We start from the raw sequence: 115,343 nt of genomic DNA, 5'->3' as shown, positions 1-115,343 counted from the left end.
TTGCTGCAATTTATCCCATCACCCCAAGTTCAACGATGGCAGAAGTCGTAGATGAGTGGGCGGAAAAAGGGCAAAAGAATATCTTTGATGAAAAAGTTAAAGTCGTTGTCATGCAATCTGAAGCTGGGGCGGCTGGGGCAGTTCATGGATCCTTGAAAACTGGGGCCTTAACTACTACCTACACAGCTTCACAAGGGTTGTTGTTGATGATTCCGAATATGTATAAAATCGCTGGCGAATTGCTTCCAAGCGTCTTTCATGTGGCAGCCAGAGCCGTGGCTACCAATGCGTTGAGTATCTTTGGTGACCACAGCGATGTGATGGCAGCGCGTCAAACTGGTTTTTGTATGTTAGCTGAGACAGGGGTTCAAGAAGTGATGGACTTATCAGCCGTGGCGCATTTGGCGGCTATTGAAGGTAGTCTACCGTTTGTGAACTTTTTCGATGGTTTTCGCACCTCTCATGAATTACAAAAAATTGAAGTTTTAGATTATGCCGATTTAAAAGGGATGGTAGACCAAGAAGCCTTGGCGGAATTTCGGAATCGGAGTATGAATCCCAACAATCCTCATATTTCGGGAACGGCGCAAAATCCAGATATTTATTTCCAATCGCGAGAAACTGTCAACCAGTATTATGACCGGATGCCAGGCATTGTGAAAAAATACATGGATAAAATCAATGCTTTACGGGGAACAGACTATGATTTAACCACCTACTATGGCGCACCAGATGCGACTGAAGTGATTATTTCCATGGGTTCTGCAACACCAACGATTCGCCAAACAGTCGCTTACTTGAATCAACAAGGGCGCAAAGTTGGTCATTTGAATATCCATTTGTATCGTCCGTTTCCAACAGCGGATATCTTGGCAAAATTACCGGATACGGTAGAACGCATCGCGGTTTTAGATCGCACTAAAGAGCCTGGTGCTGATGGCGAACCTTTATTATTGGATGTCCAAAGTGCCTTGTATCGCCACCCAAATCGGCCAATAATCATTGGCGGTCGTTATGGGATTGCTTCAAAAGACGTAACACCGGATCAAATTGTCGGCGTCTTCGATCATCTAAAACTGCCAGAAGCTGACATGAAACCTCGCTTTACCATCGGCATTAACGATGATGTGACTTTCTTGAGTTTGCCAAAAACTGCGATCTTAGATTTGACGGCACCGGGAACATTCCAAGCCAAGTTCTGGGGCTTTGGTTCTGACGGGACAGTCGGGGCCAATAAACAAGCCATCAAGATTATTGGGGACAACACAGACATGTATGCCCAAGCTTACTTTGCTTATGACTCCAAAAAATCAGGGGGCTTAACCGTCTCTCACTTACGTTTTGGAGAGAAACCGATTGATTCGACTTACTTGGTGGAAAACGCCAATTTTATCGGCTGTCATAATTCGGCTTATCTCCACAAATATGATTTGTTAAAAGGGTTACGAGATGGGGGGACCTTCCTATTAAACACCGTCTGGGATGAAGAACAGGTCAAAAAGCATTTACCAACCAATCTCAAACGGTATTTGGCACAACACCATAATCAGTTTTATATCATCGACGGTATGCACATTGCCATGAATAATGGTTTAGGGCGCAGAATCAATACCGTCATGTCGGCTGCCTTTTTCGAAGTAACGGATATCATGGATCGGGAGACCTTCTTGCCGTTATTGAAAGCAGAAATCGAAAAGAGCTACCTGAAAAAATCAAAAGAAATCGTGGATCGCAACTGGGCCGCCATCGATCAAACCTTTGAACATTTGCATAAAGTCGAAGTACCTGCTGAGTGGGCCGATTTGGCACCCATTCCAGAAGCTGTTTCAGAGGATCGACCAGACTTTGTTCGCAATATCGTGGACCCTATTGCTCGTCAAGAAGGGGATGATTTGTCGGTTGGCGATTTGATTGATAATGGGATGCTGGGTGGTCGGATGCCACTAGGGACAGCTGCCTATGAAAAACGTGGCATCGCCCTTCAAGTACCGGAATGGCTTCCCGAGGCTTGTACGATGTGTAATGAATGTTCCTTTGTCTGCCCACATGCAGCTATTCGACCATTTTTGGCAGATGAAGCTGAAATGGAACAAGCACCAGAAGGCTTTATCGTGCGGGACTTTAAAGGCAAAGACGGTTTGAAATACCGTATCCAAGTGTCCTTAGAAGACTGTACCGGTTGTGGATTGTGTGTGGAAGCTTGTCCAGCCAGCGCCTTGGTGATGAAAGACTATGAAACACAACAAGCTGAGGCTGTAGATTGGGCTTTTGCCATGACCTTGCGTCAAAAAGAAAATCCTATGAAGAAGACTTCTGTTCGTGGCTCGCAATTTGAAAAACCATTGTTGGAATTCTCTGGGGCTTGTGCCGGCTGTGGCGAGACGCCTTATATCAAATTGTTGACCCAACTGTATGGCGACCGTATGATGATTGCCAATACTACGGGCTGTTCTTCCATTTGGGGAGCATCGGCGCCAATTTCCCCTTATACCACCAATGAACTGGGGCAAGGGCCAGCTTGGTCTAACTCCCTGTTTGAAGACAATGCGGAATATGGGTTTGGTATGTATATGGCTAATACGGTGCGTCGTCAACGGGTAGCCAATCGTGTGGAAGCAGCTTTAGCTAGTGCTAATCCCATCGATTCAGATACCCGAAGTCTTTTAGAAGACTGGTTACTTCATTTTGCTGAAGGGGAAGGTACGCAACAACGGGCCGCTAAGTTAACCGCTGCTTTGAGTAAAGAAACAGATCCAGAACTGTTAGCAATTTTGGCGGATCGTGATCTTTTTGCTAAACCAAGTCAATGGATTTTAGGTGGCGATGGTTGGGCTTATGATATTGGTTTTGGTGGGATTGACCATGTCTTGGCTAGTGGGGAAGATATCAATATCTTTGTCATGGATAATGAAGTCTACGCCAATACCGGTGGACAAATGAGTAAAGCAACACCGACCTCTGCGATTGCTAAGTTTGCCGCTGGGGGGAAAGCAACTTCCAAGAAAGATTTAGGCATGATGGCCGCTACTTATGGCAATGTTTACGTAGCCCAAATTTCCATGGAGGCTAATCCAGCTCAAGCTATGAAGGCGATTATTGAAGCCGAAGCCTATCCAGGGCCTTCATTGATTATCGGTTATACTCCATGTATTACCCATGGTCTTAAAGGTGGGATGGGGAACTCCATTCACGAGGCAGTAGAAGCAGTGGAATCTGGTTATTGGCAATTGTATCGCTACGACCCACGCTTGGCAGCCAAGGGGAAAGATCCTTTCCGTCTGGACTATAAAAAAGCTGAATTTGATAAGATTCCCGCTTTGTTGAACAAGCAAACTCGCTTCTCAGCTTTGAATACGGTGAAAAAAGACCCAACTAAGGTTTCTGAAATGTACGAAGCGACTGTCGAAGCGATGGAACACCGGTCAGAAACCTATACTGAATTAGCCGGTATGAAGAAAGATAAGTAATTTTTGATAGCAAGACGACTGATGAATAAGCAGTAGATCCCGTCGCAACCCATGGTCTTTGAACGCTCCTAGTCAGGGCTGCGACGATCTAATAGGAATTGATTGTTTGCACCATTTCACTGTCAAGAAAGTCAATTCCAGCAATTCTCCTTTTTTGGAACAGTCCACTCATCATTTTAGTAAAGATAAGTGGACCAACGCCAAGCCGAACTCGTGAATCTAGGAAACTCACGAGTTCGGCTTTTTGTGTAGAACACGTTATGCTGGTAGGAAAAAATCACCATGATTTTACCGTAAAGGCTCATCAACAACCTAGCTGACCAAATAAAATCCCGCAACCTTGACAGGTGGCGGGATTTTTGGGGCAAAGCTTATTTGTTGAACAAGTCTTTGATCTTATTAACGATGCCATCTGGTTCAGAAGCAGCGGCTTTTGCGTCATCAAAAACATCTTTGGCTTTATCGGCAAATTCATCAGGATTGAAATTGGTAATCATATTTTTGGCTTTATCTGCGTATTCTCCTAAATCATCTTTGTGTTCTTCCACAAATTTTTGGGCGGCTTCGATATTTCCTTCACCAATTAAATCTTTTACTTTTTGAATCAATTCTTCTTTGTTCATGGAAACTCCTCCTTTTGATTGTCGGTGTTAAACTAGGAACCTATCCTTAAAAAAAACGACTTTTTTTCATACCTCTTTAAGTTTAGCACGGCAGCCCATTTTCGAAAAACAAAACGCATGAAACTGGATGATAGCAGCAGGCGAAAGGTGGAATCGGGCAGAAGCGAAGGTGAGGACAGCAGGAGGGGCCTTTTTTGTGTTGGGACACTTAGCTTTTGAAGTCTGACAATTTTTCCTAGCTTAGACTCATAAAAAAAGCGGACTTGCTTTCCGAGAGTCTCTTGGATTGTGGTGGTGCTACATGCCTACGGAAGATCTGTGGTTACTTTGCTAGTTTAACTTAGTGTTTTCTGCTTAGATATATCTGGATGTGTCATACTTCTTTGGCCACAAAAAAACTGACCAGTAACTGATCAGTTTCCAAAAGCTTGATTAAACAAACCGTTTGATGGTAGAAAATCGTAATCGAGTTTTTCCAAACGACGATCAATATGCAGGCAGATTGGATCGTTCCGTAGTTGGCGATGGGAGAGTAATAGGATACAGCGCTCTTTGTCTGGGCGTTTTTCCAATCGATAAATATTTGCGAGGCGTTCCACATATTCGTAATGGCTATAATGGGTCGATTCACAAAGATACAAGAGCAGGTCTTCTGCCTTCTCAAAGTCATCCATTGCGTAATAATTCAAAGCTTCACGATAAAGCTTGATAAAAAAGTTGTCATTTTGTTGGATGGCTTTGCGGCGCATCCATTCTTTAACGGTTATTTTTTCGACGGTATTGCCTTGGGAGTCACGGATAAAAATGACAGGCAATTCCTGTTTATTTCTTGCGGCCACGGCCACACCGGCTTTCTGATTTGATTAGACTCAGTATAGAGGTTCGTCGGCAAAAATTCAATCAGAAATGCAATTTTTAATAAAAATGTCAAGCAATAACTTTTGTTTTGGTTGTTGTTATGGAATAGGTATCTTGAAGTACTTAAGAGACTCGCTGCTGCCGGTAGCGAATCATGGTTGATATCCCGACAATGACTGCGATGACACCAAAGATACGAAACATTAACAATACACTTTTAAAAGGATTTAAAAGTAAAACGGCTCCTGCGATAATCATCAAAATAGCGAAGATAAACCAACCAGTACCGGCCAGTCCTTGTCGATTTAGTTGGATTTCTTGAAGCAGTTGCCGCACGCCGCCGATTACCACAAATAAGCCGAGTAAAAAGGGGATAAAAGCGACAATCGGTTTGGCTAAGACGATGACTGCCAAGGCGACTAATAACAATAAAATTCCTGGGGCGTATGAACCAGCAAGATGGTCTTTTTCCCGCAGCGCAGTGTATAGATTTAAAAGTCCCATCAAGGCAAAATAGGCAGCAATAATGTAGACAATCCCATTAAAAACCATGCCCGGACGCCAAATGATAACAAGACCTAAAATCGTCGCCAAGACGCCCCGCAACAAATCATATTGGTTCATTTTCTTCATAAATTCTTCCATAAAGATTCCTCCTCAAAAATTTCAGTAAAATACCAAGATAAGGTTTTGTTGGCTCTCAGTAGATTCTTGCGATGCTTTTCTTTATTGTAGCTGATTTGGTAATAATTAGAAAAGGATAGCGTCAAAATTCTTCTTTGAAATGCACTTTTTGAAGGAGAGGGAAGAATATTTGTCAAAAATACCGGGATAAAGTATCTTTGAAGGAGACCCAATCGAAGGAGGAGGTGCATCATGGGCGGCTTTACCTTATTGCTAATCGGTTTGTTGCTAGTGCTGTACCTGTATTTGTTTTTAGTGCGCAAAGATTTAGTCTTTACTTCCAAGCGGCGTACTAGTTTAGTGACAGCGATTCCCTTTTTGGCAGTCGGTGGCTTGTTATTAACGATTCATGAAGCCAAATTACCAGAAGACTATTTGCGAGGAATTATTGCAGCCTTGTTCATTTTGAGTTTTCTTTTTGACTCCAAAGGTTTGGGGCAAGACCGGATTGTCAACAATTCAATGGATCTGCGAGGAGTCCCTTACAATGAGGTTGAGCGAGTCGTTTTATTGGCAACACCTCAGCAAACCAAAATGAATTTTTTTCGCCACGGAATGCGAGGGCCTTTATTGATTTTCGATGCACCAGTAGAAGAAATTGCCCTCTTTTTATCGGAACATCTGCCAAAAGGAACCGCCATCGAAATTTTGTTGATGGATTCTGATGAGGGAAAAAAATAGCAGCTTCAATAAGAAAACACGCCTGCGCAAAGCCATTTGGCAATTGTGCGGGCGTGTTTTGAATGACGCTTTAATGATATTATATTGAAGTCAAACGGTTATTAGCTACAACCAATTGATTTAGCGAATGACCCGGAAACGTTCGTCATCTGCTAAGAAATCTTTCTCACCAGCTTCGCCTTCTTTGGAACCGAAGACCAATTGGGAGCGTAATTGCCAGTTGGTAGGGATATCCCATTCTTGAGCAACTGCTTCGTCAATAACTGGATTGTAGTGTTGCAAGTTGGCTCCTAAGCCAGCTTCTTCTAAGGCAACCCAAGTATTGGCAGTAGCGATCCCATTTGATTGTTCTGACCAATCAGGGAAATTGTCAGCATACAAGGCAAACTGTTCTTGCAAGTTTTTCACGGTATCTGTATTTTTGAAGAATAAAACCGTTCCTAAGCCGGCTTTAAAACCAGCCAATTTAGCTTGCGTATTTGGAAATGCTTCTGCAGGGGTTAAAGGTTTCAAGGCAGCTTCAGTCATTTCCCAAAGTTTTTCATGGGCTGCACCAAAGAGAATCACGACACGAGGAGATTGAGCATTGAAAGCAGTAGGGCTATATTTGACGGCTTCAGTAATTAAGTCTTCAATTTGGCTTTCAGTCAGGTCTACGTTGCGGCCTAAGGTGTAAATGGAACGACGGTTTTTAAGGGCTTCTTTAAATGTTGTCATGGTAAAACTCCTTTTTGGTTGTTTTCTTAAGTACAAGAGAGAGTATAGCAACTAACGAAAAGTAAGTAAATTAATTTGCTTCGGCTGCTAACTTGATCATTCATAAAAGGGACCTTAAGACTTTCTAGTGATAAAGGGTCTTTGATTTTCTGACAGGCCTAGGCTATGGTAAACTTAAAACAGATTCAACGAAAAAAGGACGTGAGCTTTTGAAAAAAGAGTGGCTGAAAACAGTCTTATATCTGGCGGGACTCTTTGTCGTTTTGTGGCTGTTGCGGCAATTCGTGTTTACCCCAGTAATTGTAAAAGGTGATTCAATGGATCCCACATTAGCAGATGGGGAACGGGTGATAGCTCTTTTAAATCGAGATATTAAACGCTTTGACATCGTCACTTTTCCAGCACCGGATGAAACGGATAAAAACTATATCAAACGGGTCATCGGCTTGCCGGGTGAAGAGGTGGAATATCGAGAAGGGGCTCTTTACATCGATGGTAAATTGACTGCAGAGCCTTATTTAGAGGATTTCGAACAACAAATTTCCGATGGGTTACCATTGACGTTAGGTCCAAATCAGGAAACTTCTTTTTCATTTGGCAAGATTCCTGATGGTGAAGTGCTAGTGTTGGGGGATAACCGTCGTATCTCAAAAGACTCTCGTTCCATCGGTTTTATTAAAGAAGCTGATATTGTCGGGGATGTCAAATTTATCTTTTGGCCGTTGCAAGAGTTCGGGCTGATCAAAGAGTAAAAGCAAAAAGAGCTCGGAACAACCGTCTTCATTTAGTCCTCCAAAGTAAATATTAAGCTACGTGAAACACAAACAACATAAGCCTATCTTCCATTAAGAGAGATTGGAAGATAGGCTTATGTTGTTTGGAGACTGGGATTTTAGCCCTTACTAGTTTACAAATGAGTAATCTATCATGGATAGAGAGTAAAGAGGATATCAACTGGTCATCGTGATGTTTGGAAAAAGATAATTACCACTTTTTTTACTTTTTGTTCCCGTGGACGGGACGACAAAAAAACAGGTATACTAGAGCTATCCTTTGTCGTTTGGATATGGACAAGTAAAGGAAGAAAGGAGCGCTATGGATATGGGCTTACGTTTTATTTTAGGCCATGGCAACTGTGACCATCAAACACGAGTCATCGACGAGGCTGTTTCCTGGCGGGAAGAAACTGGCGGCAACGTCTTTTTTCTCGTACCTAATTACAATAAATTTTTGCAAGAACAAGAATTACTCCATGCTTTAAAACAACGGGAAAAAACACCAGACTACAGTACCATTCAAGTGCAGGTTTTTAGTTTTTATCGTTTGGCGTGGTACTTTTTACAACAAACAGGTCTATTGACGGAAGACACTATCAGTGATGCTGGTAGCGCCATGTTGATGCGACGGATTTTAGCAGAGATGCAAGATGATTTGGTGGTTTTTAAAGGTGAAGTCCAAAAAACGGGATTTATTCGCCAACTCTTGGATCTAAATAACGAGTTGCTCTCAGGCAATTTAAGTCCTCAAGAGTTATTGGTTACACCAAATGAAGAGCAATTTGCCAGCTTACAAGCGACTGAAGTGGTGAAATGGCAAGACCAACAGGAAAAAATGGGGGAGATTGCTCAGATTTTGAGTCGCTATCAAGAAGCGTTAGCGGCCCGGAATTTGCAAGTGGCGGATCCTCTAGCCGTCTTGACAGCCTACTTAAAAGGGGAGCTGCCGCAGGATTTCATCGAGACACCTGATCTGTCGAACACCTTGTTTATCGCATATGGCTTTGAAGAGCTCTATGCCCAAGAAATCCAGCTGTTACAGGTTCTTTTGGAAAAGGCTCAGTTGACAGTTGCGTTGATGCTTGACCAGCAATATACGACGGCCAAACCCTCCCCGCTGGATCTTTTTTATACCACGGGCTCTATTTTTTATCAATTGACGGGAACAGCTCGCGAAGTGGGAGCCAAAGTCCAAGTTTTACCTCCAGCAGGTGATTGCCATGAGTATGCCAATTTGGTGGAGTTAGAAGCATTTTGGCGGCTGACGACCAATCAAGGTCATTATCGGCGTCAACTGGATTTGTCCTCGCAAGTACATTTGTGGAAAGCCGTGACGCCAGAAGAGGAATTACGCCAAATTGCTAGTGAAATACGCCGTTTATTAGCTGCAGATCCTACCTTACGTCTGAAAGATATCCAGTTGGTGACCAATGACTTGCAAACCTATGGGCAGTTGTTGCCACGGATTTTTCAAGAGGCGGAATTGGCAGTTTATATCGACCAAAAAGCTATGATGGATCAGCATCCTTTGGTGGAGTTTTTGCGAGGTTTATTGGAACTGCCCCGTTATCATTATCGCTTAGAAGATATTTTGCGCTTACTTAAAAGCGAATTGTTTCTCCCTAAAGAATATTTGGTGGAAACGCAAGGAGATTGGGAAAGTGCGTTGGCCTTGTTCCGTCAAGATGTGGATCTTACTGAAAATTTGGCTCTGAAAAATAATTTTCAGGGACATTGGTGGCTTGGGAAAAATGACTGGCCGGTAGTGGAGTATGATTTTGAAAACCAAGCGCATTTGGAAAGCGGGCCTTTGACAAAGGCTTCCAACCGATTGCGTCGAAGTTTTCGAGATGGCGTAGGTAGTTTTCTCAAGAAATTACCAGAGGCAAAAGACGGTCGCCAAGCGGTAACTTGGCTTTATCAATTCTTGGTCACAGCTGGAGTCGAAAAAGCTGTTTTAGCTTGGCGGGATCGAGAAGTAGCGGTGGGAAAACTGGAACAAGCCCGCAGTCATGAACAAACATGGGGTTCGTTGATGACATTGATGGATGAGTATGTCCAAATTTATGGTGAAGATCCGTTTGATAACGAGCTTTTTACAGAAGTTTTCGCGACAGGTTTGGAAAACACCGCTTATGGTCGGGTTCCCTCCACCATTGATCAAATTCAAGTCAATCAGCTAACTTTGGCTCGTCCACGGCAATGCCGAGTGACTTTTGCAATCGGCTTAAATGAGACAAATTTCCCTCAAGCTAGTACCAACCAGAGCTTATTGACAGATGAAGAGCGACAACGGTTGAATCAGGTTTTACCAGAGGAGAAATTTATGAAAGAGGGTAGTCGGGAACAGTCGGCTCGCTCTCCACTGATTGCCTATAAACTATTTCTCTCCGCAACTGACCAACTATATTTGAGTTATGCGGCGAATCAAGATACCCAACAAAATATCCAACTTTCCCCGTATGTCGCTCGTTTTGTTAGCCAGTTACAACTTCCAGTAACAGAACGAAAACTGTTGACGCCGGAAGCACCTCCTGAGAACTTTGTCACTAGCTATCGTAGTTTAATCGGGCAGCTGAATAATCTTTATCGCCAATCTGTGGATGAAAAAGTCTCGCTTTCCTATGTTTGGCAACGATTGGAACAAGCCCTCAGAGACTCACCAGTAGCGGCAATTGCAGCACAGGCCTTTGCCGGTCGCAGTCATCAAAACGTTCCGGTACCCCTTGATCCGGCTTTAGCAGAAACAATTTATGGTACCGATATCCGTGCCTCTGTTTCCCGCCTGGAAAGTTTTTATGAGTGCGAATATCGTTTCTTTGCTGGTTTTGGCTTGCGTCTACAAGAACGAGAAGTTTACGGAATCGATCCCATGATGACGGGGAGTTTGTTCCATGATGCCTTGGATCGTTTCTTAAAAGCCGTGAATGCAATTGGCACCGATTTGGCTAACTTGTCCACCCAAGAACGGGAAGAATTGATTGAGGGCTTATTAAAAGAAATCTTTGGAGAACCCCAGTATGGTGTCTTAGCTAGCTCAGCACGTATGAACTATCTTCGGCATCGCTTGGGCAAGACTGTCTCTAAAATGACCTGGGCCCTGCAACAACAACAGCAAAAGACCCGCTTACGACCAGTGAAAACTGAAGTTGCTTTTGGTGAAATTGCTGGTAAACCCGGATTTCCTGGTATCAATCTGCCTTTGAGCAATGGCGGGACCTTGAAAGTTCGCGGGAAAATCGACCGTATTGATGTGGCTCAAGCAGATGGAAAAACGTGGTTGGCAGTGGTGGATTATAAGTCTGGCGATAAAAGTTTTAGTCTTTTAGAGGCTTATTACGGCTTGGCCATGCAGCTGATTACTTATTTGGATGTCGCTTTGCAAGATGCGGAAGCACTGATCGGTACCGATGAGGTTCGTCCGGCGGGTGCCTATTATATGCGCATCCAAGATCCCGTTTTAAAACCCGAAGAAGCCCTTCAAAATCAGCTTTTGAGTAAATACCGTATGAAAGGGTTCTACTTGAAGGATGGCAGTTTGTTTGCAGAAATGGATGATACGCCTGAACCTAAAGGCACATCGCAGCTTTTTCCTCTGACAAGAGACGTCAAGGGCGTTTTGAAAAATTCGGCACAAACCAAAACATTTTATACGGATGAAGAGATCCAAGTGTTGCGGCAGTTCAACCGTAAAAAGATGCAAAATGCTGCGGAACGCATCGTTACGGGGGAACTAGCTTTGAATCCGTTCTTAGCGCCCAATGGCAAACGGGCTTGTAGTTTTTGTCCTTTCCGCAGTGTTTGTAGCTTTGACGTGATGCTTAAGGAAAACGATTATCATCGTTTGGTCAATCAATCACCAGAAGCGTTATTTACTGATATGAAGGAGGGTGAGTCTGATGCCGAATAAACAAAGCAAGCAGCCAGAAAACTTCGAGGAAAACAGACAGGGAAGCTTGTGGGATTCTTTGCCAGAAAAGGAGCCAATGCAACAAAGCCCAGGCACAATTCCTTTAAAACCAGATAACGAACATTTTACTGACAAACAGTGGCAAGCAGTCTTTGACGGTGGGGACAACCTCTTAGTTTCGGCGTCTGCTGGATCGGGGAAGACCACGGTCTTGGTACGGCGAGTGATCGAAAAACTGAAAAGCGGGACTAACGTGGATGAGCTGCTAATCGTGACCTTTACGGAAGCGGCGGCTCGCGAAATGAAAGAACGGATTCAAAGGGCATTATCCGATGCTTTGAGCAAGGAAAGTGACCCGAAACTGCAAGCCCATTATGCCCATCAGCTGACATTGTTGCCACAAGCCAATATCTCGACTTTGCATGCTTTTTGTTTGACTGTTATTCGTCGCTTTTACTTTTTGATTGGGATTGACCCGGTCTTTCGCATGCTGACTGATGAGACGGAAACCTTACTTTTAAAAGAGGAAGTCTGGGAGGAGCTGCGGGAAAGCTACTATGCAGCTGAGGATGACCTTTTTTATCAATTGGTAGAAAACTTCTCCAATGACCGTTCTGATGAAGGACTGACGAATTTGGTGATGCGACTATACCTATTTGCAGTCGCTAATCCTGATCCAGAAGGGTGGCTCGCTGCTTTACCGGAAAGCTATGAAACAAAGCTTCCTTTTCAGGAGAATCCTCTGTACCAGAAGCAATTGAAACCCCAGCTAGTTGCGAATCTCGCTTTGGCTTTAGCGGAATATCAACAAGCTTTGCATCTAGCTGAAAGTCAGGTAGCCTTTAGTAATTACTTAACGAAACTACAAGAAGAACGGCCTCAGTTGCAACGACTAGCTGACGCGTTGCAGGAAGATCGCGTGGAGGATTTTTACTTGCAATTGTCCAGTCTCACTTTGGATAGTCGTTTAGTAGCGAAACGCAATGAAAATAAAGAATTGTCCCAAGAATTACTAGCCCATCGTAAAGCTGGTAAAGAGCAAATTGCTGTTTTAAAAGAGCTGATGCCTTATTCACCTGCAGACAGTCAAACCTTGATGGCTTTGGCGCAACCCCTTGTGGCCAAACTAGCTCAATTGACTAGCGACTTTTTACAAAACTATCGAAATCGTAAACTAGCGAAAGGCTTGTTGGATTTCAATGATTTAGAACACTATACGCTGCAGATTTTACAAGGTACGTCAGCAGACCAACCGGGAGCGAGTTCCTACTACCGGCAAAAGTTTGCTGAAGTGATGGTGGATGAGTACCAAGATGTCAACCGACTACAAGAAGCGATTTTGTATTATGTGCGCCAAGTGGATCTGACGAGTCACGAAGAGCGTTTGGGGAATATGTTTATGGTGGGGGATGTGAAGCAGTCCATCTACGCCTTTCGTTTAGCGGATCCAACCTTGTTTATCGACAAGTATTTAGCTTTTGGTGACCAAGACGGGGGACGACGGATTATTTTGGCAGAGAATTTCCGCAGTCGTCATGAAGTCTTGGATTTTACCAATTTGGTTTTCAAGCAGTTGATGGATCCGGCGGTTGGACAAATTGCTTATGATGAAGCGGCGGCTTTGATTCCGGCATTTCCTGATTTCCCAGAGGTTCCAGGCTTTGAGACGGAACTTCTCATCTATGAGAAAGGGGAACCCCGTTCTTCACAACAAATCGAAAATAAAACCCAAGGGGAGTTACTCCTGACGGCTGCCAAAATTCGTCAGTTGATGACGGAAGGGTTTCAAGTTTACGACAAGAAAAAGCAAAGCCTGCGACCTATTGAATATCGCGACATTGTTTTGCTGACACCGACGAAGACAAAAAATGAAGAGATCATCACCTGTTTTCAACAACTTAACATCCCTTTGGAAATCAGTGATGCGGAAAACTATTTCCAAACAACAGAAATTCAAACGATGATTAGTCTGCTGACGATTATCGATAATCCCGACAATGATATCCCGCTGGCGGCAGTATTGCGTTCTCCGATTGTCGGTTTGACTGAACCGGAGCTAGGGCAAATTCGTGTCGCTGAGAAGCAGGGCAGTTTCTACCAGGCACTTTTGGCGTATGGGCAAGTAGGGGAAGCGCAGTTACAAGAAAAAGTGACGGCTTTCTTGGCGCAGCTAACCACTTGGCGGGATTTATCAAAAGTGCGTTCGATTCCCGAGCTGCTTTGGCAGATTTATGACGATACGGGATATCTGGATCATGTGTTGGCCATGGCTGTGGGACGGCAACGCTATGCCAATTTGATCGCTTTGGTGGATCGGGCCCAAACCTATGAAGGTTCCAGCTTCCGTGGGTTGTATAAGTTCATCCGGATGGTGGAACGGATGCAAGAAAAGCAAGTGGATTTGGCTAAACCTCTGGCGACACCGGTGGAAAATGCAGTTCGCGTCATGACGATTCACGGAAGTAAAGGGCTGGAGTTTCCTGTGGTTTTTGTCATGGATATGTCTCGGGAAATGAGTCAACAAGATTTTCAAACCCGCTATCTTTTTGAAGAAAAGCTAGGGGCTGGGATTAAGTATTTAGAACCAGAGACGCGGGTCGAGTATGAAACGTTGCCTTATCAGGCCCTCTTACAAGTTCGGCGGCAAAAAGCCTACTCTGAAGAGATGCGGAAACTCTATGTTGCCTTGACTCGTGCGGAGCAAAAGCTATTTTTGGTAGGTTCTTATAAAGATCAGGCCGAAGCTGGCAAAAAATGGCAGCAAGCGAGCAATCAAACTGAAGTGGTTTTAAATCCGGCTTTGCGGATGCAAGCCGCCAATGTCTTAATGAACTGGGTAGGGCGAACTTTGTGGCGGCATCCTCAAATGACGACTTATTTCCCAGAAGCTGCCGACAGAGCCTTGACGGTGGAAGCACCGGTGGACTTTGTCATTTCCTTCTATGATGAAGCGCAAGTTATTTCATGGGTGACAACATTACAAGCCCAAAAAGTGACAGAAGAAACTGATGATGCAGCAATGCAATCGCCGCAAGACGCTTTACGAGTAACGGAGCAACAGCAATTGGAAGGGGAGTTTCAACGGCTGAAGCAGCGTTTGGATTATCAGTATCCCCATGAAAAAGCAACAAAAACCACCAGCTACCAGTCGGTTTCTGAGATTAAGCGGATGTTTGACGATCCCGATAACAGTGATGAGGCAAGGATCGATTGGTTAAGTGTCGAGGAGCAAGAAACCAATCGGCGTTATCGTTTTACTGAGACGGAGCTACCAAAACCGCCCTTTTTGGAAGAAACAAGTGTAGCTGGTAATCAAGTTGGCTCGGCCACCCATTTATTTTTGCAATTGTGGCCGTTAGATTTGGAACCTTCTGCGGGTCATTTGCAAGGATTTGCCGATAAGCTGGTGAAGCACCGGCTACTGACTCCTGAATTGGCAGAAAGGATCGATTTTGCCGCAGTTGCTTGGTTCTTGACGGGAACACTGGGGCAAAAAATGCGAGAAAACCCAGAAAATGTCCATCGGGAGCAACCCTTTGCGATGTTGAAAGAGGCTCGGGAGATTTTCCGAGAATATGATGCTACCCAAGATGAGCTGCTGATTCATGGGATAATCGATGGGTATATCGAAGAAGCCGACCAGATTTACTTGTATGACTTTAAGACGGACTTTGTGCTTAGTGGTAGCGAAGAAGTGATGAAGGAGCGCTATCAAGGCCAGTTGACTCTTTATAAGCAGGCTTTGGAACAAGCGTTAGGAAAACCTGTGACGACTACTGCGTTAGTTTGGTTAGCGGAAAGAAAAATCCTCAATCTTTAAAAAAAGATGATTATTTGGAAAAAAACGGCCTGTTAACTTACAAAAAATAAGAAATGTGCTATACTGACAAGGAATTTAGATGTGGAAACAGGCGAGTCATCGGTTAACTGAGTTGTCACATTGCCTTACATGTGAAGGAGATAAGATTGAGGTGAAGAAGATGGAAGCCTTACAAACGCAAGATTTTACCCTTTGTCCGAAATTTGAGAAAGCTTTTACCATTTTAGGGAAGAAATGGAATGGACTGATTTTAGATGTTTTAGTAGAAGATGGTCCCCAACGATTTGTGGATCTCGCCAATAAGATTCCCGACGTCAGTGATCGGGTATTAGTAGAACGTTTGAAAGAGTTGGCTGCAGAAGGAATTTTAGTGAAACATCAAAATCTCTACAGCTTGACAGATAAAGGGATTGACCTGGAAAATAGCTTGATTAGTGTCAAGCAATGGAGTGAAAAATGGATCACTGAAGCAGAATGTAGTTGATTTTTTGCAAACAATTCTGTACACTAGGGTCAATTGGATAGCATAAAGAGCAGCGATGGAAAAGAGTAGTTTGGCTGATACTGAAAAGGGAGACCTGTCATAGACTGAAAGCAGGTTGAGTATGCGAAAAATGAAGTTCACTTCCGGAGCTCGTCAGGTCTAGCTAGGTTTATGTTAGTCTGGCCGGTGGGTGATGCCATCGTTATTGGAATTAAGAGTGTGGTTTCACCACAAATTAGGATGGTAACGCGATTTTTCGCTCCTTTAGGGGCGAAAGGTCGCGTTTTTTTATCGACTAAGGCATGATATTTTCACAAGTTAAAATTCTATCGTGCCAAGTCTAACCATATTTATCTTCACAAATCGGCTAAACGCTTACCTGCCAATTTTTGCTTTTTTGCCAACCATTGATCCGATTGATCAACTAACCAACAAATGAAAGAATAGGAGTGACATCATGTCTTTACAAGAAAAACTAGAAGCCTTAAAGACTGAGACAGCAGCTAAGATTGCCGCTGCGAGTGACCTGAATGTCTTAAACCAAATTCGGGTGGAAACTCTTGGTAAAAAAGGACCAATTACTGAAGTATTGCGGGGGATGAAAGATCTTTCCACTGAAGAACGCCCAAAAGTCGGCGCTTTTGCGAATGAAATCCGTGATGAATTAACGGCGGCGATTGCGACGAAAAAAGCAGAGTTAGAAGCGGCTGCCTTGGATTTGGCCTTGGCCAAAGAAGCGATCGATGTCACATTGCCAGGAAAACAAATCCCTCAAGGTAACCGTCATGTGTTAACTCAGATTTTAGAAGAAATTGAAGATATCTTTGTGGGCATGGGGTACCAAGTCATCGAAGGCAATGAAGTAGAATCTGATCACTACAATTTTCAGCGGATGAATCTACCTAAAGACCACCCAGCTCGAGATATGCAAGATACGTTTTATATTTCCAACGAAGTACTGATTCGGACCCATACTTCGCCAGTCCAAGCTCGGGTGATGGAAAAACATGATTTTAGTCAAGGGCCTTTGCGGATGATTTCTCCAGGGAAAGTTTTCCGACGTGATACCGACGATGCCACCCATAGCCATCAATTCCACCAAATAGAAGGTTTGGTGATTGATAAAAACGTGACGATGGCTGATTTAAAAGGGACTTTGGAAGTCATGATGAAAAAAATGTTTGGTGCTGACCGTAAGATCCGCCTACGTCCAAGTTATTTTCCTTTCACTGAACCATCAGTCGAAGTGGATGTGAGCTGCTTCAAATGTGGTGGCGCTGGCTGTAATGTCTGCAAACATACCGGCTGGATTGAAATCCTGGGAGCAGGAATGGTGCATCCAGACGTCTTGACGATGAGTGGCATCGATCCAGAGGTTTATTCAGGTTTTGCTTTTGGCTTAGGGCCAGATCGAGTAGCGATGTTACGTTATGGGGTCAATGATATTCGTAATTTCTATCAAAATGATGTGCGCTTTTTGAGCCAGTTCAAGGGGGAATAATAACATGTTGGTTTCATATAAATGGTTACAAGAATACCTAGATTTGTCCAATATCTCCGCTAAAGAGTTAGGAGATAAGATGTCTGTAACAGGTATCGAAGTGGAAGGGGTTCATTACCCTTCAGAAGGATTGAAAAAAATTGTTGTGGGGAAAGTAGTTGAGTGCGTTCCTCATCCTGATTCGGATCACCTCTCCATTTGCCAAGTGGATATCGGCGAAGAAGAGTTATCCCAAATTGTCTGTGGTGCGCCAAATGTCAAAGCAGGAATCAAGGTAATCGTGGCCTTGCCCGGGAGCCGAATCGCCGGCAATGTGAAAATTAAAAAGGGGAAAATGCGGGGCCAAGTGTCCAACGGCATGATTTGTTCGTTACAAGAAATTGGTTTTTCCGATAGCGTGATCCCCAAAGAATTTTCAGAAGGCATTCAGTATTTGCCAGCTGATGCGGTCGTCGGGGAGGAAGTCTTCTCTTATTTAGGCATGGATGATGCCATTATCGATTTATCTATCACACCAAATCGGGCCGACGCGTTATCGATTCGCGGGGTCGCTCACGAAGTCGGTGCCATCTATGGTCAAAAGCCAGTCTTCAAAGATGAACCGTTAGTTGAAGTGGCGCGCCCAGCAGCCGATAAAATTAAGGTCAGTGTGGCAGCTGAAAACGATGCGCCAGCATATCAAATTCGTATCATCGAAAATGTGAAGATTGCCCCCAGTCCTCAATGGTTACAAAACCGTTTGATGGCGGAAGGAATCCGTCCCATCAATAATGTTGTGGATGTTACGAACTATATTTTACTTTTGTTTGGACAACCTTTGCACGCTTTCGACTATGATCAATTGGGATCACAAGAAATTTTAGTACGACGTGCCCAAGAAAAAGAAGCGTTAGTCACTTTGGATGGGGAAACGCGTCAATTAACCACAGAAGATATCGTTATTACCAATGGTCGTATTCCCGTCGCTCTTGCCGGGACGATGGGGGGCTTAGATTCTGAAATCACTGACAAAACGACAACTGTCGCTTTAGAGGCGGCTTTGTTCGATAGCACTGCCATTCGGAAAACTTCCCAACGGTTTAATTTGCGGAGTGAGTCATCTGCGCGTTTTGAAAAAGGCATCAATCGTGGAACTGTCGGTGAAGCCGGGGATGTAGCAGCGGCCATGATCGCCATGTTGGCAGGTGGTGAAGTCCTCTCAGGCGCGGTAGTCGGTACCGAAGAAGTGGTAGAAAACGCCGTGGTCACCACAACGTTGGCCCACATCAACTGGGTTTTGGGAACAGAATTAAGCGTGAAAGAGGTAACTGACGTCTTCGCTGCCTTGGACTTCCCTTGTTTGGAAGAAAACGGGACCTTTACCGTTAGTGTGCCACCACGTCGTTGGGATATTCACATTCAAGCGGATTTGGTGGAAGAAGTGGCACGTATTTATGGCTATGACAAATTGCCATCTACTTTGCCGAGTGGGGAAACTGTTGCCGGGAGTTTGACTGCTAATCAGCAAAAAACTCGGGATCTTCGCAGTCTTTTGGAAGGTGCTGGTTTGACAGAAGCCATCAGCTACGCCTTGACTACCGAAGCAAAATCTGAAAGTTTTTTGTTAAAAGCTAGTCAACTAACCCGTTTAGACTGGCCGATGACGGAAGAACGTTCCGTGTTGCGCTTAAACTTAATTAGTGGCTTACTAGATGATATTGCTTACAATGTTGCTCGTAAGAATCACAATTTAGCTTTTTATGAAATTGGTCGGGTCTTTTATCAAGAGCATGATCCGTTGAAAGATTTGCCACAAGAAGAAAAACATCTGGCCTTGGCAATTACTGGTGAAATGATCGCCAAAGATTGGCAAGACAAGAGTGTGAAAGTCGATTTCTTCACTATCAAAGGAATGCTGACGAATGTGTTTGTTAAATTCAAGGTCGCTGATCGGATAACTTACCAAAAAGCTGAAATGGCTGATCTTCATCCGGGACGTTCGGCTGAGATCTACTTGGATGAGGTAAAAATTGGTTTCGTTGGTCAAGTACATCCGACTGTTGCCAAAGGGTATGACATTCCTGAGACTTATGTTGCAGAACTGAACTTGGTCGCTTTGCTGGAAGCAGAAGTGGCCCCATTGGTTTATCAAACAGTTTCGAAATTCCCAACTGTTAGTCGGGATATTGCCATGTTGGTGGCAGAAGAAGTTATCAATCAGGCAATCGTTGAAGTTATCCGCCAAGCAGCAGGGAAGTTCTTGAAGAAGGTGACCTTGTTTGATGTCTATCAAGGAGATAACATTGAAACTGGTCATAAATCGATGGCTTATAGTCTAACCTTCGTAAACCCTGAAGCGACCCTTACTGACGAGGAGATCAATCGTAGTATGGAAAAAGTAACCAAAGCCTTGATTGAAAACGTGGCAGCGGTGATTCGCTAAACTAAAAGAAGACACTTTTTGTGGTTGGGTTTCACCCGAGCTTCAAAAGGTGTCTTTCTTTTTCGTTTGCAAAAGGACTATCTGAAAGAGGGCTTTGTTGGAGATTAAGCAGACGGAACCGGCACAGATCCTAGCTTGCTTAAAAGAAATTTTTGCTAGCCAACAGTTGTCTGCAATCCAGTTAGCGGAAGCTGCGACGCAATCTATTTCTCTAGGTGCCTATCTCGCGGGCGAACTGGTTGGAGGAATTGTGATTAAACGAAACTATCAAACGGCTCACGTAAGCCAATTAGCTGTTAAGCCTACCTATCAAAGGCTAGGAGTCGGTAGGCAGTTGTTACAAGCTGGTGAAAAGCAAGCGAAGGAAAGGGGAGCGAAAACGATAACCTTGACAACCTGTAGTTATCAAGCCCCGCTTTCTATCAAAAACAAGGATACACCTGTTTTGGCCAACTGATCTATGTCCCAATGGTGGGGGTCACCAAGTAATATTTTATTAAACGTTTCGATTGAAAAGCTGGAATTTTGCTAGCAAAAAGGATTCTTTCTCAGCATAGAGAAAGAATCCTTTTTATAGGCAAGGAACTTATAAACATTAAGCTCCAAAAAAAGCTGCCTTATCAGGAATTAAGTGGGGGTCATGCCGGCATGTTAAGGAGCTATCAAAAACATGATGCAGACAGTTCATCTAAGTAGAAATTGCTAAGTAGACTAGCAAAATGCCAACTATACTTTGGTTGGTGTTTACCGGTGCCACTACCACCTGAGGCATTCTCCGGAAGCAAAAACTGGCGGATTCCTTATTAGTAGGGTAGCTTATAAGGCAACTTGTGGCGGTTTTCCTTCGTTTTCGGAGAGCCAATGAGCTGCTCTACAGCTTGATCTTACTCAACGGTGACTGATTTTGCCAAATTACGGGGTTTATCGACATCGTAGCCCCGCTGTAATGTCGCAAAATATGCTAACAATTGGGTAGGGACGACAGCGAGTAGACTAGTCAGTAGCGGATGGACCACCGGCAAGAGGATTTGATCGCCGACTTTTGCTAAATCTTCTGATGCGATCACTAGGGTCTTGGCTCCACGACTAGTCACTTCTTGCAAGTTGCCTCGGGTATGTGAGCCAGTCGTAGCATCGGTGATAATCCCAATCACGGGTGTTCCTTCTTCAATCAGGGCGATGGTACCATGCTTTAACTCCCCAGCTGCAAACCCTTCTGCTTGAATATAGGAGATTTCTTTAAGTTTCAAAGCTGCTTCCATAGATACATAGTAATCATTGCCTCGACCGATATAAAAAGCATTACGAGTTGTTCCCAAATAATCCTCCGTCAGCTGGCTTAAAGCCGCTTTTTCGGAAATGAGACTTTCCATGGCCGTCGCTACAATCGAAAGCTCTTGAAAAATTGCGAAGTCAGCGGCAGCAAGTTGCTGTTTTGCCAAACCTACAGCTTCCGCTAAAATGGCCATTACGGCAATTTGACTAGTGTAGGCTTTGGTGGAAGCTACCGCGATTTCTGGTCCGGCGTGAAGGAGCAAGGTATAATCAGCCTCCCGTGAAAGGGTCGAACCGGCTACATTGGTGATGGTCAAGGCGGGATAACCCAGCTGTTTTGTACGCACCAATACTTGCCGGCTGTCAGCCGTCTCACCACTTTGACTCAAGTAGATGAAAAATGGGTGTTGAGACAATAAAGGCATGTTGTAGCCAAATTCACTGGAAAGATGAATTTCGACAGGAATCTTGGTGAGCTTTTCAAACAAGTGCTTCGCCGCCCAACCAGCATGATTGGAAGTTCCACAAGCGATGATATAGATGCGATCGCTTTGAGTGATTTTTTTAAGCAGTTTCTCGTCAATGGCGATGCTGCCGTCCGGGTTGCGATACTCTTGAATCAACCGACGCATGACAGTTGGCTGCTCGTCAATTTCTTTTAGCATATAGTAGGGGTACGTGCCTTTTTCGATATCAGTTAAATCTAACTGGGCTTCATAAGATTCTCGATAAACAAGATTCCCCTTTTGATCTTCAATATGAATTTGATCAGCTGTGACTGTAACCAGTTCGCCATCTTCAATTTCTACAAAATGATGGGTTTGATCGAGCATCGCCAAGGCATCACTACAGATGACGTTAAAGCCGTCACCTATGCCAATCAACAAAGGGCTTTTATTTTTAGCCACATAGATCGTCTCGGGATCTTTTTTATCTACTAAAGCAAAGGCATAAGAACCTTGAATCAGCTTCAGGGCTTTTTTAAAAGCGGTCAGGGTATCTAACTTTTGTCGATTCATCAAGGATTCGATGAGATGGACAGCAATTTCCGTATCTGTTTGGCCCTTCAAATGATCACCTTCTAAATACGTGTGTTGCAAGGTATCAAAATTTTCAATTACTCCGTTGTGAACCAAAACGAGCCGTCCACTTTCCGAGGTGTGAGGGTGGGCATTTGCTTCACTAGGACGGCCGTGTGTGGCCCAACGCGTGTGGCCGATGCCGATGGTTCCTGTTACTGCGGGAGTCACCTTGTCTTCTAAGTTTTTGATGCGTCCTTGAGCTTTGACTAGGTGATCCGAAGTACCATCTGCAACGAAAAGTCCAGCTGAGTCATAGCCGCGATATTCCAAACGTTCCAATCCTGTTAAAATCACTTTTTCTGCTTCTGGTTTGCCAACGATTCCTACGATTCCGCACATAAAAATTGTCCTACTTTCTATAATCAACATTTTTTCTGTGTTTTATACGCTGCTGGTTAAGTTTTTGTCTCAGCTTTTTGCAAAACTGTTTTGGCTTAACCTTAAGGGGGCAGTCCCTAGAGTCACCCGCCGAATCTTTCGATAAACTCTTTCCTCGTCACCTATCTGGTAGATAGGCCTGGCGCTATTCCAAATGGTCTAACTATCCTCCCGCTATTTATTTTCGTAAAAACACAATGAAATTGTAACCTTTCACTGATTTTGTGTCAATCTTTTTCCAATTTAAGTTAAATTGGTATATTAGATTTTTAAGAGCCTTGATTCTGGTGGACAATGGAATAGTCACACGCTTTTAGAAAAAAATTCCTTGTTAGTCATTGGGTAAACGTTTACTGAATTTCACTTGATAAAAATAAACAGGCTAATCAACAACTAGACCAATTTTGGTGTGCTGGTTGCTTTTCTCGAAAAATAAGGGACAATTCAGAAAGTTTTTTGCGAAATGATTTCCATGAGGGGGCTTTTGCGTTATCATCCTAGATAGACGAGTTATTTCTGTTAAGATAACTGTAAAGATGGAGGAAAACGATGGAAAATGAAGTAGTCTGTATGCGATTTAAGGAGTTAAAAGAGGTTGTCGCTTCTTTAGAAAACAATCCAGTGATCAATGATGAGACCAAAATCTTTTTGAATACTGGCTGGGACTCGATTCAAGAAATTTTGCCGGAAGCGATTAGCGTTGAAAATGCCCAACTTGTCTGGGTAGAAGATCCCTTGACGTTGGAACGGTTTCCTGGATATAGTTTGCAAGCCAAAGAGACCGCTTTTGAAACCACGGCTGAAACGGAACCCGTAATTGTAATTAAAAATCTTTATTGAGACCACGCTCACCAAAAAAATTTCAGGAGGTAGCAAATGAATCGGAGAAGATGGGTGGCTTTGGCCATAGCAGCAGGGTTGTTTTTTGTGGCAGGTTTGACACAAGGAGTGCAAAAACCACAAAAACAAGAAGAAACCACCGAAACCTTGAAAGGAATCAATCAATGGCTTTATGGTTCCAACGAACTGGGCAAGACTGTTTTGACCGATGGGAATGAATCTGAGCAGATCCTGCGCCTATCAGTAGAAGGGACAATCACTGATGGTGGTAGTGGTGGCTTGTTTAGCAGTGCAGGTTATGACCATCAATTGTTTTTAGAAGAGCTACAAGCTGCTCAGGAAGATGACCACATCAAAGGGATTTTGTTAGAAGTCAACTCTCCTGGTGGGGGTGTTTATGAGAGTGCTGAAATCGCGAAAGAGTTGGCAAAAATTAAGGAATTAGGGATTCCCCTTTATGTCAGTATGAAACAAATGGCTGCCAGTGGTGGTTATTATATTTCAGCGGCAGCGGATAAAATTTTTGCGACGGATGAGACGGTCACCGGCTCTATCGGTGTGATCATGTCCGGCACCAATTATGCAGGGCTTTTTGAAAAATTGGGTATTGAAGACACTACTATCAAAAGTGGTGCCCTCAAAGATATCGGTTCGAGTACACGGCAACCGACAGCCGAAGACAAGAAAGTTTTACAAGCTTACGTGGACAATGCTTTCGGACGCTTTGTCAAGGTTGTCGCCCAAGGACGGGGGATGTCTGAAGAAAAAGTCCGAAAAATTGCCGACGGTCGTATTTATGACGGGAGTCAGGCTCTGGAAAACGGTCTGGTGGATGCAATTGGCTTCCCAGATGACGCGCTAGCTGCTTTGCAAAAAGAACAAGATTTAGAAGATGCCCAAGTCGTGGAATATACGACTGATACGACGGGCTTTGCTTCTTCTTGGTTTGGAATGAAGTTAGCAGAAGCACAAGGCTTAAGACAGTCTGATAGTAATCGGATGTTGCAGTTAGTCGAATCCCTTGGTACACCAGCTTCACCAAAACCTTTGTATTATTATGGAGGTGAATGAGATGCCAGAAGATAAGCAACTAACCAATGAGACCAATGCAGAACATACACCGGAGACGGCAAAGGCAAGTAATAATCCCGCGGGTACCGACGATCAACTAGAAAAACAAGAAGCTGAAGTGCTGTCTGCTATTGAATCACGGGCTGAAAGTATTGCTGAAAAAAGTAATTCACAAAATGAGGATGCCAGCTTCGAGAGGAATGAGACTGGTTCTCCAGCTGACCCCCTTAAAGGACCAAAAGTTTTTTATAATGCTTCCCAAGCGAAGGCGGCTCATCAGCTGACATCGGCTGAGCAGCAGACCTTAAAACAGCAATGGCAAAAATTGGAGGTCCCGGAAGATGAGGCTCAGGCTTTTTTGCCGGATTATTTCTTTGCTGGTTTTTGGATACGCTCATTTGCTTTTATACTGGATTTACTATGTATTGCTGCTATCCGGACCAGTACACTGGGATTGATTTATCGCTTCCTCGGAATTGAGTGGCAAGGCGGTTTTCTTGGGGCTTATAATTTAGCGGCGATTGGGATTTACTTGATTTATTTCACTTTGTTAACTAAGCTCAACCACGGACAGACTATTGGTAAAATGGTTTTTGGTTTGCGAGTAATTGCTCTCAATGGCACCGAACTGACTTGGGGAGCAGTGTTAACGAGAGAGGCGGTATGTCGTTTCATCTTGATGCGGCCACCATTTTTGTTGGGCTATTTACCGACTGCATTCACTCGTAGAAAACAACATGTTGGCGATTACTTTGCAGAAACCAGCGTTGTGACTGTTAACCTGGTGAAAGCTTTTAATAAAGAATTAGTATAAGAGAACCGAGGGAGACTATGGGGGAAACAATTTTATTTCCAGATGATCAGCATCGGCTACTAAAGCTGGGAGAAAAAGCCCTGGCAAAGGATGATTTTCAACAGGCTCTACAATATTTCGAAGATTGCTACCAGATAGCTCCAGAATACACGGTACAAAAGCGAATCTTGTTTTGCTTGGAAAAATTAGGTGCGTATCGGCAGGGGCTGACTATGGCGCAAGACCATCAAGAGGCATATGATCGGGATCCAGAAGGCGTCGACCAACTCTTGCGTCTTTATCTATTGGACCAACAGTATTTGACTGCACGTAGTTATTTAGTGGCTTTGGAAAAGGTTCAGCCGCTTGTCGCTGTGGACTTTAGCCAGTGGCGGCATCAATTGGAACATTTGGAAACAAGCCAACTGTTTTATGATCCCGATTTGGCAACTATCAAACGAGAAGTTTTACGCAAACTTGATGAGCAGGGCTTGCCGGTTGCAGCCCCTGCTTGGGAAAATTTTACCAATGGATTGACGTTCAATTGTTTTGTTTCGCTGTGTAGCGATTTGTTGCCGAAAATTAATAATCCCTTTTTGCGACCGCGCTTAGTCGAAGAATTGTTAAAACTAGGCTATCAAGAAACTATCCTCATTAAAAATCTAGAAGGAGTTCTGGTGGAGGTCTCGTTAGCTGAAGAAGTGCTGCCGGCAGATAGTCCCGTGTTAGCTGAGATGCTTAGCTATTTAGAAGAAGTTCACGGGCAAGAGGATCCCGTAATGGCAGCAGCGGTGGCGAGTGAGGTTCGTGCCCATTTTGCTATGACTTTTCCATTTTCTCCCCAAGCTGAAAATCCTGAAGCTTGGAGTGAAAGCTATTGGCTAGAGTATCAGGTGGCAATGGGGCAAGCGGATATGGCCGCGTTGCTTCCTTTTAACGCAATTCAAGCCTATAAACAACGCCTTCGTGAGAAAATGCAAGGCTTATATTGATATCTTTCGCTGTTTGAGGCAAGTTGCTTTGAATTGCACGGGCTGACTGGCGCTAGACTGTCGTTTTTTCAGTTTTAAATTATCAGCTATTGTCAAGGAGCCGGAGTATCAAACGAGGAGGAGCGCAAAGGGGACTACCACAAAAAATTCACAATCCTTTTCTAAGCAAATTGTTTACATTTAACAAGGGTTAGTGTACTATCATTAGGTATGTATTAAGCACAATCATATGAAAATTTCTGATTATTCGGAGGGAAAACAATGACTGCAAAATGGGAAAAAACAGGCACCAATGATGGTGTGTTGACTTTTTCAATTCCGCAAGAAGAAGTACAAAAAGGTTTGACACAAGCCTTCAATAAAGTAAAAGGCAATTTGAACGTACCGGGCTTCCGTAAAGGGAAAGTATCCCGTCAAGTATTCAACCGGATGTATGGCGAAGAAGCATTGTACGAAGATGGTTTGAACTTCGTGTTACCTGCTGCTTACGAAAAGGCTGTGAAAGAAGCTGGCATCGAACCAGTTGCTCAACCAAATATCGACGTTGAAAGCATGGATAAAGACGCTGACTGGGTGATCAAAGCCGAAGTCACTGTTAAACCAGAAGTCAAATTGGGTCAATACAAAGATTTAGAAGTATCTAAACAAGATCGTGAAGTCACAGATGAAGATGTCGCAACTCGTTTGCAACGGGAACAAGAAGCTCAAGCTGAATTAGTTGTTAAAGAAGACGAAGCAGCTGAAATCGGTGACACTGTTGTTATTGATTTCGAAGGTTTTGTGGACGGCGAAGCTTTTGAAGGTGGCAAAGGGGAAAATTATTCCTTGGAATTGGGTTCAGGTTCATTTATCCCAGGCTTTGAAGACCAATTGGTTGGTAAAAAAGCCGAAGATAACACTGATGTAACAGTAACGTTCCCAGAAGATTACCAAGCAGAAGACTTGGCAGGCAAAGAAGCAGTCTTCAAAGTTACTGTGCATGAAGTAAAAGCGAAAGAACTTCCAGAATTAGACGACGAATTTGCTAAAGACGTCGACGATACTGTTGAAACTTTAGACGAATTGAAAGAAAAATATCGTAAAGAATTGACAGAAGCCAAAGAAAAAGGCGCTGAAGATGCTCGTGACGAAGAAGCTCTTAAAAAAGCTGTCGATAACGCTGAAGTGCTTGATTTGCCTCACGTAATGGTTCACGATGAAGTACACCGTTCAATGGATGAATTCTTGAACAATATGCAACGTCAAGGGATCTCTCCTGAAATGTACTATCAATTGACTGGTTCAACTGAAGAAGACTTACACAAACAATTCGAAGGTGAAGCTGGCGTTCGCGTGAAAACGAATTTAGTAATCGAAGCTATCGCAGCGGCGGAAGGCATCGAAGCGACTGAAGAAGATATCGCAAACGAAATCAAAGAATTGTCTGAAGCCTACAATATGCCTGTTGAACAAATCAAACGCGTCTTGACTGAAGACATGTTGAAACATGACATTGCTATGAAAAAAGCAGTGGAATTGGTTACCGGCACAGCTGTTGAAAAATAAGCATTACAAAAACCGTCGAGGAATAATCCTTGGCGGTTTTTTATAGGTAAAGAACTTAAAGACAAAACGCCCCAAAGGCCGATGAATCACGCTGTCAGTTTGCTGCCATAAAAAGGTGGAATTTAGCGATGTAGAATTGGAATGCCAGTCTCAAAACAACACGAGGGATTCTATCGGAAGTAAGTCCCCTCTGTTTTCTTGTGTTGTCGAGGTAAAAATCCCTAGTTTTGCATATCATTTGTTAGATAACTAGTACTGTCGGTATACTGGTACTGAAAGTAGGTGGTTGGATGAAAAAGACAAAAGTAGTTGGTGGTCTGTTAGCAAGCGCTGGAGTAGCGACGGTTGCTGGGGCTTTGTGGTGGCGACAGCAATTAAAGCGTCCAACGGAAACGGCCTTGCTGACGAATCGAGATAGTTTACGGCAAAAAGAAGGTTGGTATTTCCCGAGTTTGCAAGAAGAGTTGCCGATGGTTATCGTGATTCCTGAAGCGCTGGTGGCAGGAGAAGCTTACAGCCCCTGGGTGAGTAATCTCGCTAAGGTAGGGTATCCTGTCTTTGTGTTGGATAGCTTGCTACCAAGTCAAGCAATCAAAAAAGCGGAAGCAATTTTACGTCGTTTTCCTCATCGTAGCTATATCTTGGTTGGGCATGGGATAGGTGGTGAGTTAGCTGCTACTTTAGCCAATGAAAGACTGTTGACAAATGATGCCAGACTCAAGGGAACGATTTATCTGGGGGCTTTGCCATTGTATGGAGAAAACCTGCAAAGCATGGCGTTGCCAGCTTTGGTGGTGACAGGATCACAAGATAAAAAAACTAGTGGAAGGATTAGTTTCCAAGAAAAGCAGTTGTATCCAACAAACACCACGTTTGTATCCATAAACGGCGGCGACCATCTCGGTTTTGTAAGTGTTTGTGGTCACCGACCAAAAGCCTTGCCCGCCCAACTGCAGCAAAAGCAGCTGACGGAAATTTTGTTGCAGTGGCTTGAACAAGTCTAGTAGGTATTAAGTTTGTAAAGAAAACCTAAATAGCTGACTGGAAAACCATGAAATAACAAGAAAAGCAGTGGGAACAGTTGAGCTTTCTGAAAAAATGTGCTATAGTTACAAACGGTAATGATACTTTGTGGAGTGAGGGATTTTTTCCCTCACTCTTTTTAATGAAAAAGCGTCGTTTACGAATAAGCAAAAGGAGGCGAAGACAATTGAGCAGCGTGATCGAAACCGTGACTGAGTTGGTCACACCGATCTTGGATGAGAATCATTTCGAACTAGTGGATCTTGAGTTTTTGAAAGAAGGGAAGAGCTGGTTTCTGCGCTTGTTCATTGACAAAGAAGGCGGGATTGATATCGAGGAGTGTGCCTATGTCAGTGAATTGGTAAGTGAAAAATTGGATGCCTGCGATCCGGATCCGATTCCCCAAGCTTACTTCTTGGAGGTGTCGTCTCCCGGAGCTGAACGACCTTTGAAAAAAGAAAGTGATTACGAGCGTGCCCAGGGGGAATACATCCATATTTCCCTTTATCAGCCAGTTGATGGAGCAAAAATTTATGAAGGATTCCTGGATTCTTTCACTCCTGAAACCGTGACATTGAAGGTGAAAATCAAGACACGGGTCAAAGTCATGACCTTTGATCGGAAAAATATCGCCAAGGCCCGTTTAGCCATTCAATTTTAAGATGGAGGAATCAAACAATGAGTAAAGAAATGTTGAACGCATTGGACGCGTTAGAAGCGGAAAAAGGCGTATCAAAAGAGATTGTCATTGAAGCGCTGGAAGCGGCATTGGTTTCTGCCTACAAACGCCACTACGGTCAAGCGCAAAATGTAGAAGTGGAATTCAACCAAAAGAAAGGTGATATCCACGTCTATTCTGTCAAAGAAGTGACCGAAGAAGTGATGGATTCACAGTTGGAAGTGTCATTGAAGGAAGCTTTGAAAATCAATCCCGCTTATGAAATTGGGGATAAAATTCGTTTTGAAGTGACTCCTAAAGACTTTGGTCGAATCGCTGCCCAAACGGCAAAACAAGTCATCTTGCAACGAGTACGGGAAGCCGAACGCAATATCATCTACAACGAATTTTCCCAGTATGAAAAAGATATTATGCAAGGGATTGTGGAACGCCAAGACAACCGTTACATCTATGTCAACTTAGGTAAGATTGAAGCTGTCCTCTCAAAACAAGACCAAATGCCCAACGAGTTTTACCAACCTCATGACCGTATCAAAGTTTACGTGTCACGAGTAGAAAATACCTCAAAAGGTCCACAAGTCTTTGTGAGCCGGAGTCATCCAGATTTGCTGCGTCGCTTGTTTGAACAAGAAGTACCAGAAGTTTACGATGGTATCGTGGAAATCGTCAGCATCGCTCGCGAAGCTGGTGATCGCTCGAAAGTAGCCGTGCGTTCCAATGATCCCAATGTCGATCCGGTAGGGACTTGTGTTGGTCCTAAAGGTTCGCGGGTACAAGCTATCGTAAATGAACTTAAAGGGGAAAACATGGATATCGTGGAATGGGATGAAGATCCCGCTATCTTTATTGCGAACTCCTTGAATCCAGCTGAAGCAGTGGATGTGATTTTTGACTTGGATAATCCCAAAGCTTGTACAGTCGTGGTACCAGACTACCAATTGTCATTAGCAATTGGGAAGCGGGGGCAAAATGCTCGCTTGGCTGCCAAACTGACTGGGTTTAAAATTGATATCAAATCTGAATCCGATATGGAAGAGTTTTATGCCAAATTGGAAGAAGGTTCTTACATCGATGCTGGAGAAGATTTTGATACATTGGAAGATGCCTTGCAAGAAACCGATGAAGCGCTTGTCAACTCTGATTTAACCGCAGATGAGTACGAAGAGATTGCTTCCGAAAAAGCTGCAAATGAAGCTGAGGATGAAGTTGTACCGATGGAAGAGACGACTGAGGCAGCAGAAGAAACTGACGCTGATCAGGAGAACTAAGAGGTGGCCGCGATGAAAAAACGCAAAGTCCCTTTGAGAAAATCAGTGGTATCCGGAGAGATGCTTCCTAAAAAGGAGCTAATCCGCATCACTCGTTCCAAAGAAGGTCACGTAGCCATTGATCCAACCGGGAAAATGCCTGGTCGGGGAGCCTACGTCGCCATTGAGCCAGAAGAGGTTCAAAAAGCTTGGGATAAACGAATATTAGACCGCGTGTTAGAAACGGAACTGACAGATGAGTTCTACCAAGAGTTACTGGATTATGTCAGTCATCAAAAAGCACGGCGGGAGTTGTTTGGCAATGAATCAAGATAGATTGTTGAATATGCTGGGTCTGGCAATGCGGGCTGGCAAATTGGTTACAGGCGAAGAAGCGGTAGTAAAAGAAATCCGTTCGCAAAATGCCAAGCTAGTCTTTGTTGCCCAAGACGCAGGGAAGAACACCCATAAAAAGATACAAGACAAAAGTACCTATTACGAGATTTCCTTTTTTGACGGGCTGACACAAGCAGCTATCAGTCAGGCAATCGGCCGTCCTCGGACAGCGATTGCCGTGATGGATGGTGGGTTTGCCAAGAAGATGAAGGAATTGATCCAAGGTTAGTCAGGCGACAACAGTTAGCTTTTTAGGCGGGCAGACACATAGTCTGTAAGTGCGAAAGCTGAAAATAGACCGTTGTGGCACATTTACGAGGAAGGTGATTGCATGGGGAAAAAACGAATTTACGAACTTGCAAAAGAAATCAATCAATCCAGTAAGGATCTTGTGGATAAAGCACAAGCCCTTGGTTTTGATGTGAAAAATCATATGGGAGCTATTTCTGACTCTGAAGAAAAGCAGCTGCGTCAGGCAGTGTCAGGAGGAAACAGCACCAAAGCCGCATCACAACCAGCACCTGGATCAGAACCCAAACCTGCAAATCAACAACCTGCTAACCAAACAAACGATGCGAAGGATGAAAAACCTGAGCATAAAAAATTCGTAACCCAACGGAATAACCCAAAATTCCAAAATCGGAACAAAGAAACCCGCAGCCAAGGCAATACTAGCGGTGGTAACCGTCAAGGCGGGCAAGGCCAAGGCAATCGCCAAGGTGGGTCAAATCGCCAAGGTGGTCAAGGTAACCAAAACCAAAATCGCGGTGGCAACCAACAAAATCGTGGCAGTCAAGGCCAAGGTCAAAATCGCAACAACAGCCAAGGTAATCAAAACCAAGGCAACCGCAGCAATAATCAAGGCCACCAAAATCGCCAAGGCGGCCAAGGCCAAGGTCAAAATCGCCAAGGGGGTCAAAATCGCAATCAACGCCGGGATCGCAACGACCGTAATGATCGTCGTGAACAGCCTCGCACACAAACAGCACAACAAGCCCAACGGCCACAAGGTGCTGCGAAGATGAGTGCATTGGAACGGGCGAAAAACCGGGCAGCAGAAATCGAAAACGAAGCACAACAACAGCGTCAACGGCAACAACGGCGTAGTGAACAGCCAAAAACAGCTGAACACAAACCAAAAGCGCAAGAACGTCGTAGCCAACCGCCAGTTAAGAAAGCACCGGCGATTCCAGCGGTTCCTCAAGAAGTATTGCAACAAGTGGAACAACCAAAACAGACTGATGCGAAACCGAAAAGAGAATTTAAAGATAAACCAAAAGATAAATTTGATGCTAGAGAGCGTAATTATGGTGGTGGTTATGGGAATCAAAACAACCGTCGTAACAAACGTAAAGGGAAGAAGGGCAAACAACAAGTTGCTCAAAAACCAGCTGTGCCACCACGTAAATTCCGTGAGTTACCTGAAGTTTTGGAATACACGGAAGGCATGAACGTTGCAGAAATTTCTAAAAAGATTTATCGCGAACCAGCGGAAATCATCAAGAAACTCTTCTTGATGGGGGTAATGGTCAATCAAAATCAACCGTTGGACAAAGATACTATTGAATTGTTGGCAGCTGATTACGGTATCGAAGCACAAGAAAAAGTCCAAGTGGATATTGCTGATATTGATAAATTCTTTGAGCCTGAAGAAGTCAACGAAGAAAACTTGGTCCCTCGTCCACCAGTCGTTACTATCATGGGTCACGTCGATCATGGGAAAACGACCTTGTTGGATACCTTGCGTCATAGCCGGGTAACCAGTGGTGAAGCCGGTGGGATTACCCAACATATCGGGGCTTACCAAATCGATATCGATGGCAAACCGATCACTTTCTTGGATACACCAGGGCACGCAGCCTTTACTAGCATGCGGGCACGGGGGGCCTCCATCACTGATATTACAATTTTGGTAGTCGCAGCAGATGACGGTGTGATGCCACAAACTGTGGAAGCAATCAACCATGCCAAAGCAGCGGGAGTTCCAATCATCGTTGCTGTAAACAAAATCGATAAACCAGGGGCAAATCCTGACCATGTCATGCAAGAGCTCAGTGAATATGAATTGATTCCTGAAGCATGGGGTGGCGATACTATTTTCGTGCAAATTTCAGCTAAATTCGGTCAAAACATCGAAGAACTCTTAGAAATGATTCTTTTAGTCGCTGAAGTGGAAGACTTGAAAGCTGATCCGACTGCACGAGCCATCGGGACAGTCATCGAAGCTCGCTTGGACAAAGGCAAAGGCCCAGTTGCAACCTTGCTGGTTCAAAACGGTACGTTGAAAGTCGGCGATCCTATCGTTGTCGGCAATACCTTTGGCCGGGTACGGGTAATGACCAATGATATCGGTCGTCGGGATAAAACTGCCGGACCTGCGACACCAGTGGAAATTACCGGTCTAAATGATGTTCCACAAGCCGGCGATCACTTCGTAGTCTTTGAAGATGAGAAAACAGCGCGGGCAGCTGGTGAAGAACGTGCAAAACGGGCGTTAGTCGAACACCGGGCATCTTCAAGTCGGGTAACGTTGGATAATCTCTTTGAATCTTTGAAAGAAGGCGAACTCAAAGACGTCAACGTGATTATCAAAGCTGACGTTCAAGGTTCTGCTGAAGCTTTGGCAGCGTCCTTGAAGAAAATCGATGTAGAAGGCGTCCGAGTCAACATCGTCCATTCGGCAGTTGGGGCAATCAACGAAAGTGATGTAACTTTAGCTGCAGCTTCCAATGCCATCATTATCGGTTTCAATGTGCGGCCGACGCCACAAGCTAAACAACAGGCAGAAGGCGAACAAGTTGATATCCGCTTACACCGGATTATCTACAAAGCTATCGATGAGATTGAAACAGCCATGAAAGGTATGTTGGATCCTGAGTTTGAAGAAAAAATCACTGGTCAAATGGTGGTTCGGGAAACTTACCATGTATCCAAAGTCGGCACCATCGCCGGCTGTTATGTCACAGATGGCTTCATCCGTCGCGATAGTGGCGTCCGGGTTATTCGGGATGGTATCGTGATTTATGAAGGACAATTGGCTAGCTTGAAACGCTTTAAAGATGATGCGAAAGAAGTCCGTCAAGGCTTTGAATGTGGGGCGATGATCGAGAAATACAACGACCTGAAAGTCGACGATGTGATTGAAGCCTACATCATGGAAGAAATCAAACAAGACTAAACTTAACTGGTTGCTGGTGGAGATGTAGCCATCAGCAACAGTTGATTAATGGAGGGCACAACTTATGGCGAATTACCGTGACCGTCGTGTTGCCCAAGAAATATTGCGAGAAGTCAATGATATTTTGCGTAAACGCGTGCGGGATCCCCGTGTTCAGGATGTTACGATTACAGATGTTCGTGTGACGGGTGATCTACAGCAAGCTACGATTTTTTATAGCATTTTATCTGACAAGGCCTCTGATCGAGAAAAAGCACAAAGAGGGTTGGAAAAAGCTTCAGGTTTAATCCGCCGGGAGTTAGGTCAAGGGTTGACCTTGTACAAAACGCCGGAACTCTTTTTCGAAATTGATCAGTCGGTGCAATATGGCAACAAAATCGACCAAATGCTTCGGGATTTAAATAAAGACTAGAAGCAACTAAAAAGGCAATGTTAGACCCTCGATGAACGCTTCGGGGGTCTTTTTAAGAAAAAATGGGTGCCAGCAGCGACAGTCTAAAATGGAACAGGAAGACTGGTAGCAAAAGTCAGCTGGTCACCGCCAAAGAAACTTTAAAGAAGGGTAATGAGAAACAAGCCTCAGGGTGGAAAGGCTTTTGTTTCTGCTTTTTCTGTGATATGATTTAGCAAGACTACTTTAAAACACAACATTCCACTCGTGACGAGCATGGAAGAAAAACGAGGAGCTTTTATGTCAAAAGCTCGAACCAAGGAGTGAAAACCATGTACGATAATCCAAACAGCAACGAAGCAGTACGTTGTTCATTCTGTGGCAAGACCCAAGAAGAAGTCCGTAAAATCGTGGCTGGTCCGGGTGTTTATATTTGTAACGAGTGTATCGATCTTTGCAAAGAAATCATCGACGAACAACTATACGAAGACAGCGTTCGCGAATTTATTGATGTGCCTAAACCGCAAGAAATTTTAGGCATTCTAAACGAATACGTCATCGGTCAGGAACGTGCGAAAAAGGCCTTAGCTGTAGCGGTGTATAACCATTACAAACGGGTCAATGCCGATGTTGCTTCCGATGAAGTGGAATTGCAAAAAAGTAATATTTGCCTGATTGGACCAACTGGCTCCGGGAAGACCTTCTTAGCCCAAACCTTAGCTCGCTCTTTAAATGTCCCATTTGCGATTGCCGATGCAACAAGCTTGACCGAAGCTGGTTATGTGGGAGAAGACGTTGAAAACATTCTTCTGAAATTGTTACAAGCGGCGGACTACAATGTCGAGCGAGCCGAAAAAGGCATTATTTACATCGATGAAATCGATAAAATCGCCCGCAAGAGTGAAAATGTCTCCATTACCCGTGATGTCTCTGGTGAAGGGGTCCAACAAGCTTTACTGAAAATCTTGGAAGGAACCGAAGCCAGCGTGCCTCCTCAAGGGGGACGCAAGCACCCGCACCAAGAAATGATTCAAATTGACACTACGAATATCCTTTTCATCGTCGGTGGCGCTTTTGATGGGATTGAAACCATTGTTAAAAACCGCATGGGTGAAAAGACAATCGGTTTTGGTACTGATAATAAGAAGTTTGCTGAAGGCGAAAGCATCATGCAACATATCATTCCCGAAGACTTGTTGAAGTTTGGTTTGATTCCTGAGTTTATCGGTCGCTTACCGGTGATGGCAGCCTTAGATAAGCTAACAAACGACGATTTGGTACGTATTTTGACCGAGCCGAAAAATGCTTTGGTCAAACAATATAAAAAATTGTTGTCCCTCGATGAGACGGAGTTGGAATTTGAACCAGCCGCTTTGAAAGCTATTGCCGATAAAGCGATTGAACGCAATACAGGTGCGCGGGGGTTACGCTCAATTATTGAAGATATCATGATGGATATCATGTTTGAGGTTCCTTCTGATGAAACAATCGCCAAGGTGACGATTACTAAAGAGGCGGTAACTGATGGAGAAGCGCCCAAAATCCAGTTGACTGAAAAAGAAAAAAAAGCCGGCTAAACTGCCGATGCCACTAGGGATACAAGTCGCAGGATTTGTATCCCTTTTTTCTGAAAGATTCCTGTGTCCACTGCCAGCTGACTGCAGGTTAGTGTTTATCTAGCGGACACACTAGCAAGAAAGGAAACGTATCTATGAAGGTTCATCACGCAGAAATTGTCATCAGCGCTGTCTCACCAGCCCAATATCCAGAAGGTGGTTTGCCAGAAATTGCTTTGTCTGGCCGTTCCAATGTCGGAAAGTCCTCCTTTATCAATACCTTGATTGATCGCAAAAACTTGGCTCGGACTTCTTCCAAACCTGGGAAAACACAAACCTTAAATTTCTATTTGATCGAAAATAGTTTGCTCTTTGTCGATGTTCCTGGTTATGGCTACGCAAAAGTTTCCAAAACCGAACGAGCAAAATGGGGACGAATGATTGAAACCTACCTAACAAAAAGGGAGCAATTAAAAGCCGTGGTCTCTCTAGTGGATTTGCGTCATGCCCCCTCGCAAGAAGATATTCAAATGTACCAATTTTTGAAATACTACGATATCCCTGTGATTTTGGTCGCTACTAAAGGAGATAAAATTCCTCGAGGTAAATGGAACAAACACGAATCTGTTATCAAGAAAGCCTTGGACTTTGATAACAACGATGAGTTTATCATCTTCTCCTCGGTTACTAAAGAAGGGAAGGAACAAGCGTGGCAAGCTATCCAGCAGGCCATTGCTGATTGAAAATAGCCAAAAAAGACGCCTCCTTATTTGGAAGCGTCTTTTTTTGTTGTTATTTTTTCTTCATCTTTGGTTTCAGGTTCTAAAAAGCGTTGGATTGCCGCTTCTTTTTCTTTAAGTTTGTCGGCTTTTTCGTCAGGTAACATTGCGAATTCTGCAAACTTTCGATCCAAAGTATCTTCTCGTTGAAACTTTAAGCCCATGGTTTTCACCTCCGCATTTGTAGTTTAGCACGAGTCGGGTATTTTTGACAGTCAGACTTTTCAACTGAAATAAAATTAGAATATTTTTAATGACAATTTTTAGAGTGTCATTTTTACAATAATAATAGCGAATAAAAACCTAATAGAAAACAATAAAATGAAGTGATTTTGATTGGCATTTTTATGATAGTTAGTTATAATAAGATTGTACTAAAATGAGAAAGTGGTGAGATTGTGAAGAAGGAAGAGAAGCTGTTTTTGACGATTCAGTATCAGGAAATCGACCAACATACGCTGCGACGGCTTATTCAGGACTGGCTCATCTTTGTTCGCATTTTGTTTGAGCCTCGTTGGCTGGCCTTGGATCAGGCAAACCAGCGATCGTTTTCTTTAGCTGATTGTGTCGCTTTTTTGAAACATGCCGAAACGCTGGACAGTTTTTCAATTTACGTGGGGGATGGTGCCAATGAAGCCAGTCTGCGTTTGGTGAAGGGGCATCTACTAGAGAAGCATTTAGTGACGAAAGCGGTTTTTGCTGAAAACCAAAAGATGATTCTTGATTATACAGAAGTCCAAATGAAAATGAAGGGCCTCTTTGCCTCTTTGCGTTCTTATGACGAATTTTTGTTTCATAATGTCGAAAAAATGGCTGAACGGCGCCGTTTTCAAGAGGAAGCTGCCATTAGCCAACTGCCTAAGCTGCGGCGTCCTAATGGTGAAGTTGTCGTGGATTGTAATCAGTTTGCTGGCTATGATATTTTCTATAAAGGTTTGACTTTGACTTCTTGCTGGCGGATGTACTTTAGTCGGTTTTATCGATATGTGATTCCTCTAGCTGTGATTGAGGAAGTTCAACAAGTGGAGCAGTCTCATTGGATTTCTCCCCAGGTGCTAATGATCGAGTTGTACCAAGATCCCTTTAACTGGGATAACACAAGCAATCGTGGATATCAACGCCTTTTCCGCGACCAGCTGGGCATTGACCAATTGGCGTGGAACAATGGGATTGGAATATTACGAGAACCTTTTATCGAATATGCCTATAGTGAGCGTATGATTCAAACAGTGCAATATCAAAATGATCGCTTACAACCGGCCGAAAAGAAAAAAGCGACTCATTTTGTGACGCGGCGCTTTGACTTAGTGAATGATCAGCAACAGGTGAAGAGAGTACGAGGAACTTTAAATGCGCAAGCCTATTTTCCCTGGGTGGATGGACAACGGATGAAGATGATGAATTATATCGTAATCGATCCCTCCTATGCTTTGGATGGTGGGGTAGCGGCTTACGAGTATTATCTTCGTAACTTTTTAGAAGTTGAGGTCGATCTACGGGATGGCCGATATCAAGAGTACTTAGTTATTTTGAACATTTATGTACCAGAAGAATATTTAGCAGAGATTCCTTATCGTCAATTGAAGGAAAAGATGACGGATGTGAAGTTTTCCCGGTTTAAGAAGAAAAAAGAGCAGGCCTTTTTTGACTTAAAAAAGGATGCTAATCATTTACGAGTAAATTTTCTACAGGTGAGTGCATTGCCGCAACTTGAAGAATTATCAGGAGGATAAGGAGATGGAAGATCGGATATTCAAAAAAACTATGGGACCGACTGCAGGGGTATTGCTTTTTTTGTGGATCTTACCGGATTTTCCTCTGAAAGTCACTGTCAGCTTGCTGATTGTGGTGTTGGGAGTGGTGTTAAGCCTCTTTTTTCTGTGGCGGGAGTTGGGGAGTCGCTTGTCAAGAAGCAAGGGAAAACTCCCCGTTACTGAAGCTGAAGTCAAGCGACGAATGGATCGCTATTAGCAGTCTGCGTTTGAAATTTTTAATAATCAAAAAAGCTTATCTTCCACTGAAACTTTAATGGAAAATAAGCTTTTTTTGCGAGTATTACATATAGTGCTTTTCGGCTTGGGAGACTATATGAAGTCTTTTCTCATGCCTCTTTTTAATTTGAGCTTTTATTATTCGGCCAGGGGTTTCTTTAAGAGACCAAAAACGACCCCAGAAATAATTGCACCGATCGCAATCAAAAGCAAGTAAACAATCGGTTGACTAACCAATGGAATCACGAAAATCCCACCATGAGGCGCCATCAAACGAATTCCGAAGCCACCAACTAGGCCACCGGTAATAGCTGAACCGATGATGAAACTTGGAATTGCTCGCAAAGGATCGGATGCAGCGAAAGGAATCGCCCCTTCTGTGACAAAGGATAGACCCATGATGATATTGGTTAATCCGGCATCTTGTTGTTCTTTCGTAAATTTATTTTTGAATAAACGAGAAGCGATGAAGATTGCTAGTGGGGGTACCATCCCGCCGGCCATAACTGCTGCCATCACGATGGAGCCACCTTCAGCAACGGTCGTAGCAATGGTAGCAGTCCCAAAGACATATGCGGCTTTGTTGATTGGGCCACCAAGGTCGGCCGCCATCATTCCTGCCAATAAAGCCCCCAATAACGCTGCATTCGTACCTCCAAGGCTATTTAGGAAATTATTTAAGGCGCTATTAATAGCACTCATGGGGATATTCACTAAAAGCATCAAGAAGCCGGTAATCAAAAGACCAAAGAAGGGATAGAACAAGATGGCTTTGATTCCTTCTAATGATTTTGGTAGACCACTGAAAAGCTTCCGTAAAAATTGGATAACATACCCACCTAGGAAACCACCAATCAAGGCGCCTAAGAAACCAGCACCGCCACTATTGGCTAAAGCCCCTGCGGCAAAACCGACGACTAAACCAGGACGATCTGAAATACTCGAGGCAATAAAGCCGGCTAAAACAGGTAACATAAATCCAAAGGCCGCATTGCCAATATCATTAAACCACTTGGCTTGTTCGTGAAATGAGCCTAACTTGGAAAGGGAATCTTGAGGGACACCCATAAAGTTATCAATCATAAAGGAAATGGCGATCATAATCCCACCAGCAATCACGAATGGCAACATGTGGGAGACGCCGTTCATCAAGTCTTTGTAGATACGTTGCCCAACGGTCCCATCAGCAGAACTATCATCAGTAGGGTTGGTTCCGCCGGTTCCATGGAAAATCGGAGCGTTACCGCTTAGGGCTTCGTTAATCAATTCCTCTGGCTTCCGGATACCGTCAGAGACAGGACGATTGACCAAATGTTTGCCGTCAAAACGATTCATTTCTACTTTTTTGTCAGCGGCGACGATGACGCCGTCTGCTTTGGCGATGTCTTCTGGTGTTAGTCTATTTTTGATTCCTTCAGAGCCATTGGTTTCCACTTTGATTGTGATGCCCATTTCTTTGGCTTGTTTTTTCAGGGCATCTTCTGCCATATAGGTGTGGGCGATACCCGTCGGACAAGCCGTCACAGCGACGAGGTATTTGCGATCGGCTTCAGAGAGAGTAGTGGCGGCTTTTTCCGCAGCTTCTGCTTGTTCTTCTGCAGCTTTTTGGTTTTCAGCATCAGTGAAAAGTTGTTGGACTTGTTCCGGCGTAGTAGCTCCTTTTAACTTTTCGACAAAGTCTGGGTTAATTAATAAGCGACTCAAAGCTGCCAATGCTTGCAAGTGGGTGTCGTTGGCGCCTTCTGGAGCGGCAATCATGAAGAAGAGGTAAGTCGGTTGCCCATCCAAAGCTTGGTAATCAACACCGGCACTGCTTTTGGCAAAGAGGACGGTGGCTTCTTTGACGGCTTTGTTTTTGGCATGAGGCATCGCGATACCATCGCCAAGGCCAGTGGAGGTTTGGGCTTCTCGGGCTAAGATACCATCTTTGTAAGTCTTGATATCGGTGATCCGTCCCACATCATACATCTTTTGGACCATTTCATCGATTGCCCCCTGCTTGTCAGTGGCTTTCAAATCCATGATCATAGCGTCTTGCAACATCAATTCTTTGATTTTCATAGATACTCCTCCATTTTTCTTTTATCCAAATTAACCAATTTTGGTAATTTCAACTTCCGGTAATAACGCTTCAATCAACTCACGAGTGGCTAAGTCATCGGAAAAGGCGGTCCCACTCCCACTAGCTACGCCATATTTAAAGGCTTCTAAAGGGTCATGGGTCTTTTCAAAGGCTCCAATAAAACCAGCAATCATCGAGTCACCAGCGCCGACAGAATTCTTCAAGGGACGTTTTAAAACATTTGATTGATAGACGCCGTCATCGATGAATAATAAGGCGCCGTCACCAGCCATGGAGATGATGACGTGACGAGCCCCCTCCAACAGCAAGCGCTTGCCATAGGGGATGATAGCCTCGATTGTGTGAAATTCGGTCTGGTAAAGATCGGCTAATTCATGATTATTGGGTTTGACTAACAAAGGACCATCTTCTAAGGCATCAGCTAGGTCTTGACCGGTAGTATCGATGACAAAATCTGCTTCTTTTGCTTTTACGATAGCGATTAGTTCTTGATAGAAACCTTTGCGTAAAGAGGCTGGGGCACTTCCAGAAAGAACCACGATATCACCTTTTGTAATCTGACTGAGTTTTTCTTTGAGGGCTTGAATCTCCTCGTTCGTAATGAGTGGGCCGCCACCGTTGATTTCGGTTTCTGTTAGGGATTTTAGTTTGATGTTAATCCGTGTGTCATCAGCGACTTGCGTGAAATCACAGTGAAGACCTTCAGCAACTAACGCTTCTTTGATGAAGTCGCCAGTAAAGCCGCCTAGAAAACCGAGAGCTGTAGAAGGGGCATCGAGACGTTGTAAAATCCGCGTCACGTTGATCCCTTTACCTCCAGGAAATTTAAAGTCTTTGGTCATACGATTAACAACGCCAGGTTTGAAGTCAGCGACCTGGACAATGTAATCAATCGAGGGGTTTAACGTTACAGTATAGATCATTTCATTACCTCCGTTATGCTTGTTTCTTCGTGGTAGGCTTGGGCATTTTGTAAATCGAGGGCGTCAGTAATAATCATGACGTCTCGCAAAGCCGCAAACTTGGTAAAGGTGATTTGTTCAAATTTTGAAGCATCGGCCAAGACAATCGCCATATCTGCTTGTCTCGCCGCCGTTTTCTTCAGCAAGGCTTCATCAGGGTCAGGGGTCGTAATCCCAGCTGTCAGTTCAATTCCATTGGCACCTAGAAAGGCTTTGGTGAAGCGAAAAGGCTCTAGCTGTTGAATCGCTGTGTATCCTAATGTTGCTTGTGTGGAGAGCTTGATATTGCCACCTAAAATAATGGTTTCGATTTGCCGTTCGATCAAACGGGCAGCATGTTGAACCGAGTTGGTGACAGCTTTGATTTGAATTCCTCTAGGCAGGTGGTCAATCAATTCTAAGGTGGTAGAACCAGCGTCTAGATAAATGACATCCTCGGCATGAACTAAGCTAGCCCCGTAAGCTGCAATCGCGCGTTTTTCAGAAGGGTGTTCCGAGGTTTTTTGTTGCATATCCGGTTCCAACATGAATCGTTGAATCTTCTTAGCACCACCGTGGATACGTAAAAGCAAATGTTGATCTTCCAAATCTTGGAGGTCGCGACGAATCGTGGACTCTGAAGCATCTAGCTTTTGGGTTAACTCTTGTAATTTGACAATGTTCTTTTCCTGAATGAGTTGTAAAATTCGTTGTTGCCGTTCTTCAGTTAGCACAAATAATCCTCCTTTCGGCAAAAATAGCTAAAAAAATGATGGATAACGGGTATTTCTTTTTCAACTATAGAATACCACGGCGAGCAATCAAATACAATCAAATTCAATCATAAACATTCAAAAATCTGTCATAACTATCAATGTTGCCGTTTGCAATGGGAAAATCTTGCTTGGTTAACCTTAACTATTTGACAGGGGCCTGACTCATTTGGCTTAATAAAGGATAAGACTACTAGTAAATACTTAGGAAAAGAGGAGAAAGCCATGGATAACGAGACAATTTTACAGGCCTTTGAGTGGGAGCTCAAACCAGATCACCAACATTGGCAATTATTAGCTCAAAAAGCCGACCTTTTTCAGCGCCTTGGCTTCACAGCGCTTTGGCTCCCACCAGCTTCGAAAGGTGCCGCCGGTGCACAAGACGTCGGCTACGGGACTTATGATTTATATGATTTAGGGGAGTTTGATCAAAAAGGCTCGATTCCTACCAAATATGGTACGAAAGACGAATATCTAAAGTTGATAGCAACTCTGCAAGAAAAAGGGCTGAAGGTGTATGCAGATATTGTTTTCAATCATTTCCTCGGTGCAGATGAAACTGAAGAAGTCTCTGCTGTCAAATATAGTTGGGGTAATCGTAATCAACAGATCAGTGGGGAAGAACAAATTGAAGCTTGGACTAAGTTTACTTTTCCTGGACGCAAGGGGCAGTATGATGATTATATCTGGACTTGGCGCAATTTTTCGGGAGTGGACTATGACGCTCGTTCCAAAGATCACGCCATCTACAATCTTGGGGACCGAGGCTGGGTACCTGATGTGGATGGGGAAAAAGGTAATTTCGATTATCTGATGGGTTGTAATTTGGATATGGAGTATCCAGAGACTATCCAAAATTTGGATAATTGGGGACGCTGGTTTTTGGATTTGACGGAAGTTGACGGCTTTCGCCTCGATGCAGTGAAACATATTCAGTTTGATTATTTTGTAGACTGGCTGTTGCATCGGCGAGAAGAAAAAGGGGACCAACTTTTTGTAGTGGGAGAATACTGGTCAGAGGATGTGACGAAGCTGGAGAATTATTTGGATTCTTCCGGCAATTTGATTTACCTGTTTGATGTTCCACTGCATTTTAATTTTCAGCAAGCCGCCACCTCGATGGGAGCCTATGACATGCGACAGATTTTCGATCATACGCTGTTGGCGGCGCGACCGGAGTATGCTGTTACTTTTGTCGATAATCATGATACTCAAAAAGGACAAAGTCTGGAATCTTGGGTGGAAGGTTGGTTTAAAGCTCACGCCTATGCGTTGATTCTTTTACGAAAGTTAGGGACGCCAGTGGTTTTCTGGGGTGATTTATATGGTATTCCCACCCAAGGCATCGATCCGGTAGGGCGGGAATTACTGATACTCTTACTCTTACGAAAACACTTAGCCTATGGCAATCAGGTGGATTACTTTTATGATCCGGATCGTATCGGTTGGGTCCGGACGGGGGATTATGAGCACGAGCTATCCGGCTATGCTGTGATCATGACCAATGCTAGCGGTGGTGAACTAGAAATGACTATCAGTGCCCTGCATGGCGGAAAAACATTTGTGGACGCTTTTGGTAACAATGAAGCAAAAGTCGTGTTAGATGAAAATGGACGGGGCGTTTTTCCAGTTAATGACGGTCAGATTTCCGTGTATGTCAATGAAGCCATCGCCGAAACCATCCGCAATGTAGAAGACTTAGACTTATATTAGACACGCCATCAGATTGAAACGGCTGGTGGTGTCACACCGCTAAAAATGTCGAAATGCTTTTCGTTTTGCAATCCAGTGTTGAAGAACCAAATAAAATAAACAGAGCTTCCCATGTCTTTTCATGGAAGCTCTGTTTATTTGGTTTGTGTTTGAGCGATAGAAAGACTGGCTATGGAAGACAAAGCTGAGACAATTGTTTGTTTGATAGGCCGCAACGTTGAAGCGTTAGGCTAGTGGTTTTCTTGTCCAAGCCTCGATCTGCTGACGAACTTCTTTGGCGTGGTGGGTATCGGTTAGAATCTTTAAAAAGTCGCCCACTTTGATGACGGTATCCCCATGGACTAAAAGCTCTTTTTCTCCTCGTTGAATCGAGACTAGCAACATGTCTTTGGGCCACCGAATGTCGCGAACTTGAGTGCCATCTAAGGGGCTTTCCGCATGAACGGCATATTCGATGACTAAACGCTGTCCTTTCATTGGCAAGGAAGTTGGTTTGATCATGCGTTCTAAAAGAGACTCATAGATTGGACTGCCACCGAGTAAATCATTGACGATATAAGCAATCAAGGCTACCAGTCCTAAAGGCATCAGGTGATTTAAAGAACCCACCATTTCTGTGACGAGAATGATAGCAGTCAAGGGGGCTTTGCCAATTGCTGCAAAATAGCCGGCCATCGCGATGATGACAAAGTCTTTGACGTATTGAGGATCCATCCCCAAGCTGCTAACGGCTAGTTGACCAAAGAAGGCTCCTAAAATCCCACCTAAAGTCAGAATCGGTAAAAAAATCCCTCCAGGTAAGCCGGATCCATAGGAGATCATGGAAAAAATAAAACGCAAGAGAAACAGGCCCAGCAAAATACTAGCTAAGGGAATTTCAGTACCGAAGCTTAGAACGATTTGATTGCCACCACCAAGATAATCTGGGAAAAAGTAGCCGACGGGAATTACCAATAAAAATGGTACTAGCCCATAGAGCCATTTTGGGAGGGGGACTTTATGATAGATTTTCTCTAAATTTAGTAAGACCACCTGGTAAAATCGTCCGAAGATTCCAAGAAAGACCCCCAGTAGAGTTAATAACCAGTAATATTTTAATGGCAGAGAGGGGATGTCTCCTAAGTATAGGACTGGTTGTAGGCCAAAAATCATCAAGGATACGGCATTGGCACAAACGGCTGAGGTAAAGGAGGTCAGCCATACCAGTGGCGAAAAATTATGATGGACTTCTTCCACGATGAATAGTAACGCAGCAATCGGGGCGTTGAAAGCCGCAGCCAAGCCAGCGGCAGCGCCACTGGAAAGTAAAATCTTGCTTTCTGATCGATCGGCTTTCAGCCATTGAGAGATTCCTTGACCGATGCTGGCTCCAAGCTGAATCGAAGGACCTTCCCGACCAAGAAATAGGCCCATCCCGACACTGAGAATCCCACCAAACATTTTTTTCCAAAGGACCGAAAACCAATTTGGTGACAGTTCGTCTTGTAGCTGGGCTTCTACTTGGGGAATCCCACTGCCTTTGATGTTTGGATCGGACTTTACTAATAAACCGACAACTAGGGCACAAAGAAGGCTAACTAGCCCCCAAAAGAAGAGCCATAGCGGGTGCTGCTGAAAAAGATGGTAAAGCTGCCTGACGACATCGCTGAGTTTTTCAATGCCAAGACGAAAGAGACTGACTGCTAACCCAGCCAGTGTTCCAATCAAGGCGCCTTTTAATAAATAACTAATTCTAGTTTTATCAAGATTTGTTGTTTTCATCATCAAAGTCCTTTTTATTTTCATTACTTTAAATGTAGCTTGTTTTTTAAGGGTTGGCAAGGGTTATGGGAATTTACAAGAGGCTTTCATGGAATTTTTTTATTAACTTTTGGAGGCTGGTCGTTTTAACCTCGGGCGGGTAATGCTATAATCAAAGAGATTGAAATATGGTAGTCTGTCGATGTGATCAGCACTATATTCGGAAATAATAATGACCTTCTGCCAACAGGGCGTGAAAGCAGCAATCCCGTGTTGCCTAGTCAGGTATCTGTTTGTCTGAAGGTGGATAGCTGAAGAAAGGAAGTTTTTGATGACAGCCAATGTATTTCTCAAAGGGATGAATCCCAAGCAAGCTGAAGCAGTGACAGCAACAGAAGGGCCTTTGTTGATTATGGCCGGCGCCGGTAGTGGGAAGACTCGGGTGCTCACTCACCGAATCGCCTATTTAATAGAAGAAAAATTAATCAATCCGTGGAATATCTTGGCGATTACCTTTACGAATAAAGCCGCTCGAGAGATGAAAGAACGGGTCAATGGCCTCTTGGGAGCAGGTGGGGAAGATGTTTGGATTTCCACATTTCACTCCATGTGTGTGCGAATTTTACGACGAGATGTCGATCATATTGGGTATTCTCGTAATTTTACGATAATAGACAGTTCCGAACAGTTGACTTTGATGAAACGCGTAGTTAAGGAATTGAATATTGATCCCAAAAAATACGATCCTCGAAGTTTGTTAGGAGCCATCTCCAATGCAAAAAATGAATTGCTGACACCAGCCGATTATGAAGCACAACAAGGCGGTTTTTTTGAACAGATGGTGGCGAAGTGTTACCAATTGTATCAAAAAGAACTACGACGGAATCAATGTATGGATTTTGATGATTTGATCATGGTCACCATTCGCCTGTTTCAAGACAATGAAGAAGTTTTACAGTTTTACCAACGAAAATTTCAATACATTCATGTGGATGAATACCAAGATACGAACCATGCGCAATATACCTTAGTCAATATGTTAGCCGCTCGTTTTCGTAATCTGTGTGTGGTGGGAGATGCCGACCAAAGTATTTATGGTTGGCGAGGAGCGGATATGCAAAACATCCTTGACTTTGAAAAGGACTATCCCGATGCCCGCACCATTTTATTAGAACAAAATTATCGCTCCACCAAAACAATCTTAGCAGCAGCCAATCAAGTCATCGCCAATAATTCCAATCGCAAAGAAAAAAATCTTTGGACCCAAAACAGTGATGGTGAAAAAATTACTTACTACCACGGGGAAAGCGAACGAGATGAGGCGCGCTTTATTGTTTCTGAGATTCAAAAACAACAGCGAGAAAAGCAACGGAAATATGGCGATTTTGCTGTGTTATACCGGACAAACGCGCAATCTCGGGTAGTGGAAGAAACCCTCTTGAAAGCCAATATTCCTTATAAAATGGTTGGGGGCCATAAGTTTTATGATCGCAAAGAAATCAAAGATATCTTGGCTTATCTGCAAGTCATCGCTAACCCAGCAGACTCTTTGAGTTTTGCTCGGGTAGTCAATACCCCAAAACGTGGAATTGGGGCAACCTCTTTGGAGCGTCTACGGGAGTTTGCTGATATCCATCAGTTTTCCTTATTGGAGGCTTCCCTAAATGTCGCTTTGTCACCAGTCACGGGTAAGGCAGCAAAAGAACTTTATGAGTTTGGGGAGTTAATTGAGGGATTCAGTCAAATGGTTCCGTTTTTGACAGTAACTGAACTCACGAAAGAAGTTCTTAAAAAGACTGGTTATGAAGAAGATTTACGACGTCAAAATACGTTAGAATCACAAAATCGTTTAGAAAACTTAGAAGAGTTTATGACTGTTACCCAAGACTTTGATAAGACTTTTGCAGCCAGTCAAGAAACTGCCAATCAAGAAGAAGCACCAGAAGATAAGTTGACACTTTTCCTAAATGATCTGGCCTTGATTTCGGACGTGGATTCCTATGAAGAAGAAGCCAGTGAAGTGACCTTGATGACCCTTCATGCCGCAAAAGGGCTGGAGTTTCCGGTCGTCTTTTTAGTGGGCTTGGAAGAAGGGGTCTTTCCTTTGTCGCGGGCGATGTTAGAACAACACGAGTTGGAAGAAGAACGGCGCCTGGCCTATGTAGGAATTACGCGAGCAGAAGAAGAGTTGTTTTTGACCAATGCCCTTTCCCGTACCCTTTATGGGAAAACCCAATACAATCGGCCTTCGCGCTTTGTCAAAGAGATTGAAGCTAATCTTTTAGACAATCAAGGAGTCTCTGGGTCCAGCCAAACAGGCTTTGGAAGCTTCACTCAAACTGCCAAATCCATGGGAGGAATCCGTAGCGGTACAACGAATACTTACAAAGAAAAGCCCTACAAAGCAGAATATAAGCAAGCCGTGGTGCATGGTGTTTCCAGTAAACAGGAGACCGCAGCGGCTGGTGAAACTTGGAAAATCGGTGACAAAGTCCAACATAAAAAATGGGGACAGGGTACCGTGGTACGAGTCGGTGGTGTCGCCAAAGATGTCGAATTGGACGTCGCTTTTCCGGCTCAAGGAATCAAGCGCTTGTTAGCAGCCTTTGCACCAATTGAAAAAATCTAGAAAGGGTGACGTCTTCCATGACTGAAAAACAGCCGATAGATGATCAAGCTCGGATTCTTCAGTTACAACAGCAACTGAATCAATACGGCTATGAATACTATGTACAAGATCAACCAACTGTCGAGGATTATATCTATGATCAGCTGTATGCCGAGTTAGTACAGTTGGAAAGCAAACATCCTCAGTTGATTACACCGGATTCTCCCACTCAGCGTCTGGGAGGGAAAGTCTTAAAAGGTTTTGAAAAAGTAGTTCATGATGTTCCTCTTTATTCCTTAAATGATGTCTTTAACCAAGAGGAGATTATTGCCTTTGATGAACGGGTGAAAAAAGCCTTAGGAGATTCAGTGTCATATGTTTGTGAACTGAAAATTGATGGCCTCTCTATTTCACTAAAATACGTGGATGGCCTTTTTGTCCAAGGAGCCACTCGTGGGGACGGGACTGTTGGCGAAAATATCACCGAAAATTTAAAAACGGTACGCTCGATACCATTAAAATTGGCCGAACCTTTAAACATCGAAGTGCGGGGGGAATGTTTTATGCCCCGTTCTTCCTTTGTCCGTTTAAATAAAGAACGGGAGGAAGCCGGCCAAGATGTTTTCGCCAATCCGCGGAATGCTGCAGCAGGTAGCTTGCGGCAATTGGATACGAAAATTACTGCGAAACGGAATTTGGACACTTTCTTGTATACGGTGGCGGATTTTGGACCGATGGAAGCTGCTAGCCAAGGGGAGGCCTTGCAAGAATTAGCGAAAAATGGGTTTCATGTTAATCCTGAAGCCCGGATCTGTCATACGGTAGAAGAAATCTGGGCCTACATTCAAGAGTACCATCTGAAACGTGTAGACTTGCCTTATGAAATCGATGGTGTGGTTATCAAGGTGAACGACTTTAGCCAGCAAGACGAGCTAGGATTTACCGTTAAAGCGCCACGGTGGGCAACTGCTTACAAGTTTCCGCCAGAAGAAGCTCAGACGACTCTCCAAGATATCCAATGGACTGTCGGACGCACAGGAGTCGTGACACCTACAGCGGTTATGGACCCGGTCTTTATTGCGGGTTCCACCGTCAGCCGAGCCAGTCTTCACAATATGGATTACATTGCGGCCAAAGATATTCGCCTGCAGGATCAAGTAATCATCTACAAAGCAGGAGATATCATTCCTGAGATTAGCCACGTGGTGCTGGCGCAGCGTCCAAGTGATAGCCAGCCTTACTTGGCACCGACTCATTGTCCAGAATGTGAAAGTGAACTAGTGCATTTGGATGAGGAAGTGGCTCTGCGTTGTATTAATCCCAAATGTCCAGCCCAGCTAAAGGAAGGATTGGCGCATTTTGTTTCTCGTAATGCCATGAATATCGATGGGTTAGGCCCGCGGGTATTGAATCAAATGTACGATAAAGGCCTTGTGAAAGACGTTGTTGATTTGTATAAGCTCACTGAGACACAATTGTTGACCTTGGATAAAATCAAAGAAAAAGCCGCCGACAATCTTTTGCGAGCGATTGATGCCAGCCGCGAAAATTCATTGGAACGCCTGATTTTTGGCTTAGGAATTCGTCATGTGGGAGCCAAAGCCGCCAAAATATTAGCCGAACATTTTGGAGATATGACGCGTTTGGCGCAAGCGGAACAATCAGAAATTGTTGCCCTTGAGACGATTGGTGAAACCATTGCCGATAGTGTCGTCACTTATTTTAGCAATCAAGAAGTTCATGAATTGATTGCCGAGCTACAGGAAGCGGGGGTTAATCTGCGCTATCGTGGGCCACAATTAGCAGAATTGGCTTCGGTGGCATCGCCTTTTGCTGGGAAAACCGTGGTCTTGACTGGTAAACTTTCTCATTATACGCGGGACGAAGCAAAAGAAAAAATCGAGTTGCTGGGTGGCAAAGTCACCGGGAGCGTCTCGAAAAAAACCGATATCGTAGTTGCTGGTGAGGATGCGGGCAGCAAGCTGACCAAAGCCCAATCTTTAGGGGTAACCGTTTGGGATGAGTCGCAAATGGTTCAAGCGATTGAAGGGAGCGAAAAGAATGAAAACTAAACAACTAGTTGCCCTTGGCTTGTGCCTGCTAACGCTTAGTGCTTGTGGCAACCTAGATATGGGCATCTCAAAAACCGATGATGGAGAAAAAACCGAAAGTGGCAGTATTACCACCGGACGAGTAGATGATTCCGTGTATCAGGCCATCATGCCAGATGGCCATTATGAAACCAGTGCCGCTCGTGATGCAGTCGCTTCATTAAATAGTGGGTACAACCAAGAAAACTTTGAGAATGGGCTACTGCGTCTGTCCCACGAAGCTTTTTCACCGGATAAATACTTTTTCCAAGAAGGGCAACACCTAGATTACGATACGTTGAGCAGTTGGCTGGCTCGCAATACCGATGACAACAACCAAGGATTGAATCCAGCAGACAAAAACCAACCATTGATTTTACAGCAAATCTTGGAGCATGACTTTATCGAAGAAGATGGCAAAACTTTAGGGGGGATTAGCTTAGGGTTTGCCTTTAATTCAGTCTATTACGATGGCAACAAAGCCACGGCAGTCAGTCGTGAGGAAATCATGGCAAATGCTCGTAAATCTGTCAATTCCGTTTTAACCCGGATGCGAAAAACAAAAGGCTTGGAGAAAATTCCAATTATGGTGGGCTTGTTTGAACAAGCGGCCAAAGATGATATCGCAGGTGGTAAATATATTTATACGGCAGTCGCCAAGAATGGTGCCACCACCATTGACCAGTTTGACAAGGTTAATGAAGAATACGTTTCTTTGCCAATTCTTAGTGGTAGGGAAAATGCGGCAACGCGTGACGGGGTGGCCACGAAATTTACTACTTTCCGCAATACTGTCCAGAACTTCTTTCCAAATCTGACTGGGGTGACAGCAACCGCTTATTATGCTGAAGAGCAGTTGCAATCTTTGACCATCAAGGTGGATTCTAAGTATTATACGAAAACTGAAATTACCAGTTTTACCCAATATTTAGGCAAACAGCTGGAATCGATTTTTGCCGATGTCAAAGGACAATTGGAAGTCCAAATCCTATCAGTGGAAGGGCCCCAAGCATTTGTCTCCCGAAAAGCCGGTGAGAAAGAGATTATTTCCTATATTTTCAATTAAAGCTTGAAAAATTCCGAAAGTTATTTCATTATAGTAAAGAATAAATCGTTTTTTGTACCAAACATCCAACCGCGCTAAGTTTTTCTTAGGGCAGAAAGTGAGGAGTTCATGGCTATCACAGAAGAACAAGTCAAACACGTCGCAAAACTTGCTAAGCTTAAGTTTGACGATACCGAGTTACATGAATTTACGAATCAGTTAGGCAAAATCATCGATATGGTGGAAATGTTAGAAGAAGTCGATACAGAAGGAGTGGCCTTCACTTCAAATGTTGTGGAAACTGTCAATGTCATGCGTCCAGACCGGGCCCAAGCAGGGATGAGCCGGGATGACCTGATGAGAAACGTACCAGAAAAAGAAGATGGCTTTATCAAAGTTCCAGCGATTATCGATAACGGGGAGGCTGGGGCATAATGACGAAATTATATGATAAATCCATTGAAGAATTACACCAGTTGTTAGTATCAAAAGAGATTACCGCAGTGGATTTGACTCGAGCGACCATCGAACGAATCAAAGAAACTGATGGCCAAGTAGAGGCTTTTCTGAATATTCCTGAAGAAAAAGCCTTAGAGTTGGCACAAGCCATTGACGAAAAAGGCATTGATGAAAGCAATCCATTAACCGGGATTCCGATCGGGATTAAAGACAATATCGTTACCAAAGATATCGTTACCACTGCTGCTTCAAAAATTCTCTACAATTTTGATCCGATCTATGATGCGACAGTGATGGAAAAAGTCTATGCTGCCGATTTTGTACCCGTAGGCAAACTGAACATGGATGAGTTTGCCATGGGGGGCTCCACGGAGACTTCTTATTTCAAGAAAACCAAAAATGCTTGGGATTTCACCAAAGTTCCTGGTGGTTCTTCGGGTGGTTCGGCAGCCGCTGTGGCAGCTGGTCAAGTGCCAGTCGCGTTAGGTTCCGATACTGGTGGCTCCATCCGCCAACCTGCAGCATTTAACGGGATTGTTGGGATGAAACCAACTTACGGCCGGGTTTCTCGTTTTGGTTTGATTGCCTTTGCTTCATCTTTGGATCAAATCGGACCGATGACGCGGACAGTTAAAGATAACGCCTTGACCTTAAACGCTATCGCCGGCTACGATGAAAAAGATGGGACCTCCTCAGGTATTTCCGTACCGGACTTTACGGAAGGCTTAAATGGCGATATTAAAGGCATGAAAATCGGTTTGCCAAAAGAATACCTTGGTGAAGGGGTCCAACCAGGAGTACGAGCAGCCATCATGCAAGCAGCCGCTACTTTCCGTGAATTAGGAGCGACAGTCGAAGAAGTTAGCCTGCCGCATTCTAAATATGGAGTTGCTGTCTACTATATCATCGCCTCCTCAGAAGCTAGCTCAAACTTGCAACGTTTTGACGGTATCCGCTATGGTTATCGCTCAGAAAATGTACAGGACTTGGAAGATGTCTACGTCAACTCTCGTAGTGAAGGTTTTGGTGATGAAGTGAAACGCCGGATTATGCTAGGGACCTTCTCTTTGAGTGCTGGCTACTATGATGCATACTTCAAAAAAGCCGGTCAAGTTCGGACGCTGATTCGTCAAGATTTTGAAAATGTCTTCAATGACTATGATTTGATTATTGGACCAGCGTCACCAACCGTCGCTTTTGGTATGGGAGAAAACATCAATGATCCCATCACGATGTACATGAGTGATATCTTAACAATTCCGGTAAACTTAGCAGGCTTACCAGGGATGAGTATCCCAGCAGGCTTTTCAGAAGGCTTGCCAGTGGGCTTGCAAATCATCGGCAAAGCTTTTGATGAGTCAACGATGTACAAAGCTGCTTATGCTTTTGAACAAGCGACTGATTTCCACACGAAAAAACCAGCGATTTTAGGGGGGAACGACTAATGAACTTTGAAACAGTCATCGGGCTGGAAGTCCACGTAGAATTAAAAACCAACTCTAAAATCTTTTCACCAGCACCGGCGCATTTTGGTGCCGAACCTAACAGCAATACCAACGTCATCGACTGGGGGTATCCTGGGGTTTTGCCGGTAATGAATAAGACTGCCATTGAGTTTGGGATGAAGGCTGCCTTAGCCTTAAACTGTGAAATTTCCAAAGATACGCATTTTGATCGGAAGAACTATTTTTATCCTGATAATCCTAAAGCCTACCAAATTTCGCAATTTGACCAACCTATCGGCCATGATGGTTGGATTGAAATCGAAGTGGCTGGCAAGAAAAAGAAAATCCGGATTGAACGGGTTCATTTGGAAGAAGACGCCGGTAAAAACATGCACGGTATTGGCGGCTACTCCTATGTGGATTTAAACCGTCAAGGAACACCCTTGATTGAAATCGTCTCAGAAGCAGATATGCGCTCACCAGAAGAGGCTTATGCTTATTTGGAAGCTCTCCGCTCAATCGTACAGTTTACCGAAGTTTCTGATGTGAAGATGGAAGAAGGGTCCATGCGTTGCGATGCCAATATCTCTTTGCGCCCTTATGGCCAAGAAGAGTTTGGAACTAAAACTGAGCTGAAGAACTTGAACTCCATGAGCTTTGTCCGTAAAGGGCTAGCGTTTGAAGAAAAACGCCAAGCGAAAGTTTTGCTTTCTGGCGGCGAAATCCAACAAGAGACGCGTCGCTTTGATGAAACCACCAACAAAACGATTTTGATGCGGGTAAAAGAAGGGTCTAGTGACTACCGTTACTTCCCAGAACCAGATATTCCGCGGTTTGTCATCGATGACGAATGGATCCAACGGGTAAAAGCAACCTTACCAGAACTGCCAGCTTCTCGTCGCTTACGTTACGTTGAAGAAATGGGCTTACCAGAGTATGACGCCAAAGTCTTGACTTTGTCGAAAGAAATGTCTGATTTCTTTGAAGAAACCTTGGCTGCTGGTGCCGATCCGAAACAAGCTTCTAACTGGTTGATGGGAGAAGTTTCTGCTTATTTGAACAGTGCTAAACTGGAATTGGGCGAAACAAAATTGACGCCACAAAACTTAGCGGGGATGATCACGCTGATTGCTGATGGTACGATTAGTTCTAAGATTGCCAAGACCGTCTTCAAAGAGTTGATTGAAAACGGTGGCGATGCCAAAGAAGTGGTTGAGAAAAAAGGCTTAGTTCAATTATCTGACCCTGCACAATTGTTACCAATCATCAATGAGATATTGGATAACAACGGGCAATCCGTGGAAGACTTCAAAAACGGTAAAGACCGGGCTGTTGGCTTCTTAGTCGGGCAAATCATGAAAGCTACCAAAGGAAAAGCGAATCCTGGTGTAGTAAACAAACTCTTGCAAGAAGAATTAGCGAAACGGTAATTCTTGCTAAACCTTAGTCAAATAGCTTGAAGCAACGGTCTGTGTCATATATGGCGCAGACCGTTTCCTTGTGTTAAAATCTAAAGGATGATGAAATTTGAGAGGAGCGGCTGATATGAAACGTGCCCGTGTGATCTACAATCCCACCTCAGGTAAAGAAATAATGAAACAAAATTTAGCCGATATTTTGGATGTATTGGAACAGGCTGGGTTTGAAACCAGTGCTTATGCTACGACTCCAGAGTTAAACTCTGCTAAAAGAGAGGCGGAGCGCTGTGGCTTAGCTGGCTTTGACTTAATCGTTGCAGCTGGTGGAGATGGTACTATCAACGAAGTCGTCAATGGGATTGCCCCTTTAGAAAAGCGACCAAAAATGGCAATTATTCCAGCAGGGACAACTAATGACTATGCGCGGGCGCTGAAAGTTCCTCGCAATGATGTCAAAAAAGCTGCCGAAGTGATTTTAAAAAATCAGACTATCAAAATGGATATCGGTAAAACCGATGATGACTACTTTATTAATATCGCAGCCGGGGGTCACTTAACAGAATTGACCTATGATGTGCCTTCAGAGTTGAAGAGTATTTTTGGCTATTTGGCTTATTTGGCCAAAGGAGCCGAACTTTTACCGCGAATCAAACCGATACCCATGAAATTAATTTATGATGATGGGGTTTATGAAGGCAATGCTTCAATGTTTTTCCTTGGGTTAACCAATTCAGTGGGAGGCTTTGAACAAATCGCGCCGGATGCCAAACTGGATGATGGAAAATTCTCCTTGATTATCGTTAAAACCGCCAATGTATTTGAAATCGTGCATTTGGTAGCGTTGATGATGAATGGTGGCAAGCATATCAAGGACCCGCGAATTCTCTATACCAAAACCTCAAAATTGGAAGTCATTCCCAAAAGTGGTGATCGCTTGATGATTAATTTGGATGGCGAGTATGGAGGCGATGCGCCGATGAGTTTCACCAACTTACATCAGCATATTGAAATGTATGCCAGTTTAGACGATATCCCTGATGATGCTGTCGTTGGGGAAGAAGAGGACTTTGATATGGTGAGTAAAGAGTTTATTCAAGAGGTGGAACAACTAACGCAAGAAGATATCGATGGCGATGGGACGATACCACCGTCTGAGGATCCGTCAAAAACAAACGAAAATACTGACTAAGAGAGAAAGCGCCGGTTATCATGCCGGTGCTTTGTTTTGCCTTAAAACGATGGGAAAATGATTGTAACTTTGCGGGCTTTCCCGTATGATGAACAAAGAAAGTCGAGGGATCAAGATGAAAGATTACCCAGTAAAAAAAAATCAAGAACTAACCGTAACGATTAAAGACCTCTCCCATGAAGGCATGGGGATTGCCAAAGTCGATCATTACCTTTTATTTATTGAAAATGCGCTGCCAGGAGAAGTGGTGGATATTAAAGTGTTGAAAGTCGGCAACAAGTTCGGCTTTGCAAAAGTCATGAAATATCAAAGCACTAGCCCTGATCGGGTAAAAAACGCCAACGAAGATTTGTTGCGGACCGGGATTGCGCCATTAAGCCATTTGTCCTATGAAGCACAACTAGTCTTCAAACAAAAACAAGTGGAAAACAACTTGAAAAAAATTGCAGGCATGCCTGAGGTTCCGGTATTGCCAACGATTGGCATGACCAAACCAGATCACTACCGCAATAAAGCTCAAATTCCAGTCCGTAAAATCGAGGGTAAGCTGGCGACTGGTTTTTATCGCAAAAATAGCCATGATATGATTGCTATTGAAGATTTCTATATTCAAGACGAAGCCATTGATGAAGCCATTTTGAAAGTTCGCGAGATTTTGGAGCGCTTCGGTGTGAAAGCCTACAATGAAACCGCCCATGAAGGTTTTTTGCGGCATATTGTAATTCGTCGCGGTCATTATAGCCATGAGATGATGGTGGTGTTGGTTACTCGTAAAGCCAAATTTTTCAAAGGGGAAACCATTGCTGAGGTGATTCACGAAGAAATTCCGGAAGTGATTTCCGTGATCCAAAACATCAATGAAGAACGTACCAATGTGATTTTTGGGGAGAAAGAGGTGGTCTTGTATGGAAAGAGTTATATTGAAGACCAATTGCTTGGAAAAACTTTCCGCATCTCGGCTCCGTCATTTTATCAAGTGAACACCGAACAAGCTGAAATTCTCTATGAAACAGCCTTTGATTTTGCCCAATTGAAAAAATCAGACGTGGTTATCGATGCCTACTCAGGGATTGGGACGATTGGCTTGTCAGTAGCTGACCGGGTAGAACATGTCTATGGTGTGGAATCTATTCCAGAAGCCGTCGCTGATGCCAAAACCAATGCTGAAATCAACGGAATTGAAAATGCCACTTATTTGGTAGGCAAAGCGGAAAAAGTCATGACGCAATGGGCCCGAGAAGACTTGAAACCAAACGTTATCTTCGTCGATCCGCCACGAAAAGGCTTGGATGTGCGATTTATTGAAGCGGCAGTTAATGTGGCACCGGATCGGATTGTTTACGTATCGTGCAACCCAGCCACGTTGGCTCGGGATTTGAAACTTTTTGCGGCATTCGGCTATCAGGCTGAAAAAGTACAGCCGGTGGATCTGTTTCCTCAGACGTATCACGTAGAGTGTGTGTGTTTGCTACAACGACATTAAGACTGGAAATCCTTAATTTTAACCACTTTTTCAAATATATCGTATTTACCAGTGAGGGGAATAAAATCCGAAATAAAGAGATTAGAGATTATATAGGTGTGTCGGTAGTGATAGACCTAGTAAGTAGGAATACAACAAATGAAAATGAAATATTGGAGTAGATAGTTTGTATTTACTCGTTTGAATTGGACGTTTCTGTAAAAGGAAGCGTCTTTTTTTACAACATCCTGCTACGGCGGGATACTTTTTTCATACTTTCATAAAATGCAATGAAGCATTCTGCAGAATCAGGGTGCTTTTTAAGTTGTGACAGGTTTTTAGGAGCTGCCTTGTGATAAAATGGTTGTATATACATTTACTGAAAGGGGATACTGCGATGGATAACAAAGTTAATACATATGTGACATCCTTAAAAGAGCTACTAAATCGCAACAACACGACTATTCCAGATTATCAGCGACCTTATACTTGGAAAGCTAAAAATGTGATTCAACTCTTGGATGATGTTGTACGCTTTTCTAAATTTCCTGAATATCGAATCGGAACCATTATTTTGCATAAGAATGGTACTACACTTGATATCGTTGATGGCCAACAAAGGATTATCACAAGCCTACTGATAACTCGGTATTTGAATGATAAGCAGCGAAAAGAGCTAACATCAATTGACATTCCAGAGCATCAGAGAACAATTGAAAATGTGGTGAATAACAATAAAGTAATTGGTGAGTACTTTGAAAGAAATCCCCACAGCAAAGAAATAATTGAGGACTACTTCCTTTCAAACTGTACGGTACAAGTCTTGGAATTAGCCAATCTTGACGAAGCTTTTCAGCTATTTGATTCATCAAATAACCGAGGCAAAGCCTTATACCCAACGGACTTATTAAAAGCCTTTCATCTTCGTGAGTTGAAGGGAACAGAAGAAAGAAAACTTGAAATGGTTGAATTATGGGAGAATATTCAGCCTAGTCATATTCACACGCTGTTTTCTGAGTATTTATTTAGGATAAAACAATGGTCTAAAAATAAAAATGTCTCAGATTTTGGGTTCTCGAATAATGATATCGATTTATTTAAAGGCGTCAGCGAAGGGGATAACAACTCCGAATTAAACTGGGCAAAACCAATTTTGATGGCGAAGAATTATGTGGATACCTTTAACCGTCAGAATCAAACGATGATTGAGTTTCATGCGCTACCGGAAATGAATTACGCATTTCAAATTGACCAGCCTATGATTAATGGAGAGTATTTCTTTAAATTTGTTGATTTTTATAACAACATTCTTGAAAAACAAGGTTTCTATTCTGATGAAGCAAGTCCGGGTGCAAACTCCATCCTTTCGTTATTCGCAGAAACAAGGGACAAGAAGTATTTTAGATTTGTTCAATCTTTATATAAAACATCAATGCTATATGCCATTGATAAATTTTCAGACAGTCAATATAGCATGATTGAAAATATATGTTTTCATTATGCATATTATCCGCGCTTTTACTTTGAACAAGTTCAGAAAAAGAGCATCAACAAATTTGTCATCAATAGCGATGCAGATATAAAAAATTTATTTAACTATATAGCTGAATCATACTCAACCAATCAGCTCTCGCATTTTGAGGTGCCAATTGATGATAAGCTCAAAGACTCTCAACGAGAAAAAGTAAAAAATAAATCGCCTAAAATAGCTGAAAGATATCTAGGGGGTGAGGACTAATGGCATACTTCAACATTCGTGACATATTTCAAAATGCCTACAGCATTCCAATCTATCAAAGAGCTTATGCTTGGACAGAAAAAGAAATCAACACGCTAATTGATGATGTATACGATTACTATCAGCGTGAAAACAATCAAAACTATTATATCGGATCGCTAGTTATCCATTCTGATACTGATGATGTGACTAGTGTCATTGATGGCCAGCAGCGGCTCACGACTCTATCGTTGTTGATTTGTTATCTAAAAAATGAATCACAATATTCGGACCTAGCCAGCAATTTAGATGTGAGTTTAAATTTTGAAAGTAGAAAACGTTCAACGGATATTTTTCGTACACTGAAGAATAAAGATAGCTTTGAAAAAATATTAGATTTAGATAATGAGTTAGTTGATGGGTATCGAGTAATTAGAAAGAAATTTCTGGAGAAAGATAGTTCTACCCATTCTGATAAGTTTGACGAGGGTTATTTTAAATATTTGCTTGAAAATGTCATATTAATAAAAAATGAACTTCCTAAAGATACAGATTTAAATCACTATTTTGAAATAATGAATAACCGCGGTGAGCAGCTTGAAAAACATGAGATTGTAAAAGCATACTTGTTGGGGTTGCTACCTGATGAAGATTCGAAGGGAAGAAGCGTTATATCTGAAGTTTGGAATGCTTGTCAAAGACTAGATAAATATGTTCAGATTGGTTTTAAGCCTGAAGTTCGCAAACAATTATTCTCTTCCAATTGGAATCAGTTTATTCCAACTGATTTTATTCAAATTATTTCAGCATTTCCAAACGGCGACAGCTCATCAGTGTATAAAGCTATTTCACTGAATGAAATGTTGCAAATGACGCCTAATCCCGAGAAAGCTGATGAGACAGACGATACGGGTCGATATCATTCCATCATTAATTTTCCTAATTTTATTCTTCAAGTACTGAAACTGTTAAAGGACAAAGATACATTCGATTGGAATTACGAATCAAGAGGGATTTCTTTGGACGATAAGAGGTTGGTTGACCAATTCGAGGAACAGATTACGTCAGTTCAAGATGTTTATGAATTCATGTACTTGCTGCTAAAGACACGTTTTGTTTATGATAACTACGTGATAAAGACGGACAGCATAAATGATAATTCATCTGATGACTCGAACTGGAGTTTGCACAAACCTTATATGCTTATTGGGAAGAATAGAAACAATAAGAAACTTTCGCCTCGTAATACGTTTTATGATGATGACGTTACTCAAAATATCGTGGTGAAAATTGAATCTATGTTCCAGGTCACCGACCCTCGACAGATTTATAAGAGCTTTCTGTTTGGACTTCTGCAAATCTTAAATGATGATGATGTTCTGAGCGACAATGACCTGTTGGTTAAAAAACTGATAGCATTTGCCAGTCAACGTTTCACGTCACTTACTAAAAATGATTCGGTATTTGATAGTGGGGTAGATACGCCTAACTACATTTTTAACTTCCTCGATTTTGTTTTGTGGTATCAAGAAACGCATGGAGCTAATCGTGGAATCAAAGCTACGGATTTTGAATTTAAGTACCGAAATTCTGTAGAGCATTTTTATCCTCAGAATCCTAACGCGGACGAAGGTCATGAAAAGTTGCGACCGGAAGAGTTAAACAACTTTGGAAATCTGTGCATCATGGCTCGTGGTCATAATTCACTGCGTTCGAACTTGATGCCGGATGCTAAGATAAAAGAGTTCAAAGCTACGGATCAAAGTTTAAAATTTGAATTGATGCAGAAATTGGCTGAAAATGATGGTATCTGGTACATCGACCAAATCAACAAGCACAGCCAACAAATGAAAGATATTCTTTCTGAGTTCGTTGAGAAGGATGATAAGTAACTTTAGAATATAGATCATTGACTGTCCTTATTAACGTCTCGAGCACAGCCATAGAACGAATGTGATATAATTATATATATACAATCAAGATTAGGTGGTGACTTGATATGGAAGAAACAGAATTGGAAAAAATCGTGACCGAAAAAACTAAAAAGAAAACTCACAAAATTGTGAGGACTATTGGGGCAACCTCAATTGCAATTGGATCAGCTGTTGTAGCAGCTAAAGCAGTTCCAAAATTGGCTGCTGCAATTAATAAAGCTTCTGTAAAATACTCTAACCATAAATCAGATGAGGATGATTGGGGACCTGAAATGGTTAAAAAGATTGATTATAAGGAAAGTGAGAGGGATGAAAATGCAGATTGAAACAGATAAAATGGCTCAGCAATTAATCGATACTGTTAATGATAAGATTAAAAATCTGAAAACTCTCAACATCATAATTATAGGAAAATCCGGAGTTGGGAAGAGTACATTGATTAACACTCTTTTCCGTGGAAATTTTGCGGAGACAGGATTGGGACGCCCGGTTACATCTGAAATCAGAAAATTATCCAAAAAAGATTATCCACTGTCCATTTATGATACACCAGGGTTTGAGCTTTCACATGAGCAACAGGCAAAAGTGAAGGATGAGGTATTAGAACTAATAGACAAGGGCTACGCAGCAAAAGATATAAACGAAGCAATCCACTGCATCTGGTATTGTGTTAATGTCGGTGCAAATCGTACTTTTGATAGTTCAGAGATAGAATGGTTGAAATCATTTGCTGAAAGCAATAAAAAATCTCAGGTTCCGATTATTGTCGTTTTAACTCAAGCAGTTCCTAAAAAGAAAGCTGCTGAAATGAAAACAATGATTGAAAAAGAAAATCTGGATATTGTTAAAGTTGTGCCATTACTTGCACAAGACATGGATTTTGATGAAGAATATATTGCTAAAGCATATGGACTCGATTCTTTAATTGACGTTATGACAGAAGTGTTGCCTAGTGAGTTACAAAACACATTACAAAATGTTCAAATTGCTTCTCTAGAATCAAAAAAAAAGGCAGCTAGGGCTGCAGTAGCTGCCGCAGTAGCTGCTGCAGTTGGGGAAGGTTTTGCGCCAATCCCTTTTGCAGATGCAGCCTTATTAATTCCCACACAAGTTGGGATGATTGCTGGCATAACTGTTATTTTTGGTTTGGATATAAGTAAAAGCTTTTTGACCGCATTTGTTTCTTCGACTATTGGGTCATCTGGTGCAACTGTGCTTGGCAAGACTATAGTAGCGAATTTATTGAAATTTATCCCTGGGCTAGGAACTGGAGCAGGAGGTGCTATTTCAGCAACTACTGCCGGGTTGTTAACTACCGCTCTAGGTTTGGCTTATATTCAAATTATGGAAATGGTTTACAATGGTGAAATTTCCAAAGAAGATTTGTATTCGGCTGAAGGTAAAAAAACCATGAAATCCTTGTTTAAAAATCAACTTAAGAATAGCTCAAATGTAGAAGTTAACGGATGAGGACAGCCAATGGATAAGAATTTAGATGAAATCTTTGATCTTATTATTGCTGGTGAGTCTAAACGCATAATCAGTATTTCAAATGGTGTTAAGGTAGAAAAGTCTCCATCGTATTTCAGAGACATGAAACGTATGTACAGTAAAAGTTGGGACACAATGTATAACCCAAACAATGTTTTCATTCCGTACATTCTAGTAAGCATTGAGTTTATCCTTAGACAGCTTGTAGATGTTGATATAACCGTTTCTACAAAAGCACGTACGTACGGTAGTGTGAGAGGGGTGCGAACCTATGCGTTCGGACCTCTACTCGATTTAATATCAGGGGAGGATACAAATGTACGATTGCGATTTTATCAGAGAACAACAAAAATTTCGTTATCGAGCAGCAGCGATTATTGTGGAAGAGGGGTGTGTCCTCTTTGCAGGCAATCAACGGGAAGATTACCTTTATTCGATTGGTGGCGGAGTTCATTTGGGAGAAAAGGCGGAAGCTGCTGTTTTACGAGAAGTCTTTGAAGAGACTGGCGTGCGTTACGAGATTGACCGCCTGGCTGTGATTCATGAGAATTTTTTTAATGACAATACTGGTTCATTAAAAGGGTTGGATTGTCACGAAATTAGTTTCTATTTTTTGATGAAACCACGAGGCACCCAAAAGTTAGACAGTGAGAGCTATACCCTTGGAGTCAGGGAAGAGATGCACTGGATTCCTATCGAGGCTTTGGATGAATACAAAGCTTTCCCCAGTTTTTTAAAAGACTATCTCACTGAGGTCCACGAAGGAATTGAGCATATTATCACTGACGAACGAAGGTAACTTTCGAGAGTACGGACCTCGAATCATTAGCAAGCGCCCAACTTAATCCCGAAGATGCTAGTTGGACTTAGCGACTTTTGCTTAGTCCAACTGTTTGCGGTGGCTGAGCTAGTTCGTGAGGTCAGATATTTTAGACTTGGTATGATGGAATTTTCATTTGCGAAAAATTTATAATATCTCAGTCTATAAAACAGCCTCCAGATTAGAATACGCAAATCGCTTTTTCAATGATCAGTTGGTTTAGTTACAGATGGAGCGGTTAATTTTTTGACTTGAGAGGATTCAGAGGGAGTATTCAGAAATGAAGTCTATTTGCTACTTCAGCACTTAAATGTCTGATATGATTTAATAATCGAAGCTTCCCTGTTTGTAAAAATCATTAATCACTAATCGAAAGTAGCTGAATTTAAAAAGCTGTTTGCCACCTATCAAACGTAGGCGGACAAACAGCTTTTTGTATTTCGCAAATCTTATTCTGCATCAACCTTGGTCAAGGCAAACTCACTAAAAGAGAATAAGCCCTGATCAGTAATTTTCAGTTCAGGAATGACGGATAAAGTCAAAAAGGACAGGGTCAAAAAAGGATCAAAATCGCTACTTGCTCCTTGGTAGTGGGCGGCATCTGTCAAAGCCACCAGTCGCTGATAAGTTTCCTGATAGCCTAAGGTCGACATCAATCCACCGATGGCTAAAGGCAGCCGCTGAATTTCTTGTTGTTGATTGACGACGATCATTCCGCCGCCGGTTTCTAGAAGACGATTGACGGCAGATAGCATATCCTCGTCATTGGTTCCCACTACTACGATATTATGGGAATCATGGGAAACACTAGTAGCCAATGCCCCTGTTTGTAATTGGAAGCCTTTGACGATACCCAAACCAATGTTGCCAGTGGCATGGTGTCGTTCCACAACGGCAATTTTTAAAAAGTCTTCTTCTATGGAAGGCATAAATAGCTGATCTTCTGTAGGGACTGTTGCTAGCACTTGTTTTGTAATTAAACTGTTGGGGATGACTTCGATTATTTTGGCGAGACCATTGACTGGTAATTGGAAGCTGGTTTTAGTCAAGGGAGCCGCTGACATGTCTGGTAATTCGGCTAGTAGCGGATTTTCTGTGGCTTTTGGGAAAAGGTCAGTCACCAATTTTTGTTGGGAGACCACTTGCTGTCCTTTGACGAAGACGTCGTAAATCGGTAAAGAAGTTAGGTCATCAGTTAAGAAGAAATCAGCTTGATATCCCGGTGCTAGGGCTCCTAAAGTCCGTAAATGAAAACATTCGGCCGCATTTAAAGTAGCCATTTGAATCGCTAATAGTGGCTCTAAGCCCGCAGCGATGGCTAGACGTAAAATATGATCAATGGACCCTTCCTCCACTAAATCGTCAATCAACTTATCATCGGTTACAAATAAACAGCGTCGAGCCGTGGCTTCGTTTACGACAGGGAGTATGGCGTGTAAATCTTTGGCGACCGTCCCTTCACGAATCATTAAATACATGCCTAGATCCAAGCGGGCTTGTGCTTCTTTTGCATTGACCGCTTCATGATCTGTCCGAATTTGAGCGGTAGGGTATAGCGCTAACTCTTCAGCGGCGATTCCGGCAGCATGGCCGTCAATTACGCCGCCTGCTTGTTGAATGGCGGTAATTTTAGCAATAATCTCCGCTTCCGTTTGAGCCACCGCATGATAGTTCATGACTTCGGCTAATCCCAAGACTTCAGTTTCTGTCATAAAAGGTGCTAAGTTTTGGGCAGTTAGGGTAGCACCACTGGTTTCAAAAGGTGTCACGGGCACACACGAAGGTAACATCGTGAAGATATTCATAGGAGTTGCTTTGGCATCGGTGATCATGTAGTGAAGCCCGGTTTCTCCAGCGACGTTGCCGATTTCATGAGGATCGGTTATCACGGTGGTTACGCCATGCAACAATGAGATTTTGGCAAACTCGTGAGGAGGTAGCAGTGAACTTTCGATATGGACATGGCCATCGATCAAACCAGGGACGACGAACTGACCTTTGGCATCAAGAATTTCTTTTCCTTCATAGCTACCAAAACCCACCACTTTACCGTTTTTTATTGCTAGATCAGTTTCCATGATTTGGCGAGTGAAGACGTTGACAATTTTACCGTTTTTTACGACGAGATCAGCGGGAATTTGCTTCCCACTGGCTTGAATTTCCTGGATTAAATCGCTAGTCATAAGGAGCCTCCTTTAAGGAAAGTTTTGAGTCAGTATACCATAGAAAAGAGGAATAGGGAAAAGAAGTCAAGAGGATGTGGTAAAATGGTTATCTTATTTTTTGTTATTTAAAAACCCCTCAGTCTAGGGTTGACTAAAGGGGCGGTTATCTTTGACTAGCAAATAAGACCGGTACGGAGTAAAAGGTTTCAGGTATCGGTTTCGCTTGAATACGGAGAGAAAAGGGAGTTGCTCAGTCTTTCTTACTTACATATTGACGAATCTTTTCAGTATTCTCACGAATGACCGCCGCAGAATGATGGAATTTTTCAGCTTCAGCTTCAGTTAGATGGATTTCCAAAATATCTGCAACCCCACTGCGGTTCAAAATCGCTGGAACGCCAGCAAAGAGGTCGGTTTCTCCATATTCACCTTCCAAACGAGTGGAAACAGGAATAATCGAGTTTTCATCAAATAAGATGGCTTTAATAATGCCCACGCAAGCTGAAGCAATGCCGTAATAGGTCGTGCCTTTGCGATTGAAGATTTCCCAACCTTCTTGTGTGGTTTTCAAAACGAGATCATCCAAATCAATATCCCCCACAAGTTCGGGATTATCCGTGATCACATCTTGAAAGGCTTTGCCGGCAATAGTCACCGTCGACCAAGGAACCATCAATGAATCCCCGTGTTCTCCCATCGCATAACCGTATACACTACGAGGATCGACATCGACTAAATCCGCTAAAAAGTTTTGTAGCCGAGCTGAGTCGATAGAAGTCCCCGTCCCTAATACTTGATTTTTGGGTAGACCAGATAATTGATAGACTAAATCTGCTAACATGTCCACTGGGTTTGAAACGACAATAAAGACGCCATCAAAGCCAGCTGCCATCACAGGTTCAACGATGGATTTAGCAATTTTGGCACTGATGTCCAAAGTATCTAGACGCGTTTGACCGGGTTTGGGAGGCGCCCCCGCTGTGATCACGACGATGTCCGCATCGCCACAGTCTTGGTAATCGCCAGCTTTGACTTGGACGTTGCGGTTTAAAAATTTGATGGAATTTTTCAAGTCTCGGACTTCACCTAGAGCTTTTTCGCGGTTTAAGTCAACTAGTAAAACCTCATCACAAACTCCTTGAGTAATTAAACTAAAGGCTGTAGAAGAACCTACTAAGCCTGCGCCGATAATGGCGACTTTCGATTTTTGGATGCGCATCAAATGTTCCTTTCTATTAATAACTTTATCTAATACCAATTTATAGTATCAAAGATTGGTAAGGTTGACAAAAAGTGGGTTTCCTTAAAGAAGCGTTTCTTGTGTAGCATTTTGTCAGTGCAATGGTTGATTGGCTAATTTATAATCGTGAACATGAAAAAAGCTGCCCGCCAAATGGCAGACAGCAAAGATTTAAATGGAGGAGACAGGCTTGGTATCTTCAGTCGGTTTGGAACGTTTGTTGCGTTTAGCAATAATAGGTAAAATCGCGCCTAATAAGATTAAAGCAATTGGTGTCAAGATGTTAGAGATCATTTGGAACCACCAAGCTTTCGAGGACAAGTCCAATTCCATCTTAGGGAAGATTCCCAACAAGCAAGCAAAGGCGGTAAAGAGGAAGCACCACAGGCCTACTGCAAAACCAGCTTTACGATTTTTCAAGAATTTATACTCTGATTGATATTCTTTGTGGGCTTTGTTAAGCATCATAAAGGCAAAGAAGACCCACAAATAACGCAATGGCATAACCACAGAATTTAAGTTCGTCATCCATTTCACAAGTTCATTCATGTTACCGATACCCAAGACCGGGAGGAGGATCAAAATACTTACCAAAATCCCGGTAAGAAGGTAGCCATTTTTCAAGGTTCCTTTTGCCGTGCGTTGGCGTAACCACTGAGGAATAAACTCTGGGTCAGCATCGGCGAGTAAGATTTGCAAAGGAGCATCGATGGAGAAGGCCAAGGCAGAAATCTGGCCGACGGTGTTGGTCAGTGCATAAATAATCATCAAAGCATTGCCGATACCATAGTAGTTTCCTAATTTTTGGAAAGCGGTGTATGCGCCGTTTGCCATTAAATCTTCGGGGATATTGTTGCTAGCAAAAAGCATCCCCATGGCAATTGAGCCTAAAATGGCACTAATACCCACCATTGCGGCTAAAAGAATCATGCCTTTTGGAAACTCTTTGGCAGGGTTTTTCGTTTGGTTAACGTAAGGGGAGATTTTTTCAGCTCCACCGACAGCAAAGACCAACATCGAAATTGTTGTAAAATAGCTAAAGTCAAACTTAGGAATATAGCTGGATAGTTTATCCATATGGGGTGTTGCTAAACTAACACCAGAATTAATCGCTGGGGCGCCAATCGCTAACAGGATAAACAGAATGGACATCACAAACATCGCAGAGCCCGCCAAACCACCGATTACTTTCAAAGTGGACAAGCCTTTTGTTGAAAGATACAAAAAGGCTAAGAAAATTGCCAAGCTTAACAAAGCGACAGTGGTGATTGGCAGCGAAGAAACAAGTGTGCCGTCACCTTTTACTGCCCAACCGAGGGCAATCAAGATACCTTGGGGTTTTTGAGCCAAGTAAGGGATATGGACTACCCAGTAAGTCCAAGCAGCGTAGAAAGCTAGCTTTTTCGTAGTTGTTTTTTCCACCCACGAGCTGACACCGCCGTTACTGTCTTTAAAGGTAGAACCTAGTTGACCGACAATCAGGGCATAGGGAATAAAATAGAGCAGTAAGATGATAATCCATGATGTCACAACCGAGAGCCCTTGTTGTGCATAGTTATTAACCACGTTGCCCAAGCCCCAGACCATACTGAAGGCGATGATACCAATGTTGGTCCAACGTAATTGTTTTTGGTTCGTACTCATTGCATTTCTCCTTTTCGGGTAATAAAAAATATGACTTCCATTATCGCTGGCAAAAAGTACCAATTATTGGAACTTTTCTAACAGTTTAAAATAAGGGAAAATCAACGTTAAGAATATCACAATTAACCCTCGATTTAAAGATGTTCTTTCTATTTAATTCTATAAAAATTTGGACTATTTAGTTGGAATAAAAAAATCTACTTGCCTGATTGCGGCTTATTCTGTATGATGGGGAAGTTGATTTACTAGTAGGATAAACAGTGAAGCAAAGCAAGAACTGATAGAGAAACGAAAAGGCGGTGGCAAAATGAGCACAACCAAAGATGCGAAAGCAAAAATGAAGGAACTGATTGAAAAGAAACAAGGTGGCGGTCGTTCGCAACAAATGGAAACACCTAAGAATGATCGTAAAAACATGCGTAAAGGACCAAAAATCTTCAATAAATAATTGGCTATCATTTCCAGTGCCTACGGTGAATTCTCATCGTAGGTCTTTTTTTTGTTGGAAGTTTCCCAAGCTAACGGTCTCTTTTTGTTATCAGAAAGACACTTTGCAAAGAAATAGCAAAAAAATGCGAAAAGAAGGGGGATTTTGACGAAAATATCTCGATTAAGGTGTTATTCATTTGGTAACGTTTACATTCGGGTGCTTTTCCATGAAGCTCAGATTACAACTGATAGAATGATGTAATCTTTCTCCCTTGTATATAGTGATTTAAAGAGGAAATTAATCAAAATTTACGATTTTGACCTGTAATATTTTTGTCATATTACAATTATCAGAAAAATTCAATAGCAAAGAAGGCTTGATTTTACAGATTTCATAACTGGCGTCATCAATAAACCTGTTATTTTGTAACAATCTCACAAGACTGAAATAATTGGTAACGGTGATGTTACCAAGAAAGGGTCGATTGTTGTTATGATAGTCTACGTCAGCAAGACAGATTGCAACATGAAGGAGACGAATCTATGAAACTAGTAAAATCATTCTTATTTGGTTCCGCCGTAGTGGCTGGGATCGTGGCATTCGGCGGGAAAGCTGATGCAGCAGAAATCGAACATGTGGTGGCGCCTTCTGATACATTGTGGGGCTTATCCGTTAAATATTACGGTTCAGAAAACTATATTGATAAAATCGCAGCGGATAACGCGATTGAAGACACCGACATGATCTATGATGGTGAAGTATTACTTATCAATACTGACAAAGATGCAACAGTCGCACCGAAAGCAACGAACGAATCCAACGAATCCACTGAAGTGACGGAAACACAAACGGAAGAAACATCTGTCACAGAAGCCGCGAATACTGATTCTGCCAGCAACTACTCTGGTACGACGATGTACATGGAAGCAACAGCATACAGCTCAGATCCAGCTGACTCCCTCGGTGGTGGGATTTATACGGCGACTGGTCAAAACTTGCTAGAAAATCCGATGGCGGTAGCAGTCGATCCAAGTGTGATTCCATTGGGCACACATTTGTATGTTGAAGGATATGGGGAAGCCTATGCGGTGGATACCGGTGGTGCTATCCAAGGTAATATTATCGATGTCCATTTCTCTTCTTACGCACAATGCGAAGCCTGGGGGCGTCGTCAAGTCAAAGTAACGATTCTTGACTAAGACAATCAAATAAGAAAAAAATGACTCGTACTCTCTATTTCTGAGAGACGAGTCATTTTTTGTAGACTAAGGTATTATAAAGTTTCACAAGTGTAAATTCTATAATACCAAGTCTAAAAATGTCTAGCTTCACGAACTAGCTCTACTACCGCAGACAGTTGAACTAAGCAAAAGTCGCTAAGTCCAACTAGCATCATTGAAATTAAGGCGCAACCGACACATGATGTTCTTTATCATGTGTCGGTTCCGCCTTAATTCTCAAGAGCTGAACGAGTTCGTTCAACCTTTCTTAATTCAAAATAAAGATCAACGAACCCCTTTACCGTTAAAAAGGCAAATCTAGCGAAAACTAAAGGTCAAGAATCCTGCCCTTTGATCTTGTGAAAAAACTTTTACCGTGGAAATTTCAAATTTCAAAGCCAAGCAATGAACTTTAGGTAGTATCAGGTTGCTTTGCTAGAAGAGAAGGAAAGCTTTTTACTTTCCAAAGGAGATCCTAATAACGGTGTCGCCATTTTTGATCGTTGAGATTATGATCCTGTAAGGCAAAATCAACATAGTCTTTTAGAAAATCGGAGTTTTTAGCTAGCAATTGGTATCCTGATTGCTGTTTGAGTGTTTGTAGTTTTTCATCAGAAATAAAATCTGTACCACGGAAATAATCGATATTGGTTTGGCCAACAAAATGGGCAACAGGTTCCAAGGACTTTTCATCATAAATACCTTGTTCCATCAAGGTTTGATAGGCAAGACGCTGACCATCTTGATTAAAAAGATGGTACAGGTAATCATCGTGTTGACTTAAAGTTTTTTTGAGTTTTCCATCTAAATTGGTCTGCGATTTTGCCCAGCTGGAAACACTGATGGTTTTGCGTTGGTAATCGATTTTCGAATCAGAGAGAGTTAAGACACCATAGCCATGATCAATGATTGCAAAGGAACTGCTTACGATTTCCGTTAAACCATCTTCTTGCATGATATCTTGTGCGTGAATATGGCCAGAAAAGACTGCTGGCACGTCATAGTCCTTTAGAAGTTTTTTTACAGTCTCGGCATTTTCCAGAACATAACCCTTGTAAACTGTGGGATTGTGCTTCAGAAGATTGTGATGAATAAAAAGCAAACTGTGTTGCTTGGCTTCTTTAGCGGCTTCTAATTGTTCCCTTAACCACTTCAAGGTGGAATCTCGCAACTTGCCTTGAGTCACCGGCTGCGAGCCACTATCATCACGAGTGTATAGGTTACTATCTAAGAGTATCAAACGATAATCAGCATTGATGGATAAACTGTAACTTAAATCCTCAGGGGCGGTTGCTAGAGCATTTTGATAACCTTGAGAAAAAATCTTTTTAAAGTCTTCGGGGCTGATTTGCGGAGTAGTTTTTTGCTCGGATCCTTGATATTTTCGAGCCCAACCATCGTGGATATCATGGTTGCCGGGAATGCAATACAAAGGAATCTTTGCATCTGCCAGTGGGGCGAAGAGCTGCACCATTTTTTCGGCACTGATTTTTTCGCCGTTTAAGGTTAGATCGCCAGTAATAATGATGCCATCGGGTTTATCCCTCAAAGCGGTGGCGACAAATGCTTCCAAGCTAGCCTTTTGATAGTCCAGATCCTTACCAGCAGCCGTTCCTTTGATGAAGGTAAAAGCCTTGCCATCATCATGTAATTCTGGGGCTAGAAAATGGGTATCAGAAAGAATAAAAAAGGTTTGCTGACTTTTATTAGATGATTGTTTTTGATTCGGTGGGGTAAAAGGGGTATTGATCAGCAGAAAAGCTATCACAACAAGTCCCAAGATAATTCCTATGGCGATATAAAAGGTTTTTGAAAAGATTTTCGGTTTCAAGACAATTCCTCACTTTCTGAGCTATCTTAGCACAAATCCACCGATTTATGAAAAAAACAAATTCGCATCTTGTGAAATTTTAGGTTACACTAAATAGAGAGCGTTTCCTATTGGGATATGATGCTAGGTGCTGTTAGAGATACCTATTCTTTTGATTGTCTGATTTTTCTCATTATTGAAAATAGGCGCTCCTAAAAATCACAAAGGAGGAATTCTATTGAAAAAAAGTTTTCAAGAAGTCATTGTTGCTATCTTGCCTATGACGGTCTTGATACTGGCCTTAACAATTATCTTCGCACCCTTACCACAAGACGATTTAATTACTTTTATCGTTGGGGCTGGTATTATGATGGTGGGTATGGCGCTCTTTTTGTTTGGTGCCGATTATTCCATGCTACGAGTAGGCGCTTTGGTTGGGGAATATATGATCAAAAAACGCAGCCTCGTAATTATGCTGAGTTTGGGATTTGCGATAGGGATCGGCATTACGATAGCCGAACCTTCCGTACAGGTCTTAGCTTCACAAGTTCGAGATATTTCTGACGGGGCGATCACTAAAATGATTTTGATTGGTGTGGTTAGTGTTGGAACGGGGATTTTTCTGGCGTTTGCCCTCTTGCGAACCCTCTTTCGCCTGTCTTATTATAAAATGATGTTAATTGGCTATTTTGCCGTCTTTGCAATGTCTTTTTTCACCAGCCCTGAGTTTATGCCCATCGCTTTTGATGCAGGTGGCGTAACCACTGGACCGGTGACAGTACCCTTTATTTTGGCATTGGCCAGTGGGATTACCAGTATGATCCACCAAGGCAAAGGGGATAGTGATAGTTTCGGCATGGTGGGGGTTTCCTCCTTAGGGCCGGTATTGGCGGTTATGATTTTGGGGGTGATTTTTAAATGAATCTCCTTAAACAAATTTTTACAGGAATCGATACGCAACTTGTGGAAGTGTTAATGGCGATTGCCCCGATCGTTCTTTTGTTTATCATCTTAAATTTTGCGAGTTTAAAATTGCGACCGAAAAAATTTAGCGAAATCATGATTGGTTTTCTGATCACGACTGTCGGTTTAATCTTGTTTCTCCATGGGGTCAACATAGCTTATGTGCCTGTAGGGCAGCATTTAGGAACCGAGCTAGCAAGACTAGAAAATAATTATATTTTGATTCCGCTAGGTTTTATCATGGGCTTTTTAGTTGGCTTTGCCGAACCAGCAATCCATGTGATGGTGAAACAAGTCGAGGAAGAAAGTGGCGGATCAGTGAAGCGTCGCGTCCTTCTGGCTGTAGTTTCAATTGGAATTGGGGTAGCAGTCGCCTTGTCAATGTGGCGTTTACTTGTTGGTTTTAGTTTGTATTATTTCTTGATTCCCGGCTATTTGTTGGTCTTTTTATTGGGACGTAAAGTCGACAATATGTTTTTAGCCATGGCTTTTGATAACGGCGGAGTCGCCACCGGGCCCATGTGTTCGACGTTTATCTTATCCATGGCAGTGGCAATCGCTGCTGAGATTGAAGGGCGCAGTCCCCTGATTGATGGCTTTGGAGTGGTGGCGTTAATCGCTTTAACACCGATTTTATCCACCTTAGCTTTAGGCTACATTTACAAACGAAAAGAAGAACGGGACAAAGCGGTCCTGCGGAAGTTACAAGAAACGGAGGAGAATAATGGATAAACCAGTAGCATTGAATTTAGAAATGATTGTAACAATTGTAGATCGAGGAATGGGGGAAGAGGTTATCGATCATTCCAAAAAAGCTGGCGCAAACGGTGGCACCATTCTCCATGGGCGTGGGACAGGGGCTCATGAGAAAGCTAAGTTTTTTGGCTTGGAGATTGATCCTGAAAAAGATATCGTGATTACCTTGGTACCAGATAGTTTGACGGCTGAAGTCATGAATGAAATTAGCCGGGGGATTAAGATTGACAAACCGGGCAATGGAATTTGCTTTGCGATTGATATTTCCAAAGTTGTCGGGATTACAGCGATTAATTCCTATCGCCAGGTGGTGGAAATGGATACCTTCTTGGATAATGATGATTCGCCAAAAGGATAATAAAAAAGTTCCCCTGTACAAGCGCATGTAGGCTAGCACAGGAGGAACTTTTTTAATTGCTTTAAGGTTGGTCAGGAATCAATTTTTGTTGGCATCAGCCCCTTGTTGAGCGGGCTCATTCAGTTAACTCTGTTTCATGGGTATCCGCCAGTTTTCGCAAGACTTTAATAGCTTTTAAATAGGAATAAAGTAATACCGCGACCGAGCCAGCCCAGGCCAAAGGAGATGCCCAAACAGCCCCAGCATAACTGAAGAGTTGTGTTAAAAAGATGGCTGCAAAAGAACGCATAATTAATTCCATCATGCCAGCAATTGTCGGTACTTTTGCTTGTCCTAAACCCTGTAAAGTGTAGCGGAGAATGAAGAGAATAGCCAAAACCCAGTAGAGACTACCGTTCACATTGAAATAGAGCTGGGCTAAGTGAAAAACATGTGTTTCACTAGGATTGACAAAAAGAGAGACAAAATTTTGGCCAAATGTGATCACAACAAAACCGGCAACTAAAGAAAAGCTGATACTCATAATGAGACATTGTTTGACGCCGGTAAGGATTCGTCGGTATTGTTTGGCGCCAAAGTTTTGACCAGTAAACGTTGCCATGGCTAAACCAAACGAGTTCATGGGTTGGGTAGCAAATTGATCAATCCGGCTAGCAGCTGCTTGGGCGGCTACCACATCGGTTCCGAGGCTATTCAAAGCGGCTTGCAAAATTACGGCACCGATAGCGATAATCGAAGTTTGAAAAGCCATCGGTAAACCGGCATTGAAATGGAGTTTGTATTCTGATTTCCGCACGTAAAAGTCGCGTTTTTTCAACTGGAGTAGCGGTATTTTTTTGAGAATATAGAGATAACACATCACAGAGGAGGCCAGCTGTGCGATAATCGTTGCCCAAGCGGCTCCGGCAACCCCCATCTGGAAATTGATGATAAACAGGAGGTCCAAAATAACATTGATGATTACAGCGAAGATCAAAAAGAATAAGGGTGTACGACTATCACCCAGTGCGCGAATCATATTGGATAATAGGTTGAAAGCCATGGAAGCGAACATTCCCCCAAGAATAATCGTGATAAACTCTTTGGCTTGATCGTATATATCTGAAGGTGTCTGCATGACGTGTAACAAGGGGTCAATCAACAGCAAGCTAGCCACTGTCAAAATAACAGTAACGATCAGGCTAATAACCACGCTGACTGCAAAACTACGCCGGACACGTCGATAATCTTTGGCGCCAAAACGCTGAGCGGTGATAATGGAAAGGCCCGTACTCAACCCTTGTGCAAAACCAATGATTAAAAAGGTGATACTACCTGTGGATCCCACAGCAGCCAGTGCTTCTTTCCCCAGAGTTTGACCAACAATGATCATGTCCACCATATTGTAAAATTGCTGGAAAATATTCCCCACCAACAAAGGAATTGTAAATAAGAAAATGAGTTTGGCTGGGAAGCCTTTTGTTAAGTCCCGCATGGTTGTTCCTTCCTTTTCGCAAAATTTCATACACTTTTCAAACAAGGCTAAGTTTAGCACATTCTTGCCTAAAGGAATATGGAATATCTTGCCTTTTTGACTGTCATTTTTTGCGAAAATCACCGGTGTCTTAAACTTTGAGGAAAGTTGTGCTGCTGGCGGTGGAGGATATTTTTGTCAAGGATTTAAAGGAGATGCTAGAATGAAAGTAATAGGAAAGGGAGGGCTAATGATGTTAAGTACTTACCAGGATAATCTGATTCAATTGGCGAGAAACAATTATTTTGAAACGGAACGCTTTTACTTGAAACCTATTTCTTTGTCAGATTTATTAGAATACCATGAGTTGACTTCTGATGATGAGGCATTAAAGTATGACTACCCAGCCCATCAGGATTTGGAGGAAAGTCTCTGGATGATGGTGCATTGGCAGTTGTCGAGTCCTTTGGGGAAATACGGAATCTACATGAAAACCACGGGCAAATTAGTGGGGAATATCAGCCTCATACTTAGCGAAGAGGAAGCTGTTGCGCGGATTGGTTATGCTGTTAATCCTAACTATTGGCGTCAAGGGATTGCCTTTGAATGCTTGATGGTGATTAGTACATTTGCTATGAAGCAGTTAACGCTAGATAAATTGCTAGCAGAAGTACACGAGGAAAATCAACCTAGTATAAAGCTATTGGAAAAAAGTGGGTTTCGTGAAATTGCTTCAAAAACAGCGAGTTCCTTGCGCTATCCGTCCTTTATAGAAAAAACTTATGCACGATTTTCTTGATAAGTCACCAAGTAATAGAGCGGATGAGGGGTATCTGTGTATATTTTCATCGAATCACTTTTTTGATAAGAAGTCATGACAAGTTTCCTGAAAACTGCCATAATGAAGCTAGGAAGATCCTTCCAGCCTTTCTTGCTTGTCACCAGCCTTGTTTGTGAGAGGTAACAGATGGATCCCAGTAAAAGGAGCTGTTGTAGGTGTGAAAATGGTAATTATTCGTCACGGTGAAAGTGAAGCGAATTTTGAAAATTATTGGACAGGCTGGCTAGATGTCCCACTGACTACGAAAGGTAAGGAACAGGCTCGTCTGGCAGGCGAAAAAATAGCCAAAGCCGATATCGCTTTTGACTATGCATATACGTCAGTCTTGCAGCGGGCGTTGATTACTTGCCAAACGGTATTGGAAGCCTGTGATCAGCTGTGGCTGCCAGTGGATAAGACTTGGCGTCTAAATGAACGGCATTATGGGGCTTTGGTGGGGAAAAACAAAGAGCAGATGGCTACTAAATATGGGCCTGAACAAGTGAAAAAGTGGCGCCGTGGGTATTATGAGATGCCTCCTTTACAAGAAGCAAATCATTTTGATCGTCGTTATCAGCAGTTGGATCCTCAAAGTATTCCCCATGGTGAAAACTTGGCTATGACCGTTCAACGGGTTATTCCGTTATGGCAAGATCAGATTGCTCCTTTATTACATGATGGGAAAAATGTATTGGTGTGCGGACATGGCAATAGTTTACGGGCTTTGGTGAAATATTTGGAAAATGTGCCGGAAGACCAGATGGATAAAATCGAGATTCCTAATGCAACACCGATTTTGTATGAATTTGATGAAAAACTACAGATTATTCATAAGGAAGTGCTCTAAAAGAATGGTTAAAACGCTAGTCAGCTGATAGGTGAGAGGGATTTTTAATATAACTTGATGGAAATCCGAACGAAAAACATTGAAAAAGTTCAATTGTTAACAATTATTCCGTTTTGTTCGTCTAGATATGCTATACTATGAAAAAATCAAAGGGGGAGTTTTACAGATGCGGGTTATTTTAACAGTGATTGGGAAAGATAAAGTTGGGATTATTGCCGGAGTGAGCCAAAAATTGGCGGAATTGGAAATCAATATTTTGGATGTCTCCCAGACGATTATGGATGATTACTTTACCATGATGATGATGTTGACCATGGATAAAAGCAGCGATTTTGAAACAATACGTAAAGAGCTCAATCAAGTAGGAGAATCTCTTGGTGTCTCCATTAAAGTGCAGAATGAAGAAATTTTTAACGCGATGCATAAGTTATAAAAAGCAGTTTGCTGAATAACATGGGCCTACTTTTTAGGCGATAATTTTAACTGTGGGGGTACTTTATGGAGACAAATCAAATCTTGGAAACAATTCGGATGGTGGAAGAGGAGAATTTAGATATTCGAACCATCACGATGGGGATTTCGTTATTGGATTGTATTGCATCGGATGTTCAAACTACGTGTGACAATATCTATCGCAAAGTCACTACAAAAGCACGAAATTTGGTAAAAGTCGGCAATGATATTGAATTGGAATTTGGAATCCCAATTATCAATAAGCGAATCTCGGTCACACCGATTGCAATCGTAGCTTCAGCCAGTGGTGGGCAAGACTGTGTTGCTTTTGCAAAAACTTTGGATCGTTGTGCTCTAGAGTTAGGCGTCAATTTTATCGGAGGTTACACTGCTTTAGTGGAAAAAGGCTATCAGGGAGCGGATTTAGCTTTGATTAAATCGATTCCACAAGCCTTGGCAGAAACCAACTTTGTCTGTTCTTCTGTCAATATAGGTTCCACAAAAGCTGGGATTAATATGGACGCTGTGGCATTGATGGGGGAAACAATCAAAAAAACGGCCGCAGCTTCTGATATGGGTTGTGCCAAACTCGTGGTTTTTGCGAATGCTGTGGAAGATAATCCATTCATGGCGGGAGCCTTCCACGGGGTAGGAGAAGCCGACTGTGAAATCAATGTGGGGGTCTCTGGTCCTGGTGTTGTCAAGCGAGCCTTGGAAAAGGTCAAAGGGGAATCCTTTGATGTGGTGGCGGAAACCGTCAAGAAGACCGCTTTTAAAATCACGCGGATGGGGCAAATGGTGGGACAAATCGCTTCTGAACGTTTAGGCGTTCCGTTTGGGATTGTTGATTTATCTTTGGCACCGACGCCAGCTGTCGGGGATAGTGTGGCGGATATTTTGGAAGAGATGGGCTTAGATTCTGTAGGTACTCATGGAACGACAGCAGCCTTGGCACTCTTAAATGATGCCGTCAAAAAAGGTGGCGTCATGGCCTGCAATCATGTGGGCGGTTTATCGGGTGCTTTTATTCCTGTTTCAGAAGACCAAGGGATGATTACGGCGGTGGAAAAAGGCTTATTAAACTTAGAAAAACTTGAAGCCATGACAGCCATTTGCTCAGTAGGTTTGGATATGATTGCGATTCCTGGAGAGACACCAGCAGCCACCATCGCAGCTATGATTGCCGATGAGGCAGCGATTGGGGTCATCAACCACAAGACGACTGCGGTACGTATCATCCCTGCTCAGGGGACATCAGTAGGAGATATGGTGGAATTTGGTGGTCTGTTAGGTCGGGCACCAGTGATGAAGACCAATCCAGCTAAATCCACTGACTTTATCCAACGAGGAGGCCGGATTCCGTCACCGATTCATAGCTTTAAAAATTAATGTTATTTGCCAAGTAAAACTGCCGATTCGCGAGACGTCACTCTCCTCAGAATCGGCTTTTTTAAATTAAGGTATTTATGAGTTTTAATCCATGTGAAAGCCATTTTCACAATAGATAGCAGATTGAGAAATAACCGATTAACTTAAAACGAATTCAGAATAAAAAGGTTTATAAACAAAAACGGTTGGTCTTGTTGCAAGTGATTTACTCGGGTAGGAATGTCACAGATGTCAGCGGAATTATTCGTTGTGGTCAACGTTTTTTGTTGGACTTACAACAAGTTTGACTTTGGCAAGGAGCTATCAAAAGCATGGCGTATACAGTTCATCTAAGCAGAATTCGCTAAGATGAACTAGCAAAATGACAACTGTTTATTGTTGGCATTTACCGGTCCCACTACTACCCGAGGGATTCTCCGGAAGCAAGGCTGCCCGGCTTTTTTAGTAGGCCAACGCTACTACTGGTAGGTTTTAAGAACTTACGCTATTTTTTTCTAAATGGCAGGCTCTAAGGGAATCTGGAAAAGTCGTGAAAATTCCATTGAAAAATCCTAAAATTCTTGCGTCAGTTAGGGTTATCGTTTATGTTAGGAAGTAGTGATGATGAAACCGTAGAAAGGCAGTGGCAAGAAAGACGATGAAAAATTTTATCTGGGATTTTGATGGGACGTTATACGATACCTATCCAATGATTTTACAAGCAGTGATGAAGGTTCTGCAAAAAAATGAGGTAACGGCTGATGAACGTGAAGTTTATAAAATGCTGAAGGAATTTTCTTCTAAAAAAGTGGCCGACACATATGGCATTGATTTTGTTAGCTTTACACAAGATTTACACGGGTTTGAAGCAGCAGACAAGCGTGAACCTTGCCCTTTTGCTGGTGTCAAAGAAATGCTTGCAGCCATTCAAGCTAGTGGGGCTCGCCAGTTTATCATGACCCATCGCTGGGGAGAAGATACAAAGAAAATGTTGGAAAAACACGATCTGTTGGTTTATTTTGAAGAAATCGTTGGCCCGGAAATGAATTTTGCTCGTAAACCTGATCCTGAGGCTATCCTTTATCTAGTAAACAAATATCAAATGGTACCGGAAGAAAGCGTCATGATTGGGGACCGAATCATGGATGTTTTGGCTGGCAATCGAGCGGGGATTCGCTCCTGCTTTTTTGATAATGAAGGCTTATTATCTGATGTTAATGCTGATTTTGTTTACCATAGCCCTCAGGAAATGACGCAACTTTTAAAAAAATAATGGCTGAAAAAAGGGAAGTTGGCTCTCTTCTGGGGAATTCCTTGGATCGCAGTGGGACCGGTGAATTTCAACTTTTCCAATCAGCAAAATAACAGCAGGATCTCCTTTTCCGAAATCCCGCTAGGTTCCCTTTTTGATGCTTAAATTTTTATCAGTTCTTTATCTTATATGAAAGGCTCCTTGGTTTTGTCGCCAGGGAGTTTTTTTGCGTATTTTATTTTGAAAGGAGGAAAGTGCAATGGAAATCAAAGAATGGCTTCAAGCCTATCAAAAACCAATATGCGTGTTCCTTGCTTGTCTCTTATTGGCAATTGGAGCGGTATGCGGCAGACTGTTTTTGTCTGACAATAATGCCCCGCTCACGATTAGTGAAGCCGCAAATCAGGGTGTTGGATTTTTAGATGAGACAAGTCAGACTCAAGTCGCTGAAAGTAGCCAGCAATCCGTCGCTATGACAGTGCTTTATGTCGATATCAAAGGCGCTGTGGCACGACCTGGTGTGTACCAGATGACGACTGGTGATCGGGTATATGATGTCATCAATAAAGCGGGTGGGTTGACCAAGGAGGCGTGCGACTGGCTGATTAACGGGGCTCAGTTAGTGGCTGATCAGCAGTTTATCTATGTTTTGACGAAAGCCGAAGCCAAGGAGCAAGCACAAGAACCCGTTGTTACACGGCCAGAGACCGAACCCGCCGTTGCTTCAGGAAGCCCTGAGACGCCCACGGAGGAAGGAAAAGTCAACATCAATACAGCAGATATTGCCCAATTAACCACCTTGTCTGGAATTGGCCAGAAAAAAGCAGAAGCCATCATTAGCTATCGGGAGGAAAATGGTCCCTTCAAAGCCCTGGAGGACCTCAAAGAAGTTTCGGGAATTGGTGAAAAGACAGTTGAAAAACTGCGATCATCTATTACAATATAACTAATACTGATCAAAGGTTTGAATAACCATTAAAGGAGAAAATTATGACGGACCAACGAATTCCATGGGACCAATATTTTATGGCACAGGCTGTTTTGTTATCTTTGCGTAGCACCTGTACCCGCTTGGAAGTAGGCGCGACATTAGTCAAAGACAAACGCATCATCGCCGGGGGCTACAATGGCGCAGTTTCTGGGGATGTCCATTGTATCGATGAAGGCTGCTATGTCGTAGATGGACATTGTATCCGGACGTTACATGCCGAAATCAATGCCTTATTGCAATGTGCAAAATTGGGGATTTCCGCTGACCAATCAGAAATTTTTGTCACTCATTTTCCCTGCTTGAATTGTACCAAGTCTTTGTTGCAAGCTGGGGTCAAAAAGATTCACTATCTCCATGATTATCGCAATGACAACTATGCGATGGAATTAATCAAACGGGTGGGGGCTTCCGTCCATCAAGTAACATTGGATCCAAATTATTTTGAAAAATTGTCCGCTCGGGCTTTGGAGGATGCTTCTGAAGGCTGAAGGGATTTTTAAAGGGCAAGGTCGACTGATTTTCCCGAGTCTGTTGACAGCTTGCGTAGTTTTAGCTTTGACGACCCAGATGCTTTGCTTTTGGTTACTGGTTAGTTATTTTGTGTTAGTTTTCTGCTGTAGAAGATGGTGGTGGCTTTTAGCTGCTGGTATTTTCTGCAGCTTTTTGTGTCTATTGCGCTTGGGTATTTTCTTTTCAATCACTGGTTTGAGCCTACCGCCACCTGAGGAGCTAGCGGAGGGAGCGAGGGTGAACAAAGTAGTGACAGTTTTAGGAGATACCATCGAAATCAACGGTGATCGGATTCAGTTTGACGGGATAAATGAGCAACACAAGCTGCGGGTCACCGTAATTGCTAAAACGCAAAAACAACAGCAAACCTGGCGACAGGCTCGTTGCCAGCAACTAGCCCTCCAATTAACCGGTAAGTGGTCAAAGGGGAGTCCCCAACGAAATCTTCATGGCTTTTCCTATCAGGATTATCTGAAAAACAATGGTTACAGTGGCACCTTGTTTGTGAAAAACTTTAGGAAGTGGGACCAAGAGGCCAAGGTAACCTTATGGGAAAAGTTTAGCAACGTGATTCGACGGCAACGGGGTCAGTTGATTAACCATGTGGAGGATCGGTTTCCACCGGTGACAGCCAGTTATCTTAAAGCACTCCTTTTCGGGTTTAAGGATGCCGCCTTTCAAGGATTATCAGAGGGTTTTCAGAAGACAGGCATTTTACATCTGTTTAGTTTGTCAGGAATGCATCTGGTATTTTTCTTTGGTTTGTTAGACAAAGGACTGCGGCGATTACGACTGACTGCAGTTGAATCTTATGTTCCTCTGTGTGGTTGCTTATTGGTGGGTGGGATTATTTTTGGTGGTAGCAGCAGTGTCTTGCGGGCTTGTTTGTTTTACTTTGTTCGTCGCACTCTAAAGGTTCTCCGCTTGCGGTTGACAGAGATGGATCGTTTTGCTGTTGTCTTAGTGATGATGTTAGTGCTTTGGCCACGAATTTTACTGACTACCGGCGGCCAGCTTTCTTTGTATCTCGCCTGGTTAATCCTCTTGTTGCCAACTAGTGGGAAGCCTAGCCAGCAACTGGTTCAAGGGGGCTTATTGACTTTTTTACCAGCGCCATTTTTGATGTATCTCTTCGGTGAATGGTCGTGGACTGGGGGCTTATTGTCCTTAGTCTGTGTTCCGCTTTTTAGTGGGGTCTTGTTACCGGGATTTTTGCTTTTACTGATTCTTTCCTTAGTCGGGATGCCCCATGAAGGAGGAGGACTGGTAGTTATTGAGGAGGGCCTCACTGGTTTAGGAGCGCTCTTACAAAAAGCAAACTTTGCTTCCATAATCACTGGTAAACCAGAGCTGTGGGTGGTTAGCTTTTGTTTAGTTGCCAGTTTATTGTTGCTTCAGCGAGGAAAAATACGTGTTCTGATTTTGGTCTGTATCGTTTTTCCCTGGCTAACGGCTAGTTTACCGATGGACCAGATGATTGCTTTTGTGGATGTTGGTCAAGGGGATAGCATCGTTTTACGCCATCGTTGGAATCAAGAGGTTACCGTGATTGATACTGGTGGTCGCCTTGGTCTTGCCAAAGAAGCATGGGCGACGGGTAGGGTGAAAGATAATGCGGAAAGCACCTTGATTCCCTTTTTAAAAGGCGAAGGTATAAGGCGAATTGATCGGTTGATTTTGACCCATGGAGACAGTGATCATTTGGGGGATGTTTCCGCGGTGTTGGCACACTTTCCTGTGACAGAATTGGTGATTGGCGAAGGGGCTCAAAAGCATCCTAATGTGGCCAGGCTATTAGCAACAATCCCACAAAAGACAAAAGTGCGGACAGTGACAGCTGGTAGCCGTTTATCGACAAATTTTGCGCTGGAGGTCTTGGCGCCAAAAAAGGCTAGTCAAGGGGAAAATGAAGATTCTTTAGTGATCAGCGCAAGGATGGGCCAAAGACAATTTTTATTTACTGGTGATTTGGACCAGGCAGGAGAACTTGCTCTTTTGAAACGCTATCCAAAGTTAACCGTTGATGTGCTGAAAGCCGGCCATCACGGCAGTCGAACCGCTAGTCATCCAGCTTTCATAGCCACATTACAAGTGCAAGAAGCAGTGCTTTCCTGTGGCTTAGACAATCGTTTTGGTCATCCTCATCAAGAAGTTTTGGAGACGTTAGCCGAAAATCAGGTGCATTGTTTACGGACCGATCAGATGGGGATGATTTATTATCGTTATGTGATGGGAGTGATACCGGTACAGCCGGAATCGGTAATCAGTCAGGATTGAATGTTTGGTGTCGTTGCACTTTGATAGACAAAATGATAGGATAACACGAGAGAAGAAGTCGCTTTTCTGAAATCTCAGGGAGTGCTTGTTGTGAAGGATGTGAAAAAAATGGATGCCCAAAGTGCACTGACAGCGATAAAGACGCAACCCTTAGCGTCGATTTATCTTGTTTTAGGTAAAGAACAATACCTCCAAGATAAAATTCGTCAGGCTTTTATGGAGCGACTGCAATTAACCAAGGATGATTTGGACTTGGTGGTCTTTGATATGGAACAGGATTATCTAAATCTGGTGGTTGCTGAAGCGGATACCTTGCCTTTGTTTTCGTCAGAGGATAAACGGTTGATCATAGTGGAAAATCCATTTTTCCTTACCGCAGAAAAGAAGACTGCTGCGCCGGAACATGATTTTGCCGATTTTCTGACCTATTTACAACACCCCGCCGATACGGCAGTGATTGTTTTTGTCGCTCCTTACGAAAAGTTGGATGAACGGAAAAAAATTACCAAAGCCATAAAAAAAGCCGCAACCGTGATTGAGGCACAACCTCTAAGCGAAAAAGATGCAACGGTTTATTTAAAACGTTCCGTAGAAAATAGCGGTTTGGTAATGGACCGGAAAACACTGGATTTGTTTATCCAGTTGACCGATTTAGATTTAGCCAAAGGGATGCGGGAATTGGAAAAGCTCGTCTTATATGCTGGCGCTGATAAAATCATCACTCCTGAGATTTTGTTGGCCTTAATTCCTAAGACTTTGGATCATAATTTATTTGACCTGACGAACTACTTGTTGACCGGTCAAACAGAAGCAGCTCTGCGCCTCTATCAAGATTTATTGTTGCAAGGTGAAGAAACGATTAAACTAAACGCTATCTTGTTGAGCCAGTTACGTTTGTTACTGCAAACTCAGATCTTGATGAAGCAGGGCAATCAGCAGTCCAATATCGCTAGTATTCTTGGGGTTCACCCTTATCGTGTGAAACTAGCGATGCAACAGGCTCGCCGTTTTTCATTGTCTACCTTAATGAAAGTCTATGATCAATTGATTGAAAACGACTACCTTGTCAAGACTGGAAAAATGGATAAAGAGCTACTTTTTGAATTGACGATACTGGAGGCGGCGGATCAATTTTGATCCGTCGTTTCCCTTGTAGACTAAGGTATAATAACATCTTCACAAGTGAAAATGTTAGCATGCCAAGTCTAAACAAATCTGGCTTCACGAACTAGCTCAGCTAACTCATACAGTTGGACCGCAAAAGTCGCTAAGTTCAACTAGCATCTTCTGAAATCAAGTCGCGACCGACTCATGATAAAGAATATCATCTGTCGGTTGCGCCATAATTTTCGAGGACTAAATGAGTTCGTTCAGCCTTTCTTAGTAACGATTGTCAGAAAATAAGTCAGGGATGCATTAGATGGAGGGAACCTTTTTTGGAAGAAGCATTAGCATTGTTGCAACGGGTTTACGGTTATGATCAGTTTCGACCAGGCCAAGCGCAAATTATTCAGCAAGTATTAGCTGGCGATAATACATTGGGAATTATGCCTACCGGGGGTGGGAAATCCGTCTGTTACCAACTGCCAGCCTTGCTTTTACCAGGAGTGACCTTGGTGGTTTCGCCATTGATTGCTTTGATGAAAGACCAAGTGGATGCCCTCGTGGAACTAGGGTTGCCGGCGACTTATATCAATAGTTCGCTATCACGGGGAGAGAGTCTAACGCGGATGGCTGAGGTTCGCCAAGGTAAAGTTAAGTTATTATATGTTGCCCCAGAACGGTTGACCGCTCCAGATTTTTTGCAGTTGGTACACAGTGTCTCAATCAGTTTGGTAGCGGTGGATGAAGCCCACTGTATTTCTCAATGGGGCCATGATTTTCGCCCTAGCTACTTAGGGTTGCCAGATTTTTTGCAAGAGCTACCCGAGGTTCCGGTAGTCGCTTTGACTGCTACAGCCACACCGCAAGTAGCAGCGGATATTCAACAGTTGCTGCAGATTGCAGATGACCATCTGGTAAAGACCAGTTTTGAACGAAAAAATTTAGCTTTTTCAGTGGTGAAGGATCGGCCGGAAAGTTATCTAATGGAGTATTTGCGGACCAATGCTGATCAAGCTGGAATCATTTACTGTGCTACTCGTAAAGAAGTGGAAAAGCAGTACAATCGTTTGCAGAAGGCTGGGATCAAAGTAGGTCGTTACCATGGAGGCATGACAGAAAGCGAACGAACCTTTAACCAAGAAAACTTCATCTATGATCGGGTAACCGTCATGGTAGCCACGAACGCCTTTGGGATGGGAATCGATAAAAGCAATGTTCGGTATGTCATTCACCTCCAAATGCCGGGTAATTTGGAATCTTATTATCAAGAAGCAGGTCGAGCGGGGCGAGATGGTCTACCTAGTGAAGCTATTTTATTTTATGCGCCCCAAGATATTCAGCTGCAACGCTTTTTTATTCAACAATCAGAGGCAGATCAAGATTATAAGAACAATGAATTTATGAAACTAAGAGAAATGAATCAATATGCCCATACACAATTGTGTTTGCAGCGCTATATTTTGCGCTATTTTGGAGAAGATGGGCCAGATTGTGGTCACTGCGGGAATTGTTTGGACGAGCGGGAGCTGGTGGATGTTACCCAGGAGACCCAAATGATTTTATCCTGTGTGAAACGTATGGGAGAACGTTTTGGCAAAGGATTGGTGGTCCAAGTACTAACGGGATCAAAAAATCAAAAGGTGAAGCAGTGGCATTTTGACGAACTGTCGACTTATGGGCTGATGAAAGGCTGGACCCAAAAAGACTTAACCGCATTGGTTGATTATTTGACAGCAAGCGGGTATTTAACAGCCGGTCAAGAGGAGTACCCGACACTGAAAATTACCGAAGAAGGGGTAAGTGTTTTACGTGGGCAAGAAACGGTTTATCGCAAACAACAAAAAGTGAAACAAATCGCTATGGATGATACCTTGTTTGAACTACTACGGCAAAAGCGCTACGAACTGGCTACGGATCAGAATTTACCACCATATGTCGTTTTCTCCGATCAAACTTTACGAGAATTAGCAGAAAAACGTCCAGAGAGTCGCTTAGATATGTTGCAAATCAAAGGAATTGGTGAAAATAAGCTTGATAAATACGGGGCTATCTTTTTGGAGATTTTGCAAAATTATCAAGAGGAAACAAAGGAATAAAGTTAAGAATTCAATTTAAGCTACCGATTCTGGTTAATAAGAAAACAGGGCAACTCGCTTCCAGCGAGTCCACCCTAGTTTATCGATAAGCGATTTATTCCCTTTGCATCGTAAATTCAGCAAATTATTTTCTTGTAAGGTAGCATATACCGTGAAAAAGGTGAGATTTAGCGGAGCAGAATTGGATTGACAGCAGCTCTATAGTCTGAGATGACTATAAATCATTGCCCATACAGTCATTTCTAAGCAGAGCAGGCTGAAAAAGACTAGCAAAAGTACTTAGCGTTGGTGGCACTTATGATACTTACTCTAAGTTTGAAGCTCAGAAGAAAGGGGCAAATTGTTTTGTATTTGGCATTTTTCCGGCCTAGCTACCGTCAACCCAATTCCCAGATCGCTAAATTTCACCTTTTTCGAGCATCTCAATGACGCTATGATACACCACTTCATTTCCGATACATCAGGCTTTCTGGAGGTTAATTTTTGATAAGTTCTTAAAAAAACTCCGCTAGAGGATAAATCCTCTGGCGGAGTTTTTTTAAGCTAACCTAGAAGGGCAGCTCGGTTTATTTCGCAAGTTTGCTAGTCAGACGAGACTTGTCGCGGTTTGCTTTGTTTTTGTGGATCAGGCCTTTTGTTTCAGCCATATCGATAGCTTTGATAGCGTCTTTGTACAACGCATCTACGTTATCGGCACCTGCTTCGACTGCTTGTTCAAATTTTTTGATAGCTGTACGCATTGCGCTGACTTGAGAAGCGTTTTTAGCAGTAGCCACTTCACTTGTTTTTACGCGTTTAATTGCAGATTCAATGTTTGGCATGGGATATTCACCTCCGAAAAAAAAGTATTGTACGAATAAAATCGTACAAATCAACACTAGTCATTATACCTAAACCTTTATCGCATTGCAATAAAAGAATGTAAAGAATTTTCCCTTAACAGTCATTTCTTAACTATGAAGGGAAAGTTATTGGTGTTTCTTAGCTTGAAGAGTCATTAAAAAAGGATCAACGCCCTCTTTTAATCTGCGAGAATGAAGAGGATACTGGTGATGGTGTTTTTGTAAGTCCGGTTTCGGCTTTATTCGCTGGCATTATTCGGGGGCATTCGAGATTAGAAGCAGATTATGTGGGATATTCTTCGGCTTTTACTTGCAAAAAAGCCATAAATTTCAATCCAGAATAAAACGTTTTTTCTTTTGGCAAGGAACAAAAAATGCATGATAGAAAAATTTTTTGCCATTCTGTGAGCAATAATGAATTATTGTTGCTAGCAAATATGTGGCTGGCTATTGCGACAGGGGGAAAAAAAGTTAGAATGATAGAGGTTTGCCTTGCTTGCGGAGTATTTATGTAGCAAGTTAGGAAACTGTGTTACGATAACTTAGACAATAAAATAAATTTTGGTGGTGTGCTTAGTGAGTATTGCATTGATTGTGACCGTCGTATTGGTCATGGGGGTCATCTTCGTCAACGGCTGGACCGATGCACCAAATGCTATCGCGACGGCGGTGTCGACTCGGGTATTGAAACCGAATGTCGCGATTGGCATCGCGGTAATCATGAACTTTCTCGGAGCGTTGGTGATGACAGTTTTCAACTCGCAAGTTGCCGAGACGATTAGTAATATTGTGAGTTTCGATGCCGCGGGGGATATTCGCGCTTCCCAAGTGGCTTTGGCGGCTTCACTGTTTTCAATCGTCGTCTGGGCGGTGGCGGCTTGGTATTTTGGTATTCCAACTAGTGAATCCCATGCCTTGATTGCCGGATTGACGGGATCAGCTATGGCTTTAGGTGGATTGGGAGCGGTTAACGGCGGCGAATGGGTCAAAGTTATCATTGGTTTGGTCGTTTCGACGATTATGGGCTTTGGTGGCGGTTATTTAGTTACTAAATTTATTGTAGCTATCTTTAAAAATGTCCAACGACGCAAGGCCAACAAATTCTTTACCATCGGCCAAGCAGGTGCAGCGGCGGCTAACGCCTTCTTGCATGGTGCCCAAGATGGTCAAAAATTCATGGGGGTTTTCATGCTAGGACTGTTTTATAATGGTTTAGCTGAAAAAACAGGAAATGGCTTTACGATTCCTTTATGGGTGATGGCTTTATGTTCCTTGACGATGGGCTTTGGGACTTCTGTCGGTGGGATGAAAATTATCAAATCTGTCGGTATGGACATGGTAAAGCTAGAAACTTATCAAGGGTTTTCGGCGGATTTGAGCGCAGCGGTTTGTCTATTTTTAGCTTCCGTTTTTGGGATTCCGGTTTCCACCACTCATACCAAAACAACTGCAATCATGGGTGTCGGAGCTTCCAGACGACTTTCTAGTGTCGATTGGCGAATTGTTAAAGAGATGATCTTTGCTTGGGTGATGACTTTCCCAGGGTGTGGGTTAATCGCTTTTGTGATGGCAAAATTATTTATCGCTATTTTTTAAACGTCCCTAGTTTAAGAGCAAAAGACAGTAGCGTTGTTTTAGAATAATAGTAAGCTAGGCTGTTGGTCGATTTCAATCAAAAGACATAACTGGCAGCACAATGATGAAGGAGTGTACAGAAGATGGCACGAAAAAAACAATATGATTTCTTCAAGGCAATGGAACATTTGGCAGATAACGCTCATCAAGCAGCAGAAATTTTAGCAAGCTTGGTGCGAAACTACGAGCCTGCGACCTTATCCCTTGAGGCAGAAAAAATCCATAAATTGGAAAAAGAAGCCGATACCATCGTGACGGAGCTGACTAACGAACTTTATGATGCTTTTATCACTCCCATCGATCGGGAAGACATCTTGGTGATTTCGGAACGAATTGATGATATTTTAGATGGTATCAATGGTGTGACTTACCTTTTTGAAAACTTAGTTATCGAAAAAATGCGTCCGGAAACAGATGTTTTCGTGGATATGATCGTGACGGCAGCCAAAGGGGTACATACCGCGACAGGCGAATTTCCTAAATTTAAACATTCAAAAACTTTGAAATCCATGATTGATGAAGTCAATACGATTGAATCGGAAGCGGATCGTTTGTATTCTCGCTTGAAGAAAGATTTGTTCACAGAAGAAAAAGATCCTATTGAAGTGATTAAATGGAAAGAAATTTATGAGCGCTTAGAGGCAATCATCAATAATAGTGAAGATGCCGTGGATATCATCGATGGGATGGTTATCAAAAATACCTGATGCCTGGTGCGTGGAATTTGCGAAACAGAGGGATGATAGACGCTCCTGTTTCGTACCCTAATCTGAAAAAATGGCCTACGTAAGGCAGTAAAAAAGCTTCTCTTTCAAGATGTGTGAACTCTTGGAAGAGAAGCTTTTTTGATTAGACTAAGGTATGATGAAATTTCACCTTTTCTACGATCGGCTGGCTACCCTTTTCATATCGGTAACTTAAACAATCTTTGGTTCTTTCTTGGTCGAGCTTTGCAAAGGACAAGGAGCGCAAGCGTGGTTGCTTTCAGGGATCGATTTCATGCGCAAAAGGCGTAGGCCATTTAAGATGACTAAGATGGTGCTACCTTCATGACCGATGACACCCAGCGGTAAAGTTAGTATTTGGACAAAATTTGAGAGAATCAAAAGTAAGATGACGCCGATGGAAAAGATGATATTTTGTTTAATGACTCGTTCCAGTTTTTGTGCGTGCTGATGGGCCATCTGAAGTTTTCGTAAATCATTTTTCATCAAGACCATGTCCGCGACATCAACTGCCAAATCCGTTCCTTCACCCATTGCCACACCGATTGCTGCGTTTGCTAGGGCAGGGGCATCGTTAATCCCATCCCCTACCATTACGTTGACACCGTGAGTCTCCCCAAGTTCCGCGATAATTTTTGCTTTATCCTCTGGTAAACAGTTGGCTTGGAAGGCATCCAGACCAAGATTTCGGCTAATTACACTGGCTGTTTCATAATTATCGCCAGTCAGCATGGAAGTATATATTTTTTGGTCTTTGAAATAGTTAATCACTTGGTAGGCTTCTGGCTTGGCGACGTCTTGTAAGGCTAAGAAGGCCAGCAGTTGACCGGCTCTGGTCAGATAGATCAATGTTTTGCCGCTAGCTAGGAGCTGTTGAATCTGGCTTTCTTGTTTTTTACTGAGGGGTTGGGCTTGTTGATCAGCAAACTGATATTTACCCACCCGCCAGAGCTGGCCTTCCAGTTGACATTGGAGGCCAAAGCCCGTGACTTCTTCTACCGGTAAATCCTGCCAATTTTCCTCAAGCGGGGTAGTTTCGCTTAAATAGTCAATAATCGCCGTTGATAATGGATGGGTTGTCTGGGACTCCATCGCCAATAACATCTGTCGGACTAGCAATGAGTCTTCAATAAACACTGCATCTGTAACCACTGGCCGTCCTTCTGTCAGGGTACCGGTTTTATCAAATGTGATAGCTCGCAAGTGGGAGAGGCGTTCCAAGGCAGCGCCACCTTTGACCAAAATACCATTTTTAGCCCCTGCCGAGATTGCTGCCAAAGTAGCTGGTGTGGCAGAAGCAACTAGTGCACAAGGTGAAGCAACCACCAAAAGGACCATGCCACGATAAAAGCTTTCATGCCAACTCCAACCTAAAAAGAAGTAGGGTAGAAAAATCATTAGAGGAACCGCGATGAGTACGATTTTTACATAGATATTTTCGATTTTATTGATAAAAGTCGCTGTTTTAGTCGGCTGATTTTCAGCTTCTTCCACCAATTTGACTATTTTTGCCATTACCGTATCGCTGGCTACCGTCCGAACTTTTACGGTGAGGGCGTTGCCAAGATTGAGAGTACCACCGTAAACCTCAGCGCCAACCGTTTTTTCCGCAGGGAGGGATTCCCCGTTGATGGCTGCTTCGTTGATTGGGGAGTTGCCTTTGGTAATGATGCCATCGATGGGAATGGTGCCGCCTTTGGGAACCATTAGTAAATCTCCCACGGTGACTTCTTCGACTGGTACTTCTTCAAGGGAACCATCAGGAAAGTACTTCAGTGCTAAGGTTGGTTGCAGGTTCATGAGCGCAGTGATTTCTTTGCGGCTTTTGTTAGTGGTATATTCCTCTAAAAAACCACTGAGACAAAAGATAAAGGTTAACATCGCCCCTTCAAACCAATTTCCGATGATGCAGGCACCAATCGCAGCTAACGCCATTAGCAAATCCACATTGAGAGTTTGTTTGTGTATGAGTTCTTGCAGGCCTTCGCTAGTTTGTTTCCACCCGCCAAAAATAATAGCAATTATAAAGAGGAGGGGAAACCAAGTGAGGGCCATTGCTTGTGCGATACGACCAGCAATCATAAAAGCTAAACATAATAACGTAGAGAGCCATGCTCGTTTTTCGTCTTTTCCCATTACGGACACCTTCTTTCACTACAAGACTATCATATTGTTTTCCCTAATTGATAATAGAAACGCTTACATGAGAACGATAGTGTTTCTCAAGGATGGACGTAAAAGATCGAGCCAAGTAAAAGATGAGGTTTAAAACTGTGAACTAGAAACACCATTGAGGTCTTTTACGCTAGCAAAAAAGTAGGGTTTCTTTTCCAACAGTTGGTACTTATCAGTCCCAGGACATTTCAAGTGATACTTCAAAAGTAAGTTCACTTTATTTTTTACTAAGGGATGGTGTTATCTTTTGCTGTGTGACATTTATCAGACGTTACTTGCAAAAAGAAGCTTATCTTCCTGAAGATAGGGGAAGATAAGCTTCTAATTTGGCTAATTAAGAGCTGGACCACAAGAACGGAGATTTTCTGATTCTTTCAGTCAAGGGTCACCATAGTTTTACGCTAAAATGAATCTTTACAAAACGGCCGACATCCTTAATCCTTACATTGCTATCAGCCAATAACCAATCAAGATTGCACCTAATACAATGCGGTACCAACCGAAGACGGTGAAATCGTTTTTCTTCAAATAGTTCATTAAGAATTTAATCGCGAGAATGGAGACTACAAAGCTGACCAGCGTTCCGACTAATAAGACGATAGCGCTTTGGAAGTCAAAACTATTGCCCTTAAGAAGGAATTTTAGGACTTTTAAGCCGCTTGCCCCTAACATGGTAGGAATTCCCATAAAGAATGAAAACTCGGTTGCAACAAAGCGCGAGGCACCGATTAGGATTCCTCCTAAGATAGTTGCACCGGAACGAGAAGTCCCAGGCACTAATGAGAGGACTTGGAACATTCCGACTAACAAAGCCGCCTTATACGTAAAATCATTTAGGCTGGTACATTTTGGCTTGACTGTTTTGTTGCGTTTTTCCACGACGATGAAAGCAATCCCATAGACGATTAACATGATGGCAACAGGTAAAAAGTGATGGAAATTCGCATCCAACCAATCATCCAAAGGCAAGCCGATAATCACTGAAGGGATCACGGCGACGACCACTTTGAACCACAAGGACCACGTTTCCTTTTTTTCGACTTCGGATTTTGAGGGAGCAAAGGGGTTCAGTTTATTGAAATAAAGAAAAATGACAGCTAAAATCGCCCCTAGCTGGATCACAACATTGAACATCGTCATAAAGTCTGGCGGCATATCCAGTTTGATAAACTCATCTGCTAGAATTAGGTGACCGGTACTGGAAATTGGTAGCCATTCAGTGATACCTTCGATGATACCGAGAAGAATCGCTTTTACAATATTTAATAAAAACAAGGGAATCATTCCTTTCATAATAAAGGGCTTTTCCGATAAGTAAAAGCCACATAACTGAAAGTATAGCGTTTTTTGCTAGTAAAACCAACCGATTTCGTAAGAGGACTTCATCCTTATAAAAATTTAAAGAAAACACCAACGATGATTGCCGTAGAGCCAATTATCGTTGGTGTCATTTGACGAAATATTCTAGGACAATAGCCCTCGTGAAATTTCTCGACCTTTTGCAATATATTGGGTGTTGCCGATTTCTTCAATTGTAAACTTACCATCAGCGTATAGAAGGCGAGTGACGCTACCGTTAAGTAAATCGACACGGACCGGCTGGGTACTATCGATCAGGTTTAGCAAAAAAGCAATGGTAAAGCCATGAGAGACGACGATCCCTTTTCCTCCGCCATGTTTTTCGATTCGATGGGCGATGTCCTCAAAACCGGAGTAAACTCGTTGGGCGATTACGTCATAAGGTTCCGCCCAATGAGCAGAATCCGCGCTATAGACAGCGTGAGCGATGTCTTTAAAGGAAATATCGGTTTCCCACATTTGTTCGCTAGTTTTAAAGTTGAGCACGCGGGGTAAGACGCCCCACATTTCAGAATCATAGCCACCTTCTAATGATCCCCAGCACCATTCGCGAATCCGATTATCGATAGAGTAAGGTGGTTTGGGTTGTTGAAGAGTCTCTCCAAGGATCAGGCGCATGGTTTCGATGGCTCGGCCGGAATCGCTAGAAACCGCTTCGGCAAATGTCAGATCCCTTAGACCTAAGCCGAGGTAATGGATATCTTCGGCACCTTTGGCAGTCAGAGGGGTATCGCACCAACCTTGGGCTCGTTGCAAGGCGTTGAACATGGTTTTTCCATGACGGATGATGTACAGTTCAGTAGTCATAAACACATTCCTCATTTTTCTATTATTAGTTGTTGAAAAAAGGGTTGTACCGTTTTTCTCGTTCGATGGTGGTAGCAGCTCCGTGGCCTGGATAGACCGGAAACTCATTAGGGAGAGTAAAGAGTTGCGTCCGGATGCTGGTCAACAATTGTTCTAAGTTTCCAGTCGGTAAATCTGTCCGACCGATACTTCCTCTAAATAAGGCATCTCCCGAAACTACAAAATCTGGAAAAACAAAGCTGACACTGCCGATGGAATGTCCGGGGGTCGCCACGACTTCGAAGCGGAGACCAGCGATATCGTAGGCTTTTAGTTCAAACAAGTGATCTGCTGGGCGGATAAAGACGTCATCCATATCATCGTGACGCCCTAGACCTGAAAGATTCATCTGGGGGTCACTGAGCCAAGCATCTTCTAGAGGACTCACATAGACCGGGATTTGGTAGTGGTCTCGCAGCTGATCGACAGCTCCAATATGATCATAGTGGGTGTGGGTCAATAAAATTGCTACCGGCTTGGCATCATTTTTGCCAATTACACCAATGATTTTTTCGGCTTCAGCGCCAGGATCGATGATTAGTAGATGTTGCTCGTCGGAAACAAGATAGCAGTTTTCTTGAATCGCACCAGTAGGGATTTGGAGAATATTCATCACAGTCACTTCCGTTCGTTTATTGATTAACTCATACTAAGTATAACGCAAAGAAAATCCCTTCACAAACCAGGGGTGTTGTCAATGTATTCAAAATCGTCTGACAACCGGTGAATTTTATGATTGTTTTTTTAATGCTAGGTGATGAAGGTTTCATAGTTTTCTAATTCAAGACAGTTATATTTATTAAGTCCAAAAACATATCCAATATTTCCTTGGTCCTCGAAAGTGATTTCGAGGATTTTTTTGTGTAATAAAGCTTGTCGGGGAAAATTGATGGCTTTTACAGACCGTGTCCTTGAATGAGCAGTAGTTGCATTTTTTGAGGTGAAACGGTATGGTATAAACGTATGTTCGTCTAATGAAAATATAGCGGAAAAGTATTTAGCAGAAAGCAGGTGAGAGAAAATGGATCGTGGAAAAATCTCCGTTCGTGAGATTGTGGAATTTACTTTACGCCGAGGGGATATTGATAGTCGTCATGTTTCAAACCACACGGCACAAGAAGGCGCCCGCCTCCATCGAAAACTGCAGAAAGCTGCTGGTGAGGATTATGCAAAGGAAGTTAGCTTAAAACGGACCATGACTGTCCAAGAGGATTCTCTGACCATCGAAGGACGAGCTGATGGGATTTTTTGTGATGAAACTGGTGAAACAGTTATTGATGAAATTAAGACTTCAGAAGTTCATTTCGAAGACTTGTCAGAAGATCAGTTGGAGCTATTTTTCTTTCAAGGGATGGTCTATGGCTATCTTTATGCTTTTCAGGAACAGTTGACGGAGATAGCCGTGCAGGTGACTTATTATCAGACCACAGAAGAAGTCATCACCCGCACCCGCCGTGAGTTCACGATGACGGACTTACAACTGTTTATGGATCATTTACTTACGGAATATCATAAATGGTTGGTATTCCAAGATGATTGGCGCAGAGTTCGCAATACGGCATTGACCAAATTGACCTTTCCCTATGAAACTTTTCGTAAAGGGCAACGAGAACTGGCGGCGGCAGCTTATAAAACCTTGAAGACTTCTCGACGTCTTTTCGTCGAAGCTTCCACCGGTACCGGTAAAACGATTTCCACACTTTTTCCAGCGTTAAAGGCGATGGGAGAAGCAGATGGTGATCGTTGCTTTTATCTGACTGCCAAAACCATCACCCGACAAGTTGCTGAAGATGCCCTCAAGGCGTTAGCGAAGAATGGCAGTCAAACAAAATCGGTGACGTTGACAGCGAAGGATAAAATCTGTTTTCTAGAAGAGCGTAATTGTACGCCAGAACACTGTCCTTATGCTAAAGGCTACTACAATCGGATCAATGAAGGCTTGTGGGATTTACTTCATCATGAAAATCAAATTACACGGGAAGTTATTGAGCATTACGGGAAAAAGCATGAGCTCTGTCCCTTTGAATTATCATTAGATGTCAGTCTGTTTTGCGATGTCATTATTGGTGACTACAATTATTTATTCGATCCGACGGTTTATTTGCGACGTTTTTTTGAGGAACCAAAAGAGGACTATTACTTTCTGATTGATGAAGCCCATAATTTGGTTAGTCGTTCGCGGGAAATGTACTCAGCGACTCTGTCCCGTAATAGCGGTAACGCTTTTCAAGAAAAACTGCCGAAAAGCTTTCGCGGATTGCATCGTCGTCTCAATCAAATCGACAATGAATTTGAACTCTTACAACAACGCTCAATCGAAGAAGATTGGCGCTTTAAACACCAATCCCTGATGCCGGAGAGTCTGATTAACCGCTTGTATGGTTTTTCGGAAAAAATGAAAGAATGGTTGGCGGCCAATCCTGGCAATCCTGCAGAAGAAACTGGTTTGGCCTATTATTTTGAAGTCCAAGCTTTCTTGCGGATTTCAGAAATCTATGATGATCATTTTGAGACTACTATCGAACGCACTTATACAGATTTGAAAATCAAACTATTTTGTATCGCGCCAGCACCTTTTCTCGATCAGATGTTGGCGAAAGGTAAAAGTGCCTTGTTATTTTCGGCTAGTTTTACCCCGTTAGCTTATTATCAAGATGTTCTTGGAGGTGGGAAGGAAGCCTTGCGTTACAAACTTCCGAGTCCTTTTCCGCCAGAACATCAACGGATTTTAGTAGCTGATTATATCGAAACGACTTATCGTAAGCGCCAAGCTAGTTTGCCACTAGTCGTTGATGCTATTTATCAAATGGTTACGGGCAAAACTGGCAACTATTTGGTGTTTTTTCCTTCTTATCAATACTTGGATGAAGTAGCCAGCCTTTTTGCCAGCAATCATCCAGAGATCACTTGTTTAATTCAGGATACGCAGATGGTTGAAGAGGAGCGGGAGGCTTTCTTAGCACGGTTTGAGGCAAATCCTATTGAAACCTTGGTGGGCTTTTGCGTTTTGGGAGGCATATTTTCGGAAGGGATTGATTTAAAAGGGGACCGCTTGATTGGGACCGCCATTGTTGGTGTAGGACTGCCACAGATGAATCATGAGCAAGACTTAATCAAAAACTATTTCGATGACGCTCAGGGCAAGGGATTTGAATACGCCTATCAACTACCGGGAATGAATAAAGTGTTACAAGCAGCTGGTCGCGTTATTCGCGATGTATCGGATTTTGGGGTGGTCTTACTGTTAGATCAGCGGTTTATCTCCCCCAGATATCAGAAACTCTTTCCCCAGCATTGGCGTCATGCCCGTTTAGTCCATGGTACCCAGCAGTTACAAGCAGAGTTGGCAGATTTTTGGAGAACCCAGAACACTGTTTAACTGGCTTTGACTGCGATTGCGATAGAACAAGGGACACAGTAAAAAACTCTCTACCACAAACATAGGGTAGAGAGTTTTTTATAGTCTAAGATATTAGAAAATTGACATAAGCATAAACGCCATCATACCAAGTTTAACGATGTTTGGCTTCACGAAGGAGCACAGCTACCGCATACGGTTGGACTAAGCAAAAGTCGCTAAGTTCAGCTAGCATCTTTGGGCTGAAGAAGTTACTTTAGCCTTTCTAAGGGTTAGCCTTAGTCGAAATAAGCGATGCCCATGGCTTCTTTTACTTCTGCTAAAGTATTGGCTGCAACGATTTCGGCTTGTTCGCTGCCTTTTTGTAACATTTCCATAACGGCTGCGGGATCTTTCGCAAATTCTTCCCGCCGAGCACGAATCGGACCGAATTCGGCTTCCAAAACTTCGATCAGGTAACGTTTGATTTTAACATCACCTAGACCACCGCGACGGTAATGGTCTTTCATTTCAGCAATCGCTTCTTTGTCTGTACCAAAGACATCCAGATAGGTGAAGACCATGTTGCCTTCGACTTGCCCAGGATCTTCCACATGAATATGGTTTGGATCGGTATACATACTCATCACTTTTTTGGCTAAGACGTCAGCCGAATCAGCAAGATAGATCCCATTACCTAGAGACTTACTCATTTTGCCATTTCCATCAATACCCGGCAGGCGACCTTGGCCTTTAGGTGGTAAGACGGCTTTGGGTTCCACTAATACTTCCTGATAGGTGTGATTAAAGGTGTGTACGATTTCTTGAGTTTGTTCCAACATCGGCTTTTGATCTTCTCCGACGGGTACCAAGTTGGCTTTGAAGGCAGTGATATCGGCTGCTTGCGAGACGGGATAGATAAAGAATCCGGTAGGTACGCCTTCACCAAAGTTTTTTTGTTGGATTTCGGTTTTGACTGTTGGATTACGTCGAACGCGACCTACTGAGACCAAATTGAGGTAGTACATCGTCAATTCCGCCAATTGGGGGATTTGGGACTGAATAAAAATGGTTGTTTTCGTAGGATCTAAACCGATTGCCAAGTAGTCAAGGGCGACCTCTAAGACATTGGCGGAGACTTTTTCGGGATTTTTAGCATTGTCAGTCAATGCTTGCATGTCAGCGATCATGATAAAGAGCTTGTTTGCTGGATCTGCTTGCATCTCCACACGTTTTTTTAGAGATCCGACGTAATGACCCAAGTGCAGTTTTCCCGTGGGACGGTCGCCGGTTAAAATGGTATTACTCAATGATTTCACCTGCTCCTTAAAAATAGTTGTCTCTGTCAGTGTACCTTTTTTTAGATTAAGAAACAACCGAAAAAAAGGAAGGCTTGTCGCAAAATGCAGACAATTGTCAGAGGTTTGATTTTTATGGAAAAAGTGAAAAACACCTGAAAAATCACTGATAAAGCGACTATCTCAGTTTTTTTCTTGTTATGAAAAAGAGCGGAAAAACTGTTGCATTTGCTAAACAACTATAGAAAAATTCAGAATATTTATACGTAATAGGCGTTTTATTCTTTACAATTTGTCAAAAAAACGTCTATAATAAATATTAAATGAAAAAAATAATCATGATTTAAGGAGGATAACCGCATGGCGATGATTGATTTTGTGAATGTGGATAAGTTTTATGGAAAGTTTCATGCATTAAAAAATATTAATTTGCAGTTTGAACAAGGGGAAGTGGTCGTCGTAATCGGGCCTTCTGGTTCGGGTAAAAGTACGATGCTTCGCTGTATCAATGGCTTAGAAAGCATTTCTTCCGGGCAGCTTTTAATCAATGGCAAAGATTTACGAGACAAAAGTACCAAACTAACTGAAATTCGGAAAAATATAGGGATGGTGTTTCAGCACTTCAACTTATATCCTAATAAAACCGTTGTTGAGAATATTACCTTGGCACCGATGAAAGTCTTGAAAGAAAGCCAAGAAGACGCGACGAAAACAGCTGAAAAATTACTAGACCGGGTGGGGATGCTAGACAAAAAAGATGTGTACCCCGCTACTTTATCCGGAGGTCAGCAACAACGAGTGGCGATCGCTCGTGGTCTCGCTATGAAACCAGAAGTTCTTCTTTTTGATGAACCGACGTCAGCTCTCGACCCAGAGATGATTGGGGATGTCTTGAACGTCATGAAAAAAATTGCTAGAGATGGCATGACGATGATTGTGGTGACCCATGAAATGGGCTTTGCTCGGGAAGTTGCTGACCGGGTTATTTTTATGGCAGATGGGGAAGTTGTTGAAGAAAGTCGCAATCCTGAAGAGTTCTTTGAAAACCCGCAATCGGATCGGGCGCAACAATTTATCAGCAAAGTCATCAATCATTAATGGAGGGAAGGCTATGAAAAATCGATTGCTTGCAGTGGCTTCTCTTTGTTTAATGCTGCTGTTTTTAGGAGCTTGTGGCGAAAAAGTCGCAGATCGAGACATATCGCAAACTAGTAAAGAAAGCAACTCCATCACTTGGGGGGTAAAAAATGATACCCGCCTTTTTGGGATGATGGATGTCAAAACTAAAGAAGTCAAAGGATTTGATATCGATATTGCCCGTGGGATTACCGAAAAAATACTGGGTCCTGACGCCAGTGCGATTTTCGTCGAAGTGACGTCGAAAACCCGTATCCCGTTGTTGAAAAATGGGAATATCGATGCCATTATCGCTACCATGACCATCACTGAAGAGCGGAAACAACAAGTTGATTTTTCGGATGTCTACTTTGATGCCGGCCAATCCCTCTTAGTGAAAAAGGATAGTGGGATCAAGGGAATTGAAGATTTAGGAGCTGGCACCACTGTTTTAGCAGTCAAAGGCTCGACATCAGTGGACAATATTAAAAAAGCTGCGCCAGAGACCACCGTTTTAGAATGGGAAAATTACGCGGAATGCTTTATCGCTTTACAATCTGGACAAGGCGATGCCATGACCACTGATAATGCAATTTTGCTCGGTATGGCTTCTCAAAATCCCGACTACCAACTGGCAGGTGGGGCCTTTACGCAGGAACCTTATGGGATTGCAATCAACAAAGGGCAGAATAACTTTTTGAAAGAAGTCAATGAGGCCTTAGCTGAGATGCATCAAGATGGAACTTATGACCGGATTTTTGATAAGTGGTTCCCAGAAACGGAAGACGGCCGGGTGAAAGACTAAGAAAGGAGCAGAGGTTAATATGATTCAATTATTTCAAGAGTACCATAGTGTTTTTTTAGAAGGCTTTAAAATTACCATCTACTCCAGCTTAATCGCTTTGGTCTTTAGTTTGCTGATTGGAACCTTGATGGCGATTTTTCAGCTTTCTCATAATAAGTGGATCGCTGGATTGGCAAAAGCCTACGTGGAATTTTTTCGAAATATCCCGTTACTGATCATTGCCATGTTTTTTGTCGTAGTGGTACCGATGTATTGGGTAGTGTTAGACGGTTTTCAAGCGGGAACCATTGCCTTGATTATTTATACATCCGCTTTTATCGCGGAAACAGTCCGCTCGGGGATTCAAACGGTTCCTAAAGGTCAGATGGAGGCGGGACTGTCATCGGGTTTCACCTATTGGCAAACAATGAGGCACATTGTCTTACCTCAAGCTTTTAAAATTGTCATCCCACCTTTGGGTAACCAATTTATAAACTTGGTGAAAAATTCCTCAGTGTTAGCAATGGTCGCTGGTTTAGATTTGATGTATCAGGCGGATTCCGTTGCTAGTACCACCTTTGATACGTTTAATACGTATATTATTGCCGGATTGTTTTACCTGGTATTGACCTTGCCATTGTCTTATTTAATGAATCATCTTGAAAAACGTTGGGCGATTACCGACTGAGAAAGGAGCCGTGACCAATTATGCAAAACTTTATTGAGGCATATTCTTATGCAAATTTAAGCTTTCTAGTGGATGGACTCCTGGTGACGATTCTCGTTTCAGTGACTGCGATCCTTTTGAGTTTCTTCATTGGTGGCCTACTAGGGGTGGTGCGTTTTGCAAAGATTCCCTTTTTATCCAAAATTGTTGGCTTAGTAGTAGATATCATTCGCAACTTGCCATTGTTGTTGATTATCTTCTTTACTTATTTTGCCCTCCCGCAAGTTGGGATCAAGCTGTCAATCTTTTGGGCCGCAGTGGCAGCGTTGACGATTTTTGAATCAGCGATGTTGTCGGAAATTTTTCGGGCGGGCTTAAATGCCGTTCCCAAAGGTCAGATGGAAGCCGGCTTATCGACAGGATTATCCTATACGGAGACCATGTTGAGTATCGTGATACCACAAGCTTTCAAATCCATGATTCCGGCTTTGGTGAGTCAATTGATTTCGTTAATCAAAGATACTTCATTAGCAGTAATCATCAGCTTGCCGGAACTGACTCACAATGCCAAAATCATCTATGGCCAAAATGAGAATTATGTGATTCCGATGTTTGTCGCTATGACGGTCATGTACTTTGTGATTTGTTATGTCTTATCCTTGTTATCAAAGTACTTGGAACGGCGGCAATATAATTATTAACAAGTTTACAAAACAACGTGAACGCAAGGAACAATTAACGGGAAGGTTTCAGCTTGTAGCTGGGAACCTTCCCGCTTTTTGCATATTGTTGATGGCTAGCAATAAACGGTCTGAGGAAATGTGTTTAGCGCTGGAATATCCGGATGGACGACCTACCATAACTATGTTCCTGGCTTCATTAAGGAGGCTTGCGGACATTTGCTTTATCTGCTTGTGGGGGATTAGCGGAGGCTAGCTCGTAACGCCAGTGATTAGCTGTTTAGTAAGACGCCTCAATAGTTCCTAAGACTTCTAAAAAGGCGGTACTTGAAATCTTTGACGAAAAAGGCGAAAATAAGGTACTCTGATTTTTAATGAAGGCATTTAGTAGAGGACTGAAAAAATATGAACGAACAACGTCCCATCGGTTTTATTGATTCTGGGGTAGGGGGCTTGACGGTCGTCAAAGAAGCGTTACGGCAGTTACCCAATGAAGCTTTTGTGTACTTAGGGGATACCGCTCGTTGTCCATATGGGCCACGACCGGCTGAACAGGTGGTGACTTTTACCCGACAGATGGCCAATTTTTTGATGAAGCAAGAAATAAAACTGTTAGTGATTGCTTGTAATACAGCGACGGCAGTGGCGTTGGAGACGATCCGCGAAGAACTACCGATACCGGTGGTGGGGGTTATTTTACCGGGGACTCGTGCGGCTGTAAAGGCCACCACTACAGGACGGATCGGCGTGATTGGCACCCAAGGAACCATCAAGAGCCATTCTTATCATCGGGCAATTGCAGCGAAAAGTAGCCAGACACAAATTTTTGGCTTAGCTTGTCCGAAGTTTGTCCCGATTGTCGAAAGCAATGAATACCATTCCTCGATTGCGAAGAAAGTGGTAGCTGAAAGCCTCAAACCATTAAGAGGGAAAAAAATTGATACCTTAATCCTAGGCTGTACGCATTATCCATTGTTGCGCCCGCTAATTCAAAACTATATGGGACCGGCAATCACCTTGATTGATTCTGGCGCGGAAACCGTGGGGGAAGTCAGCGTCTTATTGGATTATTTCAATATTGGCAACCCTGATCCCACAAATTTGGGAACCTGCCGCTTTTTCACCACGGGCTCCACGAAAATGTTTGACGAAATTGCTAATGATTGGTTGCCAGTAAAAGTGACTTCGGAACATGTGGATTTAGGAAAATAACTGTTTGGAAAGATCATTTAAGAAAAAGGGAGATTCGATGATTAGACACGATGGTAGAAATCCGCAAACGTTGCGGCCGCTTTCGATTGAAACAAATGTGTATAAATACCCGGAAGGTTCAGCTGTGGTTTCTTTTGGTGACACCGTAGTAGTTTGTGGAGCGACTGTCCAAGATGAGGTACCCGCCCAACTGAAGGGCAAAGGCCAAGGCATAGTCTCTGGGGAATACCGAATGCTACCAAGAGCGACGCATACTCGTCAACGCCAATGTGATGGAGAAGGGGAATCTAGTGGTTATCGATGGAGCATTCAGCAGCTAATTACTCGCTCGCTATCAAAAGCAGTGGATTTGGAAAAACTTGGGGAACGCCACATCATCGTCGATTGTGATGTTTTGCAAGCGGATGGAAGTGCTGTAGCCGCGAGTATTACCGGGGCCTTTGTGGCACTCCGTCTAGCAGTAGATAAATTATTGGCTCAAAACATGCTCCTTCAGGATCCGATTAAAGAACATTTAGCAGCGATTCGTGTCGGTATTTTGGCGGGGGGCGCTTGTGTGGTGGATTTGGATGATGAGGAAAGTAACGCCAGTGAGGCAGGATTGAACTTAGTGATGACCGAAAGTGGCCGTTTTGTTGAAATCCAAGCCAGTGGCGAAGAAACAACCTTTTCCGGGGAGGATTTAAATGAGATGATTCTCTATGGTAAAAGTGCCATTGAATCAGTGATTGCTTTCCAAAAAGAAGCCTTATTGGAAGTCGATCACGCCCCCAGTCCAGAAAAAACGGTGGTCATTGCAACAGGTAATCTTGGAAAAGCCAAAGAATTTGCCGCCATGTTTGCCAAAGGGGGTTACGAAATTCAAACCTTAAAGGATTTCCCTGAACTAGCAGAAGTCGCGGAAACGGGGAAAACCTTTGAAGAAAATGCGCGATTGAAAGCTGAAACAATTGCGCAAATACTCAAACGACCTGTTTTGGCAGACGATAGTGGTTTGGTGGTGGATGCATTGTCCGGGTTACCGGGGATTTATTCCGCTCGTTTTGCGGGTCCACAAAAAAGTGATGCTGCCAATAATGCCAAACTTTTATACGAGTTAACCGACGTACCGGATGAAAAACGAACCGCTCGTTTCCATTGTACGCTGGTGTTTGCGGCTCCAGGTAAAGAGAGTTTAGTGGTGGAGGCGGATTGGCCAGGACACATTGGCCGGATTCCCCGAGGTGAACACGGCTTTGGTTATGATCCATTGTTTGTACCACTGGGTTCAGATAAAACTTCAGCTGAACTGTTACCAGCGGAAAAAAATCACCTCAGTCATCGAGGCCAAGCGTTAGCAAAACTCCAAGCCCAGTGGCAACAATGGTTAGAAGATGCCCCTAAAGCCTAAGTGAAGAGGATAGCTGAGGGGCTGCTTAAAATTAGAGACCAACGAGGAGGTGTAAAAATGAATGCAGAAAAGATTTTAGTGGTGTCAGATAGCCATGGAGATCGACAAATTCTCGTAGATATTTTAGAAAAATTCCAAGATCGTGTTTCCCTGTTGATCCATTGTGGGGATTCTGAGCTACCTGCAGCTGATCCGTTGTTTAATGTTTATCAGGTAGTCGGAGGAAATTGCGATTTTGATAGTGGGTTTCAGGAGCGCCGAATCCTCCAAACAAACTTGGATCGGATTTATGTGACCCATGGCCATTTATCCAATGTCCGTTTTGGCTTGAGCGAAATCGCTTATGAGGCGAGGGAACAAGATGCGACGATTGTCCTCTTTGGGCATACCCATCAAATCGGTTGTGAAGTGGTGCAGCACCGTTTGTATTTAAATCCTGGCAGTATCTCCCAACCCCGCGGGCCGATTCAGAAAAAAGCCTTCGCGGTGATTGAGGCTACAAAAGCCGGCTGGCAAGTACAATACTATGGACGAGATTTCGAACCAATTGCTGATTTACACTTTACTTTTAAACGCTGATAGCAACGAATTCGTCTAGCCTATAAGGGAAGAAATAGCAGTCGGCAGGAAAGCTTAACAACCGCTGAAAACTACGTAAGATTTTTATAAAGGAAGCCAGAAAGGACCGTTTTTTTCCGGTCTTTTTTGGTACAATGTAAGCGAGCGTTAGGAAACGGAGGCTATCCTTTTGATAGGTAAAGATACCCAAGCACTACTTTTAGAAAACCAAGATAATTTTCTGATTCCCGCAGACAATGTCGCTACGGTGATGTACAACCACTCCTTAGATCACGCATTGCTGGTTTTAAGCAATGTTGGCTATACCAAGATTCCAGTTCTAGATAAAGAGGATCATTTTGTTGGTTTGTTAGGCCTTAATGATATCGTTCGCAAGATGGTTTCCCTGACTGATATCGATACCGATAATTTGGCGGGATTGACAGTGGCTGATGTGATGGAAATTGGTGTGGATTATTTGACAGATGAGTCAGACTTGGAAGATATTTTACATTTATTGGTGAATAACTCCTTCTTACCGATGATCAATAAAGAGCGGATCTTTCTCGGCATCATCACTCGTAAAGAAATCTTGAAATGTACCAATCACCTCGTCCACGATCTTGAACGTCGCTATCAATTGGTCCCCAAAGAAGACAAGCCACGGGACACAGATAAAAAAGCCGGCTTGCAAGTGATTTAATACACGCAAAAACGAATTAGTGAAGCCACTGCCATTGTTGCGGTGGCTTTCTTTGGCTGGCGCGAAACTCGGGTGAATAGACCACTAAATAAGTTTCTTGTTCCCACTATGTAGTGAGGCAGATTTTCTGCATTTTCTTATGGTATAACGCAGGACACAAGGGACGAATCCCTTCAGCTAGCTCAGGAAGCAAGCGAATCAGACATAAATAACCTAGAAAGAGCACAGGATGACTCCCTCCCTAGTAATCATCAGTTTTCAGTCGCCGAGCAGTGGTTTCTGGTTTAAAATATCCGATTTGCTTTATGTTCACGATGACTTTCATAAATGTCCTCCTGGGTGATGTCAAAAGGAGGCTACTGTCCAAGGTTGTTTCCTAGCCTTTTTTCAAGCACAGAGGCCTTCGATCCTGCTAGCTTATGGTATCATGAAGAGACATGGAGGGATGAGGATGAAAAAAATGTTGAAAATACTTCTGACTTTAATCTTGGTCTTGGTGATCGTCGTTTTAGCTTATGTAGGTTATGTTTTTTTTAGTTACCAACGCCTGCCTGATCACATGGCATTAAAGGTGACGAACAACAGTGAGACAGCCTTGACTAAAAATACGGATTATCGCTTGATGAGCTATAATATCGGGTACGCATCCTATCCGGCAGATTACAGCTTTTTTATGGATGGTGGGAAATACTCACGGGCATATGATCAGGAAACAGTCGAAAAAAATATGACGGGGATTTTAGAAACAACCAAAGAGCTGGATCCGGATTTTGCATTGTTTCAAGAAGTCGATCAAAAGGGCGATCGCTCCATGAAGGTGGATGAAGTAACCGGTTTGACCACTGGCCTGCCCACATACAGTCATGTCTATGCACAAAACTATGATTCGGCATATTTGTTTTATCCGCTGACCCAACCTATAGGCAAAGCAAAATCCGGCTTGGTAACCTTGAGTAAAGCAACTATCAGCGAGAGCACCCGCTACAAGCTACCGATTGATACCGACTTTAATAAGTTCTTTGATTTGGATCGGGGCTTTTCAGCGAGTTTGATTCCGGTAAAAGATAGTCGGAAATTGACACTTATCAATACCCATATGTCAGCTTTCACTAAAAATCGAGAGGTCCGACAGGCTCAGTTGGCGAAGTTATTTGACTTTATGAAACAAGAATATGAAAATGGTCGCTACGTTATCGTAGGGGGCGACTTTAACCACGATATGTTAGGAAATAGTCCTGAGGTTTTTGGTACGCAAACCGAGCCTTTTAATTGGACCCATCCTTTTCCTACAAGTGATTTACCGGCGCATTTCCGTGTGGCAAATGAGGGCTTGGCTGAGGCGAAGATTCCCTCGGTACGTCGTAACAATGAGGCTTATCAAAAGGGGCAATCCTTTGTTTCCATAGTAGATGGCTTTTTAGTTTCGGACAATGTCAAAGTTGAAAAAGTTGCGGTCCATGAAACGGATTTTGCTAACTCCGACCATCAGCCGATTGTATTGACTTTCAAGTTAGGCTAACTGGTTTGATCTTCACAAAAAATACCCACTTCTCAAATTTTAGAGAAGTGGGTATTTTCTATGCAGATAATCCGGTAACCGGGGTGGTAGGAATCGTAAAGCCAGCTGCTGTCAAAGCGTCGATGGAAGAAGCTAAAAATTCTTCTTTCAAAGTTGCTTGGGTGCCGTTAACAGCATAAAAAGTACTGCGAATGACATAATTGCCACCCCCGATATCTACGAGACCAAAGACGGTAGGTGGGGTTGTGATTTTTTCTTGATTACTTTCAGTTAGCTGCTGATTGACGGCTTCGATTACTTCGCGGATACCTTCCAGGCCTTCTGCCGGTAAGATCCGCACGTCCACAATAACTTGCATATCGGAGCGAGAATTGTTGCTGATGGTGGTGATATTTCGATTGGGAATAAAATGAACAGTCCCATTCAATGAGCGTAATTCCAACGTTCGAATGCCAACATTGATGACGCGGCCTTCAATCGCTAAGTTTTGCAAGACGACGTAATCACCAACATCAATCTGCTGTTCCACGATAATGAAGAAGCCGGTGATAATATCATTCATAAATCCTTGTGCCCCAAGGCCGATAGCCAAACCGGCAATCCCAGCCCCGGCCAGTAGCGAGCCCACCGGTACGCCTAGTGTCGAAAGAATCGCGTAAACAAAGAAAAAGCCTAGGGTATAATGGACGACGTTGCGAAGAAGGGTATGAATGGTACGGACCCGATTTTCATTGACGCGACCACTTTTTTGATAGGACTGATGGCTGTGATCCACCAGAAAATCGGCAACCTTCAATAAGATGGTAAACAAGACAATTAAAAAGAAAAGCATCATGGCTTTTTGAATCACCAAACCCACAATAGCTTCCCAGTCGATATTTTGCCACCATCGCTGAATCGCATTCAGCTGTTTGGTAGCTGGTGCAATAATTTCGGAACCGGTGGAATCTGTGGTAGTACCACTAGTTGCTGCTAGCAGTCGATTGTTTGAAAGTATGAAAAGAAGTTTGTTCATAGGTGAATGATTTCCTCCGTCTGCTTTGTCAAGTAAGGTCATTTGCTAAGTAAACTTTATTGTATCAAAAACCATCCCTCCTGTCACAAGGTGCGCTGACCAAAATCCTTCTCTTTCTCATCAAAGTGGAAGCCCGTCTTTACTTGATGGAGAAAGCGTAAGTCGGCTAGTTACCAGATAATTGCTAGAAGCTCTTAAGCTATTAAAAATCGCTCCAAGCAGTCAAAGTTACTGCTTGGAGCGATGAATGTCTATCTATCAGTATTTTGGGTTGCGAGCTAAGGTAGAGAAGCTTTTGGAATCTCGGCATCGGTTTGTTGATGATAGGTTGCTGGTGTTTTAAAGCCGTATTCATTGCCCAAGATGTATTTGGCGATGTGCAAGGTCCGATCACTGGAGCGTTCCAAGTTGGAACTGATATCGATGAAGAGAATACCATCAGCTGCTCGACCTTCGCCATGGTTCATCAGGCGGATATATTTTTTCCGCAATAATTCCACAAGGCGATTGACTTCTTGTTCTCGAGCAAGCATTTTTTCCGCTAATTCCATATCATCGTTTTCCAAAACCTCCAAGGCATCTCGCACATTTTTTTGTACTTTATCGAAAAGTAAAACCAAATCTTCATCGAAAAGCAGCAGGGTATCCCGATGATGACTGACGAGGCCTTTGCGTTTCTCTCGGGAACGTTGTTTTTGTTCCACTTCACAGGCCTCTGCGACAAAATTCACGATATTTTTACAGTGATCACCAATCCGCTCGAAATCTTTGGTAAATTCTAAAAGCATGGCTTGTTCTTGGCTTTCAGTAGAAGATAGTTCAAAAGTAGCACTTTTTGCAAGAAAATCCGTCAATTCGATATCAAATTTATCAATGGCATCCTCGTATTGATAGACATCATCTTTTAGTTCTTCATTTGGCTCGATATAGTATTTCTTCGCTGCATCTAACGCTCTAACGACATAGGTTCCCATCTGGATGACTTCCGTCGAGGCTTGTCGTAGCGCGATGGAAGGCGAAGTGTGGAAAAAGTCTTCGTTTAATTCCACCGAGCGAATTTCCAGTGATTTATCATCTCCAGGAATAATCTTCTTCACCAAGATTTCGATTTGGGGAATAAACCAGAACTGAATGGCTAGGTTGGTAACATTGAATAGCCCGTGAGCAAAAGCAATCTGCATACTGGGGTTTAAACCGAGACGGGCGCCGATAAAGATGACCACTTTAGTAAAGGGACTTAAAAGCAAGGTGAAAATGATAGCTCCCACTAAGTTGAATGTGACATGGGCAGCTGCGGTTCGTTTGGCTGCTACACTAGCGCCTAAAGCAGCAATCACGGCAGTAATCGTCGTTCCGATATTGTCTCCAAAGAGAATCGGTAAAGCAGCCGCGAGCCCCAAACTACCTTGAGAATAGAGCTGCTGTAAAATCCCGATGGTGGCACTGGAACTTTGCAGCACCATTGTTAACAAAGACCCAATCCCAACGCCTAAAACTGGGTGGTGGGAAACGTCAATCATCAATTGATTAAACTGAGGGAGATCTTTTAGGGGTTCCATGGCATTTCCCATCAGTTTTAACCCGAAAAAGAGGCAGCCGAAGCCAAATAAAATTTGACCAATATTTTGTAAGGATTTTCGTTTGAAGAAAAATAGTAGTAGGGAGCCCATGCCGATAATTGGCAGAGCATAAGCACTTAAGTTAAAACCGATAATAAAGGCGGTGACTGTCGTCCCCACATTGGCCCCCATAATCACGCCAATCGCTTGACGCAAGGTCATAAAGCCAGCCGAGACTAAACCGACAGTCAAGACCGTCGTCCCCGAGCTAGATTGAATCAAGCCGGTAACGATTAAACCAGCTAAAACCGAACGCAAAGGGGTTGAGGTAAAACGATTCAATACCTCCCGTAAGCGATCACCAGCGGCTTTTTGCAAGCCATCTCCCATGTACTTAATCCCAAAGAGGAAGATTCCCAAACCTCCCAAAAATGTAAATAACATTTCTTGATATGACATCATTGACCTCCGGATATAATTTTTTCGATCCAATGGTTAGAAATTTGTACAAGCAATTTCAGCATACGGGAAATTCATGTCGTTGTAAACGTATTTTTTCACCACCAGAAGGGAAAAAAGACTAAGCTCTTCGGAAAAACCGACATTTTTTACTTGATTAAAAGCGGCAAAAGGCAAAATAGCGTATTTTTTAGGTCAGAGGAATTTGGCTAGTTATCTTTCCGAAAAATAATGTTAGTTTGACAAGACAAAAAACAGCCAATTCCTGAAGGATTGGCTGCGCTGGGTTTACTCTATGAAAGGTGAACACCTTTATCGACGAAGATGACTTCGCCAATGATTCCGCTGGCTGCGGGACTGATTAAGAAAGCCGTAACGTTGCCGACTTCTTCAATCGTCACGCCAACATGATCAGGGGTGCGGTCTTCTGACAATTGAATCAATTTTTGATAATCTTGGACGCCAGTTACCGCTAGTGTTTTGATGGCACCAGCTGAAACGCCGTTGACTCGTATCCCTTGAGGGGAGAGTTCGGCTGCCAAGTAGCGGACTTCAGCTTCCAAGGCCGCTTTGGCAATTCCCATCATATTGTAGTTAGGAACTGCGCGCTCTGAGCCAAGATAGCTCATAGTTACAATACCGCTATTGGCTGCTAAGATTGGTTTTGCGTATTTTGTTACCGCGATTAATGAATAGGCACTAATATCTTGTGCTAGGGCGAATCCATCTCGGGAAATATTTAAAATGTCTCCTGAAAGGTCTTCTTTATTTGCATAAGCAATTGCGTGGACAATCCCATGAATTTCTCCAGCATACTCACCGATTTGGGTAAAGGCTTGTTGGATGCTTTCGTCAGACGCGGCATCACATTCCACGAGAAAAGATTCTTCTGGTACCAATTTGGCCAGTTGTTTTTTCATACGATCGTTTTGGTAAGTATAGATCACTTCAGCTCCTTGATCTAAAAGGGCTTTGGCACATCCCCAGGCGATACTGCGTTTATTGGCAACCCCCATAACGACAACTTTTTTTCCTTGTAATAAGCTCATGCGGACACTCCTTGATTTAAAATAAAATAATCGATAATTGCGACTTTATTTAGCCCTCCTCATTATTAGGTAAAAAGGTTTGATTGTCAAACTATTTTTTCTGAAAAATACCTAGTAAGTGATCTTAACGGTTGATTTATCAGGATTTAATTATTTTGTTTTCCAAAATATCTTATGATCCTACGAAGCGGAGGCAGAAAATATTCAATTGAAAGTAAAGAACAGCCGGCAAATCACCTACCTGTGATTTTGCCGGCTGTTTCTAGGTTATTCGGTTGCTTCTTGTAAAATTTTGATGCTATTGATTTTAACCTCTTCTTTTAAGGTAGCTTGTTCGCCAAGACTATTTGTGCTGTCTTCTTTTTCGGCAGTGGCAATTTTATCGACTACTGCCATCCCGTTTTCAATCACTTGACCAAACACGGTATACTGACCGTCTAATTGAGGCATTCCTCCGTCTTTGTAGGCTTCAATAATCGCTTCTGGGTAGTATTGAATAGCTAAACCATCTGCTTTATCGTCATGGTTTTGAATGATGAAGAATTGGCTGCCGTTTGAGTTAGGATCAGTGCTACGAGCCATCGCGAGGGCCCCGCGAATGTTGTAAAGTTGGTCGCTAGCTTCTAGTTCAAAGCCTTCTCCCCAGATACTTTCTCCGCCAGTCCCGTCACCATTCGGGTCGCCCCCTTGGATCATGAAATCTTCGACCGCTCGATGGAATTTCGTCCCGTTATAGTAGCCTTCTTTCGCGTGAGTAACAAAGTTTTCCACTGCTTTGGGAGCAATTTTAGGGAAGAGTTTGAATTTAATTTTTCCCGCCGTGGTATCCATCTCGATGACAGTTTCGTCTGCTTTGATTTCATCATCTAATTGGGGTAGCTCTAAAGCATTGAGATCCACTGATGAACTCGTGGTTGTTTCGGTTTTTTTAGCGGAGCTTGTATCGCTACTAGCGGTGTTGTTACTGCCACAAGCTGTCAAGAACAAAGCCGCTCCCAAAGTGATAAAGCCGGTCATTAATCGTTTTTGTTTCATGTTTGCATTCCTTTCTATGATGGATGGGCCCTTTGCATCTTGTTTCGTGTATCTTTGTAAAAGTGCCATCCCAAACTACTTGCGTTAATAGAATAACAAAAAAAAGCACAGGTTACCATAGGCGGATGTGAAGTTTTTGTAAACCTTTTCTAACTTTCAAGAGAAAGGTGTAGACCAATTATCCCAGGGAGTGTTATACTTGTTTTGTAATCAAAAATAGCGATTCCAGTTGCGAAGATGGGCCGTTTAACAGGTGTGTTCGCCAAAAATTTTCATGTGCGGGCCAGGAACTGAGACGCATCGGTAGCCAGGAATCCATTCTTAGGAGGCTCAATGATGGGAAAATTAGGTATTTCAATTTATCCAGAACGTTCAACATTTGAAAAGGACAAAGCTTACTTGGATCTAGCTCATAAATATGGCTTCAAACGAGTGTTTACGAGCTTGTTGCAAATCCAAGGAGACAAAGAACAAGTTTTGGCTGACTTCAAAAAAGTGGTGGATTACGCCAACTCGTTAGAAATGGAAGTTATGGTGGATATCAACCCTGGCTTGTTTGAACAACTAGAAATTTCCTATGATGATTTGTCCTTCTTCCACGAGATGGGGGCTTATGGGGTCCGTTTGGATATCGGCTTTACCGGTGCTGAAGAAGCTCGGATGACTCGCAATCCATATGGCATCAAGATTGAAATCAACATGTCCACTGGTACGAGTTACGTGGACAATATTATGAGTTACTCTCCAAATACAGCCAACTTGTTAGGCTCACATAATTTTTATCCTCATCGCTATTCAGGGTTAAGTTATGAACATTTTGTTTATTGTTCCCAACAATTTCGGAAATACAATTTGAACACGATGGCTTTTGTCAATTCTCATGATGCAACGTTTGGTCCTTGGCCGACGCAAGATGGGCTTTGCTCTTTGGAAGATCATCGTGATTTAGAGTTGGCAACCCAAGTCAAACACTTGTTACTGACGGGTTTGATTGATGATATTTCCATCGCCAATGCCTATGCTTCGGAGGCGGAAATGGCTGCTATGGCTGAAGCCTTCCAGGCGGAATACCCAACTTTGAAAGTTGTCGTGGAAGAAGATATCACAGAAGACGAACGCATCTGTCTTTTTGATAATTTACACAGCTATCGTGGCGACCGTTCCGACTATATCTTACGTTCGACGATGACCCGGGTGTATTACAAAGACAAACCGTTTCCAGCTCATAACACTCGAGACATGACCCGCGGGGATGTTTTGATCGACAATGTCGGTTACGGGCAATACAAAGGGGAAACCCAAATCGCCTTAAAAGAAATGAAAAATGACGGTCGGGTCAACGTGGTTGGACGCATTTCAGAAGATGAACTGTTCTTGTTAGGCTTCTTAAGACCATGGTCTAGCTTTAAACTCAAAGAAAGCAAATAAGTCGTAGAAAAAGCGGTCCTCAGGTAGGGCCGTTTTTTGTTTGCCCAGCATGGGCAAACTCTTAAGGGTTAAAGTCCCTAACGTGTCCCAGTAACGGAAAACGTATAG

Annotated in this window: 92 protein-coding genes and 1 pseudogene (1 of these 93 running past the window's edge); 68 read left to right on the top strand and 25 right to left on the bottom strand. The window is 43.0% G+C overall.

The window, feature by feature from the left end; genetic code table 11:
- Positions 1-3,467: the 3' portion of a pyruvate:ferredoxin (flavodoxin) oxidoreductase gene (nifJ, locus tag ACO03U_RS09195; RefSeq protein ID WP_204687019.1), read on the top strand. Its footprint begins 67 nt before the window's first position; the window shows 3,467 of its 3,534 coding nt (coding positions 68-3,534); its start codon lies beyond the left edge, outside the window; its stop codon occupies positions 3,465-3,467.
- Between the two features lie 371 nt (positions 3,468-3,838).
- Here the strand turns inward: nifJ and ACO03U_RS09190 are convergent, their stop codons facing one another.
- The 3 genes from ACO03U_RS09190 to ACO03U_RS09180 all read right to left on the bottom strand — a co-directional run bounded on the left by ACO03U_RS09190 (position 3,839) and on the right by ACO03U_RS09180 (position 5,593).
- A complete protein-coding gene (locus ACO03U_RS09190; RefSeq protein WP_202625811.1) occupies positions 3,839-4,090 on the bottom strand; it encodes a hypothetical protein in 252 nt (83 codons plus the stop codon).
- 413 nt (positions 4,091-4,503) lie between these two features.
- Positions 4,504-4,929, bottom strand: coding sequence for a hypothetical protein (locus ACO03U_RS09185; RefSeq protein WP_161868708.1), 426 nt, complete (start codon positions 4,927-4,929; stop codon positions 4,504-4,506).
- Between the two features lie 142 nt (positions 4,930-5,071).
- On the bottom strand, positions 5,072-5,593 hold the full coding sequence (locus ACO03U_RS09180; protein WP_204687018.1) for an HdeD family acid-resistance protein: 522 nt from the start codon (positions 5,591-5,593) through the stop codon (positions 5,072-5,074).
- Positions 5,594-5,824: 231 nt separating this feature from the next.
- Between ACO03U_RS09180 and ACO03U_RS09175 the strand changes: the two genes are divergently transcribed.
- Positions 5,825-6,313, top strand: coding sequence for a hypothetical protein (locus tag ACO03U_RS09175; protein ID WP_161868706.1), 489 nt, complete (start codon positions 5,825-5,827; stop codon positions 6,311-6,313).
- A 120-nt stretch (positions 6,314-6,433) separates the two neighbouring features.
- Here the strand turns inward: ACO03U_RS09175 and ACO03U_RS09170 are convergent, their stop codons facing one another.
- The gene (locus tag ACO03U_RS09170; protein ID WP_161868705.1) at positions 6,434-7,030 is read right to left on the bottom strand and encodes a nitroreductase family protein; all 597 of its coding nucleotides are present in this window, start codon (positions 7,028-7,030) and stop codon (positions 6,434-6,436) included.
- A gap of 209 nt (positions 7,031-7,239) precedes the next feature.
- Between ACO03U_RS09170 and lepB the strand changes: the two genes are divergently transcribed.
- The 7 genes from lepB to ACO03U_RS09135 all read left to right on the top strand — a co-directional run bounded on the left by lepB (position 7,240) and on the right by ACO03U_RS09135 (position 20,400).
- Complete coding sequence (lepB, locus tag ACO03U_RS09165) at positions 7,240-7,782, top strand: signal peptidase I (protein ID WP_161868704.1); 543 nt, start codon at positions 7,240-7,242, stop codon at positions 7,780-7,782.
- Positions 7,783-8,131: 349 nt separating this feature from the next.
- Positions 8,132-11,716 (top strand): PD-(D/E)XK nuclease family protein, encoded by a 3,585-nt coding sequence (locus ACO03U_RS09160; RefSeq protein WP_204687017.1) that lies wholly within the window; start codon positions 8,132-8,134, stop codon positions 11,714-11,716.
- Between the two features lie 76 nt (positions 11,717-11,792).
- Positions 11,793-15,536 carry a helicase-exonuclease AddAB subunit AddA gene (addA, locus tag ACO03U_RS09155; RefSeq protein WP_204687030.1) on the top strand — a complete coding sequence of 1,248 codons (3,744 nt, stop codon included), beginning with the start codon at positions 11,793-11,795 and terminating at the stop codon, positions 15,534-15,536.
- Positions 15,537-15,696: 160 nt separating this feature from the next.
- Positions 15,697-16,020 carry a winged helix-turn-helix transcriptional regulator gene (locus ACO03U_RS09150; protein WP_204687029.1) on the top strand — a complete coding sequence of 108 codons (324 nt, stop codon included), beginning with the start codon at positions 15,697-15,699 and terminating at the stop codon, positions 16,018-16,020.
- Between the two features lie 457 nt (positions 16,021-16,477).
- On the top strand, positions 16,478-17,521 hold the full coding sequence (gene pheS, locus ACO03U_RS09145) for a phenylalanine--tRNA ligase subunit alpha (RefSeq protein WP_204687016.1): 1,044 nt from the start codon (positions 16,478-16,480) through the stop codon (positions 17,519-17,521).
- A 4-nt stretch (positions 17,522-17,525) separates the two neighbouring features.
- Positions 17,526-19,943, top strand: coding sequence for a phenylalanine--tRNA ligase subunit beta (pheT, locus tag ACO03U_RS09140; protein ID WP_204687015.1), 2,418 nt, complete (start codon positions 17,526-17,528; stop codon positions 19,941-19,943).
- A gap of 97 nt (positions 19,944-20,040) precedes the next feature.
- Entirely contained in the window at positions 20,041-20,400 is a 360-nt protein-coding gene (locus tag ACO03U_RS09135) for a GNAT family N-acetyltransferase (RefSeq protein WP_204687014.1), read from the top strand.
- Between the two features lie 427 nt (positions 20,401-20,827).
- On the opposite strand, the gene glmS is transcribed toward ACO03U_RS09135, so the two are convergent.
- Positions 20,828-22,639: a glutamine--fructose-6-phosphate transaminase (isomerizing) gene (glmS, locus tag ACO03U_RS09130; RefSeq protein ID WP_204687013.1), complete on the bottom strand. Its 1,812-nt coding sequence runs from the start codon at positions 22,637-22,639 to the stop codon at positions 20,828-20,830.
- 588 nt (positions 22,640-23,227) lie between these two features.
- Between glmS and ACO03U_RS09125 the strand changes: the two genes are divergently transcribed.
- From ACO03U_RS09125 to yihA, 14 genes are all read left to right on the top strand, one after another.
- Positions 23,228-23,518, top strand: a complete 291-nt coding sequence (locus tag ACO03U_RS09125; RefSeq protein ID WP_204687012.1) for a hypothetical protein — start codon at positions 23,228-23,230, stop codon at positions 23,516-23,518.
- 36 nt (positions 23,519-23,554) lie between these two features.
- Entirely contained in the window at positions 23,555-24,589 is a 1,035-nt protein-coding gene (gene sppA / locus ACO03U_RS09120) for a signal peptide peptidase SppA (RefSeq protein WP_204687011.1), read from the top strand.
- A gap of 1 nt (position 24,590) precedes the next feature.
- Positions 24,591-25,403 (top strand): RDD family protein, encoded by an 813-nt coding sequence (locus tag ACO03U_RS09115; RefSeq protein ID WP_204687010.1) that lies wholly within the window; start codon positions 24,591-24,593, stop codon positions 25,401-25,403.
- A 17-nt stretch (positions 25,404-25,420) separates the two neighbouring features.
- A complete protein-coding gene (locus ACO03U_RS09110; protein WP_204687009.1) occupies positions 25,421-26,374 on the top strand; it encodes a tetratricopeptide repeat protein in 954 nt (317 codons plus the stop codon).
- 261 nt (positions 26,375-26,635) lie between these two features.
- Positions 26,636-27,919, top strand: coding sequence for a trigger factor (gene tig / locus ACO03U_RS09105; protein ID WP_161868694.1), 1,284 nt, complete (start codon positions 26,636-26,638; stop codon positions 27,917-27,919).
- A 290-nt stretch (positions 27,920-28,209) separates the two neighbouring features.
- Positions 28,210-28,923, top strand: coding sequence for an alpha/beta hydrolase (locus tag ACO03U_RS09100; RefSeq protein ID WP_161868693.1), 714 nt, complete (start codon positions 28,210-28,212; stop codon positions 28,921-28,923).
- A 206-nt stretch (positions 28,924-29,129) separates the two neighbouring features.
- Entirely contained in the window at positions 29,130-29,603 is a 474-nt protein-coding gene (rimP, locus tag ACO03U_RS09095) for a ribosome maturation factor RimP (RefSeq protein ID WP_161868692.1), read from the top strand.
- 17 nt (positions 29,604-29,620) lie between these two features.
- Positions 29,621-30,889, top strand: coding sequence for a transcription termination factor NusA (gene nusA / locus ACO03U_RS09090; RefSeq protein WP_204687008.1), 1,269 nt, complete (start codon positions 29,621-29,623; stop codon positions 30,887-30,889).
- Positions 30,890-30,901: 12 nt separating this feature from the next.
- The gene (gene rnpM, locus ACO03U_RS09085; protein ID WP_161868690.1) at positions 30,902-31,204 is read left to right on the top strand and encodes an RNase P modulator RnpM; all 303 of its coding nucleotides are present in this window, start codon (positions 30,902-30,904) and stop codon (positions 31,202-31,204) included.
- Positions 31,191-31,493 (top strand): YlxQ-related RNA-binding protein, encoded by a 303-nt coding sequence (locus tag ACO03U_RS09080; protein WP_161868689.1) that lies wholly within the window; start codon positions 31,191-31,193, stop codon positions 31,491-31,493. The genes rnpM and ACO03U_RS09080 overlap by 14 nt, the downstream gene beginning before the upstream one ends.
- A 102-nt stretch (positions 31,494-31,595) precedes the next feature.
- On the top strand, positions 31,596-34,442 hold the full coding sequence (gene infB, locus ACO03U_RS09075; RefSeq protein WP_204687007.1) for a translation initiation factor IF-2: 2,847 nt from the start codon (positions 31,596-31,598) through the stop codon (positions 34,440-34,442).
- Positions 34,443-34,506: 64 nt separating this feature from the next.
- Positions 34,507-34,854, top strand: a complete 348-nt coding sequence (gene rbfA, locus ACO03U_RS09070) for a 30S ribosome-binding factor RbfA (protein ID WP_161868687.1) — start codon at positions 34,507-34,509, stop codon at positions 34,852-34,854.
- 311 nt (positions 34,855-35,165) lie between these two features.
- Positions 35,166-36,410 carry an ATP-dependent Clp protease ATP-binding subunit ClpX gene (gene clpX / locus ACO03U_RS09065; protein WP_161868686.1) on the top strand — a complete coding sequence of 415 codons (1,245 nt, stop codon included), beginning with the start codon at positions 35,166-35,168 and terminating at the stop codon, positions 36,408-36,410.
- A gap of 134 nt (positions 36,411-36,544) precedes the next feature.
- Positions 36,545-37,132 (top strand): ribosome biogenesis GTP-binding protein YihA/YsxC, encoded by a 588-nt coding sequence (yihA, locus tag ACO03U_RS09060; protein ID WP_204687006.1) that lies wholly within the window; start codon positions 36,545-36,547, stop codon positions 37,130-37,132.
- 23 nt (positions 37,133-37,155) lie between these two features.
- On the opposite strand, the gene ACO03U_RS09055 is transcribed toward yihA, so the two are convergent.
- The gene (locus ACO03U_RS09055) at positions 37,156-37,332 is read right to left on the bottom strand and encodes an SPJ_0845 family protein (RefSeq protein ID WP_202625808.1); all 177 of its coding nucleotides are present in this window, start codon (positions 37,330-37,332) and stop codon (positions 37,156-37,158) included.
- 234 nt (positions 37,333-37,566) lie between these two features.
- Between ACO03U_RS09055 and ACO03U_RS09050 the strand changes: the two genes are divergently transcribed.
- Together ACO03U_RS09050 and ACO03U_RS09045 are read left to right on the top strand one after the other, a co-directional pair.
- Positions 37,567-38,901 carry a hypothetical protein gene (locus ACO03U_RS09050; protein ID WP_204687005.1) on the top strand — a complete coding sequence of 445 codons (1,335 nt, stop codon included), beginning with the start codon at positions 37,567-37,569 and terminating at the stop codon, positions 38,899-38,901.
- Positions 38,902-38,905: 4 nt separating this feature from the next.
- Positions 38,906-39,139 (top strand): hypothetical protein, encoded by a 234-nt coding sequence (locus tag ACO03U_RS09045; protein ID WP_204687004.1) that lies wholly within the window; start codon positions 38,906-38,908, stop codon positions 39,137-39,139.
- A gap of 158 nt (positions 39,140-39,297) precedes the next feature.
- Here ACO03U_RS09045 and ACO03U_RS09040 read toward each other — a convergent pair whose 3' ends face one another.
- From ACO03U_RS09040 to ACO03U_RS09030, 3 genes are read right to left on the bottom strand one after another with little or no spacing between them, the layout of a single operon-like run.
- Complete coding sequence (locus ACO03U_RS09040) at positions 39,298-41,220, bottom strand: PTS fructose transporter subunit IIABC (protein ID WP_204687003.1); 1,923 nt, start codon at positions 41,218-41,220, stop codon at positions 39,298-39,300.
- A gap of 30 nt (positions 41,221-41,250) precedes the next feature.
- Complete coding sequence (gene pfkB / locus ACO03U_RS09035) at positions 41,251-42,165, bottom strand: 1-phosphofructokinase (RefSeq protein ID WP_204687002.1); 915 nt, start codon at positions 42,163-42,165, stop codon at positions 41,251-41,253.
- Positions 42,162-42,917 (bottom strand): DeoR/GlpR family DNA-binding transcription regulator, encoded by a 756-nt coding sequence (locus ACO03U_RS09030; protein ID WP_204687001.1) that lies wholly within the window; start codon positions 42,915-42,917, stop codon positions 42,162-42,164. Before ACO03U_RS09030 ends, pfkB begins: the two co-directional genes overlap by 4 nt.
- A gap of 264 nt (positions 42,918-43,181) precedes the next feature.
- Here ACO03U_RS09030 and ACO03U_RS09025 point away from each other — a divergent pair, with 264 nt between their 5' ends.
- Positions 43,182-44,669, top strand: coding sequence for an alpha-amylase (locus ACO03U_RS09025; protein ID WP_204687000.1), 1,488 nt, complete (start codon positions 43,182-43,184; stop codon positions 44,667-44,669).
- A 225-nt stretch (positions 44,670-44,894) separates the two neighbouring features.
- Here ACO03U_RS09025 and ACO03U_RS09020 read toward each other — a convergent pair whose 3' ends face one another.
- A complete protein-coding gene (locus ACO03U_RS09020; RefSeq protein ID WP_423104636.1) occupies positions 44,895-46,430 on the bottom strand; it encodes a ClC family H(+)/Cl(-) exchange transporter in 1,536 nt (511 codons plus the stop codon).
- 310 nt (positions 46,431-46,740) lie between these two features.
- On the opposite strand from ACO03U_RS09020, the gene pcrA reads away from it, so the two are divergent.
- From pcrA to ACO03U_RS08955, 13 genes are all read left to right on the top strand, one after another.
- Positions 46,741-49,038, top strand: coding sequence for a DNA helicase PcrA (pcrA, locus tag ACO03U_RS09015; RefSeq protein WP_204686998.1), 2,298 nt, complete (start codon positions 46,741-46,743; stop codon positions 49,036-49,038).
- 17 nt (positions 49,039-49,055) lie between these two features.
- Complete coding sequence (gene ligA, locus ACO03U_RS09010; protein WP_204686997.1) at positions 49,056-51,089, top strand: NAD-dependent DNA ligase LigA; 2,034 nt, start codon at positions 49,056-49,058, stop codon at positions 51,087-51,089.
- Positions 51,079-52,173, top strand: coding sequence for a CamS family sex pheromone protein (locus ACO03U_RS09005; RefSeq protein ID WP_204686996.1), 1,095 nt, complete (start codon positions 51,079-51,081; stop codon positions 52,171-52,173). The genes ligA and ACO03U_RS09005 overlap by 11 nt, the downstream gene beginning before the upstream one ends.
- Before the next feature lie 108 nt (positions 52,174-52,281).
- Positions 52,282-52,587: an Asp-tRNA(Asn)/Glu-tRNA(Gln) amidotransferase subunit GatC gene (gatC, locus tag ACO03U_RS09000; RefSeq protein ID WP_204686995.1), complete on the top strand. Its 306-nt coding sequence runs from the start codon at positions 52,282-52,284 to the stop codon at positions 52,585-52,587.
- A complete protein-coding gene (gene gatA / locus ACO03U_RS08995) occupies positions 52,587-54,056 on the top strand; it encodes an Asp-tRNA(Asn)/Glu-tRNA(Gln) amidotransferase subunit GatA (protein WP_204686994.1) in 1,470 nt (489 codons plus the stop codon). Before gatC ends, gatA begins: the two co-directional genes overlap by 1 nt.
- Positions 54,056-55,486 (top strand): Asp-tRNA(Asn)/Glu-tRNA(Gln) amidotransferase subunit GatB, encoded by a 1,431-nt coding sequence (gene gatB, locus ACO03U_RS08990; RefSeq protein WP_204686993.1) that lies wholly within the window; start codon positions 54,056-54,058, stop codon positions 55,484-55,486. Before gatA ends, gatB begins: the two co-directional genes overlap by 1 nt.
- Positions 55,487-55,601: 115 nt before the next feature.
- Positions 55,602-56,663: a diacylglycerol kinase gene (locus tag ACO03U_RS08985; RefSeq protein ID WP_204686992.1), complete on the top strand. Its 1,062-nt coding sequence runs from the start codon at positions 55,602-55,604 to the stop codon at positions 56,661-56,663.
- A gap of 115 nt (positions 56,664-56,778) precedes the next feature.
- The gene (rlmD, locus tag ACO03U_RS08980; RefSeq protein WP_204687028.1) at positions 56,779-58,146 is read left to right on the top strand and encodes a 23S rRNA (uracil(1939)-C(5))-methyltransferase RlmD; all 1,368 of its coding nucleotides are present in this window, start codon (positions 56,779-56,781) and stop codon (positions 58,144-58,146) included.
- Between the two features lie 376 nt (positions 58,147-58,522).
- The gene (locus ACO03U_RS08975; protein ID WP_204686991.1) at positions 58,523-59,863 is read left to right on the top strand and encodes a DUF262 domain-containing protein; all 1,341 of its coding nucleotides are present in this window, start codon (positions 58,523-58,525) and stop codon (positions 59,861-59,863) included.
- Positions 59,863-61,734, top strand: a complete 1,872-nt coding sequence (locus ACO03U_RS08970; protein WP_204686990.1) for a DUF262 domain-containing protein — start codon at positions 59,863-59,865, stop codon at positions 61,732-61,734. Before ACO03U_RS08975 ends, ACO03U_RS08970 begins: the two co-directional genes overlap by 1 nt.
- 107 nt (positions 61,735-61,841) lie before the next feature.
- Entirely contained in the window at positions 61,842-62,102 is a 261-nt protein-coding gene (locus tag ACO03U_RS08965) for a hypothetical protein (RefSeq protein ID WP_204686989.1), read from the top strand.
- Entirely contained in the window at positions 62,092-63,246 is a 1,155-nt protein-coding gene (locus ACO03U_RS08960; protein WP_423104634.1) for a YcjF family protein, read from the top strand. The genes ACO03U_RS08965 and ACO03U_RS08960 overlap by 11 nt, the downstream gene beginning before the upstream one ends.
- 337 nt (positions 63,247-63,583) lie before the next feature.
- A complete protein-coding gene (locus ACO03U_RS08955) occupies positions 63,584-64,066 on the top strand; it encodes an NUDIX hydrolase (RefSeq protein ID WP_204686987.1) in 483 nt (160 codons plus the stop codon).
- Positions 64,067-64,536: 470 nt separating this feature from the next.
- Here the strand turns inward: ACO03U_RS08955 and ade are convergent, their stop codons facing one another.
- From ade to ACO03U_RS08940, 3 genes are all read right to left on the bottom strand, one after another.
- Entirely contained in the window at positions 64,537-66,270 is a 1,734-nt protein-coding gene (ade, locus tag ACO03U_RS08950) for an adenine deaminase (RefSeq protein ID WP_204686986.1), read from the bottom strand.
- A 232-nt stretch (positions 66,271-66,502) separates the two neighbouring features.
- Positions 66,503-67,471: an L-lactate dehydrogenase gene (locus tag ACO03U_RS08945; RefSeq protein WP_204686985.1), complete on the bottom strand. Its 969-nt coding sequence runs from the start codon at positions 67,469-67,471 to the stop codon at positions 66,503-66,505.
- Between the two features lie 192 nt (positions 67,472-67,663).
- Positions 67,664-69,136 carry an amino acid permease gene (locus ACO03U_RS08940; RefSeq protein WP_161870487.1) on the bottom strand — a complete coding sequence of 491 codons (1,473 nt, stop codon included), beginning with the start codon at positions 69,134-69,136 and terminating at the stop codon, positions 67,664-67,666.
- Positions 69,137-69,443: 307 nt separating this feature from the next.
- On the opposite strand from ACO03U_RS08940, the gene ACO03U_RS08935 reads away from it, so the two are divergent.
- Together ACO03U_RS08935 and ACO03U_RS08930 are read left to right on the top strand one after the other, a co-directional pair.
- Positions 69,444-69,584, top strand: coding sequence for a hypothetical protein (locus ACO03U_RS08935; protein ID WP_202625870.1), 141 nt, complete (start codon positions 69,444-69,446; stop codon positions 69,582-69,584).
- A gap of 524 nt (positions 69,585-70,108) precedes the next feature.
- Positions 70,109-70,765: a 3D domain-containing protein gene (locus tag ACO03U_RS08930; protein WP_204686984.1), complete on the top strand. Its 657-nt coding sequence runs from the start codon at positions 70,109-70,111 to the stop codon at positions 70,763-70,765.
- A gap of 496 nt (positions 70,766-71,261) precedes the next feature.
- On the opposite strand, the gene ACO03U_RS08925 is transcribed toward ACO03U_RS08930, so the two are convergent.
- The gene (locus ACO03U_RS08925; protein WP_204686983.1) at positions 71,262-72,617 is read right to left on the bottom strand and encodes a metallophosphoesterase; all 1,356 of its coding nucleotides are present in this window, start codon (positions 72,615-72,617) and stop codon (positions 71,262-71,264) included.
- A gap of 217 nt (positions 72,618-72,834) precedes the next feature.
- Between ACO03U_RS08925 and ACO03U_RS08920 the strand changes: the two genes are divergently transcribed.
- From ACO03U_RS08920 to ACO03U_RS08910, 3 genes are read left to right on the top strand one after another with little or no spacing between them, the layout of a single operon-like run.
- Positions 72,835-73,518: a DUF1538 domain-containing protein gene (locus ACO03U_RS08920; protein WP_161870484.1), complete on the top strand. Its 684-nt coding sequence runs from the start codon at positions 72,835-72,837 to the stop codon at positions 73,516-73,518.
- Complete coding sequence (locus tag ACO03U_RS08915; protein WP_204686982.1) at positions 73,515-74,291, top strand: DUF1538 domain-containing protein; 777 nt, start codon at positions 73,515-73,517, stop codon at positions 74,289-74,291. The genes ACO03U_RS08920 and ACO03U_RS08915 overlap by 4 nt, the downstream gene beginning before the upstream one ends.
- Positions 74,284-74,673, top strand: a complete 390-nt coding sequence (locus ACO03U_RS08910; protein WP_204686981.1) for a P-II family nitrogen regulator — start codon at positions 74,284-74,286, stop codon at positions 74,671-74,673. The genes ACO03U_RS08915 and ACO03U_RS08910 overlap by 8 nt, the downstream gene beginning before the upstream one ends.
- Before the next feature lie 115 nt (positions 74,674-74,788).
- On the opposite strand, the gene ACO03U_RS08905 is transcribed toward ACO03U_RS08910, so the two are convergent.
- Positions 74,789-76,147 (bottom strand): MATE family efflux transporter, encoded by a 1,359-nt coding sequence (locus tag ACO03U_RS08905; RefSeq protein ID WP_204686980.1) that lies wholly within the window; start codon positions 76,145-76,147, stop codon positions 74,789-74,791.
- A gap of 202 nt (positions 76,148-76,349) precedes the next feature.
- Between ACO03U_RS08905 and ACO03U_RS08900 the strand changes: the two genes are divergently transcribed.
- The 10 genes from ACO03U_RS08900 (at position 76,350) to recQ (ending at position 87,844) form a co-directional block, all read left to right on the top strand.
- Complete coding sequence (locus ACO03U_RS08900; RefSeq protein WP_270789357.1) at positions 76,350-76,925, top strand: GNAT family N-acetyltransferase; 576 nt, start codon at positions 76,350-76,352, stop codon at positions 76,923-76,925.
- A gap of 199 nt (positions 76,926-77,124) precedes the next feature.
- On the top strand, positions 77,125-77,793 hold the full coding sequence (locus ACO03U_RS08895) for a 2,3-bisphosphoglycerate-dependent phosphoglycerate mutase (protein WP_204686979.1): 669 nt from the start codon (positions 77,125-77,127) through the stop codon (positions 77,791-77,793).
- 166 nt (positions 77,794-77,959) lie between these two features.
- Positions 77,960-78,226 (top strand): ACT domain-containing protein, encoded by a 267-nt coding sequence (locus ACO03U_RS08890; RefSeq protein ID WP_161870478.1) that lies wholly within the window; start codon positions 77,960-77,962, stop codon positions 78,224-78,226.
- A 65-nt stretch (positions 78,227-78,291) separates the two neighbouring features.
- A complete protein-coding gene (locus ACO03U_RS08885) occupies positions 78,292-79,635 on the top strand; it encodes a PFL family protein (RefSeq protein WP_204686978.1) in 1,344 nt (447 codons plus the stop codon).
- A gap of 637 nt (positions 79,636-80,272) precedes the next feature.
- A complete protein-coding gene (locus ACO03U_RS08880) occupies positions 80,273-80,887 on the top strand; it encodes an HAD-IA family hydrolase (RefSeq protein ID WP_204686977.1) in 615 nt (204 codons plus the stop codon).
- Between the two features lie 238 nt (positions 80,888-81,125).
- On the top strand, positions 81,126-81,812 hold the full coding sequence (locus tag ACO03U_RS08875) for a helix-hairpin-helix domain-containing protein (RefSeq protein WP_423104613.1): 687 nt from the start codon (positions 81,126-81,128) through the stop codon (positions 81,810-81,812).
- A 44-nt stretch (positions 81,813-81,856) separates the two neighbouring features.
- Positions 81,857-82,345 (top strand): ComE operon protein 2, encoded by a 489-nt coding sequence (locus ACO03U_RS08870; protein WP_204686976.1) that lies wholly within the window; start codon positions 81,857-81,859, stop codon positions 82,343-82,345.
- The gene (locus ACO03U_RS08865) at positions 82,329-84,644 is read left to right on the top strand and encodes a DNA internalization-related competence protein ComEC/Rec2 (protein WP_423104610.1); all 2,316 of its coding nucleotides are present in this window, start codon (positions 82,329-82,331) and stop codon (positions 84,642-84,644) included. Before ACO03U_RS08870 ends, ACO03U_RS08865 begins: the two co-directional genes overlap by 17 nt.
- 108 nt (positions 84,645-84,752) lie before the next feature.
- Entirely contained in the window at positions 84,753-85,781 is a 1,029-nt protein-coding gene (gene holA, locus ACO03U_RS08860; RefSeq protein WP_204687025.1) for a DNA polymerase III subunit delta, read from the top strand.
- 299 nt (positions 85,782-86,080) lie between these two features.
- Positions 86,081-87,844 carry a DNA helicase RecQ gene (gene recQ / locus ACO03U_RS08855; protein WP_204686974.1) on the top strand — a complete coding sequence of 588 codons (1,764 nt, stop codon included), beginning with the start codon at positions 86,081-86,083 and terminating at the stop codon, positions 87,842-87,844.
- 566 nt (positions 87,845-88,410) lie between these two features.
- On the opposite strand, the gene rpsT is transcribed toward recQ, so the two are convergent.
- A complete protein-coding gene (gene rpsT, locus ACO03U_RS08850; RefSeq protein WP_161870470.1) occupies positions 88,411-88,665 on the bottom strand; it encodes a 30S ribosomal protein S20 in 255 nt (84 codons plus the stop codon).
- Between the two features lie 633 nt (positions 88,666-89,298).
- Between rpsT and ACO03U_RS08845 the strand changes: the two genes are divergently transcribed.
- Entirely contained in the window at positions 89,299-90,282 is a 984-nt protein-coding gene (locus ACO03U_RS08845; RefSeq protein ID WP_161870500.1) for an inorganic phosphate transporter, read from the top strand.
- A 122-nt stretch (positions 90,283-90,404) separates the two neighbouring features.
- Positions 90,405-91,028 (top strand): DUF47 domain-containing protein, encoded by a 624-nt coding sequence (locus ACO03U_RS08840; protein ID WP_161870469.1) that lies wholly within the window; start codon positions 90,405-90,407, stop codon positions 91,026-91,028.
- A 210-nt stretch (positions 91,029-91,238) separates the two neighbouring features.
- Here ACO03U_RS08840 and ACO03U_RS08835 read toward each other — a convergent pair whose 3' ends face one another.
- The 4 genes from ACO03U_RS08835 to ACO03U_RS08820 form a co-directional block, all read right to left on the bottom strand.
- Complete coding sequence (locus ACO03U_RS08835) at positions 91,239-93,182, bottom strand: heavy metal translocating P-type ATPase (protein ID WP_204686973.1); 1,944 nt, start codon at positions 93,180-93,182, stop codon at positions 91,239-91,241.
- 480 nt (positions 93,183-93,662) lie between these two features.
- Positions 93,663-94,496: an undecaprenyl-diphosphate phosphatase gene (locus tag ACO03U_RS08830; protein WP_204687024.1), complete on the bottom strand. Its 834-nt coding sequence runs from the start codon at positions 94,494-94,496 to the stop codon at positions 93,663-93,665.
- Between the two features lie 189 nt (positions 94,497-94,685).
- The gene (locus ACO03U_RS08825) at positions 94,686-95,387 is read right to left on the bottom strand and encodes a histidine phosphatase family protein (protein WP_161870467.1); all 702 of its coding nucleotides are present in this window, start codon (positions 95,385-95,387) and stop codon (positions 94,686-94,688) included.
- A 25-nt stretch (positions 95,388-95,412) separates the two neighbouring features.
- Positions 95,413-96,039, bottom strand: a complete 627-nt coding sequence (locus ACO03U_RS08820) for an MBL fold metallo-hydrolase (protein ID WP_204686972.1) — start codon at positions 96,037-96,039, stop codon at positions 95,413-95,415.
- A gap of 67 nt (positions 96,040-96,106) precedes the next feature.
- Between ACO03U_RS08820 and ACO03U_RS08815 the strand changes: the two are divergent.
- Positions 96,107-96,184 (top strand): annotated as a pseudogene (locus tag ACO03U_RS08815) (DUF6485 family protein); the annotation flags it as partial.
- A 263-nt stretch (positions 96,185-96,447) separates the two neighbouring features.
- Positions 96,448-98,805 (top strand): ATP-dependent DNA helicase, encoded by a 2,358-nt coding sequence (locus tag ACO03U_RS08810; RefSeq protein WP_204686971.1) that lies wholly within the window; start codon positions 96,448-96,450, stop codon positions 98,803-98,805.
- Between the two features lie 257 nt (positions 98,806-99,062).
- On the opposite strand, the gene trpS is transcribed toward ACO03U_RS08810, so the two are convergent.
- Positions 99,063-100,073, bottom strand: coding sequence for a tryptophan--tRNA ligase (gene trpS / locus ACO03U_RS08805; RefSeq protein ID WP_204686970.1), 1,011 nt, complete (start codon positions 100,071-100,073; stop codon positions 99,063-99,065).
- A 348-nt stretch (positions 100,074-100,421) separates the two neighbouring features.
- Here trpS and ACO03U_RS08800 point away from each other — a divergent pair, with 348 nt between their 5' ends.
- From ACO03U_RS08800 to ACO03U_RS08760, 9 genes are all read left to right on the top strand, one after another.
- The gene (locus ACO03U_RS08800) at positions 100,422-101,159 is read left to right on the top strand and encodes an amino acid ABC transporter ATP-binding protein (RefSeq protein ID WP_161870463.1); all 738 of its coding nucleotides are present in this window, start codon (positions 100,422-100,424) and stop codon (positions 101,157-101,159) included.
- Between the two features lie 52 nt (positions 101,160-101,211).
- The gene (locus ACO03U_RS08795; RefSeq protein WP_423104632.1) at positions 101,212-101,982 is read left to right on the top strand and encodes a glutamate ABC transporter substrate-binding protein; all 771 of its coding nucleotides are present in this window, start codon (positions 101,212-101,214) and stop codon (positions 101,980-101,982) included.
- Positions 101,983-102,001: 19 nt separating this feature from the next.
- Positions 102,002-102,649 (top strand): amino acid ABC transporter permease, encoded by a 648-nt coding sequence (locus ACO03U_RS08790; protein WP_204686968.1) that lies wholly within the window; start codon positions 102,002-102,004, stop codon positions 102,647-102,649.
- Positions 102,650-102,669: 20 nt separating this feature from the next.
- A complete protein-coding gene (locus tag ACO03U_RS08785; protein ID WP_204686967.1) occupies positions 102,670-103,329 on the top strand; it encodes an amino acid ABC transporter permease in 660 nt (219 codons plus the stop codon).
- Between the two features lie 384 nt (positions 103,330-103,713).
- On the top strand, positions 103,714-104,520 hold the full coding sequence (gene racE, locus ACO03U_RS08780) for a glutamate racemase (protein WP_204686966.1): 807 nt from the start codon (positions 103,714-103,716) through the stop codon (positions 104,518-104,520).
- A 40-nt stretch (positions 104,521-104,560) separates the two neighbouring features.
- A complete protein-coding gene (locus tag ACO03U_RS08775; RefSeq protein WP_204687023.1) occupies positions 104,561-105,910 on the top strand; it encodes a ribonuclease PH in 1,350 nt (449 codons plus the stop codon).
- A gap of 57 nt (positions 105,911-105,967) precedes the next feature.
- Positions 105,968-106,489, top strand: a complete 522-nt coding sequence (locus ACO03U_RS08770) for a metallophosphoesterase (protein ID WP_204686965.1) — start codon at positions 105,968-105,970, stop codon at positions 106,487-106,489.
- Positions 106,490-106,658: 169 nt separating this feature from the next.
- The gene (cbpB, locus tag ACO03U_RS08765) at positions 106,659-107,171 is read left to right on the top strand and encodes a cyclic-di-AMP-binding protein CbpB (protein ID WP_161870457.1); all 513 of its coding nucleotides are present in this window, start codon (positions 106,659-106,661) and stop codon (positions 107,169-107,171) included.
- Positions 107,172-107,622: 451 nt separating this feature from the next.
- Positions 107,623-108,690 carry an endonuclease/exonuclease/phosphatase family protein gene (locus tag ACO03U_RS08760; RefSeq protein ID WP_204686964.1) on the top strand — a complete coding sequence of 356 codons (1,068 nt, stop codon included), beginning with the start codon at positions 107,623-107,625 and terminating at the stop codon, positions 108,688-108,690.
- Positions 108,691-108,748: 58 nt separating this feature from the next.
- Here ACO03U_RS08760 and ACO03U_RS08755 read toward each other — a convergent pair whose 3' ends face one another.
- From ACO03U_RS08755 to ACO03U_RS08740, 4 genes are all read right to left on the bottom strand, one after another.
- Positions 108,749-109,705 (bottom strand): mechanosensitive ion channel family protein, encoded by a 957-nt coding sequence (locus ACO03U_RS08755; RefSeq protein WP_204686963.1) that lies wholly within the window; start codon positions 109,703-109,705, stop codon positions 108,749-108,751.
- A 278-nt stretch (positions 109,706-109,983) separates the two neighbouring features.
- Complete coding sequence (locus ACO03U_RS08750; RefSeq protein ID WP_204686962.1) at positions 109,984-111,723, bottom strand: Na/Pi cotransporter family protein; 1,740 nt, start codon at positions 111,721-111,723, stop codon at positions 109,984-109,986.
- Positions 111,724-112,016: 293 nt separating this feature from the next.
- Positions 112,017-112,772 carry an enoyl-ACP reductase FabI gene (gene fabI / locus ACO03U_RS08745; RefSeq protein ID WP_204686961.1) on the bottom strand — a complete coding sequence of 252 codons (756 nt, stop codon included), beginning with the start codon at positions 112,770-112,772 and terminating at the stop codon, positions 112,017-112,019.
- A 267-nt stretch (positions 112,773-113,039) separates the two neighbouring features.
- The gene (locus ACO03U_RS08740; protein ID WP_161870452.1) at positions 113,040-113,807 is read right to left on the bottom strand and encodes a peptidylprolyl isomerase; all 768 of its coding nucleotides are present in this window, start codon (positions 113,805-113,807) and stop codon (positions 113,040-113,042) included.
- Between the two features lie 336 nt (positions 113,808-114,143).
- Between ACO03U_RS08740 and ACO03U_RS08735 the strand changes: the two genes are divergently transcribed.
- Positions 114,144-115,235, top strand: a complete 1,092-nt coding sequence (locus ACO03U_RS08735; protein WP_161870451.1) for a DUF871 domain-containing protein — start codon at positions 114,144-114,146, stop codon at positions 115,233-115,235.
- Positions 115,236-115,343: the final 108 nt, after the last annotated feature.

It is taken from the genome of Enterococcus diestrammenae, assembly GCF_049384045.1.
GTDB classification, from domain to species: Bacteria; Bacillota; Bacilli; order Lactobacillales; family Enterococcaceae; genus Enterococcus_C; species Enterococcus_C diestrammenae.
Note: the sequence above shows the minus strand (reverse complement) of the source record. Positions and strands in the feature narration are given on the sequence as shown.

What these genes read in the sequence shown, in the direction of transcription:
- ACO03U_RS09190 (WP_202625811.1), bottom strand. Translation starts at nt 4,090, where the DNA reads ATGAACAAAGAAGAATTGATTCAAAAAGTAAAAGATTTAATTGGTGAA.
- ACO03U_RS09180 (WP_204687018.1), bottom strand. Translation starts at nt 5,593, where the DNA reads ATGGAAGAATTTATGAAGAAAATGAACCAATATGATTTGTTGCGGGGC.
- ACO03U_RS09175 (WP_161868706.1), top strand. Translation starts at nt 5,825, where the DNA reads ATGGGCGGCTTTACCTTATTGCTAATCGGTTTGTTGCTAGTGCTGTAC.
- ACO03U_RS09170 (WP_161868705.1), bottom strand. Translation starts at nt 7,030, where the DNA reads ATGACAACATTTAAAGAAGCCCTTAAAAACCGTCGTTCCATTTACACC.
- ACO03U_RS09160 (WP_204687017.1), top strand. Translation starts at nt 8,132, where the DNA reads ATGGGCTTACGTTTTATTTTAGGCCATGGCAACTGTGACCATCAAACA.
- addA (WP_204687030.1), top strand. Translation starts at nt 11,793, where the DNA reads ATGCAACAAAGCCCAGGCACAATTCCTTTAAAACCAGATAACGAACAT.
- ACO03U_RS09150 (WP_204687029.1), top strand. Translation starts at nt 15,697, where the DNA reads ATGGAAGCCTTACAAACGCAAGATTTTACCCTTTGTCCGAAATTTGAG.
- pheS (WP_204687016.1), top strand. Translation starts at nt 16,478, where the DNA reads ATGTCTTTACAAGAAAAACTAGAAGCCTTAAAGACTGAGACAGCAGCT.
- pheT (WP_204687015.1), top strand. Translation starts at nt 17,526, where the DNA reads ATGTTGGTTTCATATAAATGGTTACAAGAATACCTAGATTTGTCCAAT.
- glmS (WP_204687013.1), bottom strand. Translation starts at nt 22,639, where the DNA reads ATGTGCGGAATCGTAGGAATCGTTGGCAAACCAGAAGCAGAAAAAGTG.
- ACO03U_RS09125 (WP_204687012.1), top strand. Translation starts at nt 23,228, where the DNA reads ATGGAAAATGAAGTAGTCTGTATGCGATTTAAGGAGTTAAAAGAGGTT.
- sppA (WP_204687011.1), top strand. Translation starts at nt 23,555, where the DNA reads ATGAATCGGAGAAGATGGGTGGCTTTGGCCATAGCAGCAGGGTTGTTT.
- ACO03U_RS09115 (WP_204687010.1), top strand. Translation starts at nt 24,591, where the DNA reads ATGCCAGAAGATAAGCAACTAACCAATGAGACCAATGCAGAACATACA.
- ACO03U_RS09110 (WP_204687009.1), top strand. Translation starts at nt 25,421, where the DNA reads ATGGGGGAAACAATTTTATTTCCAGATGATCAGCATCGGCTACTAAAG.
- tig (WP_161868694.1), top strand. Translation starts at nt 26,636, where the DNA reads ATGACTGCAAAATGGGAAAAAACAGGCACCAATGATGGTGTGTTGACT.
- ACO03U_RS09100 (WP_161868693.1), top strand. Translation starts at nt 28,210, where the DNA reads ATGAAAAAGACAAAAGTAGTTGGTGGTCTGTTAGCAAGCGCTGGAGTA.
- nusA (WP_204687008.1), top strand. Translation starts at nt 29,621, where the DNA reads ATGAGTAAAGAAATGTTGAACGCATTGGACGCGTTAGAAGCGGAAAAA.
- rnpM (WP_161868690.1), top strand. Translation starts at nt 30,902, where the DNA reads ATGAAAAAACGCAAAGTCCCTTTGAGAAAATCAGTGGTATCCGGAGAG.
- ACO03U_RS09080 (WP_161868689.1), top strand. Translation starts at nt 31,191, where the DNA reads ATGAATCAAGATAGATTGTTGAATATGCTGGGTCTGGCAATGCGGGCT.
- infB (WP_204687007.1), top strand. Translation starts at nt 31,596, where the DNA reads ATGGGGAAAAAACGAATTTACGAACTTGCAAAAGAAATCAATCAATCC.
- rbfA (WP_161868687.1), top strand. Translation starts at nt 34,507, where the DNA reads ATGGCGAATTACCGTGACCGTCGTGTTGCCCAAGAAATATTGCGAGAA.
- clpX (WP_161868686.1), top strand. Translation starts at nt 35,166, where the DNA reads ATGTACGATAATCCAAACAGCAACGAAGCAGTACGTTGTTCATTCTGT.
- yihA (WP_204687006.1), top strand. Translation starts at nt 36,545, where the DNA reads ATGAAGGTTCATCACGCAGAAATTGTCATCAGCGCTGTCTCACCAGCC.
- ACO03U_RS09055 (WP_202625808.1), bottom strand. Translation starts at nt 37,332, where the DNA reads ATGGGCTTAAAGTTTCAACGAGAAGATACTTTGGATCGAAAGTTTGCA.
- ACO03U_RS09045 (WP_204687004.1), top strand. Translation starts at nt 38,906, where the DNA reads ATGGAAGATCGGATATTCAAAAAAACTATGGGACCGACTGCAGGGGTA.
- ACO03U_RS09040 (WP_204687003.1), bottom strand. Translation starts at nt 41,220, where the DNA reads ATGAAAATCAAAGAATTGATGTTGCAAGACGCTATGATCATGGATTTG.
- pfkB (WP_204687002.1), bottom strand. Translation starts at nt 42,165, where the DNA reads ATGATCTATACTGTAACGTTAAACCCCTCGATTGATTACATTGTCCAG.
- ACO03U_RS09025 (WP_204687000.1), top strand. Translation starts at nt 43,182, where the DNA reads ATGGATAACGAGACAATTTTACAGGCCTTTGAGTGGGAGCTCAAACCA.
- ACO03U_RS09020 (WP_423104636.1), bottom strand. Translation starts at nt 46,430, where the DNA reads ATGAAAACAACAAATCTTGATAAAACTAGAATTAGTTATTTATTAAAA.
- pcrA (WP_204686998.1), top strand. Translation starts at nt 46,741, where the DNA reads ATGACAGCCAATGTATTTCTCAAAGGGATGAATCCCAAGCAAGCTGAA.
- ligA (WP_204686997.1), top strand. Translation starts at nt 49,056, where the DNA reads ATGACTGAAAAACAGCCGATAGATGATCAAGCTCGGATTCTTCAGTTA.
- ACO03U_RS09005 (WP_204686996.1), top strand. Translation starts at nt 51,079, where the DNA reads ATGAAAACTAAACAACTAGTTGCCCTTGGCTTGTGCCTGCTAACGCTT.
- gatC (WP_204686995.1), top strand. Translation starts at nt 52,282, where the DNA reads ATGGCTATCACAGAAGAACAAGTCAAACACGTCGCAAAACTTGCTAAG.
- gatA (WP_204686994.1), top strand. Translation starts at nt 52,587, where the DNA reads ATGACGAAATTATATGATAAATCCATTGAAGAATTACACCAGTTGTTA.
- gatB (WP_204686993.1), top strand. Translation starts at nt 54,056, where the DNA reads ATGAACTTTGAAACAGTCATCGGGCTGGAAGTCCACGTAGAATTAAAA.
- ACO03U_RS08985 (WP_204686992.1), top strand. Translation starts at nt 55,602, where the DNA reads ATGAAACGTGCCCGTGTGATCTACAATCCCACCTCAGGTAAAGAAATA.
- rlmD (WP_204687028.1), top strand. Translation starts at nt 56,779, where the DNA reads ATGAAAGATTACCCAGTAAAAAAAAATCAAGAACTAACCGTAACGATT.
- ACO03U_RS08975 (WP_204686991.1), top strand. Translation starts at nt 58,523, where the DNA reads ATGGATAACAAAGTTAATACATATGTGACATCCTTAAAAGAGCTACTA.
- ACO03U_RS08970 (WP_204686990.1), top strand. Translation starts at nt 59,863, where the DNA reads ATGGCATACTTCAACATTCGTGACATATTTCAAAATGCCTACAGCATT.
- ACO03U_RS08965 (WP_204686989.1), top strand. Translation starts at nt 61,842, where the DNA reads ATGGAAGAAACAGAATTGGAAAAAATCGTGACCGAAAAAACTAAAAAG.
- ACO03U_RS08960 (WP_423104634.1), top strand. Translation starts at nt 62,092, where the DNA reads ATGCAGATTGAAACAGATAAAATGGCTCAGCAATTAATCGATACTGTT.
- ACO03U_RS08955 (WP_204686987.1), top strand. Translation starts at nt 63,584, where the DNA reads ATGTACGATTGCGATTTTATCAGAGAACAACAAAAATTTCGTTATCGA.
- ade (WP_204686986.1), bottom strand. Translation starts at nt 66,270, where the DNA reads ATGACTAGCGATTTAATCCAGGAAATTCAAGCCAGTGGGAAGCAAATT.
- ACO03U_RS08945 (WP_204686985.1), bottom strand. Translation starts at nt 67,471, where the DNA reads ATGCGCATCCAAAAATCGAAAGTCGCCATTATCGGCGCAGGCTTAGTA.
- ACO03U_RS08940 (WP_161870487.1), bottom strand. Translation starts at nt 69,136, where the DNA reads ATGAGTACGAACCAAAAACAATTACGTTGGACCAACATTGGTATCATC.
- ACO03U_RS08935 (WP_202625870.1), top strand. Translation starts at nt 69,444, where the DNA reads ATGAGCACAACCAAAGATGCGAAAGCAAAAATGAAGGAACTGATTGAA.
- ACO03U_RS08930 (WP_204686984.1), top strand. Translation starts at nt 70,109, where the DNA reads ATGAAACTAGTAAAATCATTCTTATTTGGTTCCGCCGTAGTGGCTGGG.
- ACO03U_RS08915 (WP_204686982.1), top strand. Translation starts at nt 73,515, where the DNA reads ATGAATCTCCTTAAACAAATTTTTACAGGAATCGATACGCAACTTGTG.
- ACO03U_RS08910 (WP_204686981.1), top strand. Translation starts at nt 74,284, where the DNA reads ATGGATAAACCAGTAGCATTGAATTTAGAAATGATTGTAACAATTGTA.
- ACO03U_RS08905 (WP_204686980.1), bottom strand. Translation starts at nt 76,147, where the DNA reads ATGCGGGACTTAACAAAAGGCTTCCCAGCCAAACTCATTTTCTTATTT.
- ACO03U_RS08900 (WP_270789357.1), top strand. Translation starts at nt 76,350, where the DNA reads ATGAAAGTAATAGGAAAGGGAGGGCTAATGATGTTAAGTACTTACCAG.
- ACO03U_RS08890 (WP_161870478.1), top strand. Translation starts at nt 77,960, where the DNA reads ATGCGGGTTATTTTAACAGTGATTGGGAAAGATAAAGTTGGGATTATT.
- ACO03U_RS08885 (WP_204686978.1), top strand. Translation starts at nt 78,292, where the DNA reads ATGGAGACAAATCAAATCTTGGAAACAATTCGGATGGTGGAAGAGGAG.
- ACO03U_RS08880 (WP_204686977.1), top strand. Translation starts at nt 80,273, where the DNA reads ATGAAAAATTTTATCTGGGATTTTGATGGGACGTTATACGATACCTAT.
- ACO03U_RS08875 (WP_423104613.1), top strand. Translation starts at nt 81,126, where the DNA reads ATGGAAATCAAAGAATGGCTTCAAGCCTATCAAAAACCAATATGCGTG.
- ACO03U_RS08870 (WP_204686976.1), top strand. Translation starts at nt 81,857, where the DNA reads ATGACGGACCAACGAATTCCATGGGACCAATATTTTATGGCACAGGCT.
- ACO03U_RS08865 (WP_423104610.1), top strand. Translation starts at nt 82,329, where the DNA reads ATGCTTCTGAAGGCTGAAGGGATTTTTAAAGGGCAAGGTCGACTGATT.
- holA (WP_204687025.1), top strand. Translation starts at nt 84,753, where the DNA reads ATGGATGCCCAAAGTGCACTGACAGCGATAAAGACGCAACCCTTAGCG.
- rpsT (WP_161870470.1), bottom strand. Translation starts at nt 88,665, where the DNA reads ATGCCAAACATTGAATCTGCAATTAAACGCGTAAAAACAAGTGAAGTG.
- ACO03U_RS08845 (WP_161870500.1), top strand. Translation starts at nt 89,299, where the DNA reads ATGGGGGTCATCTTCGTCAACGGCTGGACCGATGCACCAAATGCTATC.
- ACO03U_RS08840 (WP_161870469.1), top strand. Translation starts at nt 90,405, where the DNA reads ATGGCACGAAAAAAACAATATGATTTCTTCAAGGCAATGGAACATTTG.
- ACO03U_RS08835 (WP_204686973.1), bottom strand. Translation starts at nt 93,182, where the DNA reads ATGGGAAAAGACGAAAAACGAGCATGGCTCTCTACGTTATTATGTTTA.
- ACO03U_RS08825 (WP_161870467.1), bottom strand. Translation starts at nt 95,387, where the DNA reads ATGACTACTGAACTGTACATCATCCGTCATGGAAAAACCATGTTCAAC.
- ACO03U_RS08820 (WP_204686972.1), bottom strand. Translation starts at nt 96,039, where the DNA reads ATGAATATTCTCCAAATCCCTACTGGTGCGATTCAAGAAAACTGCTAT.
- ACO03U_RS08810 (WP_204686971.1), top strand. Translation starts at nt 96,448, where the DNA reads ATGGATCGTGGAAAAATCTCCGTTCGTGAGATTGTGGAATTTACTTTA.
- ACO03U_RS08800 (WP_161870463.1), top strand. Translation starts at nt 100,422, where the DNA reads ATGGCGATGATTGATTTTGTGAATGTGGATAAGTTTTATGGAAAGTTT.
- ACO03U_RS08795 (WP_423104632.1), top strand. Translation starts at nt 101,212, where the DNA reads ATGCTGCTGTTTTTAGGAGCTTGTGGCGAAAAAGTCGCAGATCGAGAC.
- ACO03U_RS08790 (WP_204686968.1), top strand. Translation starts at nt 102,002, where the DNA reads ATGATTCAATTATTTCAAGAGTACCATAGTGTTTTTTTAGAAGGCTTT.
- ACO03U_RS08785 (WP_204686967.1), top strand. Translation starts at nt 102,670, where the DNA reads ATGCAAAACTTTATTGAGGCATATTCTTATGCAAATTTAAGCTTTCTA.
- racE (WP_204686966.1), top strand. Translation starts at nt 103,714, where the DNA reads ATGAACGAACAACGTCCCATCGGTTTTATTGATTCTGGGGTAGGGGGC.
- ACO03U_RS08770 (WP_204686965.1), top strand. Translation starts at nt 105,968, where the DNA reads ATGAATGCAGAAAAGATTTTAGTGGTGTCAGATAGCCATGGAGATCGA.
- ACO03U_RS08760 (WP_204686964.1), top strand. Translation starts at nt 107,623, where the DNA reads ATGAAAAAAATGTTGAAAATACTTCTGACTTTAATCTTGGTCTTGGTG.
- ACO03U_RS08755 (WP_204686963.1), bottom strand. Translation starts at nt 109,705, where the DNA reads ATGAACAAACTTCTTTTCATACTTTCAAACAATCGACTGCTAGCAGCA.
- ACO03U_RS08750 (WP_204686962.1), bottom strand. Translation starts at nt 111,723, where the DNA reads ATGTCATATCAAGAAATGTTATTTACATTTTTGGGAGGTTTGGGAATC.
- fabI (WP_204686961.1), bottom strand. Translation starts at nt 112,772, where the DNA reads ATGAGCTTATTACAAGGAAAAAAAGTTGTCGTTATGGGGGTTGCCAAT.
- ACO03U_RS08740 (WP_161870452.1), bottom strand. Translation starts at nt 113,807, where the DNA reads ATGAAACAAAAACGATTAATGACCGGCTTTATCACTTTGGGAGCGGCT.
- ACO03U_RS08735 (WP_161870451.1), top strand. Translation starts at nt 114,144, where the DNA reads ATGGGAAAATTAGGTATTTCAATTTATCCAGAACGTTCAACATTTGAA.